A 115,343-nucleotide genomic window follows, 5' to 3' on the forward strand; every position below is an offset into this window, starting at 1 on the left:
CAAAATTACATGATTGCGACGGCGACCCGCTGGCTCCGCTTGTGGCTATCCTTCAGTGCCCTTGTCTTTCCATCCTTATATATTGCCATTACGACGATGCATCAGGAAATGCTGCCGGAAAGCCTTCTGCTCAGTATCGCCGCTTCGAGGGAAGCCGTGCCGTTTCCGGCCATTGTGGAAGCTTTTATTATGGAGCTTGCCTTCGAAGGCTTGAGAGAAGCGGGAATCCGCCTGCCTCGGCCCGTAGGTCAAGCGATAAGTATTGTCGGAGCGCTCGTGATCGGACAAGCCGCCGTGCAAGCGGGACTTGTATCGGCTTCACTCGTTATCGTCGTCTCTTTCACGGGGATCGCTTCGTTTATTTTCCCGTCATACAGCCAAGGCTTGTCCATCCGTTTTCTGCGCTTTCCTTTGATGATCGTCGCTGGCACCTTAGGATTGTATGGTATTTTGATTGCCTTGCTCGGATTACTTGTCCACTTATCGAAATTAAGAACTTTTGGCGAGCCTTATTTCGCTCCGTTCTCTCCTATAGACCTTAAAAGCTTAAGGGATGCCATCCTTCGCATACCTTGGTGGAAGCGAGCCAAATAGCCGCGTCCCCGTCGGAGCAGAAATAGGATGCCGCTCTATACGCCGAAGATCCGGATATTTTTGACGGAAGGAGCCTTTCCGATGCCGTATTTCCTCCTCAAGCGAATACTGCCTTTCGCCATCCTGGTTTGCCTGCTATCAGGCTGCTGGGAAAGAAAAGAAGTAAACGATATTGGCATCGTGACAGCCACAGGCATCGATTTAATGGAAAACGGCAATATCCGCGTCAGCTTGCTTCTGGCGATCCCCAGGCTTGTCGGCACGTCTTCCTCCGCCAGCGGGGGAGGAGAAACCCAATTGGAGACCACCGCCGGCTGGATCGTCTCCGAGGAAGGCGAAACCGTCATGGACGCTTACCGCAACATTCAAGGAAAGCTGCCACGGCAAATCTTTTTCTCCCATAACCGCATTATTATTATCGGAGAGAAGCTTGCGCAAAATGGCGTCATGCCGGCGCTGGATTTCTTCGAACGCGCCCGGCAGTCGCAGCTTAACAGCTTCGTGCTGGTCACGAAGACGGAAGCGGAAGAAATGCTGAAATTCAAGCCGAAATTCGAGAAGCTGGCTTCCGAAGTTATTAAGGAAGAACTCAAAACAGGCATCGGTCCCTCCGTCCGCATCGGGCGTTTCTTAGCTATGGTTATGGATTCGGGAGATGAGCCTTACGCACCGCAGATTGCGATTGTCTCATCGGAGCAAGGGACCTCCCATTCCAAAGACACCAAAAATGTGATGGCTACGCGGGGAACGGCAGCGTTTCGCGGCGACCGGCTGGTTGGCTGGCTGAATGACAGAGAAACCCGTGGGCTGATGTGGATACGCAATGAGATGAAAGAAGGCGTCATTACCGTCAGTATCCCTCCGGATCTTGGGGGCGGCCGTATAAGCGCCGAGTTTGCCGGAGTTCACAGCAAACTTACCCCCGTGGTGAGCAAGGAAAAAATTCAAATGCATATCGACGTTTCAGCTTCTTTAAAGGTATATGAAAACGTGTCGAAGCTGGATCTGAGCGAATCGGCGAATACGTCCCTCCTGCGGACGCTTATTGCCGAAGACATCCGGCGGCGGATTGAATCGGTTTGTCTGAAAGCGCAAAAAACGCTGCGCACGGACATTCTCGGCTTCGGTCAAGCCATTTACCGCCAGCAGCACAAAGCTTGGAACAAGCAATACGCCAAGGAATGGACCCGCTTGTTCCCGGAGGTCCAAGTCGTGATCAAGCCGGTGGTGCAGGTGATTAATACCGGTCTTATCCAAAAAGATACGAAATGGGAGGATATGAAATGATTTCCGTCTCGCCCTATCAACTGTTCTCTCTCATTGTCTTATTTCAGATAGGAACAACGATCATTTTCGGCTTTGCTTCCGATGCCGGACGCGACGCCTGGATCTCGGCGCTCGTTTCTTCTTTGCTTGGCGCAATACTCGTAGCGGGCTACGGCGTCATTACCAGATTAAACGGATACATTTCGTTGGCGGGCTGCCTGCAGAGCCGGTTTGGCAAGTGGCTGGGGACGCCGCTCGCCTGGCTGTACCCCCTTTTGTTCATGTATGAGCTGGGACGGGGCGTTAGCGATTTGAAGTTCCTAGCTCCGCTGACGCTGCTGCCCAAAACGCCCGCATGGTTTTTTACGGCAGCATTTATGGTGCTGGTCATCTACACCGCTTGTGCGGGGTTAGAAGTATTGTGCCGGGTCGCCAGCTTTCTTCTGCCGGTGCTCGTTTTGTTTATTTTGCTTGAAATGTTTCTGCTTACGGTGTCCGGGGGCCTGCGGCTGGACTATTTGACGCCGGTTCTGGGCGAGGGCGTCGGCAGAGTAGCGAAAAACATATGGCCCACCGGCATCATGCAATCGTACGGTGAAAGCATTGAAATGACCGTGCTCTGGTGCTTTATGTCCAGGCGGGAGTATCTTGGCAGAATCAGCGTAGGAGCGAGCTTATTGGCCGGTTTCTTTATCGTTATTTTCGATCTGCTGTCGATCACGGCCTTGGGCGAGCATGTATTCCAAAGAGGGATCATCCCGTCCTTTGTTGTGATGAGAATGCTGAGCATCGCGGATTTTTTGGAGAATCTGGAAGCGGTCGGGGCCCTATATTTTATATGTACCATATTTATCAAAATCACCACCCATACGCTTGCCGCGGCTTTGTGTATTCGCGAGCTGGCGCGTATGTCCAATAATACGGCGCCTGTTTGGATTACGGTTCTTATCGCTTACGTGGTCGGCATGACCATGGCAGGCAATTTCTCCGAGCATCTGCATATCGGGTTTAAAGTCGTCCCCGCGTTCGTATTGGTGCCCCTCTGCTTGATTGTGCCGGGAATCTTGCTTCTGCTCTCAATGTTTGCCAAGCTGCGCGAAAGAAGGGCTGCCTCTTGAGAATTCTGCTGCCTTGGGATTCCACCGTATTGAACCAGTCTCCTTGGTTACTGCTCGCCTCCATGGCCTTCACCGCTTTACTGCTTTCGCTGATTACATGGCTTCGAGCCGAAAAAACAAATGACAAGTAAGGAGATGGCAAAAGGCAAAAAGCCGCCCCGAAGGACGGCCAAGCTATTGATAAACCCGCCTTAAGCGAAAAATGAATACAGACGCAGGGAGGCCACTGAAAAAGCCATCGCTGCAAGTACGGAAATCCATGGACAAAGGCGAATGCTTCGCTTCTACAGAACGATTCCGTACTCTCCGCTAATTTTTCAGCGGCCTCGATGCAGGTGGGGCATCCAAGCTCTGGAGGAGGATACCCCACCGTAGCCCTCCACCATGTGAGGGAGTTCTCAACAAGCTCACCGCCCCGAAGGACGGCTCTTATGCCAAAGTTATTTGACCTCGCAATCGATCATCACATGAATCGTATCGCCCTTATGCTCGTTTCTCAGCTGGAACGCCCGGGAAACCTCAGCAAGCGGCACCACGTGGGTAATCATTTCCTCCGTGTTCACCAAGCCGTCCAATACAAGGCGCAGCCCTTCGTCGAAGAACCGGCGGTTGTCGATATCCCGTTTCGGCTCAGTAGACAGAATGTCGAGCCGCTTCTTGTGAACCTTGAAGAAGTCGACCGGCTTGTGGCAGGTACCGATGCAGCCGTACATCACGATACGGCCATTCTGCGCTGCGGCGTTGATCGCATCGACCATCCCCGCGCCTTCCAGCAAGCAAGGAATGACAACGTCGAACCCGTCCGGGAAATCGGCCCCGACGATATCCATCGTATTGGCGTGCTCGTTCGGCATTTTGTACGTATGCGTAGCACCGTATTTGCGGGCCAGCGCCAATTTCTCATCGAACAAGTCCGTAACGACCAGGTTTCGCGGACTGAACATGTTGACCACCTGAGTCATCACAAGACCGCTGACGCCTTGGCCGGTGATCAGGACATTTTTGTTAGGGGAAATCTCGCCCAGCTCCGCCGCATGGATTATGCCGGGCAGCACTTCGATCAAGGAGCCCTCGATTAGGGGCAGATCCTTCGGCAGCACCTTCAACGAGAACGGCGTGCAGCACACGTATTCGGCAAACGCTCCCCATACGTAGCGCAGAGCGACATGGTCGCCTTCCTTGACGCCGATCACATTCGGGCCGACTTTGTCGATAATCCCGGCCACCTCATGCCCGAGCCGCGTCGGATACGAAATAAATTCCGGCTCGCGGGCACCGCGGAATACTTCCACGTCGCTCCCGCAGATGCCGACCCATTTCACCTTGACCCGGACTTCGCCTTCCTTCGGCTCCGGAATCAGCGCCCGTTTGACGCTAATTTCACCAATCGCATCCATCACCGCGCACATCTGGGTGCCGGGCCCCTCGTAATCTACTAATTCCATCGGAGGTACGGACATTTTTCTAACCATTTCGCAAGTCTCCTTCCAGCTCGTACACTGCGTATAAGTATAAATTTAACGGATTAGGCCATGACTTCCCACATGCGCTCGCTCACTTCGTAGGACGTCTTTTCTTCGCGGAGTCCGCGGATCACATCTTCTGCAACCGCCTCCATCAAGGCAAGATGGCCCTGCACGGATGCTCCGGCGATATGCGGAGTCAGCAGCACGTTAGGCAAGCTGCGCAGCGGGCTGTCCGCCGCCAGCGGCTCCTTCTCGAATACGTCAAGCGCTGCGAAGAAGCGGCCGCTCGCCAGCTCCTCCATAAATGCAGGCCCGTCCACGACGGTAGCGCGGGATGAGTTAATGAAGATCGCGCCGTCGGGAATGCGTGCCAGCAGCTCCCGCGTCAGCATTCTTTCCGTCGCCGGCAGCTTCGGCGCATGTACCGAAATAATCGGGCAGCTCATCACTTCCTCAAGCGATGCCCGTTTCGCATTCAGGCTCGCGGCCGCTTCCTCGGACAAGTACGGATCGTAGATCAGCACATTCACCTGAAACGGGGCCAGCAGCTTAATAAAAGCACGGGCCGTGGAGCTGGCGGAAATAATCCCGATCGTGCTGCCGGTCAGCTCCCGCCCCTTCAGCCCGAGGTCTCTCCATTGACCCTTGCACAGCGAATCGTTCAATGTCGGTAAATACCGCAAGGAAGCGAGCAGCGCGGCAAGGCAGTATTCGCCGACGCTAAGCGCGATGCGCGGAGCGGCGGAGAACACGCGGACGCCGCGGCCGAAAATTTGCTTCGGCACAAGGCTTTTCACCGTACCGGCGGCATGTGCGACAGCGCGCAGCTTGGGCGCTTGGTTCAACGCTTCTTCCGTCAAGCCGGGGGAACCCCAGCTTGTAAAAATAACCTCGGCGTCGCCAACCAGCTCGGCCAGCTCTTCTTGGGTGTAATCTTTGCCGGTCTCATTCCAGCTGACGTCAAAATGCTCGTTTAACAAGACGCGGCACCGCTCGGAGCAAACCTCCTTCAACCGCGACTCCGGAGAAAGTACTAGCGCTTTCATTTTCATAATGAATCGTTCCTTCCGTATTCAGATTAAAGCGGAACTACCTGATGGGTACGCATGGATTCGAAGCATGCATCAATTACCTTCATGACGCGGATGATTTCCCGCCCCGATGCCAACGGTTCCCGCCCTTCCCGGATCGCATCCGCAAATTCTTCCAGCTGCCAGGTGAAATTGGCATTCGTCCGGCCGCATTCAGCCTGCTTCTCGCCGTTTAGCGTCAATTCATATTCGTCGCTCAGATGCATCAGACCGTTCGTGCCGATTAAGTAGCGATCATAAATGCTGTTCTGCGTCGACCAGATCCGTTTGCCGGTCAAGCCTTCCTCGTCGGTCGGACGGGCGCCGGCATTGAACGACATCAGCACATTGGCCATTTGGCCTTCGCCAAAGTTCAGCGAAATCGCCACCTCATCCTCCCCGCTCCAGTTCGGATTGTTGGAATGCCCCTGCGCGTAGACCGAGACCGGCATTTTGTCGTATGCCCATACGATGTAATCCAAAATATGGCTGCCCCACAGCGGGATAATAAATCCGCCGATCTTGGAGTCGTCCTTCCACCAATCCGTCGCAGGCTTGTCCATATGGGCGAGCAGCAGCGCATTAATGTTAATCAAGCCGCCGATTTCATTCGCTCTTACCCGCCGGATCGACTCCATCACCGGTCGGAAGAACCGCCGGCTCTGACCGATCATCAGCGTGTTGCCGCTCGACTCGGCCGCCGCCGCCATCTGCTCCGCTTCGGCAACGTTCATCGCCATCGGCTTCTCGACAAGCACATGCTTGCCCGCCTGCAGCGCCTGAATCGAATACTGTGCGTGAAGATCGTGAGGGAGCAGCAGGAGGACGGCATCGATATCCGGGTCGCGGAGCGCGTCTTCATAGGAGGTATACGTCTTGACTCCCTCCCACTGAGCCGCTTCCAGCTCCAGCTTGCCTGCATCGCGGGACACGAGCGCAGTCAGCTCAATTTTATCGGACAGCTCCCTGACCGCCGGCAGATGGGACTTTGAAACACGCCCCAATCCGACAACGGCCAATTTTAATTTTGCCAGCATGGTAGGCTCCACCCCTCAGTCGATTTATTTCGCGTTCTTTCTATCCTGATACGCTTTGTTGAATTCCTCGCCCATCTTCATGTAGTTCGCATCCGCTTTGAACGATTTTACCAGTGCGTCCCACGACTCGATCGGTTCTTTCCCCATAATCACCTTAATCTTCATATCGTCCATTTTCTTTTTAAAATCGGGGCCCATCTTCAGATCGATATCGGACAGCAGACCGATCGAGACATCGGATACACCGTAATTGGCACGGTCATCCACAATTTTCTTATTGCGCTCGAACATTTCCTTCGGCATGCCTACACGGTAAGCCCACAGATACGGATCGTATCTTTCGAAAATTTTACCGAACGAGCTTTGCGAAACGCTGTCCTTCACCGCCTGCTCGGTAGTCGTTTTAAAGCCGTCTACGACCTTGAAGTGAATATCTTTAAGACCGTAGCAGGCAAGCTCGAAGCCCTCTTCGGATGCGCCGTAATCCATTAAAGCAAGAATCTTCTTCATTTTCGCTTCCGGAACGCTCTTCGGAATGAGATACACGCCGGCGAAGCCGCTCGCCGTATGCACCATTTTGCCGTTCGGGCCTTCAAGATACGTCATGGCGACGAAATCGGCCTTCGGATCGAGCTTTTGCGCGCCTTCTGTTGCACGGAACACCCCTTCCGTCGTATCCGCTTGCACCCCGGCCTTGCCTGCTTTGGCCATATTCTCGTAATCCGTCGTTTTCATAACGGCAAAGTCTTCGGGAATAATTTTCTCCTTGTACAATTTATTCAAATAAATAAGTCCGTCTCTTGTTCCCGGCTCCAGATCGGTATCGACCAGCTTGCCGTTGACTTCCTTCCACTTGCCGTTGCTCTTGTTGAAAATATCGATGATCTTGCCCCAATCCTTCCCGTTGTAGCCATACGTATCTTTTTGGCCGTTTTTATCCGGGTCTTTCTCGACAAACGCTTTCAAAGCGGTATAAAACTCGTCCAGCGTATGCGGCATCGGCAGCCCTACGTTATCCAGCCAGTCCTTACGAATATTCAGGAAGCTGCCGCCCTGCAGCGGACGCACCGAAGGGAGAATATACTGCTTGCCGTTGATTTTGACCAGATCCATAATCTCTTTCGGGTAAGCGGACAAGTTTTTGTAATCCTTCAAGTAAGGACCCAAATCCCAGAAGGCGCCTTGCTTAATCATATTGATCGCCTGCACCTGCTTCATATCTTTAAGCTTCATCAGGTCCGGCATGTCGCCGGAAGCGAGCAGCACGTTCTGCTTCTCTTCCCATGAGTTCGGCGAGGTCCACATAATGTTCAGCTTCGTATTGGTGCGCTTCTCGAATTCCTTCTGCACCGGGTTGTCCGCTCCCGGGGGCTCCGGCGTATTGAACTCGGTGAAAATGCTGATTTCCGTCGGCTTCTCGTCTTTAGCCGCACCGCCCGTGTCAGCTCCCTGCGAGCTGCCGGAGCTGGCGCAAGCGGACAGCATCGAAGCCGCCATCATTATTGCTACAGAAGCGGGCACCACCTTGCGTGTCGATTTTTTTTCTTTGTTTTTCATACAAACCCTCCTCAATGAATGGTAAAAATGATTATCCTTTCACCGAACCGAGCATCACACCTTTGGCAAAATGCTTTTGCAGGAACGGATAAACACACAGGATCGGAACCGTCGCGATGACGACCGCAGCCATTTTTAATGTTTCGGTAGGGATATTCTGTTCGGCCATCATTTCGGCTGCCGCCGATCCGCCCGCCTGCGTAGACGAGTCGATCAGCATGTTGCGGAGCACGAGCTGCAGCGGCCATTTGACATGATCGTTGATGTACAATACCGCACTAAAAAAGGTGTTCCAGTAAGCTACGGCGTAAAACAGGCCGAAGGCGGCCAGCGCGGGAAGCGACAGAGGCAGCACGATCCGGAAAAACACGCCGATATCGGTCGAGCCGTCGATCACCGCGGACTCCTCCAGCTCGACAGGGATGCTGTCGAAGAAGCTTTTCATCAGAAGCACGTACCATCCGCTGGTCAGCACGGGGATAATGAGCGACCAGATGCTGTTAATCAGCCCCAAGTCGCGGACCAGCAAATACGGCGGAATCAGGCCGGGACTGAACAGCAGCGTAATCAGGATCATGAGCATCAGCACTCTGCGGCCCATCAGCCGTTTGCGCGACAGACCATAAGCTAGCGCTGCCGTAATGACCAGACTCAACGCCGTTCCTACGGTAGCCAGAAAGCCGCTGACCAGAGTCGCGTCCTTAAATGCGGAGGTAGACAGCAGGTATTTATAAGAGTCGAACGTCCAGTGCGCCGGGAACAGGATGTAGCCCTGCTTCTGGATATATTCGACAGGATCGGTAAACGATACAACAAATACGTAATACAATGGGAACAGCGTAACGATCCCTATAACAGCCAAGACGATCACGTTCGCCGTATCAAACAGGCGGTCCCCCAGGCTTCGTTTCATCCTTCTCACCCCATTACGGTATTAAGCTTAATAAACCCCTTCTTCGCCGAAGCGCTTGGCCAGCTTGTTGGCCGCAATGACCAGGATCAGACCGACAACCGATTTGAACAAGCCGACGGCGGTGCTGAAGCTGAATTGGCCCTGCTGGATACCGAGCCGGTACACATAGGTTTCAAATACATCGGCCACATTCGAAACGGCGCCGTTCATCATCAGAAACACCTGCTCGAAGCCGACATCCATGATATGGCCGAGCCTCAGGATGAACAAAACGATGATGACACTCCGTATCGCCGGAAGGGTGACGTGCCAAGCCTGGCGAAGGCGGCTCGCTCCATCCATTTTGGCCGCTTCATACAGCTGGGGATCGACGCCGGCAATGGCCGCAAGAAAAATAATCGTCCCCCACCCGGTTTCCTTCCAAATGTTCTGAATCGTCAGCAGCGCCCAGAAATTGTTCTCATTGGTCAGAAAGTCGTACTTGGCAAAGCCCATGCTGACCAGCATTTTGTTGAAAATACCGGATGACTGCGACAGCAGCAGAAACGTAATCCCTGCGATAATAACCCAGGACAGAAAGTGCGGCATGTAGACGACCGATTGCACCCACTTCTTATATGTTTCGTTGCGCAGCTCGTTTAACAGAAGCGACAATACGATCGGCAGCGGGAAAAAGAAGATGAGGTTCAGCACGCTGATCGCCATCGTATTACGGAACAGCAGGTAAAAATCCTGATTGGAGAAAAAACGGATAAAATGCTCGAAGCCGACCCATTCGCTTCCCGACACGCCCATGTAAGGCGAATAATCTTGAAAGGCGATGACGATCCCCCACATCGGGACGTACTTGAAGATCAGAAAGAACAAAACCCCGGGACTGATTAACAGGTAAAGAAATTTATCTCTCCGCAGATTGTGCATCACATGCTTCCATCTGCTTTTCGGTGCCGATTGGGCGAGATTGGCTATAGGAAAATCGCCTTGAACTGCCATTGCCCGCACCTCCTTCTTCAAATCTGTTCAATGGATGGGAAAGGCTGCTCGTTAAAAAGCGACTTGGCGTAAGCAAGATCCTCGGCGATATAGCGGTCCTTGTTGTCCAGATCCGTATATTCCGCCGTTAAGCAGATCACGCCGCCATATTGGCGTTCCTTCACATAGCCCGCGATACGCGGCCAATGCGCCATACCGTGCCTGCCGGTTGTAAAATGGCGCTTCCATTCCGCCGTCGCGGCTTCCGGCCCGTTGCTGCGGACAAAAAATCCGTTCTTCAGATTGACCATGGCGAGATGGGACCAGACGATATCCAGCCCGTATTCCGGCTGCTGTCCGGCAAAGGCATCGTGCGCCGCATCCCATACGACGCCGACATGGTCCGGGCTGATGTCTTCCATCAGCCTCATGATGCCGTTCGAGTCGATGATGTACTTGCCGTAGTGCTGCTGCACGCCCACCTTGACGCGGTACTTCTCGCAAAGCGGCACAAGCTGCTCCAGCATCCGCTTCGCGCGCTCCTCTGTCGCCTTGTAGCCGTCCGGATCGATGCCGATCATAACCCGGATCAGCGGCACTCCGGCTTCGGCGCAGGCGGCAAACACCGATTCCTCGGTGGAAGCCGCCACGCTGAAGATGCGGAGGCCTTGTCCGGCCAGCTCTGAGGCCAAAGCAGGCAGCGTCCGGGCCGCATTGTCCGGCTCGACCTGAAAGCCTGTCCGGATCGGCAGCTCGATGCCGTCAAATCCGACGCCTTTGACAAAGGCGCCCAGCTCGGACGCGGATAAGTCCTTCCAATGCTTCACAAATAGAGAAAATGAAAAAGGATTATTCATATGTTTCATTTCGTTCCGACACTCCTTTATCCAACGGAGGATACGTCCGCTTGGGACCCGTAATTTGAAGCAGATGCTGCAGATCGTTGTAGCATTGCTGTGCCAATGCGGTATGAACAGGCAGATCGGAGCCCGGCTTGCTTACGCTCTCAATGGTGAGATAGCCTTCATAGCCGATCTCCTCCAGCCCTCTGAATACTTCATACCAGTCAATCCCGCCCTGATTGATCAAGCGGTGGCAGTAATAGCGCTCTTCATGCGCCCCTTGCTTAGGCACGACCCGATGATACCTTCCAATGTGCGGCACATAATCGCTGTAGCCGAAGGCCCATGGATATTCGGTGCCTTTAAGCTCGACGATGTCTTTAATATGCACATTGAACAAATAAGGCTTTAATTGTTTGATCGTAGAAATGCCGTATTCCGTCGGTACTTGATACAAGTTGACCGGATCCAGGATCAGGCCTACATTGCTGCGGCCGACGGCTTCTACGAAGGCAGCGGAAGCCTCGGCCGTATCGCATAATGTGCCGTGATGCATCTCAATGACAGCGCGAATATTTCTCTCGCCCGCTAAATCGGCGCATTGCTGAAACCACCTTACCGCTCTCGCGAAATCGTCCTTCGATACATCGGCCGAATGAATAAAACCGGGATTCAACCGCATCATCCCGCAGCCGATAATGGAAGCAAAGTCAAGATAGCGTTTCCATTTCAGCACCTCTTCTTCGTTCTCTTCCTCAGTGTTGCAGGCAAACCCCCCTGCGAACAAAGAGAGATTCGTCGGCGTCAGCTTGTACCTGTCCAGCATGGCCTTAATCTGCTTGGCCCGCTCGACGGGAATATAACCGTCCTTCAGCTCGCCGACCCCGCGGATCTCGACTCCCTCATAACCAATGTGAGCCGCATCCTTCAGTAAGTGCTCGATTGTCGAATCATCATACATATTGCCGCCAAGTACAATTGTTGCTTTCATTGGGTCCCCTCCATAACAGCGCTTTCATTGCATGGGGATATCATACTGGAAAACAAATACTTATGTCAAGATATAAATTAAGTGTCTTAGAAAATATTGATTTACCTGCTGAAGTCGATTGTAATTTGCAGGTTTAACTTGATCTTTGTTTTAATTTTTATTAAATTAGAACTATATCTAACGATTCCTTTGGCTCACAGAATGATATGGAAACGGTGAAACTTATGATAATTTCTAACAAAAGCGATCAGAAGGGCAGCAAGACGAGCATCATTCAAGCGTTGCGCATGCACGGCTCCATGCCCCGCATCCAGTTGACCAAGATTACGGAGCTCAGCCGGGCGACCATCTCCTCTACCATCTCGGAGCTGATTGAGTGCAACCTCGTCCAGGAAACGGAGAAAGCCCCGTCCACAGGCGGTCGTCCGGCCATAGCCCTGGAGCTTGTGCCCGGATCCCACGCCATCATGGGCGCGGATTTGGATAACCAGGTCTGGGCAGCTGGGCGTCTTCGATTTGCTCGGCAACGTGCTGCATATGTCCAAAATTCCGGTCAGCTCGCCCCGGCCCGAAACCGCCGTCCAAGAGCTGATCGGACATATTACCGAATTCGCCCAAGCATCCGACAAGGAGGTTATCCGCATGTTCGGCCTCAGCGTGCCGGGATTGGTCGACACGCGCAAAGGCATTATCAAAAGCGCCGCGGATTTGGGCTGGGTGAATGTCGATATCGAAAATATGGTCGGCAAGGAGCTCGGCTGGCCGGCCGTCGCCATGAACCGCCACCGCGCCCGCGGTCTGGCGGAATGCCGGTTCGGCTCCGGCCGGGATTACGAGCACATCATCTATGTCGGGGTCGGCTCGGGCATCGCCGCCGGTATTTTCAACGACCGCCAGCTCGTGTCCGGTTCGTTCGGCGGAGCCGGCGAGCTCGGCCATATTACCGTGGAGCCGGACGGCCCCGTGTGTCCCTGCGGCAACAACGGCTGTCTGCACTTGTACGCGACGGCTCCCGCCATCGAGCAGGAAGCGCGCAGACTGCTCAGATCCGGCGTAGAGAGCAGCCTGCTGAACCGGGTGCTGCCGGGCAACGATCTGCAGCTGCTTCAAGCCGCCGACGTATGCAGGGCGGCCGACGAAGGCGACGAGCTGGCGGTGCGGATCATCAGCCATGCCGCCTCCTATCTCGGCATCGCTCTGGCCAATCTCGTCAACCTGCTGAATCCGGAAGCGATCATTCTCGGCGGCTCCATTCCAGGCAGCTGCCAAACTTATGTACAAACCGCTACAAAAGTTATGCAGCAGCGCTCCATGATGGCGCTCTCCTCGGGCATCACCGTCCATACGGCGGTGCTGGGCGAAATCGGCGGCGCCCTGGGCGCAATTAACTTTGCGCTCGACAAACATTTCTCGTATACGATGATTCAATAGACCGAATCAGGCCATGTTTCCCCCCTGAGTATTCCGATAAATTCTAAGGGGGGCACTTTTTATGGGGATCAAAAAAGTTCAAAACCTACCGAGAAGAGTTAAAGTCTGAAACCATTCGTCTGCATGCAGCGGAGAAATCGACATACCGGCAGATCAACGAACATTTGGGAATCCATGATTCACAGAGGATGAAGAAATGGATGAGGAAATATCGGGTGAAAGGGAGTTCCGAATTACTGGTCAGAAAAAGGGGGTGTCAGGCCAGCATTTAAGCATTCGGCATGACACCCCATTCTTATTTCACAACATCAATGAATTTAATTAATCAAATTAGCCTGCTGCAGCAATCTTCTCATCATTGCGGCAGTTTGAGCGCGAGTCACGTTGTCATCCGGCAAAATTTGGCCGTTATCGCCTTGAAGAATCTGGTTCTTCACGGCAGCGGCAAGATCATTCTTTGCCCACTCCGGAACGAGGGAACCGTCTTTAAAAAATTCAAGCTGTTTCTTTACCTCGCTATCCGTCATTCCATTGTTCAGCTTGGCAATAGTTAATGCGCGCGCCACGACGGCAGCCGCTTCTTTTCTTGTAATCGTCAGATCAGGACGGAACGATCCATCCTCATAGCCGTTGATCAGCTTGTATGACAAGCCGGTTTGTACGACACCCGCATACCAATCCGATGCTTGAACATCCTTTGGCATATCACCTTCCGCCGTCGGCTTCAGTCCGAGAGCTCTGACCATAATCGCAACGAACTCAGCGCGGGTAATCGATTGATCCGGCTGGAATTCCTTATCGGTTACGCCTTGAACGATTTGTCTGGAAGCCATTTCGTTCACGTCTTGCTTGCTCCAATGATTCTCAACATCAGCGAATGTTTTAGGACTCAGTACAAGCGCATACGTACTGTTCGACAGACTGTTAATGACAGCATAGGTTGTGCCGTCCGCCGTTACAAATCGGGTAGGCACATGCGTCAGAGTTCCGTCTGCATTCAGTACAACCGCAGTCGTGACTTGTGCTGCACCAGTGCCGGCCGGGAGAGCTATACTGCGCTCGACAAAGCTTAAGAATCGGTTCACCGATACCGTCTTACCGTCCAGTGTCGCAGTCACCTCAAAGTCTACAGGCGCACCTACCAGCGAAATATGTTCATCCGCCGCTGTCTGTTGCAAGCTTGTTGCTGTTGCCGGTAAAGACAAGCCGACTTTGACACTGATTTTAATATCCTCCAGCTTGACATCACTGCCAAACTGCGCTGAAATACTGTCGATATTGATTTGTGAAGCCGGAAGCGTATAAGTTGCCCGTTCTGTTTGCAAGGTGATGACACCGTCTTTCGCTTCCATGACTTTCACCAGTTTACCGTTTAATTCGCCAATGACTACATCCGAGGTACCTGAATCAGGAATCGTTAACACCTTATTCCCGTCTTTTTCCAGCTTCGCAATCAACTTATCATTATCAAGGGTAATGATGGTCGCTGTCTGACCGTTGATCGTATCCTGCTTCGATGCAGCTGACAGCTCCTGTTCAACGCCGTCCACCACAACCTGAACACTATTATTGGCCGGTGCTGCTGTACCGCCACCATGGCTGCCGGAGCGATTTCCGGCTTGACGGGTAACAAGAATGGTGTATGTTTTTTGAGTAATGCCATCCTGTGCAGTCACTTCAACCGTAATCGTGTTCGCTCCTACATTCAGTGGGAGCTCTGCTGAAGGAACACCGCTAGACGCAGCAGCGCCATTGATCTTCACAGCGGCTCCCGTATACACCGACGCGGTCACCGTGAGACTGCTCGTGCTGTTGGCTGCGGATGCCGTGTAGGAAGTCTGGGCTCCGTCAAATACAGGGCCCAGCGTACCGCTGGATATGGATAAGCCGCTCAAATCAGCATTGCTGGAAAGCGGTGTGACGCTCGTTTCATTGGAGCTTCCGCTGATCCCCTCTTCGTATCCTGCTTTGACGACGAAATAATAAGTTGTGCCGTTCGTCAATCCTGTAGCAGTATAGCTGTATGTAGAGCCGTTTACCGTCGCATCTGCTGTTGGCTCGTACGCACCGGAATTCGTTGCCCTGTACACGTTATAGCTGACTACTCCTTCGGAAGCTGAAGCCGACCATTGTAAAGTAACCTGTCCGTCACCCGCTGTAGAGGTTAGACCCGTAGGCGCAAGAAGCATCCTGGTCACTGTAACGGAGGCCGAAGCCGAGAATCCCCCATCTGCCGTTGTTGCTGTAATGGTTGCCGTACCTTCAGCTACTGGCGTTACTACGCCATTGCTGTCTACCGACGCTACGCCGGTGTTGCTGCTAGACCATGTCACGTTTTTGTTGGCCGCGTTGCTAGGAGCTACCGTTGCAGTCAGCGTAGACGTATCACCGCCTGCCGGTAAGGAAACCTCCGTTTTGTCCAGTGTCACGCCGGTTACATGGGCTCCGAGCGTAATAATTCCGGCACTATGGCTCATACCTGACATAACGTTTCCTGTCCCTGTACCATCAGCGTAACCCGAAGCTGTTACGGTCAGCTGCTTGGCACCCGGAAAAGCATCGTTAAATATAAAGTCGCCCAAAGCATCCGTTGTGGTTGGAATCGTGGCATAACCGCCCACCATCGTAACGACAGCCCCACTGACGGGATTATTGTCCGTATCCAGGACAGTACCGGTAAGCGTTCCCGGCATATACACGCTTCTCAGACCGTTTGTGGTTGCAATGAATAGATTGCCGGAAGGATCCAGGCTAACCGACCAGACATTTGCGAGCTTGGCTGCAGTCGCCGCCCCGCCGTCCCCCGTACTGCCATTTACGCCTGTACCCGCTACGGTATTGATTATTCCCGTTGCAAGATCGATCTTCCGAACAACGAAATTATCAAATTCAGCGATGTACAGTTGACCGTCGGCAATCGTGAGGTTATGACGAACCTTTCAGCTTGGCATTGACCGCTTGATCGCCATCACCCGAATACCCGGGAGTTCCAGATGTTCCCGCCACAATCGTTACATTTCCGTTCGTGTCGATCTTTTTAAGGACGTGAGCCATATAGTCGGATACATAGATCGTACCATCGGAAGTTACGGCGATCCCCATAATCTGTGTGAAGCCAGTCGCAACCGTCGTCACATTTCCTTGCGGATCCACCTTTAAAAGGCTGGTTAATGTATTGGCGCTATAATACAAATTACCGGCGTTATCAACGGCAAGCGACATGTTTTGACCAAGAGTAAACAGGACCTGCAACCGTCGCGACCGTTCCCGAAGGATCTATTTTTTTCAAACCTACAGCAGTGGCCGCATAAATATTATCGTTGGCATCGATCACCAGCTGATACGTGGTTGAACCCAGCGACGCGTAGACGCTTTCTGTTCCTGCCAGAGTGAGTTTATAAATCTTCGTTACATCTGTTGACTTCACATAATAAAGATTACCTGCGGAGTCCGCCGTAATCCCTTGAAATCCACCCGCCTTAACCGTATTAATGATATGGGCTGGAGCCGCTTGAGATATGGAAGAATTGTTAAAAGCAAAACCGGACATGAAGAGTAGAGCCCCTAAGAAAATGAAAAGTGCTTTCCGGATAACTTGCCGACTCATATGAAATCTCAAAATTTATCATTCCCTTCTTTATTGAATTTGGTAAACAGTGAAACTGGCTTTAACACACGAGGGTACTGATAAAAAGCGCGAATCCCAAATGCATGCTGCGGCACTGCGCAGTAGACGTTCGAACCCCATACAAACCGCACTCTCCTCCCCTGTCGACTGATCAACAACCGTCGAAGGAATAGTATATTCGGTTTCTGTATCTGAATCCCTACGCAAAAATAGGACTTATTTCATACAAATCACTCCTTTTTAACTATATGACATGCACCAATAGTTCGACATGATACGACCAATTCCTTCATTTTCCATTCTTTCCCCCTAATTTTTTTGCAAAAAAATGACTCCGGATGTTGTGCCGGAGGCTGTTATTCTCACTTTCTATTTATCAAAGACGAATGCTTGTTAACTCCCGTCATGTTCCCTCCATACACTGCGGGCTTGCGCTAGACAAACGACAAAAAAGCCGATTCTACAGTAAAATGCCCTCCTCAGAATAGACTTGCAAAAACCCCCCTGTTATTCCGATGAATTCTAAGGGGGCATTTTTATGTGAGCATTGCAAAGTGCTGGGTGTCTCAAGAAGCGGATATAATGCTTACCGCAATGGAAATAAAACAAGCTGACGCGGGTGGCCTACCGACGCCAGCTTGCAGTCTAGGGACTTTATTTCAATGTCTACAAAATGGGGGCTTGACCAGACATGAAAGGTTCTTTTAAGCTTTTCGTTTTAGCATACGTTTTCGTATTCGTTAAATTAACCGGCCAGCTTATATTTCTGCATCATTTCCCCCATCGGCTTAAACAGCTCCAGCATCCATTTATTCGGCCCCGGAAGCTCGGGGTATAATATAACCACAGCAAGCATTCCTCCCGAAATGAGGGAGAAAATGACGAATACCTTTTTTTCTTTTTTCTGGTCGCTTCGATTTTCGGCCATTCAAACCAGGCGGCTGCGGCCAGGATCAAGGCAATGCCTATTATTTTTAACACATCCATCGTTTATCCAGCTCCTCAGTATAAGCAGGCTTACTTTACGGCTTAGTGGGCCGGCTCCTTCTTGGCAAACATCTTTTTACGGACCAACACCGTCAGAAACAGAAGAAAAGGGATCAAAATATGGACGATGAACGAATAAAACGGAGTCGCCCGGCTGATAAAGGCATGCAAATCCTCCATGGACGGCCCGGCCCATAAAGAGAAGGCTAGCAGCAGGACGCCGATAGGAAAAATAAGCGGCCTGTAATTGCTGAGGTTCAGCCACTGCGCCGTTCCCAGTACCAGCACATAATAAAAAATCGCAATCTTCAAGTAAACCCCGGCGATCCAAATGACAACCACAAGCGATTCCATATGCTCCAGGAAATCGGCAATGCTGATAAAACGCGCGGCCTCCATGACGGGATAAGTAAAATTGCCGGTGATATTGCCGAAGAGCAGCAAGGTATAAATGTTGCACAGCGAGAGCGCGGACACGGTGACAATGACGGCAATGTTGCACCACTTTTGCCCTTTTTCCCGATCCCTTACATAAGGCAGCATAAACGAAATCATGATGAAGTGAGACAGCCAGGCAATTGGAACGACCGCCCCCATCAGAGATGGCCTGATTCCGTGGGCAAAGATAGGAAACAGCTTCTTTACCTCCAAATCCGGAGTGAGCAGCACGAAAACAACCAAGGTCAGCAGCAGCACAAACGGCATGAGCACCTGCGCCGTCCGCGCAATCACTTCAAGTCCGCCGCGCACGGCACAGCCGCTGACAAAGATCAGCCCGAAGGTCACGACAAAAATCGGCGTGTAATTCAAAAAGTTGGTTGTCACCAGCTCTTGAGAAAATTTGATGATATTCCCGTTGATGTGCAGGTAATAAAAAAGAAAAATCAAACCGACCGCTTTTCCCAAGCCGGTGCCGAGAATGCGAACGAGGTACTGGATCAAGGTTTCCCCGGGAAAAAAACGCTCCAGACGCACGGCAAGCCACACGGATACCAAGCCTACCAGACTATCCCAGAACGGGGACAGCCACAAATCCTGCTTCGCATACTCATAAGTAATCGTCGGAACCGTCAGATCTGCTGTCGCTACGATTAACGGATACATCAGTAAACCCATCTGAAATGCCGAAATCCGGCCCTTTTCGGGCATAATCTCACTCCCCCTTGCTTTTTTCTCTCTAGGCAGCCGACTTAAGCTGGTATTCGGCATCCGTCCGTTATTTTTCGATTTCCTCTTTCGGCCGCCCCTGCGGACCGCCGGACAATCCAGGTCTCCGCACTTTGGATTTGACATCAATCGTCACTTGAACGCCGGGAAAAATATCATCCCAACGGCCTTTTGACGCTTCCCATAGCTTGGGATATTTACGGTTAAACGCCTCAGCAAATCCGATCACATCCGCATTCGCCTCTTTTTGGAGAACATTAAGCGCTCCTTCCATGCGATGACGAATATCCTGCTCCGCCGCTTCTTCCAGCAGCTTCAAATACTTGGGAGTCCCTAACGACAAGGGAGATGAATTTTCCAGCACGTCGTCTTCCGTCTCGACTTTGACCGTCATGCTCCAGCGGTTATTTTTAATTTCCGGAATCAGTACCGTCCGGGCACTCAGCTGCAGCATCGAAATGTACCCTTTGGTTTCTTTCGGCGATACGGTAATGGTGGGATGCTGAATTTCATCGCGCAGCCAAAGAATGCCCCGAACCAGGCTGTCATCGACATATTTGACCATCCGCCCGTTTTTGATAATCGCCGCCCCCTTCAGCTTGAAGCCGTGCTCCGTCCGGCTGTCGCCCAGCCAGGGAGCATCCTCCACCCACGGAATGGCTGCCGCTCTACTGTCACCGCTGAGGCCCTCCAACACATCCTTGATGTCCATTTTTATGCTTACATGGCTGTTGGCCAGCTCCCTGACCACTTCCGAGCTGTCCTTCTCCCAGGGAGGGATCGTCGCAATCAGATCCGAAGCCTTCCCTTTTTTTATAAAAATATAAGAATTTAGCCGCGTTTTCGGATGGCGCGCCATAAAATCCAGACAATCCTTAAGGTTATCTCCCTTCGCCAGCTCCTCCCCGATAACTAATACTTTGCTGTGCCCCCAAAACAAAACGCGCGGAAGCTTTTCCTGCATCTTGCTTAAGGCGTCAGAGATCGTCACCCCTCTGGCAGAACGGGCCAGTGTCGGCTTCTCGCCGCTTTTTTGCGGCCCTTCCGGTGCCCCTCCCGCATGCTTGGGCGAAACCAGCTGGACGGATACCTCCACCATGTTTTCCTCCACGGTTTTATCCAAGCCTGTTCCTACAATAATGCCCAGATCGTTCAGCTCTTTCCGGTCCCAGCAGCCGGTCAGCAGCAGTAAGACGGGGAGCAAGCCCAGCACGGCAGCATATGATCGTTTACTCCATTTCGGCTGTTTCATAGCAATTCGTTCATTCTCCCCCTTGGGCAGGGCCTGGTCTCGTCCCGGCGGACTGCCTGACCGGGTTATCATCGCTGCTGAATTTAGGTCTTTTCTTCAAAGACCAGATAGGAGCGCGGACAAGCATGTCCTTCCATTCGTTGCGCATCCCCGGCGCCAATCCGCTCAGGTAAGGAACGCCGAAAGAGCGAAGCGTGCATAAATGAATGACGATCAGAATTAATCCCCACATCACCCCTAAGAGCCCCAAGCTTCCAGCCAGAATAATCAACGGAAACCGGAGAATCCGAAAGGCTCCGGCAGCGTTATAGCGTCCGCTCGTAAACGAAGCGATGCCCGTAAAAGCCACCACCATGACCATGGGCGGAGAAACCAGCCCTGCGGACACCGCCGCATCGCCTATAATCAGCGCGCCGACAATGCTGACGGCGGAGCCGATCTGCTTCGGAAGCCGAATTCCCGCTTCCCGCAAAGCTTCGAAAGTAATCTCCATCAGCAGCGCCTCCACGATAGCCGGAAACGGGATTTGTTCCCTTGATGCCGCAATGCTGATAAGCAGGGTTGTCGGAATCATCTCCTGATGAAACGCCAATAAAGCCACATAGATGGAAGGCAGCATCAAGGATACGCCCAGTAAAAGAAAACGCATCCAGCGGATGACGGTCCCTAATAAGAAACGTTCATAGTAATCCTCGGAAGCCTGCATAAGAGAAAATATAGTCACAGGAGCTATTAAAGCGAACGGTGAACCTTCCGTCAGGATCACAACTCTTCCTTCCAGCAATGCGGAAGCGGCTACATCGGGGCGCTCTGTCGAAATGATTTGCGGGAAAGGAGAAAAGGAAGCATCTTCAATAAATTCCTCAATATTTCCGCTGTCCATCACCCCGTCGATATCAATGCGCATCAACCGGTTTCGTACTTCCTCTAGCAATTGTTCTTCAGCCAGCCCCAGGATGTAGGCGATGGAGACATCCGTTTGCGTATAGCGGCCGATTTTCAATGTTTTAAATTTCATAAGTGGCGAACGGATTTTACGCCTTAGAATGGAGGTGTTCACATACAGTGTTTCCGTAAAGCCTTCGCGCGGCCCACGGACGACGGATTCGGCCGTAGGCTCCTCTACGCTGCGCTTTTCGAATTTCATTAATGCTAATAAAATGCCTTGGTCAAACCCGTCAATAAGCAGCAGCGTATATCCTAAAGAAATATGCTTGACGCACTCGTCGACCGCTTGTACGTAATTGACCTTGGCAATCGAGAGCCTTTGCTCCACAATTCCTTTGATTTCCTGAATATCTGCTGAGTTCTCCGACATTAACGGAGCCAACACGTTCTCGTTCATTTCTTCACAATTCGATAAACCTTCAAAATAGATGAGAGCCGCCTGCTTTTTACCGTGGATAACAAAAGGCCGGAAGACGATGTCGGGACATTCCGTATAAATGGACTGCAGAACGTTAAGATTATGCTGCAAATCTCCGCTGAGTCCTTCATCCTGCTCATCATGCAAAGAGAGGGATTGAAGCAGGGCAGACTCCGTCCGCAGCTCTGCATTCTTCTTTTTCTTCGTTTTAAAACGAAGCCACATACCTGCTATCCCCCTCTTGTGCCTTAAAGCGGTTCTCATTTGTTTACTGCTTAGATTGCGGTACGGACGCTTAAATTATTCCTTTTCCTGAAATATTTTCCCATCGAAAATCGCCTCGCGACGTCATGGGCTCCAGCTGCTTCTGAACTTCGTACCATTGACAAAATGAAGAACCGTCCGGATGCGGACGGTTCTTTACAGTGCGTATGTCTCTATTCCCAGCTGGGCATCGGGCCTTTCAAGCCATCCTTAATCCATAGAAACTGGCCGTTGATCGAATCGGCTTCCGCAGGAATCAGATCGAGAATGCGCTCTACCGTTTTCTCGGGAGCGTCTCCCCCGGTCTGTTCTACCCGGTTGACCCATCCGGCCATATCTCCATTGGAACCGGAGGCCTTCCGTATGTGCTCGAACATCTCTGTCATCACTTCGCCCGGATGCAGCACATTGGCTGTCACGCCGGTTCCTTCCACCTCTGCGGCCAGCTGCCGGGTAAAGTGGTTCAGCGCTACCTTGCTAACCGCATAAGCGCTATTTTTCGGATTCGGCTTGGCTAAGGAGGCTGCAGAAGATATATTGACAATTCGTCCCCAGCCCTGCTCGATCATCGCACCGACGAAAGCGCGGCAGATCAGGTAAGGCCCGCCTGCATTCGTCAGCAGCGTTTGAATCCACAGACCGGGATCGCTGTCTGCGATCGAGCTAATTTCTCCATACATCCCTGCCGCATTGACCAGCACCGACGGTGCGCCATGCTGCTTCAAAATCTCCGCTTTCAGCGTCTGCACTTCTTCCTTGCTGCTTACGTCTACGGCGTAATACACCGCTTGTCCTCCAGCTGCATGAATGGACGCCTGCGTCTGGCTAAGCAAATGCTCCCGCCGGCCGACCAGGATGACCTCCGCTCCCTGCGCCGCAAGCCCGATTGAAACCGCTTGGCCGAGACCGCTTCCCGCGCCGGTAACCAGCGCTATTTTTCCTTTTAACATAATAAGCATTTCGCCCTTTCCGGTGTATCGGCAATCTTCTCCCTTCCTATTTCTTTATCGGGAGGGCGATTCCCCTTTTTTTCCTTAGCCGCAGCAAGATCCGTAATTTTTAATTATAAAAAAAATTTCGTTCCTAAAACCAAACCGGCCGCGATATGATGATTCATAGGAACGATAGTTCCAAATTAACTAATGAAACGGGTGTGCGCTATGAAAAAAACAGGACGAATCCAAAGGCTCGAACTATGGAGGGCGACTATACTATAACCCTCCAACTTCATGGAGGCGAATCGTAATTGAATACACGAACCCGAAAATTTTTGTCCTATTACAAGCCGTACCTGGGCTTATTGTTTGCAGACCTGGCCTGCGCATTTGCCGTTTCAGCCATTACCCTGATGCTCCCTTTGTGTGTGAGATACATTACCAATATGTTAGAAGCCAACCGGCCCGATGCGCTGAGTCAAATCTATCTGGTGGGCATTGTGATGATTGCGCTGGTTCATCGTCCATACGGTTTGCAATATGTTTATTTCCTATAAAGGCCACTTGATGGGAGCTAAAATGGAAAGCGATATGCGCAGCGAGCTGTTCGATCACTATCAGAAGCTGTCGTTTCGCTTTTACGATGAACAAAAAACGGGACAGCTCATGACCCGGACCACGAACGATATCCTATCGCTGACCGAGCTCTACCATCATGGCCCTGAGGATCTGCTGATTTCCGTGCTGAAGTTCGCCGGCGCCTTCCTTATCCTGATGAATATTGATGCCAAGCTTACCCTTATCGTGTTTCTCTTTTTACCTGTGATGGCGGTGTATGCGTTTTATTTCAACAGGAAAATGAACACGGCGCTGCGAGTCAGCAAGGACCGGATCGGCGATATTAACGCCCAAATCGAGGATACCCTGTCCGGTATCCGGGTTGTCAAGTCTTTTACGAACGAAGAGGTAGAAAAAAAGAAGTTCGCCTATGAAAACAACCGTTTCGTCCAAAGCCGGGGCGAGGGTTACAAGAGCGAAACCTTGTTTCACGAAGGGCTGATCGCGTTTACCCAGCTCATTACCGTCGCTGTCATTATAGCCGGCGGCGCCGCGATGATCAATTCTTCATTGAAGCTGGCCGATCTGCTCACCTTTTTCCTATGCATCGGCATTCTCATCGAGCCCATTCAGCGGCTGGTCAATTTCGCCAGACTGTATCAGGAAGGGATTACCGGCTTCGACCGGTTTATGGATATGCTGGAAATTCAGCCGGATATCACGGATGCCGAAGATGCGGTCGAGCTTACGCACGTTAAAGGGCACATACAATGCAGGAATGTAAGCTTCAAATATAGAGAAAACAACGACTATGTTCTGAATAATCTATCCCTCGATATCCGCCCCGGAGAATATGTTGCGCTAGTCGGCTCCTCCGGCGTCGGTAAAACGACCCTTTGTTCCTTAATCCCCCGCTTCTACGAAATAAATGAAGGGGAGATCCTTATCGACGGCAAAAGGATTCGGGACGTCAGCTTACGTTCGTTGCGAAGTAACATCGGCATTGTGCAGCAGGACGTCTACTTATTCGCGGGAACCGTATTGGACAATATCCGTTACGGCAAGATGGAGGCTGCGAGGGAGGAAATCATCGAGGCGGCCAAACGCGCGAATGCCCATGAATTTATTATGGGGCTGCCGGACGGGTACGACTCGGATATCGGTCAGCGCGGCGTAAAATTATCCGGCGGGCAAAAGCAAAGGCTAAGTATCGCCCGCGTGTTCTTAAAAAATCCGCCGATCATCATCTTCGATGAAGCGACCAGCGCCCTGGATAACGAGAGCGAAAAGGCGGTTCAGGATTCGTTGGAGAAGTTATCCGAGAACCGGACGACGCTCGTGATCGCCCATCGCCTGTCGACCGTCAGAAATGCGCAAAGGATCGTCGTATTGACGGATCACGGGATTGAAGAACAAGGCACGCATGACGAATTGCTGGCCGTAAACGGCACTTATGCGAAGCTGTACAATATGCAGCTGACTATGAAGGAGGTCTCCCTCCTGTAAGCTTCTGAAATGAAAGCGGCAGCTATGCCGCTTTTATTATTTTTTGGCTGGACACTGAAAAAGTTTTCGCTACGAGTACGGAACATTCTTCCGATCGCTGTTGTCCCTGTATTTCTTTGCTTCTACAGAACGATTCCGTACTCTCCGCTAGTTTTCAGCATCCTCTAAATACCAACGGTGATTTAACCTTTAATAACATCTGATTTGACCAACCCATAATGAACCAAGTCTTCGTAAACGCCCGACTTTAAGACTTGTTTAGAAAAATTGTCTTTTGGTTTCATTCCAATTTTTTGCATTACTTTGTAGGACGCTGGGTTTCTCAACATTGCAGCAGCATTAATACATTTTAAGGCTAATTCTTCAAAACCAAATTTAACTACCCTTTGTGCTGCCTCCGTGGCATACCCTTGCCCCCAAAAATGACGACCAACCCAATAGGCTAGCTCAGCCTGGTTTTCAATTTTGGAAACTCGCAAACTGACACATCCGATCACCATCTTATCTACCTTATTGACAATGGCAAAAGAATAAATGTCTCCTGTTTGAAATGCGTTTCGAATACGTTCAATCCATGCTTCAGCCGCACCATCAGGATATGGATGGGGAATAGAGAGTGTGGTACTTGCAACTTCTTCGTTTCCTGCTAGACTTTGAACCATTTTTGCATCCGAGGGTTCAAATAATCTAAGGATTAAACGAGCTGTTTCAAGGTGAAGTTCCATTATTATACCTCCATATTTGTGAGTGGGTGAACAGGATATAGACAAGAGTTGACCGACATGTTTTTCTTATTCGACATTGTGTTTCCATAGTCCTTGCTGTCGAGGCAATGGTACCATGCCAGGTAATGCTCCAAACAGTTTACGTCCAGTCCTATTTCGCTTGCCCTTTTCCGAGTAAAGGAAATAGGTCTCGTCCATTTCGACTACCCATGGAATGCTTTTATAATACTATTGAATCGGAAATCAAAAGATTGGTTCAGGCTCTCCGCCGCCATTATAGAGTATACTAGCTTTGTAATCTTGGGAAATCATGGAGAGGAGCAATCGCATGCATCCAACACAGGCCAAAGAAGATCCGTACGCACAGGTTTACGAGCAAATTCCTACTCGTCATTATTTGTCCGCCGAACGCCACAACCCTTATTACACAGGAGATTTAAAAATCGGGCTTAACTTTTACAGCTTAAGCCATAATTTAGCCTCGTGGCTGAGCGGCAGCACGGACGGCGCGCCGCCGCTCGATACCCTCAGCGCAATCCGCTTCGCCAAAGAAGCCGGCTTCGACTCGGTGGACGTGACCGCCTACTATATTCCCGGCTACGATAATTTCGCCATGCCGACCAAGTCCGACGAAGAAATTTTTGCTTATGCCCGAAACATCAAGGAGCTTTGCGAGCAATTGGGAATCGCCGTCAGCGGAACGGGCATCAAGAACGATTTTGCCGATCCCAGCGACCAAAGACGCGCACTCGATGTGAAGCGTGCCAAATATTGGATCGATGTCGCGGCAGCGATGGGAGCCCCTGTCATTCGGTTATTTACAGGCGAAATCCCCAAAGATATCGCAAGCACCACCTGGGAAGCGATTGCCCGGGAACGGATCGTGCCGGCACTGCAGGAATGTGCGGAGTATGGCGCGTCCAAGGGCGTCAAAATCGGGATGCAGAATCACGGCGACATGACCTCTACGGCAGATCAAGTCATTCGTATTCTTCAATGGGCGAACCACCCTAATATTGGCGTCGTCAATGATACGGGCTGCTATCGAACCTTCGGCGACCGCACCGGCTTAGGCTATGACTGGTACGACGACATCGAGGCTGTGCTGCCTTATACAGTGAACTTCCAAGTCAAGAAAAAACCGACCTCGCCGGATACCGACGTACCGGTCGATCTCGAAGAGCTGTTTACCCGCATTCGTTACAGCAATTATCGCGGATATATTCCTCTGGAGACGCTCTGGGTGAACAGCGACGCGAATCATCCGAAGCATCTTGCCGAGCCCCCCTTCGCCGAGATCCGCGAGTTCCTCGAACAAATAAGAGCCGCATCGGAAAAAACGAAAACAAAAACAAAATAACGATGTAGAGGTGTAAAAATGACAGCGTTTTCAATTGGTTCGTGGTCGTTCCACGCTCTGTTCAAATCCGGCCGGATCAACTTGTTCGGCTATTTGGAAAGCATCAAGTACCGTTACCGGCTTCAGCATGCGGATATATGGAATGGTATGCTGCTGTCTACGGAGGAAGATTACATTCGTTGCATCCAAGAAACGCTGAAGGAAGAAGAATTAACCGTTGCGTGCCTTGCTGTCGACGGCGGCGACGTGTGGCACGACGATCCCGCTGTTCGCGAACAGCGTCATCAGAAGGCGCTGCTCTACCTTGACATTGCGCGCAGATGGGGCGTTCAGACGCTTCGGATCGATATGGGCGTGAATGCAGCGGAGCTTACAAATGAGCAATGGGAGCATTGTATCGCCCGGTACCGGGAATATGCGCAGTTTGCCCATGACCACGGGTTCCAGGTTGGCCCGCAGACGCATCAGCGGGCTTCCCTGGTCCTTCAGAACCTGAAGCGGCTTCATGAAGAAACGGCTTCTCCCGCTTTCGGTATTGTGCTCAATGTAAGCCGCTGGGCGGATGAGAAGGAAACAGGAGATGCCTTGGTCGCTCCGTTTACCGTTCACGCTCAATTCGACCGGGCCTTCGTGGACTTCGCGGGTCAAGGGCTGCTGCACAAAGTACAGCTGCTGAGCCAAGCCGGATACAACGGCTGCTGGTCACTTGAATTCCGCGGCGGCGCGAATGAATACATCGAAGCGGAGCATGATTTGCTGACGCTGCGGCGTGCCGTAAAGCAGTCGCAGGACGAGGCGTAGCATCGTATGCCGGCAAGGCAGGACTCTCGCAACCCTCTCTAACCAAAATAAAGCCAGCCCCCCGGTCTATGACCGGCAGGCTGGCTTGTTTGTTTGTAACCTGATGCTGCCAGGTTAAAGCTTATGGCAAAATATTGCCTGCAGCACGGTAAATCTCATACCATTCCTGGCGGGTCAAATGCACGTCGCTCGCCTTGCAGCAATCTTTGATCCGCTCGATGCTCATCGTACCGGTTACCGGCTGCATGTTGGCAGGATGACGCAGCAGCCACGCGATAGCGATCGTCGTATTGCTTACTTCATATTTAGCCGCAATCTCATCGATCTTCTGGTTCAGCTCAGGGAACTTGTCGCTGCCGAGGAATACGCCTTCGAAGAAGCCGTATTGGAACGGCGACCAAGGCTGAATCGTAATATCGTTCAGTCTACAGAAGTCAAGGATGCTGCCATCGCGGTTAACCGCGGATTCATTCGCCATATTGACATTGATGCCGTTGGAAATCATCGTGGCATTGGTGATGCTGAGCTGCAGCTGGTTGGCGACAAGCGGCTGCTTGACTGCCTTTTTCAGCAGCTGAATCTGCATCGGATTCTGATTGGAAACGCCAAAGTGCCGTACTTTACCGGAGCTCTCCAGCTGATCGAAGGCTTCGGCCACCTCTTCCGGCTCGACTAGTGTGTCCGGACGGTGCAAAAGCAGAACATCCAAATAATCGGTTCTCAGCCGCTTCAGAATGCCGTCCACCGATTCCAGAATATGTTCTTTGGAGAAGTCGAACATCCCTTTGCGGATGCCGCATTTGGATTGCAGGATGATCTTTTCCCGAATATCATCGTTCATATGTATCGCATCGGCAAAAATTTCTTCGCAGGTACCGCCGCCGTAAATATCCGCATGATCAAAGAAATTGGCGCCCTCTTCCAGTGCCGCCTGGACGAAACGCTCGGCCTCGTTCTTCTCCAGCGACTTAATGCGCATGCAGCCTACCGCAACAACCGGAACTTCCAACGTACTGGTTCCAAGCTTGATCGTTCTCATCGCAGTATTTCATCCTCCCTTAGCTCTATCATTCATTATGATAAAAATGGTAACGCTTATCATTGTCTCATACATGGATAGTAGTTTTCAATATGATAGATTGAATTAAAAAAAGAACTCCGGATGGAGTTCTTCTCAGGCTGCCCCGAAACCCGCCTTAAGTGAAAAAGGAGCACAGACGCAGGGAGGCCACTGAAAAAGTCATTGCTACGAGTACGGAATATTCTTCCGATCGCTGTTGTCCCTGTATTTCTCTGATTATATTCCGCTTGTAGCGGTTGAAATCCAGGGACAAAGGCGAACGCTTTCGCTTCTACAGAACATTTCCGTACCTTCCGTAAGTTTTTCAGTGACCTCGACGCAGGTGGGGTATCTAAACTTTCGAAGCCCGTTTTTCTCCGAAAAACGCTTAGTTTACGTCCGCCTTTGAAATCCGTGAAATTACCTTTAAATTTAATCTAATTCACGGGTTTCAACAGCGGCTGTAGGAGGATATCCCACCGGAGTCCCCCACCATGGGAAAGGATTCTCAACAAGCCTTATTTTAATTGAGCCAGGACCTCTTTCGGTATTTTGCAGACGACACTGTAGGCCGGATTGAATACGTTAGCCACCTCATATTCGACCGCCTGACCCAGCAGCAGACTCGCTTCCGTATCGCTTAGTCCATAATTACCGCGCAACAGCGAAAGCATCTCCGTTGTCGCATGCTGGAGAGCCTGGTTCAGCGGTCTCGCATTCCCGATACAGAACCAGTGCGTGTCAGACTCCCCTCTCGGCCAGCCGATCGTTTCCCCTTTCCGCAACCGTATGGAGAAACGGACATCCAGGGAAATCTCAATGCCGGTGCCCACGATCTCTCCGTCTCCCTGCAGGGCATGGCCATCTCCTAGATGGAACAACGCGCCTTCAGCAAATACCGGAAAATAGACGGAAACGCCGGCGGTCAGCCCCCGGTAATCCATATTGCCTCCGTACTCGCCGCTCGTCGCTGTAGAAATGGACTGTCCTTTCGCTGGCGCCACCCCAAAACAGCCGAGAAAAGGCCGCAAAGGCAGCTTCAAACCCGCCAGCCCGGGAGTAGGCTTCTCCAAAGACGCCACCCCCTGCTCTACATCCACAGACCAGCGCACAATATCCGATGGAGGCAGCGCCGCTGCAGCCCGCGGGCTCACGACATTCGGTGCCAGCACATTGGAGGTCCAGCCCCATTCGCGGTTAGGCGTCATTGATTCCAGACGAATTTCCAGCGTATCCCCCGGCATCGCGCCATCTACATAAAAAGGCCCGGTCATCGGATTGCCCCGATTTGCCGCGCTTTCTCCACGCTGATCCCAGCCTCTCGCATCCACGGTCGTTGTGATTACCGTATCCCCGTCGCATATTTTGAGTGCGGGTTGATGCTGTCCGATCGTGTTGTAGTAATATTCAGGGCGAAAATGATGCACTGCCATGGGCTACCTCCTCAGCATTTCGAATATCCATCCTATTTCCAGTATATAGCTAATAGCGCTTGGTACAGTAATAGAATTCCTCTATACCCTATTTTGACGAATGGGGTGTACAGCGGAATGGAAATCCATCATATTCGGTCATAGCGACCGAACGGTTTTCGTGATCAAATGCTTTAAATCGCTTACCCGGGTCGGGGTATTCACGGTGGAATGGTTCAACATATCGCACAGGGCCGCCATGTCCTCAAGCTTGGAGAGCAGCTTCCAGTTCGGCTCAAGTGCCGTTCCTTCCTCCTGGTAAGCTCGAATAAAATGCTGCTCGATAACCGAGCCATCCTCTTCATACCGCAGCATATTGGCGATATCTGCGTACCGGCTCCAAGCGAAGGCGTCCTCCCAATCGAGTACTGCAGATACGGAATAGCCTGCCGGCCCCGGCTGCATCAGAATGTTCAGTCCGTTATAGTCCGAATGAACAAGGATGGGCGTTTGCTGGCTTTCCGTCAGTAATGGGCTGTATTTCCGGCAGAAGACCCTACCTCATGCGCCATGTCCTTCCCAAGCCACTCGCCGCAGGCGCCGTCAAAGAGACAGGACTCGATAAACGACAGCAGTCGGCTGCCACCCATCCGAAGAGGATCAGCGATCTTCAGATCCTGATCGAAAAAGCCTGATTCGGAAAAGGCGAAGCTGTGTATTTTTGCAAGCGTTCTGCCAGCCGACGCCGCTGCCGAAGCGATACCGCTTCCATTTCCGCTTCTGAAGACGTCGCGTAGGAGGATGCCCTCCTTCCACTCCAGAATGGCCCAGGGCTTGCCGAATGTGCTGCCGCTCCAATCCATATAGAAGAAGTCTGCGACAGGAACGAGGTGCCGAATGCGTTGTACAATGGCCGTCTCTTTACCCGCAATAGCCGCATTCCCCCTGTATAAGCGAAGCACATAAGGAGCAGTGCTTCCGTCCAGAAAGATTTTATAGTTGGCATTGCTCAACCCAACCCCTATTCGCTCGGCAGCGAGAAGCTTTTTACCCGGAAAAGCGGGCTTGATGATTTCAGCAAGCTGCCTGAGGCCCAGAACAGCGGGCGGCTCCATGCGCTCCCAGCCTTCTTTCATGCGAGTCCCTCCTGTCTACATGCAGCCGTTTCAGTCCTCAATCCGTCCAAATTCGCTCTATGCAGGAGCAGCTATCTCCTGTGAAGGAAAGCCGATAAACATCGGGATTGGTCAATTTTTCCCAGTCGTCATACCCGATCCGGTCATCATAATATTTCAGCATCAGCGCCAGCAGGTTACCATGCGTAACGATCACCGCATTCGCATAGCTGCCGCTTAATACTTCTTCCAGCACCGGGATCGCGCGGCTCATTGCCTGATGACTGGACTCACCGCCGTCAAAGCATAGCTGCAAATCATCGAAGGTCACCCGAAGCTTATCCCGCCAATCCGAATGATTTTGTCCGGATAGGACTCTTTCCTTCAAACGTTCATCCACAGCAATGTCTATACCACACTGTTCGGCCAATAGCGATATGGATCTGTAAGCCCTTTCATAAGGACTTGAAACAATATATTCAATGTTTTTCGGCTGAAGAAATGCTGCGAGCCTAAGGGCCTGCCGCTTGCCGGCTTCCGTTAGCTGCGCGTTTGCGGCCTGTCCCTCAGCCTGGCAATGCCTGACGAGATATATATTTTTCATTTACGGAACGAAGCCTCCTCCTATAATCCACGCTTATAATCCGATATTGCTTTTCAGACCCTTATAGCTTCCTGAGTAAGGGAAGTTACTTTGTACAAGCTCCATGAATAAGCGTGAGAACCCATACCGGTCAAGCTCCCCGATGGGAGCCATGAGCACATCATGGATTGGGTTCCGATCAAACTCATTGGACGGAAGCCGCAGCTCCCCGCCCGTTTGTTGAAGCAGGAAGGTAATGTGCAGCAGCGAAGGGGAGGCATCCGGTTTATCGCAAAGGTATAGGAGTTTGATTACTTTTGTGGACAAACCCGTTTCTTCCTCTATTTCCCGGGTAACAGCCTCCTCAAGCGTTTCCCCTTGTTCTACCTTCCCGCCCGGCAAAGACCATTCGCGGTCTGAGGATACTTTTTGTTTCACAAGCAGGAGGCGGCCCTCTTCAATTAAAATTCCGGTAACCCGCACCTGTAAAAGATTGCTCACTTGAGCACCGCCTCTCATGGTTGGTGATGTAAAGAGTGAATATAACCGTTACTTTTCCAGTTGGGCATTAAAAACAGCCAATGAATGAAGCTTGGCATGAACAAGGTTAGCCGCTATCTGGCTCATTAGCTTCGCCTCGCGAAGCTCGAGGAAGCCGGGAACCAGCAAGTCGGACGGCTTTACCCACTTGCTGTCGGTGATCACATGTTCTTCCAGCTGAAGGGTGCCTCCGACAATTTCACCCGTGAAATGAAACAAAATTACTTGATTGCCGGCGCTGCTTATACAATTATAGACACCGGTCGTCCCGGTCAGCCGGGCAGCTCATACCCGGTTTCTTCCTTTACCTCTCTGCGAGCAGCATCCTGAATATCTTCGCCAAGCTCTATTCGGCCGGACGGAAAATTCCATACATTTCTGGCAATCGGCTTGTTTTCCTGTATAAGCAGAACTTGGCCGTCACGAAGGATAGATACGCTGGCAACCAGCACTTTTTCCGAAGAGATCATAGCCATCAGCGTCCCAGCCATCCGCCGTCTACAGCCAGCAAATGACCATTGACATAATTGGAGGCATCCGACGCCAAGTAGACGACCGTGCCCTTAAAATCATCCGGAATCCCCCAGCGGCCGGAAGGAATCCGATCGAGAATCTGCCTGCTGCGTACCGGGTCATTCATCAAAGCGGTGTTCATTTCCGTGGCGATATATCCCGGTACGATCGCATTTACATTCACGTGATGCTTGGCCCATTCGTTGGAGAGCGCTTTCGTCAGCTGGGCGACGCCTCCTTTGGCTGCAGCGTAAGCCGGAACGGTAAAGCCGCCTTGAAAGGATAATAAGGAGGCGACATTAATAATTTTCCCCTTTTGCCGTGGCACCATATATCTGCCGGCTTGCTGGCACAGCAGCCATACCGTTTTCAGATTCACGTTCAGCACGCTGTCCCAGTCCTCCTCAAGAAAATCGACGGATGGTGAACGGCGCTGTATCCCCGCATTGTTGACCAGAATATCCAGGCTGCCGAAGCGCTCCACTACGTCGGGAACTGCCGCTTTCACCTGATCCGCATCTTCCAGATCACAAGGAATAATGTGGCAGGTTCTTCCCAACCGCTCAATTTCCTCTTTGACTTCTACCTGCTGCGCCGAACGCTGCAATAGCGCCACGTCAGCGCCTGCTTCCGCTAGCGCCAATGCCATAGCCCTGCCGATTCCCCGAGTAGCGCCGGAGATGGCGGCTGTTTTGCCGGATAAATCGAACATCGATGTTGTCATCAGGTGTGTCTCCTTTTTAAAGTTTGATTGGACCGCCAATCTACTGCAAAACCTGGATCTCTGCCGGGCCGTTGTATCCTGTTTATGTACGCGAGGTTATCGAGTGTCATCTCTCATAATTTCGATTGGGGACGGCTGATTTCCTTGTTTTTACAGAAGGTTTTTTATACTTAAGACGCTTATCTCGTGTAAATGATATGATATTCGATAGAATTATGTTTGCCGCTGCGGTACGTATGAAGCTGCCGATTATAACGTATCCTGCATCATGGTGCACGAAATGTCGGATGGCGGCATGGCGCTCCTGCTATGCTGTGAATAGGGAGGTTATCACATGGATTTGCTTATACATTGGAACAGCGCGGTCAGCTATATCGAGGAAAATCTGGCGAACGATATCGACTATCAAGAGGCGGCGAAGCGTGCGCTTTGTTCCGAATATCATTTTAAAAGGATGTTCTCCTTCCTCGCGGGGGTTTCGCTCTCGGAATATATCCGCCGCAGGCGTCTCACGCTTGCCGCCTTTGAGCTTGAAGGCAGCGCGGTGAAGGTCATCGATTTAGCGGTCAAATACGGCTACAATTCACCGGATTCGTTTACGCGGGCTTTTCAGGACGTACACGGCATTTCGCCGTCCGAAGCCAGAACGAACGGGCGCTCTCTTAAAGCTTATCCGCGGATAACCTTTCAGCTCACAGTTAAGGGAGGAAACGAAATGAACTACAGAATCGAAGAGAAGGATGCCTTTCGCATTGTCGGACTGAAGAAAAGAGTCCCGATTGTTTTTAACGGAGTCAATCCGGAGATTGCAGCCATGTGGAATTCACTGGATGGTGCGGCGATTCAGGAGCTGAAGCAGCTGTCCAACGTGGAGCCTGCGGGCTTAATCAGCGCATCCGCCAACTTCTCTGAAGGCCGGATGGAGGAACAAGGGGAATTGGATCATTACATCGGCGCGGCCACGACGAAGGCCTGCCCGGAGCATCTGGCTTCGCTGGAGGTGCCCGCCTTAACCTGGGCCGTATTCGAGGCGGCAGGACCGCTTCCCGGATACGCTGCAGAACGTATGGGGACGCATTTATGCCGAATGGTTTCCCACAGCAAGCTATGAACAAGCGGAAGGTCCGGAAATATTGTGGAATGCGGATAAGGATGTCACCTCGCCCGTGTTCAGAAGCGAGATTTGGATTCCGGTGATAAAGAAAAGAACGGCTGGCTCGGCCTTCGGTTCGAATTCGTAAAATTGCAATGAACCAGCGAAGCTGATTCCTGTGGAGAAGAACCTCTAAACAGGAATCAGCTTTTTTATAAATCTATGTTAAATCTCATTGTTGAAATTTGATGACACCGAACATTCATTCTATAATTAGGGTAACAAATGGCTTCGGAGCTGATGACCCTATGGATTTGAAAGAACTGATTAGACTTGCCGAGGACTCGGACAATGAGGATAAGCAACAGCTAATTTTTCTATTTGCACTCGTGGACCGAGGGTACGAACAGAACGATTTACGAACAGCCCTTTCCAACGGACACGGCAACCTCATCTGTGTGTTCAATTTATCGAACTCATGATGGAGGGATTTTCACTGCGCAAATGTGCAGAATTGATGTATGAAAAAGTCTCGTTTGTGACCTTGTTTTACTGACGGCATAAGATTCTCTTGCAACCAAGTATTTGGAGCATTATTTGGCTGGTTCCGTTAACTGGACAGCAAGGAGTATGAGAACACTATGTCGAATAAGAAAAACATGTTAGTGCCCTCATGCCTGTTTTCTGTGAAGGATACGAACAGCAAGCTTCGACGGACGGCTTATTGTTGAACTATCGTGCAGGAGCATACTAACAGAATATTAAATTTAAAGAGACTGTTTGTAGGAAGGGACAATATGGTTATCATTATAATGCTGGCGGTATTGGCATGTGTTTTTTTTGCAATTCAAACATTATGGGTGAAGTGTTCATATTACGAATTTGGCAAAAAGTCCGAGACGAGTCTTACAGTTGTCCAGTTGTCTGACCTCCACGGTCGAATAAGTTTTATCAATGGTTCATTAAGTAATATTGTGAATAGAATAAACCCTGACTGTATGATGATTACAGGGGACCTTGTTTCAAAGAAAAACCAATTAAAAGATGTGTTGAAAGAGATTGGAAAAATAAATTGTCCCAGCATATACTTTGTCCCAGGCAATTATGAGCGCGAAGTATTGGATGGATTCCGTAAAAGAATGTATTCTGATTCAGAATACAATTTCATAATTGATTCACTTCAAGACCTAAATATTTCTGTATTATTAAACAGCGGCTGTAAAATTGAACTGGTTGACAAAAAGTGCCTCGTTTATGGGTTCGATAATTCTGTATACGGGAATGAGCGTCTGACCTTGAGTACGGAAGAAATACAGAGTTATGATTATGTGATCTTGCTGGCACATTCCCCAAATATCGTAAAATTAGTTCAAGATCATCAACTTCCGTTTGATTTGTTATTAGCGGGTCATACTCACGGTGGGCAAATACGGCTACTGAATCACAGCGTCGGAGCTTATAAAAATTACCATGTGGGCTTAAAGAAACTAAGCAAGCGCAGCCATTTTTTTATTAATCGCGGTTTAGGAACAGTGAAGATTCCTATTCGTTTGGCTTGTTTTCCTGAGATTGCTGTTTTCGAAATCGGAGCATGATTAAGTTAACTATCGGAGAACTTATGCTGAATAAACCGCTTTATATGGGCTCAGTCCCGATAAATCTCCATCCAATGCCCGGCGTCAGAAAGCGGAGTGAAGCCGTACCGGGCATATAAACCGCCTGCGTCCTCGGTAACAAGCATGAAGCGGCGCAGCCCCTGCAGCTGAGGATGATCGATAATGAACTGCATCAGCTGCTTGGAAAGCCCTTTACCGCGGCAGGCTTCAACGATAAACACATCCGTTAAATAAGCAAAAGTCGCACAGTCCGAGACCACTCGCGCAAACCCAAGCTGCTCTGCTCCCTTATACACGCCGACCACGACGGCGGAGTTCCGAACCGACCGTTGGAACATTTGGAACGTAAGGCGCTTCGCCCAATACATATGCTCCCCTAAATACTGATACACGAACGTTTCGTTCAATAAATTCGGATCGCTCGACAAGTAGATCCCTTCAGCCGCTTGATCGGAAGTCATAGCTATACACCATCCTCTTTCTACATATGTGAATGGTATCATGATAAAGCATTTCCGCCGCTTGTTACAGCGCTTGATGAAATGAAAAGCTCTCCTTTGGTTTCATCATGAAAACAAAACAGCCTTAATCCGGCATAATGCCGAACTATGGCTGTTGTTAACTTTAGAGCCTTTCAGCCCATTCTTCCTTGTTGCTCCAATCCTTCGCTTTCCAGCGAAGCACATCCGGGTTCACCATATGTATAATCTCTTTAAAAAATTCCAGCTTCTCGAGCTCCGTCATGGGCGTGAAGCTTTTGGCTACCCGAAGGTTGTTCTCCAGCTGTTCCATCGATTCCATCCCGATGATAGCTGTGGAAATAGGCAGCGACCAAGTATATCTAAGCGCTTTCTCATACCACTGCGCCAATCTTCCGAGCCCGATCACCTTCATGCCGATGATTGCCATTCCTTTGTCATTGGCCTTAGGCAGAAACTCATGAGCGAAGCTGTAAATAAAGTGATCCGCCGCAGACAATGCGACCAAAGCGCTGTCAAACGGGAATCGTTCGATCGCTTCGAGCTGCACGCTTGGATTCGTATGGCCGCTCAAGCTGATATGCTTGATAATGCCCTGCTCCTTCGCCTCGATCAACGCTTGAAGCGCTCCATCCTTGGCAAAGCATTGCTCCAGCTGCTCCATGGTTCTGACATCATGAAGTCTCCATTCTTCCACATGGTCGGTCTGCAACCGCTTTAAGCTGGCTTCCAGCGAACGCCAGGATCCGTCTCTGGTTCTGTCGATCGTTTTGGTTACGACCCATACCTTCGATCGGCGGTCCCGAAGGCTTTGCCTAGCCGTTCCTCGGATTGGCCCTTAGAATAGATCGGAGCCGTATCGAAATAAGTGATGCCTTCGTCTATCGCCCGATTCACGATTTGGATGGCCTCATCCTCCGTACAGTTGTGCTCGTCAACAATGCGCTGCGCTCCAAAGCTTAGAATAGGAAACTCCTGGCCTGTACGGCCGAATTTACGTTTTTCCAAAGCGGTCTCCTCCATCATCATGGAATTACTAGATTAAACTGCAGCTTCTAGTATACCCCAAAGTTGACGGAATTGCAGAAATCATTTCCATACCGGATCCCCGTTACATCGAATGCACGACAAGGTACAGCATCGGAGCAACAAGCAGCAGCATCGCCGAATTGAAAAGCCAGCTTGAATTGGCCAAATCGGTATCCAATTGATAGAGCTGCGGCGGAACTAACGAAGTAAAGGCAGGCGGCATCGCCGTTAAGATCAAGATGACTTTGAGCACCATTTGATCTTCCAGCAAGCCGATGCCAAGGGCATATCCCAGCGAAGTAACGGCCAGCGGCGAACCATAAGAAATTTTACAACGGAGATGGAGAAGCATTCCTTCAAATATCCCCGGATGGCTCCCAGCTTCATATTGAAGCCGATGGGAATGACCATCAGCAAAGTCGAGAACGGTACGGCAAAGGAAATGACCGATGCATACATCTGCGGCCTTTCCCAAGGAGAAAGATTGAGCAGGCAGCCTGCGGCTATCGCGGATAAAGAAACGGCTATGAACGGATCGGTTAACAGCTTGAGCAGCTTCTTCTCTGCTTGGCGGCTTTCAGGCTCATTCCTTGCTCCGAACACCTTAGCGATCGGAAAACCGATCGAATAATAAACAAATTCCTCCAGCAGTCGGAACATCGCTATGTAAGGAAGGCTTTCCGGGCCGATAAAAACAAAGCAGAACAAGGTGCCGAAGCTTCCCATATTCGTAAATGAGCCGGATACAAACATGGCTCCCGTCTTCGCCCGGCTCAGCTTCTGAAGCTTGGAGGCGCCAAGCGCCAAGCAGCCGCCCAGTATCAAGGAAAAGATGCCGAGCAAAGGCAGCAGCACCAATTTGACGCTGTCCAGCTTCACAAACCAAAAGGCGCCTAAAATAATAATCGGATTAATCCCTAACAAAACCCACTGAATGATTCTCTTCAGAATGAGATCCAACGGGACCGAACCTGGAAATCAGCCCTCGCTCCCACAGCACCCTCAATCCCTTACCTAAAAGAATGCCTGCAACAATAATACCGATGGGAAGCACAAATTTCTCTATGATACTAACCCCCTTCCGTTGAGCTTCCCTTGCGTAACCCGGGTGTACAAACAAAGAAAGCTCCATGCATCATGGAGGTTTCTTCAGGTCATCTTATTTTTGCTGCAAAGCTTTACGTGACTGCTCCGTCTCTTGCAGAACTTCGATCAGCCGCTTGGTTGCGTCGTCCATATGATACGCCATCGCCTTCACCGCCGCCTCGGCATTGCGTTCGGCAACCGCCTTATAGATGGCATAGTGATCCTCATAGGAGAAAGCCGTCTCCCCTGCTTTTTCAATGACGTATTTGATCCAGGTGCGAAGCAGGGAACGGATGCTGCTCAAAATATCCTTCAGAACCGAGTTTCTCGCCATATCGCTCAGCTTCAAGTGAAACTGAATGTCGTACTCGATGAAATCCGTCAGATTCGCGTCTTTCATCTTCTCGACGATCTGGTGCAGCTCCTCAAGCTCCAGACCCTCCCAGCGCTCGGTAGCCAGCTTGGCAAGAGTCAGCTCGATCTCCTTCCTCGCTTCGATCAAATCCATCGTCTGCCGCTCACCCAGCAGCAAGCTCCATTCGATCGATTGGGTCAGCAGGGTGGAGTCGGCACGCTTCAGATACGTTCCGTAGCCCTGCCTGACTTCAAGAATGCCGAGCACGGTTAAGGACTTGATCGCTTCCCGAATGGCCGACCGGCCGACGCCCAGCGCTTCAGAAAGCTGACGCTCCGCCGGAAGCTTATCTCCCGGCTTGATGCTGCCTGAGAATATGTAATCCAGTATTCGTTTGGTCAGCTCAACGACCAGAGAGTCCTTTTGAATCGGTTCAAACTTATATTCACTTTTGTCCAAATAGATCAATCCTCATTATGCTTATTAAATTGGTCAACCTATTAAAGAGTCGGCCTATTGATCTATATTATTGGCTAAAACTCGTAAAGTGTCAACCGCTTCCTCAGGTTTACTTCAAAGCTTTTTCCACTTCCGTAAAGAAGGTATCTACAGCCTGGTCGAGATTCAGCTTGCCGAACGCGTACTGCTCCAGCTGTTTCTTATAGACCGTGAACACCTTCGGAGCGCCTTCCGGCCGGATCGTTGTGGGCGGAATGTCCGGGCTGATCTCTTCCATATGCTTGACCGCCTTCACATCCATCGGGTCCAGCGCAGCCATGAGTCCGTCACGGATCGTCTTCGATCCAGGGATTCCGTTCTCCAGGTTGTAAATTTTTTGCGGCGCCAGGTCATTGACGAACCAATTGACGAGCTTCGCCGCTTCTTCCTTCTGCTTGGATTTGTTGCTGATTACCCATGCCGGCGCCTGCAAATTTTCCCCGCTCTTAAACTTGGCATTGTTCACGCTCGGGAAACGCACGATGCCAAGATCCTCCTGCGGCAGCGAACGGCTGTAAATTTTGCCGTAATTGCTCGGCTGGAAGTCGATAGCAAGTTTCTTCTTGGCAAACATCGAGTTCTCTGCCGGCTGGCCCGAAGTTTCAGCAGTCACTTGCGGAGACGGGGCTATGCCGGCCTTCCGAAGCTCATCCCAGTAAGCCCAAAACTCTTTCAAATCCTCTTTCGCAAAGCCGAGCTTCTTCCCGTCCTCGGTCATCAGCGATTTGCCTTTGCCGCGCAGGAACGATTCGAAGCCGTGATCGTTATAGGAAACGTCCGTAATAGCGTATTGATCTTTGGCCAATTTGGCCTTAAGCTTCATCAAATAGTCTTTAAACTGATCATAGTTCATAGTGGACGGCGGCAGCTCCGCTCCCGCGCTTTTGATCAACGAATTGTTCACGATGAGCGCGCTTATCGTAATCCCCTTAGGAATGGCATACAATGTGCCGCCTACTTTGCCTGCATCGACGGCCGCTTTGTCCCATCCGTCCAGCTTGATGACACCTTTATCGACAAAAGGCTGAAGCGGCTCCAAAATCTTTTTATTGGAATATTCGCCGCCGTAAAGCAGCATATGTAAGCCGAATACGTCCGGCAAATTGCCGCCCGCCGCCTGTGTCGCGAGCTTCGGCCAGTAGTCGCCGAATCCCGTCCATTCCCGGATAATTTTCACATTCGGGTTTTCTTTCTGGTACAGGTCAAAAATTTGATCGTACAGCTTGGCGCGGTCCGCATTCCCCCACCAGAACACGCGTAGCTCGACCGGCCCCTTAGAGGCCTGGGCTGCAGCAGGAGCTGCGCCCTGCTCGGAAGGTGCCGCTGCTTTATCACCGCCACCGGAAGAGCACGCCGCCAAAAACACCAGTATGGCCGAAGCTGTCATCATACCCATTTTACGAAAATTCACAATATAACCTCCCCTTTGTCTTATAAATCGGAAGCGCTTTCATTTTCGTTGAGCTCGGAAGCGCTAAAGCACCCCATTGTAGGCATTTTCAATAATGGTTCGAATATCCGAAGACCGCGTCAGTCTTGGATTGATCAGAACGTTGCCGCTTCGCATCGAATCCTCCACCAGCTTGGGAAGCACATCCAACGTGACGCCAAGCTCCTTTATATTAGAAGGAATATGCAGCGACGCATTCAATTGAACGACAGCTTCAATGGCTTTCGCTCCCGCTTCCATCGGCGGTAAGCCCTTGACTTCACACCCTAGCGCCTCTGCAATGTCGCTCATCTTGTCGGGGCATGCGGGCAGGTTAAACTTCATCACGAACGGCAGCAAAGCAGCATTTGCGATGCCATGCGGGATGTTAAACACGCCGCCCAGCGTATGCGATATCGCATGCACATTGCCTAAGCGGGATTGGGCGAAGGCGGCGCCGGCCATCATCGAGGCGACCAGCATCGCTTCTCTGCTTGCCAGATCCGTCCCGACGTAATAGGCATTCGCTATATGCTTCCCTATCATCCGGAACTGCTTGAATCGCTAATGCTTGACTGACCGGATTCGCCGTCTTCGACGTATAAGACTCGATGGCATGTGTTAAAGCATCCATGCCTGTTGCAGCAGTAATATCCGGAGGAAGCTTTTCCGTCAGCAGCGGGTCGAGCAGGGCAAGCTTGGGGTAAAGATAAGGACTGATGACCGCCGTCTTGAATTGCGTCTTCGTATTCGTCACGATAGTTGCAGCCGTGACCTCGCTTCCGGTTCCCGCTGTCGTCGGAATGACGACTAAAGGCAGGCCGGGGTTCGGTATGTTGCCTACGCCCTCGTAATCCAGAATATGTCCCGGATTGCAGGCGATGATGCTGATCCCCTTCGCGGTATCGATGCTGCTGCCTCCGCCATAGGCGAGAATGACGTCGCACTGCTGCTGCTTCATCAGCTCGCAGCCTCTCATGATGCTTTCCGCGCTCGGATTCGGCTCGGTCTCATCGAAAATAGCGTAAGCCAGCTCGCTGTCCTCCAGCGATTGCTCAATCGGGCCTAACAACCCTGCTTTTCGGATTCCCGCATCCGTAACTACGAATACTTTGGCTGCCTGCGGCTTGAGAATTTCTCCGATTTTTCGGGAAATCCCTGCGCCGACCTCTACGGTTGTGGGCATATAATAGCGATAATTCATTAGCATGATGCCTCCTCGCTCCTCTGTTGCTTCTCCTAGAAACAGAACGACCGGAAAGTCGTAAAGCCGCATGATTTTCGATGAAAGCCTGCGGCCCCGGGAGCTTTCCGGCCGACTGCGGTTAGTTGCCTCTTCTGTTCAAGGTTTGGTCGGCCTGCATGCCGAGCGCTTCATAGTGCTGGGCACGAATTTTTGGCCTGCTCAAGAATTTCGATGGCGATTTTCAATACTTCTTCCGCACTGGTCCGTGGGATAACCAATACGCCGTCATCGTCCGCGCAAATAATATCGCCCGGATGTACGGTTACGCCCGCACACTCTACGGGAATATTCGTGCCTCCCATGGACACCCGGCCCGTAATGTGATGGAACGTGCGCACAGTGCTGAATACGTTGGCTTCCTGCAGGTTGCATTCGTAGGAATCGCGGCATCCGCCGTCCACAACCGCTCCAGCCATGCCCAGGCGCTTATACAGCATCGTATTTTCCGAGCCCAAGATCCCGCCGGCTACGCCGCCCATATCGATGACCAGTACTTTATCCGTTACATCTTCGCTCTTCAGCAATTTATGATAGGAATACGTGTCGGAGCACCATTTCCCGTTATTTTGCATATACTCCTCGACGCTGCTGCACGCTTGGAAGCTCTTCTGAGCAGGAAGCAATTTTAAGGTCCAAGCGAAGCCTGCAAAAGAAATTCCCGGGCGGAGCGGACGCATATTCGTATTCATGGAACCGACATTTACCAACCCCAAAGCATCCATCCCGTCCGACAAATCGGCAAGTCTTACCTTTCTGATCTCTTGAATCAATTCTTTGTCCGTCATAGTCGCTGTCATTGTTAAACAACCTCCCTGATATGATGAATTTATATAAAAGAGCATGAAACCGTTGGGATAAAAGAATACCCGCTGCCGCTTGCCGAATGCAAAGGGCGAACGCTTAATTTTTCTCGGCTAAATAAACGACGCCGTGTTCATTCTTGACGCGGTGAATGTTCAAGCCTTTGATCTCCGCTAGAATAATTTCCGCCAGGAACAACACCTCGGTGCCTTCCTCCAAATGCCCTATGTAATTGCCGTTTCGATCCTGTGCCACAATATGCAGGTGAGGGTCGCCGTCAATCACATTCCCCGATAAAGAACCGAGCTCGATCGGCCCCGCCCCTTCTACTGTAATAAAGCGGTCATCGGAGGTCGGCCCCATGCTCGTAGGCAGATGATAAACCAATTTCTGCAGTGAACCTACCGCTCCGAACAGCACGGCGTTCCGAATGCCTTCTTCCTTCATCTTGTCCCGGATGCTCTCCAGCAGCAGATCTCCCCGGCTTAAGTTAATAACAATCGCTCTGCCAATCCCTTCTCCAAAAAACAACTGTTTCATGTGATCGGTACCTCCGTCAATTTTTGATTTATAGTATGCCGTTGACCGGCCTATACCCTATACAATGACTTGCGAATGAGGGCTACATACTCCAGCCGCCGTCCACCACAATGGTCTGTCCGGTGACGAAATCGGCGTTTCTCGCCAGAGCCCAAGCCACATCGGCTACATCCTCAGGCAGCGCAGCGCGTCCCAGCGGAGTTTGGCTGCTGTATTTGTCGACATGACCTTCCTTACCGTCTACCCAGCGTGTTATTACGATACCGGGAGCAATCGAATTGACTCTCACACTCGGCGCAAGCACCTTGGCGAACGATTTGGTCAGGCTGATTCCCGCCGCCTTCGAGGCGGCATAAGCGATAGAGCTTCCCATGCCGTTGAAGCCGGCTATCGAAGTAATGTTAATGATACACCCCTTATTGCGCACCAATTCATCGGCACAAGCACGGCTCGTAAAGAACATCCCTTTCACATTGACATTATAGGTCTGGTCCCAATACAGCTCCGTCAAGCCGTTTAAATCCGACAGATCGACGAAATGGGTCGTGCCGGCGTTATTCACAAGGATATCGATGCGGCCAAATTGCTGCTTCACCGCTTCGTACATCCCGATCACTTGATTGTTGTCGGACACGTCCGCTTGGCATACAAAGCCTTGGACGCCATAGGCTTCCACCAGCCTTACGGTTTCTTCCGCTTCCGTTCGCGATTTCGAGTAATTGATTGCGACATGAGCGCCTTCCTGGGCAAATTTCAGCGCGATGGATCTTCCGATCCCTGTTCCGCCCCCGGTGATTAGAACAGCTTTTCCTTTAACCTCCATTGAAAAAGGCTCCCCTCCCCCGCAGTATGTAAATGATGTTATCCTTTAAGTCCAGAAGTGGCGATGCCTTCGATCAACAATTTCTGGAAAGAGACAAAGAAGATGAAGATCGGAATCAGCGACAAGATCGACATGGCGAACAAGGAACCGAAGGACGACTCGCCCGCCGAATCCATAAATGCCCGCAGGGCAAGCGTAACCGTCATGAGCTTAGGATTACTGATATAGATCAGCTGGCTGAGGAAGTCATTCCAGGTCCAGATGAACGTAAAAATCGATGTCGTGACCAGCGCCGGCAGCAGCAGCGGAAAAATCACCTTCATAAAGATGCCTACCGGTCCGCAGCCGTCCACTCTGGCCGCATTATCCAGCTCCAACGGCAGACCGCGGATAAACTGAACCATAAGGAAGATAAAGAAGGCATCGGTCGCCAAAAACTTCGGAACAATCAGCGGTAAATACGTATTGACCCAATCTAACTTATGAAACAGCATGTATTGAGGAATGAGTACGACGTGATGCGGAAGCATGATCGTCCCCATCATGACGGCAAAGCATATTTTTTTCATGGAAAAGTCAATCCGGGCAAAAGCATAGGCGGTCATCGAGCAGGTAATCACATTGCCCAGGATGGCGAAGAAGACGAGCACGAACGAGTTTCTGAAAAACAAACTGAATGTCAATCCCGAAAAGCCCTGCCAGCCCTTCACGTAGTTATCCGCAGTGATTTGGCTCGGCCACAGTCCCAGCTCGGTGAAGATGATCTGGTTCGGTTTGAACGAACTGCTAAGCATCCATAACAATGGATACAGCATGATAACGGCGACACCTAAGAGGAGTATGAATTGGATCGGCTTATTGCGCTGCAAAAGATTGGGCTGCAAGCTTACTCACTCCTAACTTTCATAATGAACCCATTTTTTGGATGAGACAAAGAGCATATAAGTGAAGAACGCGATGATGATGAGCAGCAGCCAAGCCAGGGCTGACGCATACCCCATTTCAAATTGATTAAATGCACGTATGTACAGATACAGCGTATAAAACAGGGTGGAATCCATCGCTCCGCCTTCTCCGCCGCCGACGATAAACGCCGAGGTAAAAGCTTGAAACGCATTGATGACCTGCATAATCAAGTTAAACAGAAGAATCGGGGTCAGCATCGGAAACGTAATATGGAAAAATTTCGATACGGCTCCGGCCCCGTCCATAGAAGCCGACTCGTATAAATCCTGGGGCACCTGCTTAAGGCCGGCCAGGAAAATAATCATCGGCGAACCGAACTGCCAGATCAGCAGCACGATCAGGGTATACAGGGAGGTGGTCGGGTCCGCCACCCAGCTTTTCGGCGCGATGCCGAAGATGCCCGTCACGTGATTAAACAGCCCTTCACTTCCGAAAATTTGCCTCCACAGGATGGCGATAGCCACGCTCGGCCCTAACAGGGACGGTACATAAAACATGGCGCGAAACAGCGACAGTCCCCACAAGCCCCGATTCAAAACGAGTGCGAGCAGGAAAGCCATGGCAAGCTGAAGCGGTACGCCGATGAATACGTAAAGTATCGTGACCTTTAACGATTGCAGAAACCGGGTGTCGTTCGTCAAGATTTCCGCATAGTTATCCAACCCAGTCCACGTAGGGGCCTCGAACATGTTGTAGGTCGTGAAGGACAAATACAAGGAAACCACCATCGGAATCAATCCGAAGATCAGGACCCCGACAAACCAGGGAGACAAGAACAGCAGCGCATATTTGTTTTTAATCCAAAGCTTGTACAGCACAGAGGAGCTCAACTCCTTTTGACGTAAAGTCGATTGTTGTTCAGGGACGACGGCAGTATCAGTAAGCGGTTTCAACATACGCATATTAAAAGGTAGGCCCGATTCGCCAGATGCCAAAATCATGCTGCTTTAAAATTTCGGATTTCGTGAGCTTCCCCGAGCACACCTCTACAATCTCGCGCATCAGCCGGGCCCCAACGGCCTGTATGTCTTCCGTTCCATCTATGATCGTGCCGGCATTAAAATCGATATTGTCGCCCATTTTCCCGTAAATCGCGCTGTTCGTTGCTATCTTGATAACTGGCGCTATAGGAGAGCCTGTCGGCGTGCCGCGACCTGTCGTAAACAGAACCAATTGCGAGCCGCCTGCCACCATCCCCGTCATTTGTTCAATGTCGTGGCCCGGCGTATCCATCCAGACCAGCCCTTTGCGCGAAGGCTGCTCCGCATAGCGGATGACTTCCTGCAGCGCCCTGCTGCCCGATTTGGTAGAGGCGCCCAGTGATTTCTCCTCCAGCGAGCTTAAGCCGCCTTTAATATTCCCGGGGCTGGGGTTACCCGTACGGATATCGATTCCCATCGCAAAGGCGCGATGCTCCATCTCCCCGATCACTTCGTAAACACGCTGGCGTACCTGATCGTTGATGGCACGTCGGCTCAACAAATGCTCGGCGCCGATTAATTCCGTCGTTTCCGCCAAAATGGACGTTCCGCCCAGGTCGACAATGCGGTCGCTCACATTCCCGACAGCCGGATTGGCCGACAAGCCCGAGCAGGCATCCGAGCCGCCGCATTCCGTTCCGACAATCAGCTCGCTGAAGTCGCATTCCACGCGTCTCTCCCTGGACGCTTCCTGCACCATGTTAGCCGCGATTTGAGCGGCATGGGCAATCGTATGCAGCGTGCCGCCGTGCTCTTGAATCGAAACCAGCTCCACAGGCTTGCCGGTCATCTCCTTCAGCTCGGAATATACGCTGCGCGCTTGATGCGTCTCACAGCCAAGGCCCAGTACGACAACGCCGTATACGTTCGGATTCGCACCCAAGCCGGTATAGGTTCTGAACGTCTGCTCGTAATCGGCGCCGACTTGCGCACAGCCGTGCTGATGAATGAACGAAACGGTACCGTGAACCAGTTCGGTCACCCGCTGTGCCGTTTGCGCAGCGCATGTAATCGTGGGCAGGATCAATACGTGATTACGGATACCTACTTTGCCGCCGGTACGGCGATAGCCTTGAAACGTTACCGGCAAATTACTCTGCATGCCGATCTCCCCTCCCTCTTACACCTTCCAAATTATGTATGTGCACATGCCCGCCTTTTTCAATCCTCTGCATCGCTACCCCGATAACTTCTCCGTATTTGCGGATTTGCTCCCCATGCCCAATCGGATGGACGGCGAATTTATGTCCGAACTCGATCGGCTGCAGCAGTTCGACTTCGGCTGCGAACGTTTGACAGCTGACTTTCAGTCGGGTCCCCGGGGAAAGAGGCTCCAGCGCTACAGCTACGTTATCGTCCGGATGCAGCATGACGGATTTATAGGTCAAAATCGTTATTCTCCTTTCTCAATCAGGCTAACCTGACAACTTGTTTATTCATCAAAACATCAACTGGTCGACCACTTGACCTTAGTTTAATTCTGGCAGTAATTCTTGTCAACTGTTTTTTTGTAAGCCTTTTCGGATAAAAAAGTAAGGTGCGGCGGCTTGAGCTATCCTGATGTCCAGCTTGAAGTTTCAGGCGTCCTGCCGATGGGAGGAAGTTATTTCGCAGAGTTTGTTTTATAATGTAAAACAATGTTTTGTATTGTTGTTTTTAATCATATGCAATCCCGCGCTTTTTTTCAATAACTTCTTTTTTGCAAAAGCAATTGACATTTTTGTATAGAATGGGGTTAAATGGGAACCAGATTATGGACATGAAAGGAGCACGTATGAGCTACCCATCTTATATCCATTTGACGGACGAATTTATCGACGGTTTGGGTAATTATGTAAAAAAGAAAGGGATTCCTTTAGATGAGGTTGTGGAGGTTTTTGCCGGTAATGGTCAATTGGGACTGCGGCTCGGCTTGAAAAGCCGCTGCAATATTACCGACTCTCTGCTCTACGCATCCGACGATTATCAGGACGAAGTCAACAAGGATTGGGATAAACAGCCTCAAGGCGTTGCCGTTGAAACGGCCTATGAAACGATTCTCCGCTTTAGCGCTGAGGATGGATTAAACATCCGTTTGTTAATTATGGGAGCTCCCCTGCCGGCACTGTCTTACTATTGTCCGTCCTACGAAGCTGCGAAAGCGCTTTATCACCGGTTTGACGCTCAAATTCTTTACATCGGTGAACTGTCCGATTTCGCGTTTGCTTCCCCTAAATTTTTCGCTCATGTGCAGCAGGTGCAAGACGACGACGAGCAGTCCTTTCAGACTCTGGTGGCTGACCGCTATGACAGCAAGCACGGTTACTTTGCAAGCGAGGCGTTCGAAACGCCTCTTGATATCCGTCCTTTCCTCCTCCGTTTCGCGCCCTGCTCGGACGAACGATGCGACTGCCGGGACGATGCCAAGATCTGCGGCGACGTGCAAGCATACGGCAGGAAGCATAGCTCGGTACGATAAAAAATGGTTCTCAACGCAAAAAGCGCATTCCGATAATGATCGGAACGCGCTGACTGCGCAGCCGTTTCTGCTGACGGGAAAATAGGATACAGCTGTTTCTCTCCGCCGAAAAATGAGGCTTAGGCGGATTTGCCCGTCCCGGAGGTGTCGCTCACAGCCGATGGACACGGCCTGTGCTGCCGCTGATACACTACGCCGAAGGCCAGCAGCAGCACTCCCAGCACGCCAAAGCCGAACCGGAGGCCCAAGAGCGTCGTCAGCGCTCCAAAAATGACCGGATTCGTCAGCTGTACGAAGCGGTTGGACATCGTCCTGAGGCTCATGCCCATCCCACGTTCTCCGGGCTCGACGGTCTGCGAAACCATCATCAGCGCTACCGGCTGATTGACGCTGGTGCTTGCGCCCCAAATAAAAACGATGGCGGCCAGCAGCCAATATTCCGGCTTCACGAGCAGCAGCAGCAGGCAGACCGCCCCGCTGAAAATACTGATCAGCATGATCCGTCGGTGGCCGAGCCGGTTCATCAGGAAGCCGGTCATCGGCCGGACGATCACCGCTGCGAGCGCGGAAACGGACAGCATGCTGCCGATCTCCGTATGCGTCAAGCCCGTGTTGGACATAAACAGCGGGAAAAACGTCGTCCGGACGTCAATCAGCATGAATAATACGCCGTTGAGCAGGATGGCGACGGCAAACGGCTTATTTCTGCGCATCAAGGAATAGCCGTCGATGTAGCTTTTCCAGAACGATTCTTTGCCCGACGGCGAGGGCGATGGCTTTCCTTGAGCCTTTGTAGACGCTTCTCTGCTGCGTTGAACGTTCTCCTGCACTTCCTCCCTGTCCCGGCCTCGCGCGAACGAACCGATCGGCAGGACGCTGGCGAGGAGGATTCCGAGCAAATTCAGCGCAGTAAACACGTAAAAGACGAATACATACCCGCCAAAATCCGACAAAAATCCGCCGACCGAGGGCCCCGCCAATTGTCCCATCGAGTTGACGAAGGAGAAATTGGAGATGATGTGGTTCCCGCGCTTTTCGTCGCTCTGGTTCGCCGCTATCGAGGCGGCTGCCTGCAGCGCTCCCCACGAGAACATGCCCCCGAAGCCGTTAAGAACTTGCCCGAATAAGATCAGGACGATGCTATGCGTCTTCACCCCAAGGATGAAGGAGATGCCGCTGATCAGACATAGTACCGAGCCGGCAATGACGGCACGCCGGGTGCCCATCCGATCGATCCGGCTGCCGATAGGCATGCCGAACAGGATCGGAATAACCGCGTTGAGCGATACGAATATACCGATCACCAGCGCGGTATAACCGACGCTGTCGAAGTAAAGCGCCATGATCGGCCGCACCATCTGGACGGCCAGCATGTAAGTAAGGGACGATGCGATAATCGAGAGCAAGCCGATCCCTACCGAAAACTTGCTCCCTCCGTTTGAAGCCAACAGTCTGCTCATCCTACCAGTCCACCTTGATTATAAAATAACGAGCCTTTCTAAAATATGAATTTACCGTAAATCAAGCGCTTACATTAGCATACCACATTGACGCCGGTTTAGGACCGGCACGTACAGCAAATCATAAAATATTGCTGCCTTGCCTCCGGCGGGCATACCGCCAGAACACAAAAAGGGGCCCTGCCCCCGCCCGTATTTCATGACGTGGAGGCACTCCCCTATGGTTCAATCAGCCGTATTCGCGGCATCGCAAAATTGCTTTAACGCCTGCTCCAGGATGGATCTCGGGCAGGCAAGATTGATTCGCAGCCAGCCCTCGCCCTCCGTGCCGAATACCGAGCCTTCGTTGAAGGCTACTTTGGCACGGAGGTACATCAGGTCTTTTAACCCTTTGCCGTTCAGGCCCAGCCCGCGGCAGTCCACCCATAGCAAATAGGTACCTTCCGGCCGAAGCGGTTTGACCTGTGGTAAATTTTCGGCCAGGAAGCCGATCGCATAATCCAGATTGCTTTTGACATAAGCCATCATGTCATCCAGCCAGGCAGCGCCTTCGCGGTAAGCCGCCTCCACCGCATCCTGGGCAAAATGCTGAGCCATATGCAGGCTTAACGTTTTAAGCCGGTTTTCGATTTTTCTTCTTAACGAAGCGTTGGAAGCCACGATAAAGGAAGTATGCAGCCCCGGCAAATTGAACGTTTTGGTCGCGGCCAGGCAGGTTACCGTCATATCGGCAAGCTCCGCAGACAGTGAGGCGAACGGCGTATGCGTATGTCCCGGAAAGGTCAGATCGCAGTGGATTTCGTCGGAGATGACGGTAACCTGATACTTCAGGCACAGCTCCCCCAGCTTCAGCAGTTCCTCCCGCTCCCATACGCGTCCCCCCGGATTGTGCGGGCTGCACAGCAGCATGAGCCGGGCTCCCTCCTTAAATAGAGCTTCCAGGTTCTCGTAATCCATTTCAAACCGGCCGTTACGCAGCAGCAGCGAATTCTTAGCTACTTTCCGGCCGTTGCTTTCAATGACGTCGTAAAACGGATAATAGACCGGAGTCTGTATGACGACAGCGGCCCCCGGCTCGCTGAATTGCTCTACAGCCAGGCTTAACGAGGTCACGATGCTCGGTGAATCCGCAATCCAGCCCGGCTGCAGCTCCCAGTGATGACGCTCGCGGAACCAGTGAACAATCGCTTCAAAATAACCGTCCGTGCGGATGGCGTAGCCGTACAGCCCCAGCTCAGCCCGCTTGATTAATGCTTCTTTGACGGCAGGCGGGCTTGGAAAATCCATGTCCGCAACCCACAGCGGCAGGACATCCGGCTCTCCGAACAGCTTTTCGCCCTGATCCCATTTGTAGGAGCGCGTGTTGCGCCGGTCTACTAAACGATCGAATGAATGACTCATGCTACCACCTCATGTCTTGATCTTTAACTATGCATGCAGATCGAATTGTACATAATCGTAATCATGTACCTTTATAAGGTATTTGTCAATTCATCGAGCGGGCGGCAAACCCCTGCTTCAGCCTTTGACAGAGCCCAGCATGACTCCTTTGGCAAAATGCTTTTGCAGAAAAGGGTATACCGCCAAGATCGGAACCATCGCCAGCATAATGGATGCCATTCGAATCGTTTCCTGCGGCACGATGCGGTCGTCGCCGCCGGCTCCAGCCTGACCGACCCCAGTGGAGTCCGAATCGATCACCAGCGTTTTTACCAAAACCTGTAAGGTCCATTTCTTCGAATCGGTGATATAGATGAGCGCATTGAAATAAGTGTTCCAATACGAAACCGCGAAAAACAGCGTGAACGCCGCTATCGCCGGCATGGACAAAGGAATAATGATTCTCAGGAAGACGCCAATGTCCGTACAGCCGTCGATCCGTGCGGAGTCCTCCAGCTCCGATGGGAGCGATTCCAGAAAGCTTTTGATAACGATCAAGCTCCAGGCGCTTGTCAAGCTCGGCCAAATCAGCGACCAGTACGAATTCAGCAGTCCGAGCGATTTGACCAAAATATAGGTGGGCAGAATGCCTGCCTGAAACACGAGGGTAAATACGACCGCGCCGATCATTATCGCCCTGCCCGGCATCGTTTTTCTCGTCAGCGCGTAAGCGAACGTGAACGAAGTCACGATACTGAGCACCGTCCCGGTCACCGTAACGAAAATTGTGCTTTTCAAAGCGTTCAGGAAGCTGTTCGTCGACAAAATATATTGATAGGCGGCAAGCGACCACTGCTTCGGGAACAAATAAAATTTGAGCGGAATATATACTTTCGGGTCGGTGAAGGAGACGCTGAACACATAAATGAACGGAAAGACGCAGACGAGCGAGATCAGAATCAGAAGCGAATAATTCACATAATCGAATGCCGTCATTCTTTTAGTGCTGACTAAACTCATGTCCGGCCCCCCTCCCTAATAAATGCCCTCATGGCCCATTTTTTTGACGATGTAATTCGATGCCAGCACCAGCACCAGGCCTACCACGCCCTTGAACATCCCGACGGTCACGCCGACGCTGATCTGGCCCTTCAAGATGCCGATCGTATAGGCGTACGTATCGAATACCTCGGCAACGGAATTGACCAATGGATTGGTCATTAGCAGCACCTGCTCGAAGCCGACATCCGCCATATGCCCGAGTCTCAGTATCAGCAAAATGAGGATCGTCGGCCGGATGGCGGGCAGCGTAATATGCCAGATCTGTCTCCACCGGCTGGCGCCGTCGACAACGGCCGCTTCATAGCGCTGAGGATCTACTCCGGCCATCGCCGCAAGAAAAATAATCGTTCCCCATCCCGCCTCCTTCCACATCGACTGCGCGGTCAAGAGCCCCCAGAAGTAGTTCGGATTCGAAAGGAACGGGATAGTCTCGTGCCCCGCTTCAGAAATAAGCTTATTCACAATACCCACATCGGAGGAGAGAATGAAGAAAGTCATGCTCGCCACCACGACCCAGGACAAGAAATGCGGCAGGTACACGACGGACTGATTGATCCGCTTGAACGCTTCGTGCCGGACTTCATTCAGCATCAAGGCGAGCACAATCGGCAGCAGAAACATAAAGATAAGCCCGAACAGGTTCAGCGCAAACGTATTTCTAAGCATAAGATAAAATTTACTGTCGGCAAACAAGTCGATGAAATTTTCGAAGCCGATCCATTCGCTGCCGGCTATACCGGCGTAAGGATTATATTTCATAAATGCGATCAGCAGCCCCCACATCGGAACGAATTTGAATAAAACAAAATAAACGATGCCGGGCAGGGCAAGTAAATACATATATTTGTGCTGAAGCACACGGATCCACAGCTTGGTCGACGTGTGCGGCTTGCCTGCAGCTTTTTTGGCGAGTACGGAGGATTGCATTGCGAGCTTCACCTGCCTTTACGTTATCGGCTTTTCTTAAGCGGAATGGGGTTAGATTCCTTCTTTCTTCGGCTCCATAAACCGCCTTGGCTGCCGAGCATTCTCGACAGCCAAAGGGTGTGTGTATGATTCGCGTGAACGTTCAGATTAAACGGGCAGCCCCTGCTCTCTCAGCCAGACCCTGAGAGGCACGTCGGCGTCCGTCGGCGTATAGTAGCCGTTGCAGCTCAGCCCGTCCCCCAGCATTTGGCGGCGGATCGGGTCGGATTTCTCCAGCAGGCCGTCCATCGTCATATCGTCTTTCCTGCGAATCCAGCGGTAGCCGTAGCCATAGAACAGCACTTTACGCGTCATGTCCGACCAATTCGTGCTGGCCGCATGCCATAACCGACGGTCGAAGAACACGGCGGTTCCGGGTTTCACGCAGACGGGAATGGCTCCCTCCGGCTGGCCATTACCGCCCTCCGGCAGCTGAATCGTATCCTGCACATGGCTGTTCGGCACGATCCAGAAGTTGCCCCGCCCCGGCTCGGAGAGGTCGGATAAGAAGTAAGCTACCTTCAGCGACAGCCTCGGACGCGGATGGGATTCCATCTCCAGGTTCACCCTGCCGCTGTCCTGATGCCAGCCGAAGGTCTTATCGCTTTGCTCCTGTCCCGAAGGCGGCGTCACAATCATGTGCGTGTGATACATATAAATATTCCAGCCGAGAATGTCCCAAACTTTAGGCAAAATTTTGCCGTAGTCCGTCAGTTCCATAAATAACGGATGATCCTTGACGAAGTCGGTATAAAATAACGCCTTCTTCGGGTCATGGCCTTCTTGAAGCCTGCTCTCGTAAATCCGGTCCACCTCGGCGGTTAAAGCAGCCACATGATCCGGAGACAGCGCGTCCTCCACGATAATGTATCCGGTCTCGTTAAATGCGCGTCTTTCCTCATCAGTCAATCGGTACTGCAGGCAGGATGCTTCCATCGTATAAACCTCCCAAATGATTATTTATAATAGCTGTAAGCTTTGGCGAATTCCTTGTATGCCTGTTTGAATTCCGGCATATTGTTCAGCTTGCTCACATAGGCCTTGTATTCATCCATTGAAATTTGTCCGACAATCGCCTTGGTCTTCATGGACTCCCATTCATTCGAATATTTAGGCCAGATGTCCACCCATTTGTCGGAAATCAGCCACGTGAAAATGTTGTACACGCCAACCTTTTCGTAGTCCGCCACTTCCTTACGCTTCTGCTCGATATATTCCTTAGGAGCGCCCGGATTGTCGACCTTCCCCCACTTCACATAAGCGAAAACGCCCGCGCCAAGGCTCGTCGTATTGACCTCTTTGACCGAAAGGTCTGTCGGCACCTTCTGGCCGTCTACGACCTTATAGTGCACACCCTCGACGCCGCTGTAGCCGAAGTCCGTCATTTCCTGCGAAGCCGTCGCTTCAAAATAGGCCAGCATTTGCTTCACCTTGGCTTCCGGCACCTTCTTCGAGATGAAAATTCCCCCGTTCACGCCAGTAGACAAATCGGCTGCGTAGCCGCCCGGGCCTTTTAATGGAGGAAGCGCCATAATTTTGGCGTCCGGCTGCACCTTCTTCGCCTGCAGCTCAAAATCATACTGATACCGGGTGCTCCGTATGTAGGTCGCCGCTTTCCCCGTCCCGATCGCTTCCTCCATCTGCGTCCGCTTCATAGTCGCATATTCCTTGGGCAGGCTTCCCTCTGCATACATGCCGCGGAAATATTCGACTAAGCTGGTGTACTCATCCGTCAGTTCATGCCAGATGAGACCGCCGTCGCTGTCATAGTGCGGAGCGAATGCGCCGAAGCCGGCTTCAAAGGGGCTGACCCCTTCGTTGATTCCGACGATGCCCATGGTGTCTTTCTTGCCGTTGCCGTCGGGATCACCGTTCGCGATGGCTTTTAACGCGCTCCGGTACTCGTCCAGTGTAGTCGGCACAGGAATATTCAGCTTGTCGAGCCAATCCTTGCGGATATTTACCGTATTGTCAATGAGCGAGCGGGAGCGCGGCAAGGCATAGGTTTTACCGTCTACGGCAAGAAACTTCTGCCAGTTCGGCGGCGTATTGTTCTTCAAATTCGGATACTGGCTCATATCCCCCAGGAAAGGGGTCAAATCCCAGAACGCCCCGTTGCGGACGGCATTGATCATCGAAACGGTCAGCCCCTGGTTCGGATAGGCTATCACCTCGGGAATGTCGCCGGAAGACAGAATCAAATCCAGCTTGGTAATGACATCGCCGGAGGGAACCCAATTCGCATCCAGCTTCACATTTAGCCGCTTCTGCCACTCCGACCAGAATGCGTTATTCATATCCGGCATCTCGTTGTACAATCCGCCGAAAATTTGCATTTGCAGCGGCTTGCCGTTGGCTCCGCCCGAATCCGCCGTACTCTTGCCTCCGGTGCCGCTGTCCGCAGCCGGATTGCCCCCTGAAGAGCAGCCGCTTGCCGCCAAGGCCAGCATGCAGCTTACTGCAAGTGCCCAGCCTGAGCTTTTCCGTCGTTCCCGCATTGAGTTCAAGGACGATTCCTCCTTAAGCATATTAAGTCTTACTAAGCTTCCATGTGCTTCGTCGCAGCAGTTAACCGCACTTCCATCCCGTTACTCCAAAATAATAAATTCATGATCTGTGATCGAATCGATCTCCACTTTAATCCATGACCGCTCGCTGACAGGCGTTACCTCGCGGCCCGCAACGCGGAGCTGCGCGCTTCGCGGCTGCAGATCGTCTGCACGAACCGCTACGGTCACCGGCCTACGGGCAAATATTGCTCCAAATAGCCCGGATTTTGATTCGCTCCGCTCAAATTGACGATATGGATGAGCAGTCTGTCCTCCTGGCGGTACAGCTTGCAGTCCAAATAGCCCGGACCGTCCACTTTCAAGGGGAGCGTGTCCGCCGCAGCCCACCGGACGGCGTTAGCCAGCAGATCTCCCAGGTCCGGCAGGTGAGTGCGGCCATAGCAGCGGTCGACATCCCCGGCGAAGTAAAATACGCGTCCGCCCGCTTCATGCGGACCGGCCAGCATGACGGGGATATCCGTCTGAGGCGTTCTCACCCAGCTGAATTCCGGTGGATAAATCGGATAAGAGGGAATGTAAGTTGCAATCGCTTCCATCCCGCCGTTCAAGGGTTGAACCCGCTGCAGCTGTCCGCCGAACGGCAGTGTATCCGTCTTCTCAAAGCCGGCTAATACCTCATGCCGTTCATCCGGCAGCCGGAAATAATTGTGCGCTTCGAAAAACGCCCAGTCCGCCGACTGCTTTCCAACGGCACCTTCCACTTCAAATAAATGCTGGATCCCGCTAACCGGCTCGAGAGGGAACCGGTCTCTTCGCTCCCCCATTCGTTCAGGGTAGCCGTTCCCCCAGTGAACACAAGGCTGCCCCCCGCCTCGACAAACTTCTGTACGGCTTCGCACTGGGAATCCGTCATCGCAGCCAGATCCGGCAGGATCAGTACGCGGAGGCTTGCCGCATCTCTTGCAATAAGATCCGCATGCACCGGAACGAACGGGATTCTTGCCCGAGTCAGCGCTCTGACGAATCCGTGCCAAGGCAGCTCGACTTTCTCATACGTATCTTCCCGGCCGTAAAATTCGATATTTTCCTGGCTCCACACCAAGCCGACATTGGCAATAGGCCGGCGATCGTATAGATATTTCTCATTGGCTTCATGCCAGCGCATCACCGGCGGTGCGTTATCGAACTGGCGCCGGTCCGGCTGAATCGCCCCAACATGGTGATACCAGGGCGAAATGCCTCCGGCCACGCCCTCGAGCATCCACAGCCTCGTCTCCTGCGGAGGGTTACTGCCTTGACGAAAGCTGCGCTCCCCGCGGATATAATTGGCCATGCTCTCGGGTACGACAATGTCCCATCCGGCGACGCCATGCAGAAGATGGCCGTTCAGGCTGTTCTGCTCGAAACCGTTCAGGCTGTCCCGGGACTGATGATCGCACATCATGATGGCGGATCGTTCCCCTATTTCCTTCAAATCGCAGAAGGAGGCGTGCGACTTGATCGGGTTTGCGTTAACCATGCCTAGCCATAGGCAGTCCGGGCCGCCCTTCGCCTGTGTCACTTGATTGAACAAATCCCAGTTCTCCGTCCGGCAGCTGTAGCTCCATTTGATCCACTTCCGGTAAGCCGGGTCGTCCCAATCCGAAGCCGCAGGAAGCTCGAGCCCCGTATCCGCTTTAAACTTGCTGCGGCAGTGAATACAATGGCAGATGACTTTGCGCGAGACGCCCGTCCAGCTGTTATCCGTGAAGCCGTCCGGACGGTAGCGTTCTATAATTTCGGTTACGGACCTCAGGAATGTACGTTTTGTAATAGCCGCTGTTAATGCATGAGAAATAACGCCCGTTGGAGGTGACTGGCTCTCCCTGCCGGTCTACGACGAACCAATCCGGATGGGCGTCGTAGAAGTCCTGCGTAGCCCGGTTAATATCCATTCTCGCCAGTACAGCCAGTCCTTCCTCCCGGGCCGCATCGTTCCATTCCCCGAACAGATCCCGGTCGCCGAGCCCCTGCGCCCGATACTGCAGCTTCTGAGCGCTCGGATAATAAGCGACAATTCCTCCCGCATTAATGATAATGCCTTGGACTTTCGTTTCGCGCCAATACTCTCTCCACCAAGCCAAGTCGCTGTCAATCGGGTCCATCTCCGTCAAATTCGTTTGGCCCCAGCGGCAGGCTCGCCGATACCACGGCAGGGCTGCATCATTACTCATAAGGGCATATCTCCTTCCTCTACTTCATATACTCGTAAGCTCTGGCCAGCTCTTGATAAGCCTTCTTGAACTCCGGCATACCGTTCAGCCTGCTTACATAGGCTCTGTATTCGTCCATGGAAATGGTGCCGATAATGGCCTTGGTCAGTACGGACTTCCATTCCTCGGCATACTGCGGCCATACCTCCGACCAGGCGTTGGAATACAAGCCGGTGAACGGATTGACCGTACCGAAGCTTTCATAATCCGCCACCTCCCGATGCTTGGCCTCGTTGTATGCTTTGGGTGCGGCCGGATTGTCTACCTTTCCCCAACGGGTGTAGGCCAGGACGGTAACGCCTAAGCTCGTTGTATTGATCTCCTTTCGCGCCAGCTCCGTCGGTATTTTCTGCCCCTGGACGACCTTGTAATGCACATTCTCCACACCGTTGTACGCATACTCCGTAATTTCCTTGGAAGCACTCGCCTCCAAATATTGCAGGATGCTCCTCACCTTCGCCTCCGGCACCTTCTTGGAAATGTAGAAGCCCCCGTTCACTCCGCTCGACAGCTCGACCGCGTAGCCGCGGGGCCCTTTGAGAGGGGGAAGCGCAATAAATTGAGCCGAGGGCTGCACTTTTCTGGCTGCGGTTTCGAAGTCGTACAAATAACGGGTACCACGGACATAGGACGCGGCTCTGCCGGCCGAAACGGCTTCCTGCGCCTGACTGATTTTCATGGTCGGAAAATCTTTGGCTAGAATCCCGTCCTTGTACAATTGACGGAACCAGTCAACCATGTCCGTATAAGCGTCGGTCAATTGATGCCATATCATCCCGCCGTCGCGGTCATAGGCCGGATCGAAAGCGCCGAATGCCGCTTCGAACACGCCGTCTCCGTCGTTAATGATGACGCCATGGCCGATAAGGCCCATCGTCCCTGCTCCGGAGGGATCGGCCTCGACGATTCGCTTAAGCGCCTGGCGGTACTCCTCCAATGTAGCCGGTACCGGAAGGTTGAGCTGATCCAGCCAATCTTTACGAATATTCAGCGACAGATCGATCCTTGATCTGGACCGCGGAAGCGCATAAATTTTCCCTTCCACGGACAGCCCCTTCAACGCATTCGGAGGCGTATTGTTCTTGATGTTGGGAAATTCGCTCAGATCGCCCAGAAACGGCGTCAGGTCCCAGAACATATTGTTGCGTATGGCGCTTTCCATCGAAGGCGACAGCTGTTGGCTTGGGTAGGCTACAATGTCGGGAATATGACCGGAGGCCAGAATCAAGTCCATCTTCGTATTAAAATCTCCCGATGGAATCCATTCCGGGTCCAGCTTAATGTGAAGACGCTTCTGCAGCTCCGTCCAGTAGGCATTATTCATGTCCGGCAGCTCACTGTACAACCCTCCTATAATTCTGATATGCAGGGGTGCACTTTCGCTTCCCCCATTTGCTGCCGGCTTCGGCGGCGGCAGTTCGGGCGAGCATCCGCCAAGCAAAAAAAGCACAGCGGCTGTGATCGCCCAACCTTTTGTCCGATGGAGATTGAACGCCATGTGAACCCTCCGCTCCTAAAGTTGTCGGCGCCTGGTTCTAATCATAAGCCCCGCGCCAATGAAAAAAAGAGACAATCGTTGACTTGGCAAAAACTGTCTCTCTCCCTTGGTTTATAAGGGCTTGCGGCGCCGCTGCGAAAAAAATGTCCGTCATCCGTCAGTCTATCTGGACTTGGCTCTATACTGTCCGGGAGTCATATGAAGGTGCTTTTGGAACATACGGGTGAGGTTTCTCTCCGAATATCCGATCTTGGAAGCGACATCGCTTACGGTCATTCCCGACTCATCCATAAGCCGCGTAGCCTCTTTAATTTTGCATTCCTGCACGTACTCCAGAAACTGAACGCCCAATTCCTTCTTGAACAAGCGGCTTAAATAGGATGGGCTCATACGCACGGTTTCGGCGGCCTGCGCCAGCGAAATATCGTCATAAATATGGTTATGGATATATTGGATAACCTGCTTGACGGCGTCTGCCGCATTCGAAGGGCGGTTCCTGATTTGCTTGAACAACGGAATAAGTTCATATACGTACCAATCGTAGACCTCTCCGGGAGTATGTCTTTCCTTCAACTGCCCGAATAAATCATGCTCGACCAGCTCGGTATAAGCGATCAGATCCTGCTGCTCCAACGATTCCAGCAATGCGTACAATAAGGAAAAATAGCCGTGCGTAATGACGGTAAAAGAAGCGGAAGCGCGCAGGGCCCGCATATATTCCGCCAGATTCGTTTCCGCTGCGCTGTACTCTCCGTTCATCAATGCCGTGACAATCATCTGCTTCAAATGCGACGGATAATAGTAATTCCCCTGTCTCCTTGCACCCGCAGACTCTTCCGCGCTGATGACGGTAACGCTTTCAAGATAAGACCGGTCCTGCAGAGCCAGCAAAGCTTCCCTATAAGATTGAGGAAGATCGGTAAAGCTCGGGTAAACCTTCCCTATGCCAACAAAGGACGACAGCTTTATATAATGCTGAATGGACTCGACTATATTTTGCGCATAGTCCGTTACTTTAGAAAGAAGCGCCGGTGCGCCCGGCTCCTCTTCGGCAAAGACGACAGCCACAGCCCGGTTCCGGCTGTCCTGCAGAATCTCCGCCTGCAGCCCGTCAGTCTCTGCAAGAAGCTCATTCATAACATTCTTCATCATAAAAGCGATGATGGACCGGTCGTTAGAGCTAAATCTTCGGTCTTTATGCAAATCGCCAATCGTCACGACGATCACAACATAGCTTTGATGCGACATCAGTTCATGGATGGAATGATGGGACCGGATTAATTTATCGTTGACATAGTTCTCCTCCATCAGCTGCTGAAAAAACCGTTCCTTCAGAACCGGCTTGAGCTCGGCTGCATGCTGAGTCAATTGGTCGGATTGCTGCTTTAAATGAGACATGCACTGTTCAATAAATGAAATTTCATTACGGTCGTGAACGGATTTCTGATGGGAGGAGTGAAACGACCTGCCTAAAGTGATCAGGCGCCGTATCGGCTTGTACACGTTAAAGGATGTCAACAGAGCAAGCGCTATGCTTAACAGGAAGAAGAAAAAGACGGTCAGAACGATAAACGAGCGGATCCAGCTGATGCTGCTGATAATGCGGCTCTTGGGGATCATTGAAATATAGGTTCGGTCATAGGAGGTTTTCAGGTACGTATATAACACATCCTCCTGGAAAAAAGACCCTGCGCTGTCTTCGGACGCGGCGATCGTCTGTACGAACGGCGCAGCGCTCCTGTTGTCCAAGCTGCCGGGCTGTCCGGTGTTCAGCAGCACCTCCTGCTGCGGCCCTAAGATCAGAACGGACTCATCCGTCGGCCGATCGACATACTTGGCGATTTCGCCCGTATCGGCATGGATCAGCAGCGCTCCCAGGCTTTTGTTTCCTTTCACCACCGGGAGAGGCCTGACATAGGTGAGGTATCCCTGCTTGCCTGCAAAGGGCAAATACCCCCACTTCGCGGAGGGCTCCAATTCATGGCGGTTCTCAAATCTTGATTGTCCTTATAAAACTTTTCGGCAATATATCCGTATTGGTTGGAAATCACGCCCTCTGTGCTCTGGTTGTAATAAACAATATCGACGATAAAATCGTTGGCGTTCTTTTTCTTGTCCAGCATGTCATCAATCTCGCCATGGCCCAGCACATTCTCCCTAAAACCGGAATCGTACATCGAGCCGGTCACAATCGCACTGGAGGCGATAGCATACGAATCAAGCTCGATATTCTGCAAAATGCGCTCCACCCGATCCTTAGAGATCAGCAAGGAAGCCTTGGCATCGTTTACGATATGCTCCATGGCGGATTTCATCGCGAATTGATAGTAAACGCTTCCAATCAAAATTACGGGAATGCATGCCGAGAAGCATCCGAGAAGGATGATCCGGCTTAAAAACTTGTTTTGCTTTAAAGCTTCGAACCGATGCATGCTTGAATCCCTCCATCCGAAAGATCATTCGCCTAATAGTTTCCACATGGAGAAATCGATCCCTTCTTCCATATCACATAAATTATGTTAAATGATTCCATGCAAAAAAACCTAGCCTGAAGCTAGGTCTTCATGGTCATCCTATTTTTGTGCACGGGGAGGGTTATGCTGTCTACTATTTAAAAAGTTAAAGAGGATGCTCCCTCAGCCATTGATGTGGCCATGATATGCTCCCCATACGGTTATAGGTCTTTGTTATTTCGCCTGTCTATCGTATGGAGAGCATATTACCAAGGGATCGTCCCCTTCATCAGCTCAGCGTACCAAGCGCCTCCCGTGTGAACGGCTGCAGCTCATCGGTGCGGTCATCGCGGATCTTGACCGCCCAGGCCGGGTTCGTCAGCAGTGCGCGGCCGACCGCGACAAGGTCGAACTCTCCGCGCTCCAGACGCTCGATCAGGTTATCGATGCCGGCAGCTTCCCCTCCCTTGCCTTCTTCGAAAAGACTCGTGAAGACGGAGTCCAGGCCGACGGAACCGACAGTAATAGCCGGCTTCCCGGTCAGCTTGCGCGTCCAGCCGGCCAGGTTAAGGCTCCGATCCCTCGAACTCAGGCTCCCAGAAGCGGCGCGTGGAGGCATGGAAAATATCGACGCCCGCAGCAGACAGCGGTGCGAGGAAGCGCTCCAGCTCCTCCGGATTCGCTGCGAGCTTCGCGTCGTAACTGACCGCTTTCCATTGGGAGAAGCGGAAAATAATCGGGAAGTCGGGACCGACCGCGGCACGCACCGCCTCGATGACCTCCACCGCGAACCGGGTGCGGCCAACCAGGTCGCCGCCATATTTATCCGTGCGCTTATTGGTCACCTCCCAGAAAAACTGGTCAATGAGGTAGCCATGCGCACCGTGGATTTCCACCGCATCGAATCCGATGCGCTTCGCGTCGGCCGCGGCTTGGGCATAAGCCTGAACGAGACCGCTGATCTCCTCGGCCGTCAACGGCTCGGATACCTTCTCGCCGGTCAGGCTCAAGCCTGACGGTCCGATTGGATCGACATTGGACTCCGGAAATTTGCTCCGGTCGCGGGCTGTGCCGGTATGCCAAATTTGCGGAGCGATTTTGCCTCCGGCTTGATGCACTTCCTGAACGACACGCGCCCAGCCTTCAAGCGCTTCCTCCCCGTAAAAGTGAGGAATGCCGTGGTCAGCAGCCGCAGCCGGATGGTTAATGACCGTTCCTTCCGTGATGATGAGGCCTACGGCATTTTCCGCTCTCCGGCGGTAATATCCGGCTACATCGGGACCAGGTACGCCATTCGGCGAAAAGGCACGGGTCATAGGGGCCATCACAATACGATTTTCCAGCTTCAGCTGGCCTGCCTCAAAGGGCTTAAACAGAGCCGCTGCTGTTTTGGATATAGTCATTGTATTCTCTCCTCCTGTAAAAAAAGTTTATATATCTATATTTATAAATATATAGATCAATAGATGAAAAAGCAAGCGCTTGTGGAAACCCTGGACTATTTCTCCTCAGCACGAAGACGCGCAGCAAGTTCATCCAAAAAGGCAGCAATCGCCTCTTCATTGCGCCTGTAGTAAGTCCATTGGCCATAGCGTCGAGACTCCAACAGCCCGGCTTTCTGCATAGCGGACAAGTACGAGGAGATGACCGACTGCGCCAGACCGGATTTTTCCTGAATGCTCCCCACACATACCCCGCCAGGAAACTCCTCCTTGATCAGGTTCGGCAGGTTCTCGTTCATCTCCTCCGGCTCCCGCAGCCAGCAAAGGATGTTGAGGCGAGTCTCATTCGACAGAACCTTCAATACGGCAAGCATATCTTCGTTTTTCAATACTCGACACCCATTCCTAGTTGGTTTCTTCCCAGTATACCAAAAGTACTCCTCATGAGAAATATAATAACCACATTCGTGTATATTCAGACAATGCAGTTCGCTCTGGAAAGCATAGCAGTATGGATGGCATGGATGGCATGGATGGCATGAGCGTCAAAAGCCTCCGAAAGAGACGGCCCGCCTTTTCAAGGCGATAATTAGAAGCGGTTGGGCAACTGAGGATGTGATCGGGTGATCCCGCTATAAAATAGAGAAAAGGAGCGGCCCTAGTCATCTGCGATGACATGCGGGACAGCCCCTTGGTTGGGTCATAGCTCGGTTGTCAACACTCCGGCCGCGCATGGGGCCTCGGGGTTGCACCGACCGCTGTGCAGCGCCTCAACGCGCGATTGGCATTCGCGTGCGCTCCTTCTCTAGCTTCCAATGGAATCGGACGGTCCGGTTACCGAGTTCAAATGCTGTTCGCGATAAGCACCCGGTGTCATCCCGACCAGCTTACGGAATGAGCGGATAAAGTTCTGTGAGTTGTTATATCGGAGCTTGGCGGCGATTTCGGAAATTTTCATCTCCGTTTCTTCCAGCATCTCCTTCGCGCGGTTTAACCTGTACTGCATCAAGTAGTCGCTGAAGCTGATGCCAAGCTCCTGCCGTAACACTTTACTGATATAGCTGGGATGATAATTCAGCAGATTCGAACATGACTCGAGCGTAATATCGCTGTCATAATTGTTGTGAATTAACTGTACCACTTCCTTGGAAATCGTCCGGTATCTGGACTGGCGCTGTTCTTCATAGACACGAATAACGGAGTCCATAATTCGGAACTTGAACCAGTTTCTCATTTCCTCCACGGATGAAAGCGCTAGCAATTGTTCCAATAAAGGCGGATCGCCTCCAAGCACTTCGAGATGAGGAACACCGCTTTCCTGCAGAAGACGGATCAGGTTGACGAAAAACCGCGTTACGGCAATCTGGTAATCGTTATTGTTCTGGTACTGCCCGGAAATTTCCTCGAAGAACGCATCAAGCAGCAGCTGCACCTTTTCCCGGTCGGTCGTCTTTATCGCATCAAATAACTGGCGCTCCAGCTCTTTGGGGTATTCTGTCGTCACGATCTGTTGCGCCGGCTGGACGTCTTCAATATGAAGAATGGTCTTCTGTCCGTACATTACCCGGTATTTCAACGCGTCCATCGCCTCCTTGCAGGCCCGATGCGCATCCTTAAGCCCGCCATAGGAACGGCTGAGCCCAATACTGATCCGCAGCGACAAATAATGTTCCACCTCGTCCTGAATTTTCTTGGCCAGCATATAGATCGTCGTCCGAAACTCCTCCGTCGACTTCGCCTCGTCGAATATCAGCGTGACCAAAGAGGACTGGACGACAATAGGAACCAGACGCTGATGGGGCGGTATCAAATCCCCGACCATATTATTAATGGCAAAAAGCAGCAGATCGCTGTCTCTGTCGCTGTATCTCGTTCCCTTTAGCGTATCCATTTGGATGGTCATGACCATCATCCGCTTCGATTTCATCATATCCAGATCCAACAGGCCCAGCTTCTCGCTGATTTCGGAAGGCTTGATATCCCCGCGTATCAGCTTGAACACGTAATATTCTTCCAGCTGCCGCTTATGATTCCTGAGCTGATCGGCCATTTGGACCTGATCATTGCGCATTCTCGAAAATCCCTCATGAATCATATGAAACTCATCGATGCGTTCGCGTTCCTTGTCCGGCTGCGCGAATAAGGAGCGGTACAATCTTTGTACAGGGCTATACATACGCTGGGAGCCGGCGAAGGAGATCAATACGGCCAGCAGCAGCATAATGACGCAGGTGGCCAATATGATCCACCCCGTTCTCCGGGACTCGAAACGAATCAAATCGATAGGAATGACGGAAATATACACCCAGCCATTAAACGAGGACCGCTGATAAGCTACCCCTACCTGCTCCTCGCCGAAGCTGGTTTCATAGATGCCGGAAGCATCCTTGGATTCCCGAAGCTTGGAAACAAGCGTATTCATCGTTTGCGGATCTAGCTGCATGTTCTCGTTCTGGGTTGTCAGTACCTTGTAGGAATCGTCAAGAATAATCACTTGGCCTAGCGTATTGTTCTTGGCCAAATAATTGCGCAGCTGCTTGCTCGAAATTTCAATGACCAGCATGCCGCTCGGGCTCTCGGCGAAGTCCGGGATTTTTTTGACCAAATGGATCGCATGGTTATTCTCGTTTCTATACCTGAGCATGTTGTCATTCTCGGCAATCCAGAATTTGTTGCGGTCCGATTCCCAAATACTTGGCAAATAAGGTCGACTCGGTATCTGTCTGCGGATTCAACCCCGAGCTGTTCAACACATATCCCCTGTTTAAATCGATCAAGTGGACGTCCCGGACGCTGATATCGAAGGTCTGTACCTGTGACATCGATTTCAGCAAATTTTCAGACCAGGATGAATTGAGACGGGGTAATACCGGAATTCAGCGCGTCCGTCACGAACGTACTGTCGGACAAGCGTTCAATTTGCAAATCCAGCGCTCCAAGCACCTGCTCTATGCGCAGACGCGTTTGCTCAAGGATCAGAACGTTGCCCTCGTTGACTTTGTTCTGAATGGTACCGGACGTTTTGATATAGAAAAATAGGCAAAGCAAAATGATGGGTAGTGTGCTAACTCCAATAGAAAAAACAATCATTTTTGTCAAGTATTTGTGGAATCTGAACATGAACTACCACCACCTATTTGAACAGCTTTGAGCCTATCTCAAGCAATCATCAAATGGTCTGTCTGCGTTGTCATTTTATTATACTATATATTATACATCCTGGAGAAAAGAATATGGCTCCCCGCTCCATAATTATGAGCGAGGAACCTCGAGCTAATCTTCTCTATTTAGCGGGTTACCTGCAGCAGCTTCTCCATCTTTTCGACGTCGATCTCGATACCGAGTCCTATGCCGTCAGGTACCTGGATATACCCGTCGCTGACCTGAAGCGTATGGTCGATAAACTGCTCCCGCAGATTACTTTTCTCGATGGAATATTCGTAGTAGCCCGAAAACTCCGGCGTGCTCGCCGCCAGGTGCAGCGCAGCCGCAAAGCCGATGCCCCGCGTCGTGTTGTGCGGAATGTATTGAATGCCGAACGCACGGCATAAGGCTGCCGCCCGCTTGGCGTTCGACAAGCCGCCGCACTTGATCGGATCGGCCGCATACATATGGCACGCTCCGCGCGCGATAAAATCCCTGAAGGTAAACAGGTTCCAGTCCTGCTCACCGACATGGATAGGCACAGGCAGCGTAGACGCAAGCTTGACATAAGCTTCAATATCGTAATAAGGGCAGGGCTCCTCATAATGGTAAAGATTGTAGTCTTTGATTTTCTCATACAGCTGGACGGCTTGAATGTAAGTATAGGAGCTGTTCCCGTCGATCATCAGCTGAATGTCCGGTTGCTATCGCTTCCCGGACTGTTCTCACCTTCTCCGCATCGTCAGCCAGATTGACCGGCAGCCCGGTTCCCATGCGCGGACCGACCTTAATTTTGACCGCCTTGAACTGAAACTGGTCGATGCCTTCCCTCAGCTTCTCCGCTTCCTGCTCGTAAGTCAAATCCCGGCTCATGCTGGAGCCGTACAAGGGAACGGACTCACGGTACTTGCCGCCGAGCAGATTATATAACGGCTGCTTGGCCGCTTTCGCGCGAATATCCCAGCAGGCCGTGTCAATTCCGCTGTAAGCCATCGCAAGCAGCTGTCCGGATATTTTATAGTGCTTCGTGAGCACACGCTGCTCCATCAGCTCGCTGTCGTAAGGGCTCATCCCTATCACTTGCGGCTTCACGACCTGCTGAATAATCTGCAAAGTCGTTTCAATCTGCATCGGGCTGCATTCGCCGAAGCCGGAAATTCCCTCGTCCGTATCGAGCTTAATATACAGTAAACCTTTGGCTGAATAGCAAGTGAGCTGTGTGATTTTCATGGTTTCCCCTCCTTGGATACGAATGATCGGACCGGCGCTCTGCACCGGTCCGGATTCGGCTTAGACCGATAAGCCGTCTCTGCCCTTTTTGCCTACATCCAGTTGATCCTTAAGCGTATCCTGATCAATGCTTCCTTCGAAGTATGCGCTTGCGCTCCGAAGGTAACCGAATCCCAGCTTCAATGCATGCGCATATTGGCTTGAAGGCTCGGCGGCAAAAGCCGCTTCGATCTCTTGCTGCGACGCCTGCGCTCCTTGACGAAGCTCTTCACACAAGCGGATCAGCGGATCTTGCTCGTCGTAGAAATGCGTATCCGTTATAAAACGTTGGACTTTCACCGGATCGGGTGTGATGACCGCTTCAGCGTAACGGTCCAGATGAATGACCTGCTCCTGATGCTTCGCATGCAGCTTATCGAGCCATGCATCTGCAGGTTCGGTATTCGAGATGAAGGTCTGCATGCCGAGCAAAAAGCGCTGCCAGCCAAAACGGTAGGTGCGGGCCGCGTCGTCCGCCTTCAGCCCTGCCGCTGCGGCAGGCAAGCTTGCCATATGCTTCTCGAAATGGGCCGTCCGGTAAGGAAACAGCGTCTTCTCCTTATCTTCATACAATCTGTGAAAAATAAACGCGTCATGATAAATACTGCAATCCGTAGGAAATTCCCTGGACTCCGGCTCCGCTTCGCGGAATACGACCTTCATCTGACGGTCGGCCGCCCGGTGGCACAGCCAGCCCAGCACGAATGCCAGCTTGTAGCCGAGCCGGTCCTGCTCCTTGCGCTCATCCCAGATCTGCCGGTATTTGTCCAGCAGCGAAACCGTAAATTTGTCGCCGGAGCGTGTTACGCTTCCGAATTGAAAGAACTGGCTGTGATCGCGCCCCGCTTCCTTGAATGCATCGCAGACATACTCTGAAGCAGACATGAGATGAAAGCAATCCTCAACTACCGCCGTATGGGTTACGTTCTCTGACATTTCTCATCCTCCGTTAACGTTTATTTTCCTTTGTTCGGATCGGCCTCATATTCCTTGGTTAATTCTTCAAGCACCTTATCGCCGCCGGATTTGCGCCAGTTGTCAAGCGCTGCCTTCCAGCCGTTCTCATCCAGCTCGCCCATGATGTATTTTATGCGGGCGTCATTAATGATTTTATCCAGCTGCGTACGTTTTTGGTCGAAGGTTGTGGAGCTGTAAGCAGCAGCCGGGTTGACGACGAAGATATCCGGCACGGCAGCCGCTTCTTTTTTCGCTGCTTTGTATTTCGCCGTATATTTGTCCAGCGTCCCCTCCATCGCGAGGGAACCGTCGGCTACCTGCATCGCCTGCTCCATTTGGATGACTTCGGCCGCATACTTGGTTGCCTGCTCCGGCGTACGGTCCGCCTTTCCGTCCTTGATTGAATAATGAACGCCTTCAATGCCCCATTCGAAAATGTTCTGCCCTTCTGGCGTCGACAGCTTATCGAAGTATTGCAAAATTCTCTTCAAGTCCGCTTCGCTCTTCACCGTCTGCTTCGGAATGACGAAGCTGCCCGACATCCCGGTATCCATCAGAAGCTTCGTGCCATTGACGCCTTTCAGGAGGCTGGAGGTGTCCAGCTCGGCATTCGGATTCAGCTTGAACAGCTCGGAGTGGCGTGTAATAAAGTCATTGTCGCCCATCCGGAAGCCGAACAGCCCTTTGTTTCCGTTATCGATATTTTGCACCCGTTCGGTAATAGCAAAGTCTTGATTGATCAGCTTCTCTTGATACAAGCGTTTGTACCAGTTCATCGCATCGATATAAGCTTTGCTTTCGTGGGCCGGCACCACTTTATTATCCTTGATCTCCCAGACGTTGCCGCCGCCGCTTGCCGCCAGAATAAGCTTGAAGCCGCGAAGCCCTTTTTCCTCCGCCAGACCGATCGTATCGTTCTTTCCGTTGCCGTCCGGATCTTTCGTGGCAAAAGCTTTGATAACCTCGTACATTTCGTCCAGCGTCGTTGGCGGCTTCAATCCGACCTTGTTCAGCCAGTCCGTACGATAGATCATGCCGTCTCCAACCAGGGAACGGGCACGGTTGATCGCATAATATTTGCCGCCGACCGCTGTGCTCTTCAATACCTGCGGATTCAGCGCTTTCTGCAGATTCGGATAATCCTTCAGATACGGGCCGATTTCCCAGAATTGTCCTGCTTTCATCGCATTTTTAATATTGGAAGGGATTGGAGTTCCGACAAGGAGCACCATAGGCAGCTGGCCGGAAGCAATCGTCGCATTGACCTTCTCATCGTAGGTGCCGTTAGGTATCCACTGAATTTGCAGATCGGTGTTGGTCAGCTTTTCAACCGCCGTAATGACCGGATCGTTGTCTTTGGGCGGCTCGGACAGCACGGACAAGTTCATCATCGTAATAACGAACGGCTTGTCGTCTTTAACCGCCGCCGTATTGTCTTGCGGTTTGTTATCCGGCACTGCCGATGGAGTGGAACTGCCGTTGCAGCCGGCTAACGCGGTGGTGATCAGAATGCTTCCTGCCAATCCAAACATGTACTTGGATTTCCAATGTGTGCTCATATCAGAACCCCCTACATTTTATGTGGTTAATAAGTAATGCCATTAATAAAATTCATACCCGCAGTTTTGCCGCTTCTTCCTGCGTTATACTAACCGGCCAAATGCTCCGACAGCTTGCTCTGATCGATGCCGCCGACAAAGAATGCGTTAGCGTTCAGCAGGTTGCCGCAGCCCTGCTTCAATGCTCTGGCGTACCAGCTGCCCGGCTCGGCGGCCAATGCCGCCTCGATCTCCTCCTGCAACGGCCGGCTTCCCCGGCGGATGGCGGCGGCGAGCTGAAGAATCGCGTCTCCATCGTTATAAAAATTGGTATCCGTTACATATTCCCGTACCTTCTCGGGATCAGGATTCGTAACGACTTCCGCAAACCGGTTTCTCTCCGCAGCCAGCGCCTCCATCCGCTCATGCAGTCTGTCGAACCAGCCCTCGATATCCTCCACATCCGGAACAAACGTATGCATCTCGATGAAAAACCGCTGGTGCAGCACCTGGAAAAACTCGGCGACGTCCTGAGCCTCGAAGCTGCCGGCCGCCGGAGCGTTCTCCATCGTCTGTTCATACAGCGCCGTCCGGTAAGGAGCCGGCGTATGGCTGTTATTCACATAGTACCGGTGGAATAGGTACGCATCCTGGTAAAGGGACGCTTCGGCCGATGCCGGCTTGGGCAGCAGGCTGGCCCCCCGATCGCTTAACGAACCGAGGACATAGGCGAGCACCGATTCCGATTCCGTCTTGGGAACCAGGGGAGCGAGACCTGAAACCGACTTCTTCTTTGGCGGTCTTATGGGATTCCCAGTCCGTCCGGAACCGGTCCAGCAGCTGAATCGCGACCGGACTGCCCGGCGGGGTGAAGCTGCCGAACATCGCGAAATGAAAATGTTCCCGGCATACTTCTTTGAACGCTTCGCAAATCGTATCCGAAGCAAGCAGCACATTTAAGCAATCCTCAACAACCGTCATACGAGCTAAATTGTCTGACATTTCTCATCCTCCATCTGATTATTGTTAGGTACTGCAGCTTAACCTTTTACAGAGCCAATCAATGCTCCTTTGGCAAAATGCTTTTGCAGGAAAGGATATACGCAGAGGATCGGCAGTGTAGAGATGACGATGACGGACATTTTCACAATCTGTGCCGGCGGAACGATATAGTTGGCGTCGAAGGTGCCCGAATCGCCCAATCCCCCTAGGACAGAATGACAATCTGTCTCAGCCATACCTGGATTGGCCATTTATAGCTGTCGTTGATGTACAATACGGCGTGGAAAAACGCATTCCAATGGTTGACGGCGTAGAAAAGCGAGAAGGTCGCAATCGCCGGCAGCGACAGCGGAAGGACGATTTGCCATAAGATGCGCAGATCGTTGCAGCCGTCAATTTTGGCCGCTTCCTCCAATCCGTCCGGCAGCTGCTGGAAGAAGTTTTTCAGCACGATCAAATTAAAGGCGCTGATCGCTCCGGGCAGCAGCAAGGACCAGAAGGAATTGATCATTCCCAATGCCTTGACCACCAGAAACGTTGGAATCATGCCCCCGCTGAACAGCATCGAGAACACGACGCCCAGCATAATTATTTTGCGGCCGTCCAGATCCTTGCGGGCCAGCGGATAGGCCATCAGGCAGGTGAACAGCAGGTTGATTGCGGTCCCCGCCACCGTGATGAACACGGACACCCCCAAGCTTGTAAGCAGCACGCTCGTGGAGAAAATATATTTGTATCCCTCCAGCGAAAACTCATGCGGAAACAGAACAATTTTACGGCTGATAAACTCTTGGGGCGATGTGAAGGAACCCGCCACGACATAGATGAACGGCAGCAGCGTGGTCAAGCTGAACAATCCCAAGAATGTGTAGTTGAAAATATCGAACAATTTGCTGCCAAGCGAAGACTTCATAAGTACGCTCCTTCCCGGCCTGCTGCGGCTTTCATGTTAATAGATGCCTTCTTCTCCGACCTTCTTGGCAAAAAAGTTGGCGCTGACAACGAGCGCAATGCCGATGGCCGATTTGAACAAGTTCACGGCAGTAGAATAGCTGAAGTCGCCCTGCTGGATCCCCCGTTCATACACATACGTTTCGAATACTTCCCCCACGTCCCGGTTCATCGGATTGAGCATCAGGAAGATCTGCTCGAAGCCGACATCAAGGAAGGAGCCGAGGCGCAGAATAAGTAGTACGACAATGGTGCTGCGGATCGCAGGCAGGGTGACATGAATCATCTGCTTCCATCTGCCCGCCCCGTCGATACGTGCCGCTTCATAGAGCTGCGTGTCGACGCCGGCCAGTGCAGCCAGGAACAGGATGGTCCCCAGCCGGTTTCCTTCCATATCATCTCTCCGACGATCATGGTCCGAAACCATTCCTGATTGAGCAGGAAGTTCACTTTCTCTCCGCCATAGGCTGCGATCAGCTCGTTAAAAATACCGCCTTCCGTCGTAAATAAGATGTAAGCCAAACCTACGACCACGACCCACGAGATAAAATGCGGAATGTAAATGAAGCTTTGGAGCGTGCGTTTGTACACCTCGACCCGGATTTCGTTCAGCAGCAGCGCTATGACGATGGGCAGCGGAAAGAAAAAGACAATGTTATAAATCGCCAAAATAAAGGTGTTTTTAAAAAGCAGCCAAAACTCCGCCTCGCCGAAAAACGTCCGGAAATGCTCCAGCCCGATCCAGGGGCTGCCCCAGAAGCCGGTAAAGGGCGAATAATCCTGGAACGCGATAAGTACCCCCCACATGGGCAAATACTTAAATAGAATAAAGTACAGAACACCCGGTGCCAGCATGTAGTACATCCAGCGGTTTTTTAACAAGCGTTTCTTCAGTCTGTCTCCGGTAATCGCGACAGCGGGTTTCAAGCTCTTGGCTTCCGCCGATACCTTCATGGACGTTCCCTCCTCTCTTCAATGTCAGTGGGTGTGTTCGATAGCCTGAGCATAGCAGAGGTTTTCGTAACCGGATACAATCAAGATAGAGCCAATTGAATACGCTTACAATTACGAGTGTAAAAATATCCAGCATGCTCCCGCACGCTGTCCGATAATCATGAGAAAGCTTTTGGATAATCATTAGACAGCCACGCCGTCTATTCCCCTGCTGCACGCTGCGGATAATCACATACCGTGCCTGGATTCGCATTATACATCAGGGGCTTATGCAGGTATAATAAGGAAGGATAAAGTTACAGATAGAAAGGAAACGGAGAGCTATCGGATGAGAGAGAAAATCTGGACCTGGCATTTTATCGTGATTTGTTTAAGCAGCTTTTTTATGTTTCTTAATCTGTACGTTACGGCAACTACATTCCCGCTTTATTTGAAAAATATTTTGGGAGGGACCCAGCAGCAGATGGGTCTGGCGATCACCTTCTTCGTTATCGGCGGCGTGGCGATGAGGCCGTTCTCAGGCCAATGGGTGAACCGTTTCGGGAAAAAGAAAATGGCCGTGCTCGGCTCGGTGCTGTTCACGTTGTTTTCCATTTCGTATTATGCCCAGGGCGGCATTGTATTCTTCCTGCTGCTGCGCGTGCTTCAAGGGATGAGCTATTCCATCGCCTCCACGGCGGCCAGCGCGATTGCATCGGAGCTTGTACCTGACAGCCGCAAGGGGGAAGGCATCGGTTACTTCAGCATGTTTATGAGCATCGCTATGGTTATCGGACCCGCGCTCGGGATTGCGCTGTGGGGAGAGGGCAATGCAGGGGCCCTGCTGCTGGTCTGCTGTGTTATCTCGGCTTGCTCTCTTTTGTTCGCAGCAGGCTCGCGCGTTCCAAAGGATGAACCGCAGCCGCGGCGGGAGCCACAGCAGGAGCGCAAGGGCGGGCAGCTGCTGAGCCGCTTCTTTGAAACGAAGGCGCTGCCGATTTCGTTGACAGGCTTTGTGCTAGCGTTCTCCTACAGCTCGATTACCGGGTTTATCGCTTCGTTCACGGCCGAGATTCATCAGTCCGCCGTCACCAGCTATTTCTTTATCGTCTTCGCGCTGATGATTGTCCTCTCCCGGCCGGTCATCGGGCGTATTTTTGACAAATACAACGAGCATATGCTGGCTTATCCGGGTATTCTGCTGTTCATTGGCAGCATGTTTCTGCTCAGCCAGGCGCATTCCGCCGCTATGATTCTGACCGCCGGCGTCATTATGGGCACCGGCTACGGGGCGCTGCTGCCCTGTTTCCAGACGCTGGCGATGAAGCTGTCGCCCGAGCATCGCCGAGGATTGGCTACAGGCACCTTTTTCCTGCTGTTCGATTCCGGCTACGGTGTCGGCTCCTACCTGTTCGGCTGGCTCTCTTCCATCGCGGGGTACCGGCTGATGTATGAGGCCGCGGGCGTGATTGCCCTGCTGTGCTTGGCTGTATATTACGTGCTTCACCATCGTCCCCGCTCCGCCCGTACGGTCGGACTTGTACGTAATGACAGCGTGTCCGGCTAACACGATCCCTCCGGTTATAAAAGCAATCCAAAAAGCCTCTCGCTGGGATCGTTTCATCCGGCCGGAGGCTTTTTCTATTCCAATTCCCGTTCGTCTTCTTGTTCCGTTATATATCATGCGGCCTGTGCTATCTGCGATGCAGCGCCAGTTCGTTCAAAGCCTGGTCCAACTCCTGGCTCACCTTGACTACCTCGGGGTGACTTAATTGGCCGAACATATTATATACCTGCAGCAGCCGATTTTTCAGCAAAGCTACCTTCTCATTAGCGCTCATGACAGGGCCCCCAGCCGTTTCGTTTTTTTTACCTGGTACAGTGCTTCCACCACATTCGGATCGTAATGAATTCCGCTCAGAAGGAACAATTCTTCGAAGGTTTCGGGCAGGTGCCTTGGCCTTGCTGTAGACCCGCGGATAGACCATGGCGTCGTAGCTGTCTGCAACCCGTACGATTCTGACGCCTAAGGATAGTTCGCGTTCCTTGAGACCGTAATACCCGGAGCCGTCCATATTCTCGTGGTGGTAAAGTATAATATCCAAATCGAAGCCCGTCCCCATCATTTCCTTATCCAGAATGCCCGCACCGTTCCTGCAATGATTTTTCAGCAGACGCCATTCTTCGTTAGTTATAGGATTGTGCTTATCCAGCAATGCTTTATCGATTTGAATTTTGCCAATGTCATGAAGCAAAACCGAGCACAGCAGCGTCTCCTGCTCCTCACCCGGAATGCCGAACAGGTTAAACAGCTCCGCACATAAGGAGGTCACGCGAATGGAATGAAGGTAAGTCTCCTGATGGTGAAACCATAGTTTCCTCATTAAGAAAGAGCAGATGTCTTCCTTTTTTAATTCGAGCAAGTTCTCAACCCCCGGATAAGACTTCTTCATGTAGATTAACCCCATAGCAGCAGCCCCCTCGTATTTGTTAGTTTCATTATGGACGAAACGGCAGCTGGAAACTATCAGCAGGTCTTCTCATTTTTAATAGATTCCATAAAATAGGAGACTCTTCCTACATACAAAAAACGTATCTATTCCTGCAGCTAGGAATAAATACGTTTTTTTGTAATGAAGCTTTTATATGACTAGAATAGGAATCTCTTCCTATTGCACAGGCCGGTTAAAAATGCAGCTGTCTGCAAACCGATGTTTTGATGATTGCAAGCGCTGTACTCATCCGCTGCTCCTTGCACATTCAGGCTCTCACGCTTGCCTATTTATTGGGCCTTATTGGTTTGTATACAGCTTTGGTACACTTTCGCCATCGCCTGCAGGCGGTCATTCACATTCAGCTTTTGAAAAATACGAGTGATATGATTCTTAACCGTATGCTCGCTTATAAATAATTGCGTGGAAATCTCCCTGTTATTCAAACCGTCGATAATCAATTTAAACACTTCAAGCTCTCTGGAGGAAATGGAAAAAGCTTCTTTCATCCGGTAAAGCTGAAAATCAAGAATATCATGCTCCTCCGCTTCCTTCTCAGCCCTGTTGTGAAAGGAAAACTGCTCGGACAGACCTTGGCTGAGCAGCGGCTCTAGCTCTGCAGCCGTAACGGGGAGGCTGAACAGTCGGCCTTGTACGCCTTGAATGCTCAAATTCTTTAATAGATTCAGCTGCTCCTCCGATTCGATGCCAACCGCCACCGCCTGCATGTTCAAGCTGCGGGCCAAAGAAACGATAGAAGAGATAAAGGCCGTGCTTTGAGCCGGATTTGCCGCTAAATCATCCATAAACAGCTTATCGATCTTGATCAAATCGGCTGGAATATGTTTAAGCGAGCTTAAGGATGAACCGCCGGAGCCGAATTCTTCGATGCAGATCGTAACGCCGAGCTGCTTAAGCTCGTGCAGCGCTCTTATTATGACGCTTTCATTGCGCATGATGGCCGATTCCGTAATTTCCACTTCCAGCATCGCAGGCTCAAGCCCCGCTTCCTTCAGAATTTGTTCGATGTTACGGACAAATTGCTTTTGCAAAAATTGCAGCGACGAGAATCGTACAGCCATTCGCGGTAAAGGCAGCCCTGACATCCGCCACAATTGAATTTGCTTGCAGGCGGTCCGCAGAACCCATTCGCCGATAGCCGCAATCTGCCCCGTCTCTTCGGCCAGCGGGAGGAACTCGGAGGGCTGCAGCGTTCCCCAGTTAGGATGATTCCAACGAATCACAGCTTCCGTACACGTAATTTCTCCCGAATTCACATCGATTCGAGGCTGGTACAGAAGCGTAAACTCACCGTGTTCCATCGCTTTCCTCAAATCATTTTGCAGCATAAAGGTCCGGTAGGAACGGATATTCATCCCCGAGTGATAAATCTGAAATTTGTTCTTCCCCTGCTCTTTAGCCCGGTAGAGCGCCGCATCCGCGTTTTTCAACAGGGCGGGCGCATCCTTTCCATCGTAAGGATAGACACTGATGCCAATACTGGCTGTCACGTATAATTCGAAATCTTCAATATAAAACGGTTTTTTCAGCTGCTCCAGCACGTCTTCCGCAATATCGAGCGCATCCTCCCGATTCGTATCCTGGAGCACCATATTGAATTCATCCCCGCCGATTCTTGCAACGAAATGGACGTTATCCGTGCAGGAAACCAGCCTTCGCGCCACTTCCTGAAGCAGCTTGTCACCTATCAAGTGACCCAGCGAATCATTGATATATTTAAACCTGTCCAAATCCAGATACATCATGACCAACAGCTGATTCTCCTGCTTGGCCTGGTTTAACATCAAGTTTAAGCGGTCGTTGAACATTCTTCGGTTCGGCAGGTTGGTCAAGCCGTCGTGGTACGCCATGTGCGTGATCAATTGCTGGGACTGTCTTTTCTTCGTCACATCCCTGATCGTACATGCGATAATATTCTTATTCTCCACGAACGTGCTGCCGATCTGGAACTCTACGGGAAACGTACTCCCGTCTTTGCGGACAGCATTCACCTCATGAATCCCTTCTTCCGCACCATACAATGCATCATCCCATTTGCCTGGAAGGAACCGTTGAGCTTGCGGAAAAGGAAACAGGATGTCCATATTTCTGCCCACAATTTCGCTGTTCTCGTATCCGAACATTTTATGTACAGCCGGGTTGACCTTCAATATAAACCCATCCTGGTTAAGAATGAGCATTGAATCAATCGAGGTTTCGCTGATAACGTTCGTCAAAGCCTGCGATTTGCGCAGCTCGGATGTGATCTCGGACAGTTCCTTATTCGCAGCCTCCAGTTCCTTGGTCTTTTGCATAAGCATTTCCGTTTGTTGGAGAAGCTTACGGTTCGTCTTGTAAATATTGACAAACCCTTGAACCTTAGCCTTCAACGTATTCGGGTCGAACGGTTTGAGAATATATTCGATGGCCCCAATAAAATAACCGGTATACACATGATGTTCATCCATGTAGTTCGCCGTAACGAAAATAATCGGTATATTTTTGGATTTTTCCCGCGACTTAATGATTCTGGCCGTTTCAAAGCCATCCAGCCCGGGCATTTGAACATCTAATAAAATCGTTGCGAAATCGTATTTCAGCAAATATTTTAAAGCTTCTTCTCCGGAATGGGCTTTGACCAGGTTGTAATCGTCACGCTCAATGACCGCTTCGAGCGCCAACAAATTTTCAGCCTGATCATCGACCAGCAAGATGTTCACTTTGCCCTCGTTCATCAACTATACTCACTCCCCAATCCTAAAAGAAAACAGCCCTCTGAAAAGGAGACCGCTGAAAAAGTCTCGCTGCAAGTGCGAACCGTTCTTACGATCGCTGTTGTCCTCGAATTTCTTTAATTTCCCCGCTTTTAGCGGTTGAAACCCAGGGACAAAGGCGAACGCTTGCGCTTCTACAGAACGATTCCGCACTCTCCGCTCGTTTTTCAGCGGCCCTCTGAAAAGAACAGGCTGTTTCTCTTTCCTTCGGCAACCTGGCCGTCATAGCTTTTCATGCCTTAGACCCTCGGCTTTGCGTCTCCAGCTTTCGCTGGATTTGCCTTTTTCCATTGCGGTTAAGAATCGAAAGGAGTCCATTCTTATCCTATACAGGCTTGCCTTCATACTGTAGAATGAGAGAAAGCATGCGAAACCTCAAAAAAGTATGCGTTTCGAGTACTTTTTCATTGTAAACGATTTTAAAAATTTCTTCAATTGTCTATTGTTAGGAGTTGGCATCATGCCTGATGGCTTTGGGATTCGCTTAAAACAGCTCCGTATCCTGCGCGGCTTTACGATGGAGGAGCTTGGAAAAGAAATAGGAGTAGCTAAGACGACGATTTCCGGATATGAGCATGGGAACCGGGAACCGCAGCTCAAGATCATTTATAAGCTGGCAACCACTCTGAATACGACAGCGGATTATTTGCTGGGTCTCAGCGCACTGGCAGAGCCTCATCCGCTGCTCGAGAACAAGGAGTTATCAGCTTCCGCCCGAAACTTGCATTGGGATGGCCATATTTTAACGGAGGAGGATTTGCTGCCCATCCATGAGCTTCTGGAGAAGATCGTTAAGGAGCGGTTGCAGCAGCCTCACAAAGCTAAAGAACGATAATGGAAAGGAGTGTCGTGCCAGGTGGAAGAAATCGTCGAGTCCTTCATCAAATTTAAAATGACCAAAGAGATTCGGCAGCTGCTTAATCATATTTCATCAAGCTACAGCAAAGAAATGAATTTGTCTCAAGTCTTTCTTGAACTGCTGCAGGAAGATCTTATCGGAAGCTCCGAGCTCATCGCTATCCGCTCCACCATGATGATGAACCGGTATATGGCACTCGTGAGGCAAGAATTCCCTGCCTTTATGCACTCCATTTATTTATATGAACATGAGCGGCAGCGGCTTTGGAACAGCAGTGTTGCGGATGTGCCGATGGTCTACAATGAATATACCAACGGACTCTGCGTCAAAAATGATGTATTAAACGGTTCCCGTGTTCCGCTCTATGTAGGCGATGTTCTTGTAGTTGATCATGTGGAACGGTCCGAGCATTATATATGCGACAACCACCGGGCCCAGCTGCTGAAAGCGGGGATTCAGGCCTTCTGCAGTATTCCGCTGATGCATAACGGCCATTCATTCGGACATAAAGTGATGTACGCCAGAGACAAGCGGGTTTTCTCTGAACAAGAGGTTACACGTTATCGGGCATGCGCTCACCTGATTGAGAAAGAGCTTGTATCCATGAAACACGCCCTGCTCGAGCAAATCCATCCGGGGAAAATATCTTGACCTCCTAGCCCGCCGTGCTGTGTACGCCTTTCCGTCCCGAGGAGCTCCCCGGGCAAAGGCTGCATTGATCAGGCAGGCGTATTGTTGACGGGTACAAGCTGAGTCCCATCTGTGCGGAACCGTGAGAGCAGCAGCTCCATACAAGGTGTGTGCCGCAGCACAAGGTATCCGCCATCATTTCATCGTGTTCAAAGGAAGCTTGAAATAGAAACAATAAGAAACAATTAAAATTGCGGATAGGCCGAGTGCAAGCAAAGGCTGTTTATAATGGGTGCGGAGCAGGATATACATGATCACGTTGAACACGGCGAACCAGCCGTAATTCCAGCCATGTTCATAAGAAATGCCGGAAAAGAAGTGAGCAATCAGCTCAATCAGCGAATTCATCATCGCCCATACAAGAATATAAAGAATCTGCTTATGCAGCCCTTTTGCCGGAAAATGAGTGAGGTAAAGTAGGACAACCGCTGGAAAGTTAATGAAATCTATCCCCAGCGTTATGAGGGTGTGGCTCGAATAAATCCCCTTATCAAAGGAAGTGGGGTTGAATTTCCACATCGTATAGTTATAGGTTAAGAAATTATACATGAGGTCGCCGACGATCATATACAGCATGGTTGGATAGTATTGACGCCAATTGCGCCAGTCCCCCCACTTCCACGCCGCCGAAAGAAATAAGACATGCAGCAGGATTCGCACGTTAACCGCCTCCCCTTAGGTTCGAACCCTAATCAGGGCTTGCCGCACGCAGACCGGAGGTTCGATTAACGTTATCATTTCCATTTAATGTAATATTTAACCAAAATTAATGTATTCTAGCCTAACCGCCAGGTATCAACCCTCGTCAAATGGACACTCCAGTAGAGTTATTTCTCTCGTAATAGGATTTAATTCAACTTTGCTTCCGATCGGCAGAATCCATTTAGGATCTGTGTGGCCAAAGTCCAGATCGACAACGATAGGCAGATCACCGGCACCAAATTCGTCCTTGATAACCTTCACCGCGATCTCGTTAAGCTTCTTTTTTTCTTCCATTGTATAATCTTTGGCTCTTCCGATTAGGATTCCTTTCACTTTCGAAAAGATACCCTGCATCCCGTAATTCCTCAACATATATCCAACTTGCATAGGAGAAGGCTTATCCTCCGAAGTTTCAAAAAATAAAATTTTATCATTCCAGAAAGCTTCATTTGGCCAATATACAGTTGATTTCATAAATTCTAATACTTCGATACAACCTCCCCACAGATACCCCCGTTCCACAGAGCCTCCCTGTAAAAAAGACCATCCATGTTGATTGTCGTAAAACTCCCGGCATTCGCCCAGATGCTCTATACTTTTCCAATCTTTATATCCATTAGTCCACTTCGGATAGGGGAAGAGCTTGTAAGGAAAGGAGCTTGAGAATAAAAGTGCCTTTAAGTGCTCGGTATATTCCAGAGGAAGGTTCTTCATTTGCGCTATTCCAGCCATAACTGAAGGTCCATAGAAGGTGACCATCCCTAATTGATTGAGGTAAGTCAAGAATGTAGTAGCATCTGAAAAACCCATAATAAATTTAGGATGATTCCTGATCATATCAGTATCTAAAAACGGGAGGATCCGGACTGACTCGTATCCCCCAATAGAAGTAAGAATACCATCTATATGATCATTGCTGAAACATTCATTAATATCCTTTGCACGAAGCTGAGGATTTCGATACAGCTCGTCCGGAGCCATCCTGGCTGTTGGCATTTCAATCACTTCCAAACTCAAAATCTGTTGAAGCTGGTGTAATCCCAGCTCATAAATCTCTGGGAACAAATGAGGCAAGCCGCTAGAAGGAGAAATTATGGCTATTTTTGATCCAGGCTGCAGTCTTTTAGGTTTTATCATGGTATCCCTCCCTTATAGATTCATTAACCTATTTTACCACATTATTCCTTTTCAAAGGCGCTATAAAAGCAAACAATCGCTACCCGTCAAGGAACAACAATCGGTTTAACATAGGGACATGACAAATTAGGAATGAAAAATAACCTTTATCAGAGGAACCCATGTCCAGGCTGTCCATCTGATAAAGGCTGTCTATGGATTGTTAAGACGCTTCACGTATCAGCCTTCCAAGGCATTTCGCAGAGCTTCCGGGATCGGATGGCTTGTGCGCGATGCGATATCAATGGTTACACTCGTTACCTGCGCGTCGGCACACAGCTCTCCGGCTTGATTATAAAGCTCCTGCTGCAGAACAAAGCTGGTTCTTCCCGCTTTCACCGGACGGGAACGAATGGTCAGCCGATCACCCTGCCTGCATTCCTTCCGATAATTAATGTTAATATTGACGGTCACGGTCTGTACGCCTAACGCGCTTAATACATCGTAGCTGAGACCCGACTGATCATACCATTCCTCGCGGCCCCACTCAAAATATTCCAAATATTTGGCATTATTCACATGTCCATTCACGTCAATTTCCGTCGACCGGACCACGATATCCAATGTCACTTCCACAACGCTCTCCCCTTCAATAAACTTAAGCTTGTTTGTTTCCATTGTACCATACACTTCCATACATTTATGGCTCATAATTTTTGTTGAAACAGTTCAATCGAAACATACATAGCGGCATGTTCAATCACTATCCCGCATGCACACAATTCCTTATTTAGTATATATTTACATATAATTGGAACAATATAATGTACTATATTATCAAGCACAAAGGACGTATTATTTTATGGATAATTTCAATAACATAGAAAACAAATTTCGTCGTTACAAAGCCTATGTCAGCACCGCTGGCACAACTCAATTTCACCTGCGCAATCCATATATAATCGCATGGTGGTCAGCAGCTTTCCCAGGTTTCGGCCATCTGTTGTTAAGTAAATATTTACGTGGATTGGTATTGTTCATATGGGAAGTAGTTGTAAATTACCATGCTAAAATCAATTTAGCGATGGTACATTCTTTTTGCGGTAATATTGAACTGGCAAAAGAATCTTTGGACACTAGATGGATGCTGATGTACATACCGGTTTATATTTTTGGCATTTGGGATAGTTACCGTACATGTATCGATATGAATAAAGTTGCTTTATTGGCAGAAAGAGAAGATGCACCTTTTAATTCTTTCAGTATCGGGGCACTTGAAATTAACTATTTGGACAAACGTAAGCCGGAAATGTCCGTGCTTTGGTCTCTGTTTATGCCCGGGCTGGGACAATTGCATATTCATCGCGTCTTAAGCGCATTTTTTTCACTAATCTGGACCATAATTTTCTTATACTTCTCAAAGGCACTCATAGCTGTACAATTACTTTTCCTTGGAAACATACAACAAGCAACATTCGTACTTGATAAACAATGGCTCCTCTATATGCCTTCTATGTGGGGGTTTGCTGTTTACGATTCCTATATGAACACGGTGGAAAACAATAAGTTGTATAATTGGGAACAAAGAGCTTTCCTGATAAAACAATTTCAACATCCTAACTTTAGTATAAAAAAAGGAAAGGTGGTGGATTAGATTACATGGTGCAAGTTTTTTCCACCTTCGAGCATTCAGCAAATTTGGAATTGGCTATTAGCTATTTAGAGAAAAACGGAATACATAAAGAAAATATTTTTGCTATTCCATTAACGAACCGGAAAACGGAGCGAAGGTTATTCGATAGCATACATAATGCAGATGGAATTTCACTTATCAGTACAGGGACGGCTTTAGGAACTGCTTTTTCCGTTGTTGGAGCAAGTATTGGCTTTAGATTAGAATGGGGACCCATTTATTGGGGGCTTATTGGGACCGGAGGAGGCTTTATTTTAGGGTTTATTATAGACTTGTACTATTATAAATTCGTTAAGAAAAATCAACGTCTCCGGCGCGGAAAAAATTCAGAAGTTATTTTAATCGTTGATTGCGAAGAAACACAAAGTGATATGGTGGAAAATATTCTTTGGCATCACTTTGCTCTAGGCACGGCAAAAATTCAATATGCAGTTCAATAAATTTAGGATCTCAGCTTCGCCCGGTTTATCTTTCTTCTAAAATTTCTGAACACCTCAGCTGTACTCCTTGTAATCAAGGATTTCAAGCTGACGCTGAGAAACGTATGATACCAAGTCCAACCATTTTCCATTTGAAGAAACATACTTTATATAAGATAGCTGCTAGTCTGTTTTTGTTTGTCATTTGGTTGTAAATGACGGTCACAGTCGGATAAAGAACAATGTCATATAAAATATGAATATTAAATATTTTCGGCAGCATACGTGTTGGGTAAGTAATAAAGTTCTTCGTTACCAGTTTATCTAGTGCTATATTGGTAATCCCATTAAAGAAATACGCAAACAGCCAATCCTTTTTGGATTCACGCTTCATTATAACGGATAATGTACCAATCGAAAGTACTAATAAAGCATGTAAAAAAGCTATTTCCTTCTTCTTCCTCCCCATCGACACCACTCCTTCTTATAAATATTTTGCTCTGTTTTTCAATATCCATGCGTTTCAAGGCTTCTACTCTACACGCTGGCCGAATAAGATGATCGAATAGGAGGTGTGCTAGATGGTTGTCTACCGATATAACGAAATCCCAAAAGAACTGCTACCGGATCATTCCTATACCTTGCGGGAAATCAGGTTGTTTCTTGCCATTAATAAGGGCTCCATTTTTCTTCACAAGGATATCAATTACCTGGACGGCGAATCCAGACAAAAAGTGACCGTTACTGCAAAAGACGAATATTACATTCACCAGCAAGGGGAACGTTCCTACCTTGTTCCGTTGGAAAAGACTTTCATTTATTCTTTAAGCTCTGAAAGTGCGAAACTTCCGAATTAGATTCATGCAGCCTCTGCCCTGTCTCAACACATGCGGACAGGGCATTTTCTCTTGATGGGCATACCTTCCTTTACGAATTTTTTCGTGTTAAAAAGTCCCAAAGAGTAGAGTCTTCGAGTGTTCTTTAGCATTGGCATATCATCAACTGATTGCCATCAGGGTCTTTAAAATGAAACCATTGGCTATGCTCTATCTGTGAGGTGATGTTTACTTGTTTTGACTTCATAAACTCATAAGCCTTCTCAATATCGTTCGTATTCAGATGAAATGCCGGAACTCTATAAACATGATCCTCTGCATAAATTCTGCTATCCAATACGATCCCGGTTCCATTCATAGGCAGGACATACAAGTGTCCGAATAATATTTCCCCATCAGCGGGAAGACCCAGCAGGTCGCAATACCAATCGCGCGCTTTTTCGATATGGCTTACAGGGATAAATACCGTACCGATTTGATTTAATATCGGGTTCATGGTCACAGCCTCCTGATTTTGTTGGTCTGCTAATTAAGGAATGGCAGCCGAATAGGACTTTATTTGATCTCGGGAGCTGTTGAATATCTGCTTTTAAGCTCAGCTTTAAAAAACTCCAGCGGTCTCGCATAATTGATCGGCTTGTAGATGATAGTATTATTCCATTTATTTAGTTCAAGTAGATTTTCAAACTCGGTCCTTGCTTCCTGCATGATCAAAACCACATCATTCATTGTGCTGATAACGCTTCTATTATTGGTAGTAGTTACTACAACATTTTCACAATTATTTATATATTCATGAATCATAGCCTTATCAGTATCTTCACTAATCAAAAAATCATTTAAATCTTTCAAAAAGAGATCCTTAAGATTTTTATATTGTGTACTTCTTATTCCAGACATGGTTATACTCAATCTTGATAAATCATTCATAAAGATAACATGCTTTCTTCTATTCACCATGACAAGATTTGCATGCCAGCTGAAAAATGAATCAGATATATCTATTTTTCCTACGGCTTTTTCCATCTTCATATCTATTAATAATTTTTTAGTTCCCCGGATTACCAGCATAAACCGCCTCATCTCTTTTCAGGTTAAACCTCCTTTCTATTATAGCAATATATTAAAAAGTGGATATATTATATTTTACCCGCCGCACCCCCATTACTCCACGGGATTTCTTTTAACTGAAATAACAAATAGACCTTCCAACGGAAGGCCTTGTAAAATCAATCGTTCAGTTGTTGAATCGGGTATTTAATATCGATTTTACGGCTACACCGATACCTAACCCAACGAACATCCCCGAGAGTCCCAACCATACGGCTCCCCATAAATTCTGCGAATAAATAACACCGATCGTGCCAAAGTAAGCTCCGCCGACGGCGGGCACGGCCGCATAAGGCTTCGTAATCTCTGCCGCATCTTTATAGGCATCCCAAATGCCGAACATGTAGAGACACGGGTAAAACATCAGCCATTTATACTCCGATTCAGCCACAGCTTGCGTAATATCCCCGCGAAAGCTTGAAATAATCACCTGATTCAGGTTGGACTGCAGGTTAACGATGAATTCCAAGCTAACAAGTATAAAGCCTTTGACCAGCTTCCCATTCAGAATTTGCCCGAAACCCGGAAAGGCAATGCTCCACAATACAACTTCAATCCGCCTGCTTCTTCCCATTTCCTTCCCAACTTTTCTATGAAATTATACGCGTTCTGCCGCTTTTATGTCGGGTGTTTACTGTGGTATCGCAGCTTCGGTCCAAGGTAAATTAAGCTCGCTGCTTATTTATTTGTATTATAGACAGAAGGTGTAAAGCCTACACGGCACAAATTCTTAAATTTTGTTAATCATGTATCGACGGTGAATGAATCCAGGCGTCTCCGGCCCAGGAACGGATGTGATACCAGCCGTTTCCCTTTTCGAAAGCCGATACCTTCTGCGGTGTGATGCTTCCGAGTGTATAAGCATCCTCCCATGGGTATTTTTTCAACTCCGTCACGGTATTGAGTTCTACCGTTTCCTGTATCGGTTTCACATCGGAAGGCAGCGCATAACGTTCATTGATCCATTTGGGTCCTGCTACGGTCTTAATATAATAAAACCACTCGTTCTTCCAATAAGGAAAACCGTGCCAGCGGGCAAGCACCTGTACCGACTGCGGCGACAGAAAGAACCCGGCGTCTTGGCCCGTATTCGCAGTGTAAGGATTATCGAACGCATAAGTGTCCGCCTTCAGCTGCAGCGTTTCTGCGCTCATGCCGGGGACGGTTTCCAAAGCGCCGCCGACCGGGTTGATCCATTTGTCGCCAAGCCATGTTTTGACTTTATAAAATTCGCCTTTTTGTGCGGTGACCTGCAGAGTCTGGGGAGTAATAACGGCGCGGGGTTTGGGGTCGTCCCCTTCTAATCCGCCAGGCATCTCATCATACAGCCGCTCGTCTTTCAGAGTGGTGATCGTCTTGCTCACTTGACGCAGCTGAGTAAAGGATTCCGCCTGAACCTCGCGAGGCTTCGTTTTCCCGGTGATTCGGTCGACAAGGGCATCGGCAATCGCCCGGTATCCGTCATCATTAGGGTGCAGAATATCGTTCATTAACGGATGCTCCGGCATCGATTTTCGCCCGAATACGAGATTCGGGATATCCAGCACATCAACCCGGTCATCATAGCCCTCGAAGCTGTCATACACTTCCCACAGCTGGTCGGAATAAAGCTGGGCATTTTCAATAGGGGTTAAATAAATCGTTTTGGATAAATTCTTGCTTAGAAAAGGATTCGGCGTCCGCAGCAGCACCGCCCCGCGGGTCTCCTTCAGCAGCTTGTCCACCGCAAGCTTAAGATCGCTCTTGATTTGCTCCGGGCTGCTTCCCGCCGTATCCTCCCCTCCCCTGATATCGTTGATTCCGTAGGAGAGGATATAGAGATCGGCGTCTTCTTGAATCGCTTTGCTAAGCGTATTTCCATTGGCCGAGACGTCGTTCACAAAATTATGCAGCGTATTCCCGCTTGTCCCCAGATTATGTACGACCGCACCTTCAAGCGGACCGCCGGAAGCGGCATACTGGCGGGTTATACGTTCATACAGCGCCGGTGCCGCCTCCGTCGTACTGTCTCCTACTAAATCGATGACTTTACCGGCTTTAGAGCCCTCATAAAAAGATTGAATAGAAGGTGCGGCAGCAGCCCCCGCTGCGGCTGGAGTAAACAGAACCGGAACAGAAGCAGCTAGACATAGGCTCGCGATACATGCAAATTTGTTCACCTGTTCTTCCCCTCTTTCCTGCTAATCTAGGTTTGTCGGTATATTATTACCCAAACGAGCGAAGTTGGATAGCGGGCCGCCGCGGCATCTGCACCTGCTGCAGCCTGCTGGTTGATATGCCTCTCAAATGGGTAAATGGTTGGAAACATCAGAGGCAGGTGATAGATATGAATGAATTTGAAAAGGACAGCGACCAGGTTAAGCGTAAAGGCAGCCGCGACCATCCCGAGCAGTATCCTACGGAGAAAGAAAGTCTTTTCGATAAATTCAAAAGCGAGCAAACCGTCGATCCGATCCCTGTTGAAGATTTAAATTTGCAGGTTCGGGAAGAGGCGGACAAAGAAGCTACCAAGCATAAGTCTTCAAGCGAAAACAAGTATAAATAACGAGAACGACTTGATCGATCGGTTTGCGTAGGGGGGGATGTCAAGCCATTCCCCCTCTCCATTCCCGGAAAATTTGAGCGCTGCGATAAGTTCACTCATATCAGGTGGCTTTCATCCCCACACGGCGGATATGTACATCTAACTCAACATCGACATGAAGCTTGCCATACTGTTCAATCCAATGATCCGAGGTCTGAATATGCTCATTCCAATACTCCGGTAACCGCGCCCGAATATACTCGCCGAATCCGAAGATATCGGCTCCGGCCGTCTGCGTCATCGAAATAAGCTCCTTGTACCTCTTAATGTCCTGCTTCTCAATCTGCTTCTCTATGGCATCAATGACTTCCCGGTTAATTGGGATGGCTCTCCTGCTTTTACTGAGCAAATTGCCTTCAATCGTCGTTCTTACGCGGACACGCGGCTCGCCATTGCGTAACGTGACATCAAAACGGGATTTTCTCGTCCGGCTTTGAAACATGAAGTAATTATTTATGCCTTCCGGCTTAACGTATCCCTCTCCTCCCCCTTTTTTCACACCAACTATTCCCATATAATAGATGATTTGTTTGGTCGTTGTAATTGCAACCAGCTTATTTTTTGTAAACAATCCCAGCCCGCTGATTTGGACATTGTCATTCTTCATTAATTCAATGTAAGGCAGGTAGCCGGCTTTCCCTTTAGACGATACGGCGCTCCAGAAGATGCCCAGAGAATCGTTCGGAAGACGTCCCATTTTGACCGACTGCTCCATCGTCGTGACCAAATACAGCGTTGGAAAGCGCTCCAGCTGAGGGGAAGCACGGATGACATCGGAGGCTTTACCCTTGCAAATCACCATCCAATTCGTCCTTCTCACTTCCGGATTGCGGCGGAAATAATCATTCATATCTTCAATTCCTAATCTTGCAACGGTTTCAGAAATAACAATAATGCGGAGATGGCCGAAAAAAAGCGGGCGTGAAATGCGCTGCTGGAGATTGGTGAGCGCATCGGCAATCGAATAACCCTCAGCCTCGACGATCCATACCGTTTTCCCCCTCCTCCGCCGCCTCCACCCTCTCCGGGCCCGAGCGGGATGCGTCCCGGAACGGCAATTTGTACGGAAATTTTAATCAGGCCCACCTTTGTAATATGTAAAACTTTACCGCTGGGGTGATTGATCACATCTTCCGGTTTTGCCAGCGTATGGTCGCTTTTGTCTATGCCGATCCCAAGAACAATTCCTCTCTCATCAATCTCCAATTGATCCCAGCAGCCGGAAAGCAGCGGTGAGACTAACAAAAGCATGAGAACTACAGCCAATGTTTTTTGCCTTATGAGATTCATGCATCTCACCCCTTTTTCCCGCCAAGGTTGCATTGGCAGATTCTGCATTGCGCGAAGCAAGCAGAGCTGGGAGCCGAAAGACGGCGCGGTCAGCCCTGGCTTATTTTTCCGCACTTCTGTATAACGTATTCAACAATTTCCGCACGCCAAACCGCCTTTCGCTCGTTGTGCGAAAAGCTCAGCTAGCATATCCGTACAGGAATAGCCCCTAGACGCTTCTCATACATTGGAGGATATAACCCAAGAAGGAGCTGTTTGCCTTGCCGGACCAGGAAGCGCAATTCGAGCATCAGTTTTGGCTGCAAATTTTGGGAGACCATGCCCGGTTTATCCATAATACGCTGTATCCGTCCGAGAAAAAGGATATTGAACTATCGGAGCAATTCATTCAACAATTCGATACGCTGCTCGAACAATCCCGCGGATCGCTTCATCCCTCCCAGCTGTCGGAGTTAAATCAGGAGGCGTATCAGGCAACCGTCCGTCTTCGCGCCTATAAGCTGAATTTACTGGACCGATCCCTCCTGGGAGCCGTTAAAATCGGCATCACTCCGTCGTTCCTGAACCATATGGTTAATGAACTGGAAGAATATGTCCGCATTCTGGATGCGCTTCTGGCCGGAAGACCCGTGCCGAACTATCCCCCGCTTCACCATGATCTTCTATGGTTATCCGATGCGGCGTTTCATTCTTCAGCTATCTCCACCGAGCTGGATTTCGTCGAAAGAAGGCTGATTGAGAAGAGCAGAGGGTTCGAGCGGCATTTCAGTGATTTCTATTTGAAGGCGATCGAGCTGGCCGGTTATATGCGCACGATGAGACAGCAATACCCGTCGTTTATCCGGTTTCATCGGGATATTCATCTCGAGATGGCGTTGTTTATGGCTTTTCTCAAAGAGGTGGAGCAGCTCGATTTGAGCGAAGAGCTGATCAGCAGCCTGAATCCGCTCATTCCGGATCATATGTACAGAGAGGAATGCTATTATTTGAAAAAACTTGCGCAATCCGAAGAAATTTCCGCACCCGACTGTAATCCAGCCGCGCCCCGGGTGGAAAGCTGAGACACGGCGCGGAATGACGCGGTCCCGGATCCAATTGCTGCCTCTTAACTCACTGTACTTTTAAAAAAGGAGGAACAGGCTAAATCCGCCCTGTTCCTCCTCTTCAGCTTAACCTACTTTACTTTTATGCGGTCGCTGCCGCTCAATTGGTTTCCATCCTCCAAACGGCCGGTAACGGTAACATCGACGTCCCCGGATTGACCCGAGAGAGCATGAATGAGCTCGTCCCGGTCGAATTTGACCGTGTACCCTTTCCTGCTGTCTCCTTTTATTTGTCCGCCTTGTATGGAGGAACCGCCATATACGCTCATGGAAACCGAGGTCAGTCCCACCGCCTTCGTATCCGGATAATTCGGCAGATCCACTTGCACCGTGACGGAACGATCCCCACCGCTGCTTTTCGTATTCAGCGTGCCGGGAGAAACTTTCACCTTGGCTGGATAGGTTACATAAATATCCGGTGCCGGTGGCTGCGTCATCCCTTCGCCCAAATAATAGCTCGTGTGAGGCGGCTGATTATAAGCTACGTTCTGCCATGCTACGTCAAGCCGGTACACCGGATCGTGCATTAATGTCGGCAGCTTGTGCTCCGTGATGGCTGTTGTCGTATAGATACGCAATGCGCTGCTATCCGTCGTTCTCCAGATGGCTTCCTCGCGCCAGTCTCCCAAAATATCGGCCTGCAGGCTCGGATTGCCTTTCGTTGTATTGTTGGACAACGTTCCGTCGGCCGTCAATAAGTTGACTGTGGTCCCATTGACATAATCCCACTTGTCAATCTTGCCTGAACCCGCAGCGATAGCCGCATCGTAGTTATGGTCCAGCAGCTCGCGAAGCAGATCTCCGTCCCACCAGATGCCGAAGTTCGTTGACGATGGCGTAGTGCTGCTGAGCTTTTCACCTTTGACGGTATAAAGTCCTACTCCGCCGGCCGCCCACTGCTCTTCGCCTTTATACCTCGGGTCGATATCGGCGGACATGCCGCGGCCCGTATCTTTGCCTGTGTATACGCCCCAGATCGTCTGGCCTGTAGCGGCATCCCAGACCGCGGCGCCGTAAGGAGCGTCTTTATGCTCCATAACCTTGAACACCTCCAGACCTGGCCGGTTCGGATCGAGATCCCCTACATGCAGCGCATCTCCATGTCCCAGACCGGTGCTGTACAGCACTTGTCCGTTATCGTCGAAGGTCATGGCGCCGTACACGATTTCATCCTTGCCGTCGCCGTCCACATCAATGGCCGTCAAGTTATGGTTCCCTTGAGCTTCATATAACGGGTTGCCGTTACTATCGAAGTCCCACAGCTTGGTCAACTGACCGTCCCGCCAGTTGTAGGCGACCAGCGTGGTTTTGGCGTAATAGCCGCGTGCCATGACCAAACTCGGTCTGTTGCCGTCCAGATAGGCGATAGTAGCCAGAAAGCGGTCAACCCGGTTTCCGTAATTGTCCCCCCAATCCGTTACGGCTCCCCTCGCAGGCTCAAACGGAACCGACAGCAGCTCTTTGCCTGTCGCGCCTTCAAACAGGGACAAATATTCCGGACCGGACAGCACATAACCGGCACTATTCCGGTAGTCGGCGTCCGGGTCCCCGATCACCTTCCCTTTTCCATCGATTGCGCCGTCCGCCGTTCGCATCGCTACTTCGGCCTTTCCGTCGCCGTCCAAATCATAGACCATAAATTGGGTGTAATGCGCCCCCGCGCGAACATTGCGCCCGAGTGAAATTCTCCACAGAAAGGAGCCGTCCAGCTTATACGCATCCACAAACACTTCACCCGTAACACCGCTTAGGGAATTGTCCTTGGAGTTGGAAGGATCCCACTTCAATATAATCTCATATTGGCCATCGCCGTCCACATCCCCGACGCTGGCATCGTTCGCGCTGTAAGTGTAAGTTGAACCGTCGGGATTCACCCCGTCAGCCGGTTTCTGCAGCGGTACATCCAGATAGGAGCCGCCCCAAACCTTCGCCTTTTCCGAGTTCGGCCGCTCCTTGCCTTTGACGATCGCCCGAACGGTATAGGTGCTCCGCTCCTTACCGGCTGGATCCAAATAGTTCGTACTGGTTGTAATAGGGTTTTTATTTACCTTCTTACCGTCCCGGTACAGGTTGAACGAAATATCCGACGGCTCCGTACCAAGCAGCCGCCAGCTGACGAAGACGCCGTCACCGGTTTTGACAGCAACGAGTCCCCGGTCCAAATATTCCATCTGCCGCTTTTCATGCGGCGCTCCGGCCGTGATAGATGCGGGCTCTGCCGCAGCCGCTTGCAAAGGAATACTCAAGGCTGCGATCTGAAGAGAGCCGAGCAGGCATAAGCCCGATTTCTTCATGTACTGCTTCCATTTCCATTCATTCTGCATCAATTGGTGCCTCCTTGGATTAGGAATATGCCGCGATGCCGCTGCGACTCCACCAATGTATTCCATCCAACATTTTCCATCAATAGGAGATTTTTTCGCCGCAAAGGATGGCCAAAGATAAAAAAAGTACTAGTTCGGAAAAAAAATACACAAGCCAGGGATAACCCGAAGGAAATTTGTGCTACGCTCCCCATGCAGATGCGAAGCTTTTGTCCTATTCAAACAAAAAAATCGCCCTCCGGTTGATCCGGAATCAGAGCGATGGTGTGAAAAGTAGGTAAACTTAGAACTCACAAGGGACCCTGCTTCCAGCCTGCCTGCATCTTCGTACAAGCTGGCCGCATCAGCTGCCCGTTTATTTCGCATAATTATTCATTATATCTTGAATCGAAGCAAGCTTAGTATGAATATACCCTTCCGGGTCCACAATGTTGACCTTTCCCTTCAGCTCCTGCGCTTTCACATCCGCAAACATGGCTGCAATCCTGGCAAGATTGTCGATTATAGAGATCAGCTCATGATCTTCCTTATGGAGAATTGCAAACTCGCTTACGTCTTCAAGCTCATGACGAATGGCTTCTATCCCATCTGCTGTGAATCTTTCAAAAGGAGTCATCCTATCCATTCCTTTCCGGATGAAGTAATTATATATATGTAGTTTAGGAGAGAAAAAGAATAGGAACATTCGAATCCTAGGACTGGCCGGCGCGATAGTATAACCGCTCAGGGAAGGGGTGTAAATCAGCCTTAATATGCTTTGCCCAATGGGTTATCCTCACAAAATAGACCTGCGGTCCTGAAACCGCTCCGGCCTGCCGGGTAAATTCGCCAGCTTTCTACATTCTATGGCGGTTTTCTTACAAAAATAATTCTTTTAACCCAATTTTAACATCAATATTCGACAAATACCTAGGTTATATAGTATAATAGACTCATTAAACAAATTATAGGAAGTGATTCTATGGCACTAGGTATTTGGAATGGAATAGGTTTATTTTTTCTTATTGCCGTTATTTACTTGTCCCTGCGAATTCTCTTTGGTAAGGAAAACAGCTATGATTAAAGATGTAGTGAAAGAAGATTTGGAGAACCGTTTGAAGCATGTCATGGAGCAAATCCATAAAATGATGGACGAGAAGAAAAAGCGTTCGTTCCTGATGAAAATAAAGAGAACGAAGCCGAAGACAAAGCCCAAAGGATGGAACTAATCCGTTACTCATACAGCAAGAAAATACAGCATCCTTCCGTCCCTATGATGAACAGGGAAGCTATTCATACAACAACCAAACGGCCATGATCCCTTCTCAGGAGGGGCATGGCCGTTTTGCTGCGGACAGCTGCCGCTTTTATGGAAATCATCAGCGGAATTTACGTCACCTTCGCTTTATATAATTATTCGCGAGGCGGTATGACAGACCGAACCGCCGCTTGAATCTCCGCATAGCTGGTACAGCGGCATATATTGGATTGCAGCCACTCCTGGATCACCTCTTCGTCCGCCTGCGGACTATGATGAGCTAAAGCGTGGCACACCATAATAAATCCCGGTGTACAAAACCCGCATTGAAACGCGAATTTCTCTAAAAACGCCTTCTGTATCGGCGTATCTCCGCCCAAACCTTCGATCGTAGTGATCGTGCTTTCCTGTCCCTCCACCGCGAGCATTAAACAAGATTTAACCGGAGCTCCGTCTACGATGACCGTGCAGGCGCCGCAGTCACCGTTCTCGCAGCCGGCCTTCGCTCCCGTGAGCCCCAGCTGCTCGCGAAGCACACGGAGCAGCGTATCTGCTGAACGGATCGTGACATTGTGCCGCTTCCCGTTAACCCGCAGCTCCGCCTCGCCTCTGACCGTTCCGCTCAAAGCGCATTCCCCCTCCGTTCCAGCATGGTCATCGCATCCGCTAACGTATTGCGCAGCACGAATGTCCTGTAAGCCGATGAACTTAAGGTGTCATTCAGAATGGGGACAGGCCACAGTCGTATGGCCCGCTCGATGCGCTCCTCCAGCGAAAACGAGCCGTCGTTTAGTACCTCCTCCAGCCTTCCCGACCGAAACGGCACGGCACTGACACCGCTGAACGCCATTCGGACGCCTCCCTCGGACCGGAGACCCGCGATCCGGACGATCGGGTAATCGATTTTTTCCAGCTTCGTCTTTTTTATCGTGACGAAAGGCATCTGAAGGTAACGGCTGCCGCACATAACCTGTACCAGCAGCTCGCCTCTCTGCAACCGGGGCTCACCGTTCAATATCTGATGAAGAGGAAGACGCCGCCTTCCGCTCGGACCGGTCAATACGGCCTCGCCGTCGGCCAGCAGGAAGGGAAGCAGCGCCTCGCGGTAAATGAATTTTCCGCACAGGTTGCCTCCCAGCGTAATTTTGTTACGATTCGTATGGCTCGCGAGCCCCCGAACCGTCTCCCCGAGCAAAGGAAACACATTCCTCTCGGAGAGCGCCGTCAGCGTAAGGGCGGAACCCAGCACCAGCTGCTCCTCTCGCAGCTCCATCACATTGCATTCCGGTATGCCCTTGATATCGATGACAGCCCCGGTCCGCAGCTGATTCAACCGAGCCATCGAAATAATTTCCGTACCTCCGGAATAGTACAGGGCACCTTTCCCGTCCGCATCCGCCTGCCGGAAAAGACGAACCGCTTCATCGGCCGTGGACGGCTTGTAATATTCGAAATCGAATGAGATCATCGTCCCCCTCCCGTATACCGCCAGATGAGCTCCGGAGTCAGCGGCAGCCGGTTCAGCTCAACGCCTGCCGCCACAGATAACGCATTAGCCAGCGCCGGCGGCATGCCGATCGTTCCATGCTCTCCAACGCCGCGTGCGCCGTAGGGGCCATCCAGGAAAGGCGTTTCCACAAACTCCGCCAAGTACTCCGGCACTTCCCCGTACCGGGTAATTTTGTAAGAACGCAGCTGGGGATTCAGCACGATGCCTTCATCATTGAACAAAAAGGCCTCCCGGGTAGCGAAGCTGAGTCCCATGTTCATGCCTCCGATGACTTGGCCTCGGGCCGTTCCTTCGTTAATAACTTTCCCCGCGTCAAATACGGACGCCACTTTAAGCACGCGGTATGTGCATTCCCGGGTATCGAATTCGACTTCCACCGCCTGCGCGCCGACCGTCCACTGCTGGCCGGGAATCCCCTTGCCCGTCTCGGGGTCCAGCGAGGTGACTTGATGAACCCGGTAGCGCCCGCGACCTATAACCGGCTCGCCTGTCGCGCTGCCGTCCGGGTTCGTATAACCGGCCGCGACCTCGCGAATCTCCAGGCTTCGACCCGGATCAGCCTTCATATAAACTTTCCCGTGCGCGACTTCAAGCTGTTCCGGAGAGCAGCTGAACACAAGGGCCGCGTTCCGCTTAAGCTGCAGGATGGCATCATCCGCCGCATCCAGTACGGCCCGGCCGACCATCATCGTGCTGCTGCTCGCTACCGTTCTCCAATGCTCCGGAGTAATCTGCGTATCGACATCCATTTTGATATGGATCTGCGCGACGGGCAGCTTCATCCGTTCGGCAAGAAGCTGCGTCATGACGGTGCGGTTGCCCTGACCGATCTCCACCGATCCTACGCTGAGATTCAGGGTACCGTTGTCATTAAACGTAATTGTTGCGCCGGAGCCGGTATCTATCGCAGAGCCGGCGGTTTTCCAGACACAGGCTATGCCTTTGGCCCTCACCTTATGCCGGTTAGTCCTCAATCCTCCTCCCCTCGTCCCAACGGATGAGCCGCTTTAATTTAACGATGCATTGCTCCAAATCGCCTATATTGCTGCTGTTCAGCGGAGCTTGTGTCGGCGTCGTGTCACCGGGCTTGATCGCGTTGCGAAGCCGGAAGTCCAACGGGTCCATCGCAAGCTTCTTGGCCAGCAGATCCATCGCGCGTTCCATACAATGCAACGCTTCCGTATGTCCGAATCCGCGGAAAGCCGTAGCATAAGGATGGTTCGTATAGACGCACAGAGCGTCGCACCAAACATGGTCAATCCGGTAGGGTCCCGTACAATCCACAGCCGCCGCTTGGGTAACGGTGGCTCCCTCGTCCGTATAACCGCCCGTGTCGAACAGGTACGTGATCTGCGCTGCAGTCAGCTTCCCGTCCCGGGTAGCCCCCAGCTTGACCTTGGCTTCGAGCCCGATGTGGCAGGGCGAACCGATCATATCCGATTCACGGGTGTTATTAATCTTGACCGGCCGGCCGCCGCACGCCTTGGAGGCGAGATAAGCTATGTACTCCAGCTGTACCGAGCCCTTCCCGCCGAAGCCTCCTCCTACGAAAGGCACGTGAACAAGCACATGAGAAGAGTCGACCTGAAAAAAACGCTGAAACAGCCGTTTAATGACATACGGGCTTTGCGTGGAGGTTTGTATATTTACCATTCCGCTTGGCATGGCCTCGGCAATGGAGCAACGCGGTTCCATCGCGCAGTGATCGGATGAATGAAAAGCGTAGGTGTCTTCCACGACCACCTCGCTTGCGGCCCAGCCAGCCGCCATATCGCCCTTTCGAATTTTGACATGGCTGCCGATATTCGTGCCCGCAACGGGAAAGACATCGCCATACTTTTTGTAGTCCGCCAGCTCCTCGTGGATCAGAGGCGCTCCCGGGCGCAGAGCGCTGCTCGGCGAATTCACGACAGGCAGCTGCACGAATTCGGCGCGGATCAGCTCGGCCGCCCGCTTGGCTATCTGCTCCGTCTCCGCCACCACCACGGCGAACGGTTCGCCGAAATAGCGCACCTTCTTGACGGCAATGGGCGGCCGGTCGGCAAGAACGGTGCCGGTAAGCACCGGAAAATCCTCTCCGGTGAGCACCGTCTGCACGCCGGTGACTTCCAGTGCTTTGGAGGTATCGATTGATACAATCCGGGCATGCGCATAAGGGCTGGTCACCAGCCAGCCGTGCAAATGACGCGGGGATTGGGTATCGTTCGTGTACTTGGCGAATCCGGACACTTTATCTCTCGACTCAACTCTCGGAATGGCCTTTCCGACTGTCTCCAATCTTCATACGCCTCCCCTGCCGTTTCAACGAAGCTTTCCTGGTTTAAACCTTCCCTTACACGAGGCTGCTGATAAAAGTCATCGCTGCGAGTGCGGAACCTTGTTCCAATCGCTGTTGTCCCTTTTATTTCTTTGATTATATTCCGCTTTTAGCGGTTGAAATCCAGGGACAAACGCAAACACTTTGGTTTCTGCAGAACAATTCCGTACTCTCCGCTAGTTTTTCGGCGGCCCGCTTTAAACCAGGCTTCTTTCTACATCATATAGCTAATCTTGTTGTCCTATACCCGCCGATTATGGACCCGGCCGTGATGCCTATATATAAGGCGGTGTTGTTCCATGCCATTATCATACCTCTGGTCTTCGGAAATGCCTCCGCCAACCGGGCTTGATAGGATGTAAAACCGGCATAGCCGACCAATGCCCATAAAAAAAGAAATATATAAACCCAGCCGCCCGCAGAGAAAAAGCTCCCTAAGCCTATAAGAATAATCGTTAAACCGAGCAGTGCGGTATTCGACAAGCTTCGCGCGCCAAGCTTGTCGGTCAGCTGACCGCTTAGAAGGCTGCCCATAACGGCGCCAATGCCGTAAAAAGCAATGGCTAACGCAATGTCCGATGCCGTGAACCGATTGGCGTAATAGAGCGCTGCACCCAAATAAACGTAAAGAGCATACATAGCAATTGCCCACAGGGCTGTGACGCATACGCTGCCCAGCATTGCCGGTACATTGCCCTGCAGCGGGCTCTGCGGCAAGCTCCGCGTCTTCACTTGGTCCATGCCCGGCTGTTCCATAACATCAAGACGGCCCCGGTCATAGCCATAACCAGGAATACCGAACGCCACCCGAAAAAATGTTCCAGCCAGGTTCCGAGAGGCGCGCCCGCGCATAAGGCTGTCAGATGGCCCGAAACGGCAACGGAGAGCCATGCTCCTCTGCGGTCCGGAGGCGCCGTGTCTCCGATGCTTGTATAAATCAATGGAGTTATTGAAGCAACGGCCAGCCCCGCCAGCATGCGGCTTGCAATTAACCATGAGAATGCAGGCGCATAAGCCGTAGCGATGTTCGAGATGGCGAACAGCAGTAACCCGACCGTAATGAGCAATCGCCGTCCGCTCCGGTCCGACAGCCAGCCGAATACAGGAGCCGCCGCAGCATAGGTCACCGAGAATACCGTTACCATCCATCCGGCAGCCGCGGAGCTGACCTCGTACTCCTGCGAGAGGACAGGGAGCAATGGGGAAACAACGAATAAATCGGTTCCTATGAGAAATAAGGTGATCCAGCCGACGATCAAGCGTAGTCTTCCTTGTCCTGTCATAGCCCCTCCCGGCATCCCGTGGTACATTTCCGCAGCGCAATTCCGTGACGTGTTTCCATGCTGTATTTCAATATATTCCGAAAAACGGCGAATGGGCCTGACCCACAGCACAAAGGTTCGTTTCCGGCTATACAACGGTATCGATCCTCACGAAAATAACCGGCTGCTCTAGGCCGAGCAGCCGGTTACTTGGATGTCATAGCTTTCTAAATTATCGGTTCAAATCTTTCAGCGCACGGCCGACCGCTTGAATGTTCGCCATCCGCATCTCGGAATAATCGCGGGACAGCACGATGCCCCCCGCTCCCGCTTCGAACGCTTTGTGAACAGCTTTGTATACGGCGTCCGGTTTTGCCGGGAAGTTATCCGAATTCCATAAAATATCGAATCCGATGCCGGGATAGATCGGAACCTTGCCGCCAACGTCCGTGACCAGCCGCTTGGTCAGCCTGTACACATAGTCCTCGGTGAAGCCCGTCGTATCCATCTCATCCAGCTTAGGCTCCTTGTTCTTGTCCAGTCCCATTATATCGTAGAAGCCGGACAACAGGTTTTCCAGCGGAAGCTCCTGCAGGAACGATGAATGAACACTGTCCAGCAGCCATCTGCGCACCCGAGGGGCAGCGATATCGTGATAAGCGATCGGTTTGATAAAATCGCAGTAATTCGCCATTTCCGCATACTCGATCTCAGCCAGCTGGAACAAGTCGTACGTGCTCTGCTGATGATCGACGTGAATGCCGAACTGCGCGTCGGGCTTGATCGCCTTCACCGTGCCATAGAGCCGCTTGGTCTGCTCCTCCCTGGAAACGTAAGTATCGTATTCCCAAGCGAGAATTTCCGGATATTTCAGCAGAAGCCGCATCAGCGTGACGAACACGCCGTCGGTCGGGTTGACCGTTTTATTCTTCAATCCGGTGATGTACTCGTACAGCTTCCGGTAGCCCTCAATCGCCTTCTCCGGGTTGATTCCCTTGGTCCGGGCACGGGCGCAGCAGTGCTCGCAGAAGCAGCTCGGCACTTCGCCGTGCAGCAGGACACGCGAAAGCGGACCCGAGCGCTCAGAGCCGTATTGCAGGCCGTCCAGCAGCGGGTAGCTTTTGAACATATCCTCTACGGTAGAAAGCCAGAAATTGTTGTAATCCGGGTTATTGAAGCATGTATTCGGGTAAATGCGGCCGTACACGTCGATGGACATAATTTTCGGCCAATTATCGATGAAATCGACCGGCCGGCGCTGATGCGGCTCAAGAATACGGGCGTAGAGCTTCATCCCCCGCTCGCGAACCGGACCGGTCAAGTCCTCAAGCACATCGCGGTCCGCGTATAATTCCGTGGCCGGGTCCCTCTTATGCCTGAGAAACGTGCCGCCGAAATATTCCTCATGGTGGTTAATCCATACCTTGGTCGTGTTCCGGGTGCGCTCATCCGGCAATGGAACTCCATGATCCTGCGCCAAAGCCTTGAAGGAGCGGCCGTGCGCCCCATAGTAGGAATGGGTGGAGACGATGATCGTATTGACGCCCCCCTGCTCCTGAATAATATCCAGGCAGTGATCGACGCCTTCGTCATAAATGCTTTGCGGGCCTAGCTGAATGCCTACAAACCGGTCTGTCATAGTTGTTCCCCCTTGCTTTCAGAATATGAATCGTAAATCATGCGAACATAAAGCTCGCTCGCACTCTACTCCAAGTCCAGCAGCCGGGCCGGACTCGTTTTGGACATCCAGTCGATCGCCTCTGAGCTGATACCGTGATCGTATAAATATTGAACGTATTCGGCCAGCATCTCGCTCCAGGATGGCAGCTCAGGCTGTCCTCCATCCGTTGCCATAATCGTGGACTCATGCCCTAACTCCCGTATAGCGTGCAGATTGACGGCCAAATTCGTCTTAAACGTTCCCTTGCCCGCCGGCTGCGCATAGACGCGTTCAAACAAGACGCCGTACTGCTCTAGCAGCGAATGCTGCTGCTCCAGCGTCATGCCGACCGCATACGATTCGGGATGTGTGACGACGATTTTGCGGACCCCTGCTTCCGTGCTTCATCCACTACGACAACAATATCCTCAGGCGAAATATGGCCGGTGCCGAGGATCGCCTTGTGCTCCGCAACAAGCTTCAGCACATCCTTCAGCAGCGGAACCGGGCGGCCGTTCTCGACCGCTTCCACGCCTCCGCTCTTCCCCTCCAGCTGCCGGTGCCTGGTTGAATAAATCGTAGGCAGCCACACCGTCTTGGCCCCCAGCTGCAATGCCGCTTCCACCGCATGGGGATTAATGCCCCCGACCGAAGGGTTCAAGGTAACGCTGCCGAACAGCCGCACCTCGGGGTGCTTCTGTCCGACCAGCTTCGCCCTGTCCATGGTAGGCACCAAATGGGATTTAATGACAATGGCCCGCGCCCCCAGCTTGACCGCCTGCTCGGCTAGCTGAAAGTCGTCATGGGAACGCGGCTTGACATCCGGCGCCGAATGGACATGCATATCAATGATTCCATGCAGATCTACTTTATTCATCTCAGCGTCCGTCCTTTATTCCGCCCTATAGACGAATGATTAGGCAGGCTGCCCGTCGCGTCCCAGCTTCCCGATATCGAATCGGTCCTTCAGCTCTTCAACGCTCATATCTCCCTTGAAGAACTCGCTGGCGGCGAGCAGGTAACGGAAGCCTGTATGCAAAATGTGCGCATAGCTGCTGTGCGGCTCCGCCTCAAACGCCGAACGTACGGCATCTCCCTGCACGCCGGAGCCTTGGGTACGAAGATTCACGGCCAGCTGCAGCACCGGCTCTTCCTTGTCATAAAACTCCGCGTCTGTAATATAGCGGGCTACCTTGTCGGGAACCGGATTCAGAATCGCATCTCGGTACCGCTCAACCTCCAGGGTGAAGCGTTGTCTTTTCCGTTCAATGAAATCGAACCAGGCATCGATATCTCCGTTCACCGCTCCAGGGTGATGCATCGGCAGCAGAGAATTCTGAATCATCGTCCGGTTCAGTTCTCTTGTTGCCAGCACATCAAAACGTTCATGCTCGGGACCGCTGTCCATCAAATCTTCGAATACCGTTTTAGGATACAAGCCGTCTTCTTCCCGTGCATAATACAAATGATAGATGAAAGCGTCGTTATACACGCTGCATTCGGACGGCGAGTAGTCAATGTTCTCGGCATGCCGAAGCGTCGAGGCGTCAAAGGAGCTGAATACCGGCTTCATGCAGCGGTCGGCGGCACGGTGGCATAACCAGCCAAGCACGTAAGTCAGCTTGCGTTCCTGCGCTTCGTCGAATTTTCCCGCCCGGTACGCTTCTCTCAGCTCGCCCATCAGGGGAGCGGTAAATTTGTCCCCATAGCGGGTAACGCTGGCAAGCCGTGCCAAATTATAGTTGATTCGACCCGCTTTCTTGAATTCCGGACATATATCCGGCGAGACCTCCATGAAATTAAAGCAATCTTCCATTGAGGAAAAATGCGTAATATTCTCTGACATCGTTTCGAGCTCCTCTCCATTGATTAAACCGATTTAATTGCCGTTAGGCCACTGAAAAAGGCATCGCTCCGCGTACGGAACATTCTTCCGATCGCTGTTGTCCCTGGATTTCTTTGATTATATACCGCTTGCAGCGGTTGAAATCCAAGGACAAAGGCGAACGCATTCGCTTCTACAGAACGATTCCGCACGCTCCGCTAGTTTTTCAGTGGCCTCCCTGCGTCTGTGCTCCTTTTCACTGTAAGGCGGGTTTCTCGACAGCCTGACATACCTTGGTTACGTTGTAATCCGGAGACAAAACGAACGCTTACGCCTTTCAGAACGATTTCACCTGTTCCGTTATTATTTATTTACCGGGCTTTTAAAACTTGAACTGATTTCCAGTAATTGGTTGTATCCGTTTCGTACGATTTGACCGTACAGGTTCGCAGACGGCTCGTTCAAAGCCGAGCGAAGAGCCTGCTCCTCGACGGATCCGCCTTTTCTTAATTCAACCAGCAGTTGAAGCAGTCGTTCTTCATTGGAATAAAATGAAGCATCTTCGCTGCCGCCATCTACCAGCTCCGCCAAATCGGGACGTGCCGCCGCTTCCGCGAATGCTTCGACAGCCGGTCCGAAATCCCGGTCCCATTGACTGATCAACTCGATCCATTCATCGACAGAAGACGTATTGGCTACGAACGTATGCAGCTCAATCGTATTTCTTTGCCGCATTGCAGTAAACAAGGCGCGGATCGAGCCGGCTTTCGGAGGCGTTTCCCCCTTCGTCACATAATACAAGCGGTACAAGAAAGCATCCGCATACAGCGCTCTTTCCCCCAATGCGCTTAACGGCTTCAGCTCATCGATCCCCCGCCATGCAGCCAGACCGAGTCCGAGCGCCAGCTTGGCGGCAAGACGCTCATCCTCCGCTCCGTTCGTAAGAGCCGTACGGCTGTAGTCCAGCAAAGCCTGCTCGTTGTGCGATCCGGCTTCTGTCGCATCCCCCATGAGGAAAAAATGCGGCTCCTGGTCGATCGCGTCCTTAAGTACCTCACCGATTTCACCTGAAGCTTCCACAAGCTTCCGGATGTCGTTCAATGCTTCGATTTTGACAATAGATAGATTAAACAAGTCGCACTCCTCCTGATCTGCTCGGTTTATTTCGGCATTTTGGCATAAAGCTCGTTCATTTCTTGAATGACCTTATCTCCACCTGCCGATCTCCATTTTTTCATCTCATTGTCCCAGCCGGCTTCGTCAATTTCACCAATAATAAATTTAACGCGCGCATCCTCCAGAATCTGTTTCAGCTCCGTGCCGCGTTCCGTGAACGTTTTCGAAATCAGGTTAATCGCCGGATTGGTGATAACCTTGGAATTCATCTCCTGCTTCGCCGAGATCCAAGCCTGGTCGACAGGGTTGCGCTGGCCTTGGATCGCCGCCTGCAGGCTGTCCACGATTTGAAGCTCGTTGCGGCGGTTGTTCACGACCGCATTGTTGGCCGCTTGCTCCGGACTGACGACAGCTTTGCCATCTTTCAGCGTATAGTGCTTGCCTTCAATCCCCCATGTAAACATGGTCTGCATCTCAGGCGCCGACAATTTATCGAAAAATCCGAGAACCTTTTTCAGCTCCGCTTCATCCTTGATCGAGGATTTCGGGAAGAAGAAGTTGCCCGTGTAGCCGTTGGACATAAATACGCGCTCCGAGCCGTCCGAGCTCTGCATCTTCACGAACGTATCCCACTTCGCCTTCGGATCCGTCGTTCCGGCGGAGATGCCGATAATCATATCGGGATCGCCGATCCGTACGCCGGCCTGCCCTTTTTGCAGCAGCTCATGCGCCTGCGTCCGGCTCTGCAGCGTGAACTCTTTATTCATCAGCCCTTCTTTATACAGCTTTCTGAAGAACTTCAAAGCCTCCAGATATCCCGGATGGAACTGGGCCGGTGACAGCTTGCCGTCCTTCACTTCCCACTCGTTCGGGGCGCCGTATTGGGCGGCCACATAGCCGAATCCGCGCAGGGCGCTCTCATCGACGAGCCCGATCGTATCATTCTTACCGTTCTTGTCCGGATCGTTTAACGTAAACGCTTTAATTACGTTGTACAGCTCATCCATCGTCTTCGGCTGGCTCAGCCCCAGATTGTCCAGCCAATCCTTGCGGATGACGACACCGTCGCCGATCAGCGGACGCGAGCGGTACAGGCTGTACAATTTGCCGTCGATTTTCACGCCGTCAAGCACTTCAGGGTACAAATATTTTTTCAAGTTCGGGAATTGATCGATATACGGGCCGATTTCCCAGAATACGCCCGATCTTACCGCATTGATCAGTGTCGTGGACTTGTTCTCGAACACCAGCATCGCTTTCGGCATGTCACCTGAGGCGATAATCGCGTTGATCTTCTCATGGACATTCCCGCCGGGAATCCAGGTAATCTGCAGCTTCGTGTTGGTGAAATCTTCAATTTTCTTAACGAATTCATCATCATCGCCGGGCGGCTGGTTCTGGGTGAACTGATTGACCATCGTCATTGTAAATTTCTCCTGCGATGCTGCACTGCCGCTGCCGTTCGCTGCGCCACCTGTAGATGAAGCACTGTTGTCGCTCGAGCATGCGGCCAATACCGTGGAAAAAAATACAACGGCTGCCGTTGCTGCGACACCTTTCCTTACTGCCGTACGTTTTAATTTGTTTGCTGTCAAAGCTGAACCCCCCTGTCATCAATTTAGGTATGCGATTTTCGTACCGGGCGTTCAGCAGCATTCGTTATCGCCTCAGCCCGCTTTCCCGTCCGGCAACCCCTATTCTAGAGAGGGAGCGCTGAAACCGTCTATAATCACTTCAGCCCAACCATGCGGCTTTGCAGCGGATAATCATTACAGACCGCACAGTGATCTTCTCAGCCGCCCGCCGCTGCAGCAGCCTTATCCGGTGTAGCCTTTCATCACGGACTGGCTTCTCTGCTTCCTGTATTCGCCGGGCGTCATGCCTTCCATCTTGCGGAAGTAGCGAATAAAATTTTGCGAATTGTTGTAACGCAGCCGGTCGGCAATATCGGAAATTTTCATATCGGTCTCGAGCAAATATTCGCGCGCTTTCTGCAAACGGTATCGGGACAAGTAATCGCTGAAGTTCGTATCCAGCTCTTTGCGGAGTACCCGCTTCAAGTAACTCGGATGGACATCGAGCCGGTCTGCGCACAGCTCCAGGCTCAAATCGGTATCGTACTCCTCGCTGACGATCGTCGCGAGCTCTTCAGCTATTTTCACATACTTGATTTCCCTGCGGTTTCTCAGCAGCTCCAGAATCTGATTGATCACATCGTCAAGGAACCACTGCTTCAGTTCTTCGGACGTTCGGAAATTAAACAGCTGGGTAAAGATCGAGCTTTCATTTTCCAGCAAATACTTCGCATTAATCCGCATATCCTGCACAACCTTCAGCACATCGATCAGTACCCTGGCCAAATACACCTGCTGCTCCCGGTAGCTCACCTGCTGGGACAGCAGCCATTCCAGAAATTGCGTAAACTTCAATTCGACCGTCTCTTTGTCCCCTGCATTCAGCGCATTGATCAGTTCCATTTCAATATGCTTGGGAAAAGCGGGCAGCGTATAATCCTCCTCATCCGGCTGTACATCCATCAAGTAAAGAATCGATTCATCGCCGTATTTAATCCGGTAGCGCAAAGCCTCAAGCGCTTCCTCATAGGCTCTGGATGTATGTACGAGCTGATGGTACGGCTTGCTGATGCCGATGCTCACATGCACATTCAAATAGGCTTTCACGGTTTTCTGCACATGCTCGCATAACTGGTACATGTCCCGCTTGATCTGATCCTCGTCCGTATGGTCATGCTCAATGATGGCTGCCTGAAATTTATCGATCAGCACTGGTTGAAAGCGTTTTCCGGAAGAAATCAGCTCTTTCACAATATTGTTAATCGCGAACATTAACAAATCCCTATCTTTTTCTTGAAACCTGGTTTCATTCAGTGAATCAATTTGCGTAGTGAAGACGCTCAGCATCCGCCAATCCTCGGAAATATGGAACGTTTTGCATTTTTCGTGCGCCTCTTCCTGGCCCAGCTCTCCCCTGAACAGCTTCTGCAGGAAAAAGTCCTTTAATTGCACCAGCTGGACATTCAGCTGATCCTTCATAGAAAATTGGGAGGAGCGCATGCTCAGGAATTGATTGCGGATCTGCTCCAGCTCATCCCCGGCTTCATTCGGTACGGACTCCGCCGCATACTCGTAGATTTGGGCGATTGGCCGGTACATTTTTCGCGAACCGAGCAGCGCCAGCACAATAATCAACAGCAGCATGACCGTCCCGATCACCAGAGCTATCGTGCCGATATCCCGCGAGTCTTTCGTAATTTGCGTAAACGGAGCAACGGAGACGTAGGTCCAATTATTGTAGGAAGACCGGATATAAGTAAAGCCAACCTCTTGCCCGTCCACATTCAATGTGTTGAAGCCGTTATTGCTCGTTTGCTGCTTCAGATTATTAATCACCGCATCGCCGGACAAGGACTGTCCGATCATTTCGGCATTCGAATGGGCGATCACGCGGTCCTGATTGTCGGTAATCATGAAGTTGCCCAGCTTGTCGCTGTTCACAATCATCGTATTGAGCGCCTTGGTAGGAAATACAACAACAGCCAAGCCGGTTGGCTGCGAGGAATATTGAGGAATTTTTTGGACCAGAAGCAGGCTGTCGCCGTCCTTTTGATTCCGGTTGAAGCCTGTGCTCGGCAGCATGCCTTGATTCAGTATCCATGCCGAAGGAGTATGGAGGGATTGAAGAAGCTTGTTATATTTGAACTCGTCGTCCAGCTGGTCCAAATGACAGGTCCCCTCGCCGTCAATCACCCAATCCTTCTCCAAATTGATCAGGTACACCCGTTTAATGCCATACTCGTAAAAGCTCATCGAGGAGATAGTCCGGTTCATCTTCGTAAACAAGGGAAACAGGCTCGGCTCCACAGACGAATTCATCGCATTCAGCAGCTCCGTGGAATTCACGTAATTTAGCATGGTGGATTCGACCGATTTCAGAATCTGCTCCGTGTGGCTTTGCGACTGCGAAAGCAGCAGCCTGTTGCTCTCCAGCACTTTATCCTGAATCATAGACGAAGCCTTCTGATATGAAAAAAATCCTTGAATGATAAGCGGTATCATCGCAAGGAGTAAGCTGAACGCAAGCAGCTTAAAAAAATACGTTTTTCTCTTTTTCACTCTAATTCCTCCGTCCTCAAGTATTACCCCTTAACGGAACCAAGCAGCGCGCCTTTGGCGAAGTGCTTCTGCAAAAACGGATAGACGAACAGGATCGGAAGCGTACTGACGACGATAACGGCCATTTTTACAATTTGAGCCGGAGGCGCCGTATTCGTGTCGTTGTACTGAGCATCCCCGAATCCGCCTTCGGAAACGATTACAATTTGTCTTAACCATACCTGCACCGGCCACAGCTTCGAATCATTGATATAAAGCACCGCCTGGATGTAGGTGTTCCAATGGGTAACGGAATAGAATAGAGCGAAAGTCGCCATTGCCGGTAACGAAAGAGGTAATACGATTTTAAATAAAATACCGAGGTCATTGCAACCGTCAATTTTTGCAGCTTCCTCTAATTCACCGGGCAAATTCTGAAAAAAGTTTTTAAGAATGATCAAATTGAACGGGCTGATCAGGGCAGGAATCATGAGCGACCACAGCGAATTCAGCATCCCCATCTCTTTGACGACCAGATAGGTCGGGATCATGCCGCCGTTGAACAGCATCGTGAACAGAACGACCAGCATCAAAAATTGTCTGCCGTCCAAATCACGTCTCGCCAGCGAGAACGCCATGAACGAAGTGAATACGAGATTGAGAATCGTTCCGACGACGGTAACATAGATCGATACGCCGATACTGCGGATGATCAGATTGTTGCTGAATATATATTTGTAGCCTTCCAGCGAAAATTTGGTCGGGAACAGCACGAACGCCTTGTTCAGCAGCTCCTCCTTGGCCGTAAACGATGCCGCGATAATATAAATGAAAGGAATGATGGCGACAACCGCAATCAACAATAAGATGAAAATGTTCGCCGCGTTGAAAATACGGTTTCCCCAGCTTTTATCCTCCAGCATAATTAATAAACCCCTTCCTCACCGAATTTTTTAGCCAGCGTGTTCGCCAGGAGGACAAGCACCAAACCGACGACAGACTTGAACAAGCCTACCGCTGCGCTGTAACTGAACTGCCCCTGCCGGATCCCTGTCATGTACACGTAGGTATCATAAACCTCGCCGACCTCGCGGTTCGCCGCGTTCACCATCAGGAAGATTTGCTCGAAGCTGGTGTCGAGGAACTGCCCCAGACGCAGGATGAACAATATAATAATCGTGCTTCGGATGCCTGGCAGCGTAATATGCCACATTTGCTTCCAGCGGCCCGCTCCGTCCAGCTTCGCGGATTCATACAAGCTGACGTCCACACTGGCCAGCGCCGCCAAAAAGATAATCGTCCCCCATCCGGTTTCCTTCCAGATGACTTCGGCGGTAACCATGACCGGAAACCACGATTTGCTCAGTAAAAAGTTGATTTTCTCGAAGCCGAGCTGTGCGGCTATTTGATTGACCACACCTTCCTCGGTGCTGAAGAAAATGTACACGACACCGACGACAACCACCCACGATACAAAGTGGGGCACATAAATCAGCGTCTGCAAAAACCGCTTGTACACCTCGTTGCGCAGCTCGTTGAGCATCAAGGCGATGACGATCGGCAGCGGGAAAAAGAATACGATATTCAGCACCGCCAGGAATGAAGTGTTTCTCAGCAGAAGCCAAAACTTCTCATCGGTAAAAAATCGTTCGAAATGCTCAAAGCCTACCCAATCGCTTCCGCTGATTCCGAGAAAGGGCTGGTAGTTCTGAAACGCGATCACGATCCCCCACATCGGCAAATATTTGAACAATAAGAAATAAATCAGTCCGGGCAGCAGCAGAATGTACAGCCACCTGTTCTTTAATATCCTGCTTAATCGCTCGGATTTGACCTTGCTGCGTGAACTGCCTGAAGTGATGGTCTGATTCGTATTGCCCGATACTAGTGTCTTTCTCAACCTGCACGCCTCCCCAATTTCTCTTAGTGACTTGCCTCCAGCATAGGCTCCGCTGAAGGGTTCAGTCTATAATCAATTCGGCCCCGGCGCCTTATCCGCCCATAATCCGCGCGGCTGATTTATAATCATTAGGGATCATCGGCTTAAAACCCTTGATATAGCACGATTTTGCAGCAGCGGAAGCAATAAAATAACCCCACAAAGTGGGGCTTATGCTTCGAACCGGACTCAGGTACTTTGCGGGGGCCCCGAAAACATATAAATTCATGTTAAAAAAGACAGCCTAAGTCAGTTTAGGCTGTCTTCATCACGGTATCATCGCCGTCTCGTCACGGTACTCTGCGGCCTGTTGGTGCAGTCGGCGCTTCTGTGTTTCTCGGCTACATGTTATTTATGACGGGGTGAATCGTCGCTTTCGCGAGGACTGTTCTGTGCAGGCTGAACCTCATGGTTCTTCAATACTTGATCCGCATAATTCGGATTGGTATTATATTTGTTTCCTTCATTCTTCTTCATTCCTTTAGGCATCCTCTTCACCTCCATCCCTCAAGATAGACTGCAAAGCCTATGCTCTGCAGGAAAAAGACTTCCCGTCCTTTCCCCACATTAGGATGGTACATGTCACCAGGAATCATACATATCCGGTAGAGGCGAAGCTGCCTGCAGCGAGGGACGCTGAAAAAGTCATCGCTGCGAGCGAGGCCACTGAAAAAGGCATCGCTCCGAGTAAGAAACATTCTTCCGATCGCTGTTGTCCCTGGATTTCTTGGATTATATCCCGCTTGTAGCGGTTGAAATCCAAGGACAAAGGCGAACGCTTGCGCTTCTGCAAAACGATTCCGTACTCTCCGCTCGTTTTTCAGCGGCCTTTTGCGAGTACGGATCGTTCTTTTTCCAGGCCTAGGCTTCGGAAGTCCGTTTGCCTTGCTCCGCACCGCTTACCGTGCCGTTCGCGAGTGCCCGGTGCTGTCTGCGTATCAAGAAAATATAGCACAGCACGGAGCTGACAGAGGTTACCGCGATGAGTATCCCCAGCGGGATCGCCGTACCGCCTCCCCCGATTCCGGCCAATGGCGACGTAACGGCCCCGAACAGCAGCGACAATACGCCGAGCAGCGCCGCTGCGCTCCCCGCCGTCTTCGCCTGGTTCTGCAGAGCGAGCGAAGAACTGGTCGGGCCTACGACCCCTACGCTTGCGACGATGAGAAAGAATGCCGGCCATACGCCCGCCATGCCAACGCCCGCCAGCAGCATAACGAGCAGAAGGATGCCGCCGGAGGCTGCAATGATATAGCCGCTCACCAGCAGCTTGATCTCGGGCACTCTGCCGACCAGCCGCCCGACAACCTGCGAAGCGATAACGAACCCAAGGCCGTTCACCGCAAAAACAAAGCTGTACATCTGCGGCGAGACGCCGAATACATTTTGCAGTACAAACGACGAACCTGATAAATATGCGAAGAGCGCCGCGGTAACAAACCCGGACGAGAGCGCGTAGCCCATAAATACCCGGTCCCGGAAAAGCGTTCCGAACGTAGACAACGTCGCACCCATGCCGGCCTTCGACCGGCGGTCGCACAGGCAGCGTCTCGCGCAGTCCGAGCAGAACTGCAAAGAACATCACGATGCCGACCAGACACAGGACGACAAACACGCCGCGCCAGGAAGTAAAGCGGAGCAGCTGGCCGCCAACGATAGGAGCGATAATCGGGCCGGCCCCGTTAACAATCATTAGCAGCGTAAGGAATTTGGTCAAAGCCGTGCCTGAGAATAAATCCCGCACCACGGCTCTGGAAACGACCATGCCGGCCGCGCCGGAAAAGCCTTGAAGCGCGCGGAGCCCGATGAGCCACCAAATATTCGGGCTGAATGCGCATAGCAGCGAGCACAGCGCATACACGGCCAAGCCGAGCAGCATCGGAAGCCTTCTTCCCCGAACGTCGCTGATCGGAACTGGCCAATAATTGCCCTAAGATAAGACCGAGTAAATACAAGGTTAAGCTCAGCTGGACATTGGACTCCGTTGTGTGAAACTCGGCGACCACGGCGGGAAGCGCCGGTAAGTACATATCGATGGTCAGCGGTCCCATCATGGCGAGTGAGCCCAGTATAGCTACTAATACAGCTTTGGATGGTGCAGGTTTCGATGCGCCCAGCTGCCGGGCTTCTTCATTGCTCATTATGATATTTTCTCCTTTTCTGGCTGTGAACTTTATAGAAAGCTCCTGTTTATTTCAATGTCTCAACAGTACCATAGATTGCGGCATCGAAGAAGACCTGTATGCAATTTTCTATCGCATCCCGGTAGGTGAACATGCCAACAAGAGCTGCGGAAGCAGCTCCTTATCCGTTATCAGGACATGTTTATAGAGCGATCAGCTTAAGGGATTCGAAGGCCCATGCGGTCGGCGCACGCGCACCTATGAAGTCATAGAATGACTCCGTCTTGCCTGCCCGCATCGAGTCTTCCCCAATTGTTACCATTGATGGGCTTATACGTCGTGGCCAAAGCCTTTTCAATTCCATCCTTTAGCCGTAACCGATTTCTTCGCGCTTGTGAAAAACCTGCCGAGCACACCCAATTCTTTTTTTTGCTTAAGCGTATGCTTGACCCCTTCCATCAACAGCTTGGACCTCAATTCGTCTCTCCGGTTCAATGTGTGCAGCCTCTCGATAAAATGCTTGTCCATCTGAATTCCCTCCCAATGGGTTAGTAAATAGAGAAGCAAAACCTCGGACTCCGACCTGTTTTTATTATAATCCCGCGCAGATTAAATGTTTGTCACATTGTAGATAAGAATTACACTTGTTTTGTCGACAATTCGGACGATAAGCAGAAAGCGGATACGGCCGTTTTATTTACTTGACCATCATGACGATTTGTATTATTATAAAAGAAATTGTGAACAGGGCGATGGAGTTCGCCATAACCGCCTTAGGGCTAATGACTCCTACCAGTGCAGCTTTGCTGTATACACTGGTAGGAGTCTATTTTTTTGCCCGCATCACATGAAAAAACCAGACGACAGGAGAGAATGTCAACGATGCTTCAATGGAAAAGAGCCGCTTTATGGGGCGAGAAAGTGCTTCACATGGCTTTGCTGGGCTTTTTGCTCAAGTGGATTATTTACGGGGGGCTTGTCGGGATCTTGTCGGGATCGGCTTCCGCGTTATTTTTGACGGGGCTCGATTTTGCAGGCGAACAACGGATGGACTCCCCCTGGCTGCTTTATTTATTGCCTTTGGGCGGAGCGTTGGTCAGCTTCTTGTATTTGAAGTACGGCAAAAATGCGGGCAAGGGAAACAATCTGATTATCGAGCAGATTCAACAGGGGCAGGAAACGGCCCCTCTGCGCATGGCGCCGCTCGTCTTGTTCGGCACCTTCATAACCCACTTGTTCGGCGGGTCGGCTGGCCGGGAAGGCACTGCAGTCCAGATGGGCGGCAGCTTTGCCGAAGGCATCGGGCGGCTGCTCAAGGTCGATGAAGTCGACCGCAAGATACTGCTCATGTGCGGAATCAGCAGCGGCTTCGGATCGGTCTTCGGTACGCCGCTGGCCGGAACTATTTTCGGAATGGAAGTCATCGCCTTGGGGATGATGCGTTATCAAGCCCTGATTCCCTGCTTTATAGCTAGTTTAATAGGCAACGTAGTCACAACAGCTTGGGGCATCCATCATATCCATTACTCGATCGGCACGGTGCCTGCTCTCTCCGCCTCCGTCGTAGGAAAAGTCGTCCTCGCCTCCGTCGTATTCGGACTCGCCAGCATTTTATTTAGCGAGCTGACCCATTGGCTAAAAAAAATGTATACGAGATTGTTCAGCAATCCCATGCTGAAAAGCTTTATCGGCGGCTTGGTTATTATTGCGCTTGTCTTTATCTTCGGTACGAGAGATTACTTGGGATTGAGTATCCCTCTGCTGCAAGAGGCATTCGAGCATCCTGTCGATCCGCTCGCTTTTCTATGGAAAACGCTCTTTACCGCGCTTACTCTCGGGGCCGGGTATCAGGGCGGTGAAGTGACCCCGCTCTTCGTTATCGGAGGCACGCTCGGCAACTCGCTCGCAGGACTGCTTCACCTGTCGGCCCCTTTTCTTGCCGCTTTGGGCTTAATCGGCGTATTCAGCGGAGCGACGAATACCCCTATCGCTTGCTTCGTAATGGGGATTGAATTGTTCGGCTCCGAAGGCATGATCTATTTCTTTATAGCCTGCGCAATCAGTTATTTGTTCTCGGGTCATACGGGGATCTATACTTCGCAGCAAATCGGGGTATCGAAGTCCAAGCTGCATCCGGTTCCCGAACAGTCGACCTTGGCCTCCATCAGGCTGTTGCCTAAGACGAAGCCGGCCAAAAGCAAGGAGCTGCAGCAGCAGTAAGAGTAACGGCAGAGTCTCGCTCATCGAAAGAACATGTACAAGCTGCAGCAGTAATGATCGT

General features: G+C 51.0%; 108 protein-coding genes, 9 pseudogenes and 2 riboswitches (1 of these 119 cut by a window edge). Of the genes and pseudogenes, 22 read left to right on the forward strand and 95 right to left on the reverse strand.

The window, feature by feature from the left end; genetic code table 11:
• The 4 genes from ACHHV8_RS15950 to ACHHV8_RS15965 form a co-directional block, all read left to right on the forward strand.
• Positions 1 to 594, forward strand: partial view of a spore germination protein gene (locus ACHHV8_RS15950; protein WP_395159532.1) — the end only. 852 nt of this gene lie to the left of the window's left edge; 594 of the gene's 1,446 nt are visible here — the last part of the coding sequence; its start codon lies beyond the left edge, outside the window; the stop codon is at positions 592 to 594.
• Between the two features lie 81 nt (positions 595 to 675).
• A complete protein-coding gene (locus tag ACHHV8_RS15955; RefSeq protein ID WP_395159534.1) occupies positions 676 to 1,881 on the forward strand; it encodes a Ger(x)C family spore germination protein in 1,206 nt (401 codons plus the stop codon).
• Positions 1,878 to 2,978 (forward strand): GerAB/ArcD/ProY family transporter, encoded by a 1,101-nt coding sequence (locus ACHHV8_RS15960; RefSeq protein WP_395159536.1) that lies wholly within the window; start codon positions 1,878 to 1,880, stop codon positions 2,976 to 2,978. The genes ACHHV8_RS15955 and ACHHV8_RS15960 overlap by 4 nt, the downstream gene beginning before the upstream one ends.
• Positions 2,975 to 3,109 (forward strand): hypothetical protein, encoded by a 135-nt coding sequence (locus ACHHV8_RS15965; RefSeq protein WP_395159538.1) that lies wholly within the window; start codon positions 2,975 to 2,977, stop codon positions 3,107 to 3,109. Before ACHHV8_RS15960 ends, ACHHV8_RS15965 begins: the two co-directional genes overlap by 4 nt.
• Before the next feature lie 309 nt (positions 3,110 to 3,418).
• Here ACHHV8_RS15965 and ACHHV8_RS15970 read toward each other — a convergent pair whose 3' ends face one another.
• The 8 genes from ACHHV8_RS15970 to ACHHV8_RS16005 all read right to left on the reverse strand — a co-directional run bounded on the left by ACHHV8_RS15970 (position 3,419) and on the right by ACHHV8_RS16005 (position 11,826).
• Complete coding sequence (locus ACHHV8_RS15970; RefSeq protein ID WP_395159540.1) at positions 3,419 to 4,450, reverse strand: zinc-dependent alcohol dehydrogenase; 1,032 nt, start codon at positions 4,448 to 4,450, stop codon at positions 3,419 to 3,421.
• Positions 4,451 to 4,503: 53 nt separating this feature from the next.
• Positions 4,504 to 5,496: a hydroxyacid dehydrogenase gene (locus tag ACHHV8_RS15975; protein ID WP_395159542.1), complete on the reverse strand. Its 993-nt coding sequence runs from the start codon at positions 5,494 to 5,496 to the stop codon at positions 4,504 to 4,506.
• 26 nt (positions 5,497 to 5,522) lie between these two features.
• Complete coding sequence (locus ACHHV8_RS15980) at positions 5,523 to 6,551, reverse strand: Gfo/Idh/MocA family protein (RefSeq protein WP_395159544.1); 1,029 nt, start codon at positions 6,549 to 6,551, stop codon at positions 5,523 to 5,525.
• A 24-nt stretch (positions 6,552 to 6,575) separates the two neighbouring features.
• Positions 6,576 to 8,108 (reverse strand): type 2 periplasmic-binding domain-containing protein, encoded by a 1,533-nt coding sequence (locus ACHHV8_RS15985; RefSeq protein WP_395159546.1) that lies wholly within the window; start codon positions 8,106 to 8,108, stop codon positions 6,576 to 6,578.
• A gap of 31 nt (positions 8,109 to 8,139) precedes the next feature.
• Positions 8,140 to 9,021: a carbohydrate ABC transporter permease gene (locus tag ACHHV8_RS15990; RefSeq protein ID WP_395159548.1), complete on the reverse strand. Its 882-nt coding sequence runs from the start codon at positions 9,019 to 9,021 to the stop codon at positions 8,140 to 8,142.
• A 27-nt stretch (positions 9,022 to 9,048) separates the two neighbouring features.
• Positions 9,049 to 9,942: an ABC transporter permease gene (locus tag ACHHV8_RS15995; RefSeq protein ID WP_395163530.1), complete on the reverse strand. Its 894-nt coding sequence runs from the start codon at positions 9,940 to 9,942 to the stop codon at positions 9,049 to 9,051.
• Between the two features lie 89 nt (positions 9,943 to 10,031).
• Positions 10,032 to 10,859: a sugar phosphate isomerase/epimerase family protein gene (locus ACHHV8_RS16000; protein ID WP_395159550.1), complete on the reverse strand. Its 828-nt coding sequence runs from the start codon at positions 10,857 to 10,859 to the stop codon at positions 10,032 to 10,034.
• Entirely contained in the window at positions 10,843 to 11,826 is a 984-nt protein-coding gene (locus ACHHV8_RS16005) for a sugar phosphate isomerase/epimerase family protein (RefSeq protein WP_395159552.1), read from the reverse strand. The genes ACHHV8_RS16000 and ACHHV8_RS16005 overlap by 17 nt, the downstream gene beginning before the upstream one ends.
• A 516-nt stretch (positions 11,827 to 12,342) precedes the next feature.
• Between ACHHV8_RS16005 and ACHHV8_RS16010 the strand changes: the two genes are divergently transcribed.
• A complete protein-coding gene (locus ACHHV8_RS16010) occupies positions 12,343 to 13,257 on the forward strand; it encodes an ROK family protein (protein WP_395159554.1) in 915 nt (304 codons plus the stop codon).
• A gap of 317 nt (positions 13,258 to 13,574) precedes the next feature.
• Here the strand turns inward: ACHHV8_RS16010 and ACHHV8_RS16015 are convergent, their stop codons facing one another.
• The 7 genes from ACHHV8_RS16015 to ACHHV8_RS16045 all read right to left on the reverse strand — a co-directional run bounded on the left by ACHHV8_RS16015 (position 13,575) and on the right by ACHHV8_RS16045 (position 22,871).
• Positions 13,575 to 15,950, reverse strand: a complete 2,376-nt coding sequence (locus ACHHV8_RS16015; protein ID WP_395159556.1) for an S-layer homology domain-containing protein — start codon at positions 15,948 to 15,950, stop codon at positions 13,575 to 13,577.
• A gap of 232 nt (positions 15,951 to 16,182) precedes the next feature.
• On the reverse strand, positions 16,183 to 16,392 hold the full coding sequence (locus ACHHV8_RS16020) for a hypothetical protein (protein WP_395159558.1): 210 nt from the start codon (positions 16,390 to 16,392) through the stop codon (positions 16,183 to 16,185).
• Between the two features lie 70 nt (positions 16,393 to 16,462).
• On the reverse strand, positions 16,463 to 16,807 hold the full coding sequence (locus ACHHV8_RS16025; RefSeq protein WP_395159560.1) for an NHL repeat-containing protein: 345 nt from the start codon (positions 16,805 to 16,807) through the stop codon (positions 16,463 to 16,465).
• Between the two features lie 1,107 nt (positions 16,808 to 17,914).
• Entirely contained in the window at positions 17,915 to 19,021 is a 1,107-nt protein-coding gene (locus tag ACHHV8_RS16030) for a GerAB/ArcD/ProY family transporter (protein WP_395159562.1), read from the reverse strand.
• Between the two features lie 67 nt (positions 19,022 to 19,088).
• Complete coding sequence (locus tag ACHHV8_RS16035) at positions 19,089 to 20,291, reverse strand: Ger(x)C family spore germination protein (protein WP_395159564.1); 1,203 nt, start codon at positions 20,289 to 20,291, stop codon at positions 19,089 to 19,091.
• A 10-nt stretch (positions 20,292 to 20,301) separates the two neighbouring features.
• Positions 20,302 to 21,882, reverse strand: a complete 1,581-nt coding sequence (locus ACHHV8_RS16040) for a spore germination protein (protein WP_395159566.1) — start codon at positions 21,880 to 21,882, stop codon at positions 20,302 to 20,304.
• A gap of 212 nt (positions 21,883 to 22,094) precedes the next feature.
• Entirely contained in the window at positions 22,095 to 22,871 is a 777-nt protein-coding gene (locus ACHHV8_RS16045; RefSeq protein WP_395159568.1) for an SDR family NAD(P)-dependent oxidoreductase, read from the reverse strand.
• Between the two features lie 296 nt (positions 22,872 to 23,167).
• Here ACHHV8_RS16045 and ACHHV8_RS16050 point away from each other — a divergent pair.
• Positions 23,168 to 24,920 (forward strand): annotated as a pseudogene (locus ACHHV8_RS16050) (ABC transporter ATP-binding protein).
• Positions 24,921 to 25,102: 182 nt separating this feature from the next.
• Here the strand turns inward: ACHHV8_RS16050 and ACHHV8_RS16055 are convergent.
• Positions 25,103 to 25,645: a GNAT family N-acetyltransferase gene (locus ACHHV8_RS16055; RefSeq protein ID WP_395159570.1), complete on the reverse strand. Its 543-nt coding sequence runs from the start codon at positions 25,643 to 25,645 to the stop codon at positions 25,103 to 25,105.
• Positions 25,646 to 25,973: 328 nt separating this feature from the next.
• On the opposite strand from ACHHV8_RS16055, the gene ACHHV8_RS16060 reads away from it, so the two are divergent.
• Positions 25,974 to 27,005 (forward strand): sugar phosphate isomerase/epimerase family protein, encoded by a 1,032-nt coding sequence (locus tag ACHHV8_RS16060; protein ID WP_395159572.1) that lies wholly within the window; start codon positions 25,974 to 25,976, stop codon positions 27,003 to 27,005.
• An 18-nt stretch (positions 27,006 to 27,023) separates the two neighbouring features.
• On the forward strand, positions 27,024 to 27,806 hold the full coding sequence (locus tag ACHHV8_RS16065) for a sugar phosphate isomerase/epimerase family protein (RefSeq protein WP_395159574.1): 783 nt from the start codon (positions 27,024 to 27,026) through the stop codon (positions 27,804 to 27,806).
• 121 nt (positions 27,807 to 27,927) lie between these two features.
• Here ACHHV8_RS16065 and ACHHV8_RS16070 read toward each other — a convergent pair whose 3' ends face one another.
• The 9 genes from ACHHV8_RS16070 to ACHHV8_RS16110 all read right to left on the reverse strand — a co-directional run bounded on the left by ACHHV8_RS16070 (position 27,928) and on the right by ACHHV8_RS16110 (position 33,753).
• Entirely contained in the window at positions 27,928 to 28,845 is a 918-nt protein-coding gene (locus ACHHV8_RS16070) for an aldo/keto reductase (RefSeq protein WP_395159576.1), read from the reverse strand.
• A gap of 539 nt (positions 28,846 to 29,384) precedes the next feature.
• Complete coding sequence (locus tag ACHHV8_RS16075; RefSeq protein ID WP_395159578.1) at positions 29,385 to 30,299, reverse strand: acetamidase/formamidase family protein; 915 nt, start codon at positions 30,297 to 30,299, stop codon at positions 29,385 to 29,387.
• Between the two features lie 138 nt (positions 30,300 to 30,437).
• The gene (locus tag ACHHV8_RS16080; protein WP_395159580.1) at positions 30,438 to 30,743 is read right to left on the reverse strand and encodes a hypothetical protein; all 306 of its coding nucleotides are present in this window, start codon (positions 30,741 to 30,743) and stop codon (positions 30,438 to 30,440) included.
• 59 nt (positions 30,744 to 30,802) lie between these two features.
• The gene (locus ACHHV8_RS16085; RefSeq protein WP_395159582.1) at positions 30,803 to 31,414 is read right to left on the reverse strand and encodes a phosphotransferase family protein; all 612 of its coding nucleotides are present in this window, start codon (positions 31,412 to 31,414) and stop codon (positions 30,803 to 30,805) included.
• A 37-nt stretch (positions 31,415 to 31,451) separates the two neighbouring features.
• Positions 31,452 to 31,997, reverse strand: coding sequence for a histidine phosphatase family protein (locus ACHHV8_RS16090; protein ID WP_395159584.1), 546 nt, complete (start codon positions 31,995 to 31,997; stop codon positions 31,452 to 31,454).
• A gap of 33 nt (positions 31,998 to 32,030) precedes the next feature.
• On the reverse strand, positions 32,031 to 32,495 hold the full coding sequence (locus ACHHV8_RS16095) for an NUDIX hydrolase (RefSeq protein WP_395159586.1): 465 nt from the start codon (positions 32,493 to 32,495) through the stop codon (positions 32,031 to 32,033).
• A gap of 30 nt (positions 32,496 to 32,525) precedes the next feature.
• Entirely contained in the window at positions 32,526 to 32,735 is a 210-nt protein-coding gene (locus ACHHV8_RS16100; protein ID WP_395159588.1) for a hypothetical protein, read from the reverse strand.
• Positions 32,736 to 32,788: 53 nt separating this feature from the next.
• Positions 32,789 to 32,986, reverse strand: a complete 198-nt coding sequence (locus ACHHV8_RS16105) for an NUDIX hydrolase (protein WP_395159590.1) — start codon at positions 32,984 to 32,986, stop codon at positions 32,789 to 32,791.
• 5 nt (positions 32,987 to 32,991) lie between these two features.
• Positions 32,992 to 33,753, reverse strand: coding sequence for an SDR family oxidoreductase (locus tag ACHHV8_RS16110; RefSeq protein ID WP_395159592.1), 762 nt, complete (start codon positions 33,751 to 33,753; stop codon positions 32,992 to 32,994).
• Between the two features lie 334 nt (positions 33,754 to 34,087).
• Between ACHHV8_RS16110 and ACHHV8_RS16115 the strand changes: the two are divergent.
• The 3 genes and pseudogenes from ACHHV8_RS16115 to ACHHV8_RS16125 all read left to right on the forward strand — a co-directional run bounded on the left by ACHHV8_RS16115 (position 34,088) and on the right by ACHHV8_RS16125 (position 36,441).
• Positions 34,088 to 34,994, forward strand: a pseudogene (locus tag ACHHV8_RS16115) (AraC family transcriptional regulator).
• 270 nt (positions 34,995 to 35,264) lie between these two features.
• Positions 35,265 to 35,399 (forward strand): annotated as a pseudogene (locus ACHHV8_RS16120) (IS1595 family transposase); the annotation flags it as partial.
• Positions 35,400 to 35,643: 244 nt separating this feature from the next.
• The gene (locus tag ACHHV8_RS16125) at positions 35,644 to 36,441 is read left to right on the forward strand and encodes a metallophosphoesterase (protein ID WP_395159594.1); all 798 of its coding nucleotides are present in this window, start codon (positions 35,644 to 35,646) and stop codon (positions 36,439 to 36,441) included.
• A 50-nt stretch (positions 36,442 to 36,491) separates the two neighbouring features.
• Here the strand turns inward: ACHHV8_RS16125 and ACHHV8_RS16130 are convergent, their stop codons facing one another.
• From ACHHV8_RS16130 to ACHHV8_RS16200, 15 genes and pseudogenes are all read right to left on the reverse strand, one after another.
• Positions 36,492 to 36,923 carry a GNAT family N-acetyltransferase gene (locus tag ACHHV8_RS16130; protein WP_395159596.1) on the reverse strand — a complete coding sequence of 144 codons (432 nt, stop codon included), beginning with the start codon at positions 36,921 to 36,923 and terminating at the stop codon, positions 36,492 to 36,494.
• Positions 36,924 to 37,086: 163 nt separating this feature from the next.
• A pseudogene (locus tag ACHHV8_RS16135) lies at positions 37,087 to 37,970 on the reverse strand (aldo/keto reductase).
• An 82-nt stretch (positions 37,971 to 38,052) separates the two neighbouring features.
• Positions 38,053 to 38,226, reverse strand: a complete 174-nt coding sequence (locus ACHHV8_RS16140; protein ID WP_395159598.1) for a hypothetical protein — start codon at positions 38,224 to 38,226, stop codon at positions 38,053 to 38,055.
• The gene (locus tag ACHHV8_RS16145) at positions 38,205 to 38,930 is read right to left on the reverse strand and encodes an AEC family transporter (protein WP_395159600.1); all 726 of its coding nucleotides are present in this window, start codon (positions 38,928 to 38,930) and stop codon (positions 38,205 to 38,207) included. The genes ACHHV8_RS16140 and ACHHV8_RS16145 overlap by 22 nt, the downstream gene beginning before the upstream one ends.
• A 199-nt stretch (positions 38,931 to 39,129) precedes the next feature.
• Positions 39,130 to 39,870 carry a FadR/GntR family transcriptional regulator gene (locus tag ACHHV8_RS16150; protein ID WP_395159602.1) on the reverse strand — a complete coding sequence of 247 codons (741 nt, stop codon included), beginning with the start codon at positions 39,868 to 39,870 and terminating at the stop codon, positions 39,130 to 39,132.
• Between the two features lie 109 nt (positions 39,871 to 39,979).
• A complete protein-coding gene (locus ACHHV8_RS16155; RefSeq protein ID WP_395159604.1) occupies positions 39,980 to 41,320 on the reverse strand; it encodes an ABC transporter substrate-binding protein in 1,341 nt (446 codons plus the stop codon).
• 63 nt (positions 41,321 to 41,383) lie between these two features.
• Positions 41,384 to 41,839, reverse strand: a complete 456-nt coding sequence (locus tag ACHHV8_RS16160) for a dehydroquinate synthase/iron-containing alcohol dehydrogenase family protein (RefSeq protein WP_395163531.1) — start codon at positions 41,837 to 41,839, stop codon at positions 41,384 to 41,386.
• Positions 41,727 to 42,542 (reverse strand): iron-containing alcohol dehydrogenase, encoded by an 816-nt coding sequence (locus tag ACHHV8_RS16165; protein WP_395159606.1) that lies wholly within the window; start codon positions 42,540 to 42,542, stop codon positions 41,727 to 41,729. Before ACHHV8_RS16165 ends, ACHHV8_RS16160 begins: the two co-directional genes overlap by 113 nt.
• A gap of 170 nt (positions 42,543 to 42,712) precedes the next feature.
• Positions 42,713 to 43,381, reverse strand: coding sequence for an RraA family protein (locus tag ACHHV8_RS16170; protein ID WP_395159608.1), 669 nt, complete (start codon positions 43,379 to 43,381; stop codon positions 42,713 to 42,715).
• Positions 43,382 to 43,484: 103 nt separating this feature from the next.
• Positions 43,485 to 43,925: a PPC domain-containing DNA-binding protein gene (locus ACHHV8_RS16175; protein WP_395159610.1), complete on the reverse strand. Its 441-nt coding sequence runs from the start codon at positions 43,923 to 43,925 to the stop codon at positions 43,485 to 43,487.
• A gap of 82 nt (positions 43,926 to 44,007) precedes the next feature.
• Entirely contained in the window at positions 44,008 to 44,748 is a 741-nt protein-coding gene (locus ACHHV8_RS16180) for an SDR family NAD(P)-dependent oxidoreductase (RefSeq protein ID WP_395159612.1), read from the reverse strand.
• A gap of 38 nt (positions 44,749 to 44,786) precedes the next feature.
• Positions 44,787 to 45,632: a carbohydrate ABC transporter permease gene (locus ACHHV8_RS16185; protein ID WP_395159614.1), complete on the reverse strand. Its 846-nt coding sequence runs from the start codon at positions 45,630 to 45,632 to the stop codon at positions 44,787 to 44,789.
• A gap of 12 nt (positions 45,633 to 45,644) precedes the next feature.
• Positions 45,645 to 46,544, reverse strand: coding sequence for a carbohydrate ABC transporter permease (locus tag ACHHV8_RS16190; protein ID WP_395163532.1), 900 nt, complete (start codon positions 46,542 to 46,544; stop codon positions 45,645 to 45,647).
• 73 nt (positions 46,545 to 46,617) lie between these two features.
• On the reverse strand, positions 46,618 to 47,796 hold the full coding sequence (locus tag ACHHV8_RS16195; protein WP_395159616.1) for a UxaA family hydrolase: 1,179 nt from the start codon (positions 47,794 to 47,796) through the stop codon (positions 46,618 to 46,620).
• Positions 47,786 to 48,082: a UxaA family hydrolase gene (locus ACHHV8_RS16200; RefSeq protein WP_395159618.1), complete on the reverse strand. Its 297-nt coding sequence runs from the start codon at positions 48,080 to 48,082 to the stop codon at positions 47,786 to 47,788. Before ACHHV8_RS16200 ends, ACHHV8_RS16195 begins: the two co-directional genes overlap by 11 nt.
• Positions 48,083 to 48,468: 386 nt before the next feature.
• Between ACHHV8_RS16200 and ACHHV8_RS16205 the strand changes: the two genes are divergently transcribed.
• Entirely contained in the window at positions 48,469 to 49,152 is a 684-nt protein-coding gene (locus tag ACHHV8_RS16205) for a hypothetical protein (RefSeq protein WP_395159620.1), read from the forward strand.
• A gap of 119 nt (positions 49,153 to 49,271) precedes the next feature.
• On the opposite strand, the gene ACHHV8_RS16210 is transcribed toward ACHHV8_RS16205, so the two are convergent.
• From ACHHV8_RS16210 to ACHHV8_RS16325, 24 genes and pseudogenes are all read right to left on the reverse strand, one after another.
• A complete protein-coding gene (locus ACHHV8_RS16210) occupies positions 49,272 to 50,612 on the reverse strand; it encodes an MFS transporter (RefSeq protein ID WP_395159622.1) in 1,341 nt (446 codons plus the stop codon).
• A gap of 225 nt (positions 50,613 to 50,837) precedes the next feature.
• The gene (locus ACHHV8_RS16215) at positions 50,838 to 52,013 is read right to left on the reverse strand and encodes a MalY/PatB family protein (protein WP_395159624.1); all 1,176 of its coding nucleotides are present in this window, start codon (positions 52,011 to 52,013) and stop codon (positions 50,838 to 50,840) included.
• Between the two features lie 117 nt (positions 52,014 to 52,130).
• Positions 52,131 to 53,012 carry a carbohydrate ABC transporter permease gene (locus ACHHV8_RS16220; protein ID WP_395159626.1) on the reverse strand — a complete coding sequence of 294 codons (882 nt, stop codon included), beginning with the start codon at positions 53,010 to 53,012 and terminating at the stop codon, positions 52,131 to 52,133.
• 15 nt (positions 53,013 to 53,027) lie between these two features.
• Complete coding sequence (locus ACHHV8_RS16225) at positions 53,028 to 53,981, reverse strand: ABC transporter permease (RefSeq protein ID WP_395159628.1); 954 nt, start codon at positions 53,979 to 53,981, stop codon at positions 53,028 to 53,030.
• A gap of 147 nt (positions 53,982 to 54,128) precedes the next feature.
• Positions 54,129 to 54,956: a phytanoyl-CoA dioxygenase family protein gene (locus ACHHV8_RS16230; RefSeq protein WP_395159630.1), complete on the reverse strand. Its 828-nt coding sequence runs from the start codon at positions 54,954 to 54,956 to the stop codon at positions 54,129 to 54,131.
• A 20-nt stretch (positions 54,957 to 54,976) separates the two neighbouring features.
• The gene (locus ACHHV8_RS16235) at positions 54,977 to 56,518 is read right to left on the reverse strand and encodes a type 2 periplasmic-binding domain-containing protein (RefSeq protein WP_395163533.1); all 1,542 of its coding nucleotides are present in this window, start codon (positions 56,516 to 56,518) and stop codon (positions 54,977 to 54,979) included.
• Positions 56,519 to 56,608: 90 nt separating this feature from the next.
• Positions 56,609 to 56,758 (reverse strand): hypothetical protein, encoded by a 150-nt coding sequence (locus ACHHV8_RS16240; RefSeq protein WP_395159632.1) that lies wholly within the window; start codon positions 56,756 to 56,758, stop codon positions 56,609 to 56,611.
• Positions 56,755 to 57,291: a hypothetical protein gene (locus ACHHV8_RS16245; protein ID WP_395159634.1), complete on the reverse strand. Its 537-nt coding sequence runs from the start codon at positions 57,289 to 57,291 to the stop codon at positions 56,755 to 56,757. Before ACHHV8_RS16245 ends, ACHHV8_RS16240 begins: the two co-directional genes overlap by 4 nt.
• Positions 57,198 to 58,103, reverse strand: coding sequence for a type 1 glutamine amidotransferase family protein (locus tag ACHHV8_RS16250; protein ID WP_395159636.1), 906 nt, complete (start codon positions 58,101 to 58,103; stop codon positions 57,198 to 57,200). The genes ACHHV8_RS16245 and ACHHV8_RS16250 overlap by 94 nt, the downstream gene beginning before the upstream one ends.
• 166 nt (positions 58,104 to 58,269) lie before the next feature.
• The gene (locus ACHHV8_RS16255; RefSeq protein ID WP_395159638.1) at positions 58,270 to 58,743 is read right to left on the reverse strand and encodes an alpha-amylase family protein; all 474 of its coding nucleotides are present in this window, start codon (positions 58,741 to 58,743) and stop codon (positions 58,270 to 58,272) included.
• Positions 58,744 to 58,762: 19 nt separating this feature from the next.
• A complete protein-coding gene (locus ACHHV8_RS16260; RefSeq protein WP_395159640.1) occupies positions 58,763 to 60,127 on the reverse strand; it encodes an extracellular solute-binding protein in 1,365 nt (454 codons plus the stop codon).
• A 315-nt stretch (positions 60,128 to 60,442) separates the two neighbouring features.
• Positions 60,443 to 62,176, reverse strand: coding sequence for a helix-turn-helix domain-containing protein (locus ACHHV8_RS16265; RefSeq protein ID WP_395159642.1), 1,734 nt, complete (start codon positions 62,174 to 62,176; stop codon positions 60,443 to 60,445).
• Positions 62,173 to 62,712, reverse strand: coding sequence for a hypothetical protein (locus tag ACHHV8_RS16270; protein WP_395159644.1), 540 nt, complete (start codon positions 62,710 to 62,712; stop codon positions 62,173 to 62,175). Before ACHHV8_RS16270 ends, ACHHV8_RS16265 begins: the two co-directional genes overlap by 4 nt.
• A gap of 310 nt (positions 62,713 to 63,022) precedes the next feature.
• Positions 63,023 to 64,136 (reverse strand): annotated as a pseudogene (locus ACHHV8_RS16275) (NADH:flavin oxidoreductase).
• A 95-nt stretch (positions 64,137 to 64,231) separates the two neighbouring features.
• On the reverse strand, positions 64,232 to 64,549 hold the full coding sequence (locus ACHHV8_RS16280) for an ArsR/SmtB family transcription factor (RefSeq protein WP_395163534.1): 318 nt from the start codon (positions 64,547 to 64,549) through the stop codon (positions 64,232 to 64,234).
• 431 nt (positions 64,550 to 64,980) lie between these two features.
• Positions 64,981 to 66,876 (reverse strand): helix-turn-helix domain-containing protein, encoded by a 1,896-nt coding sequence (locus tag ACHHV8_RS16285; protein ID WP_395159646.1) that lies wholly within the window; start codon positions 66,874 to 66,876, stop codon positions 64,981 to 64,983.
• Positions 66,877 to 67,013: 137 nt separating this feature from the next.
• Positions 67,014 to 67,295, reverse strand: a complete 282-nt coding sequence (locus ACHHV8_RS16290; RefSeq protein WP_395159648.1) for a hypothetical protein — start codon at positions 67,293 to 67,295, stop codon at positions 67,014 to 67,016.
• Between the two features lie 167 nt (positions 67,296 to 67,462).
• On the reverse strand, positions 67,463 to 68,005 hold the full coding sequence (locus tag ACHHV8_RS16295; protein WP_395159650.1) for an enolase C-terminal domain-like protein: 543 nt from the start codon (positions 68,003 to 68,005) through the stop codon (positions 67,463 to 67,465).
• Positions 67,953 to 68,549: an enolase-like domain-containing protein gene (locus tag ACHHV8_RS16300; RefSeq protein WP_395159652.1), complete on the reverse strand. Its 597-nt coding sequence runs from the start codon at positions 68,547 to 68,549 to the stop codon at positions 67,953 to 67,955. The genes ACHHV8_RS16295 and ACHHV8_RS16300 overlap by 53 nt, the downstream gene beginning before the upstream one ends.
• A 60-nt stretch (positions 68,550 to 68,609) precedes the next feature.
• Positions 68,610 to 69,524, reverse strand: a complete 915-nt coding sequence (locus ACHHV8_RS16305; protein ID WP_395159654.1) for a hypothetical protein — start codon at positions 69,522 to 69,524, stop codon at positions 68,610 to 68,612.
• Between the two features lie 20 nt (positions 69,525 to 69,544).
• Complete coding sequence (locus ACHHV8_RS16310; RefSeq protein ID WP_395159656.1) at positions 69,545 to 71,104, reverse strand: extracellular solute-binding protein; 1,560 nt, start codon at positions 71,102 to 71,104, stop codon at positions 69,545 to 69,547.
• Between the two features lie 89 nt (positions 71,105 to 71,193).
• Positions 71,194 to 71,820 (reverse strand): hypothetical protein, encoded by a 627-nt coding sequence (locus ACHHV8_RS16315; protein ID WP_395159658.1) that lies wholly within the window; start codon positions 71,818 to 71,820, stop codon positions 71,194 to 71,196.
• A gap of 303 nt (positions 71,821 to 72,123) precedes the next feature.
• Positions 72,124 to 72,998 (reverse strand): annotated as a pseudogene (locus ACHHV8_RS16320) (carbohydrate ABC transporter permease).
• Between the two features lie 36 nt (positions 72,999 to 73,034).
• A pseudogene (locus tag ACHHV8_RS16325) lies at positions 73,035 to 73,990 on the reverse strand (ABC transporter permease).
• A gap of 328 nt (positions 73,991 to 74,318) precedes the next feature.
• Between ACHHV8_RS16325 and ACHHV8_RS16330 the strand changes: the two are divergent.
• A complete protein-coding gene (locus tag ACHHV8_RS16330) occupies positions 74,319 to 75,536 on the forward strand; it encodes an MFS transporter (RefSeq protein ID WP_395159660.1) in 1,218 nt (405 codons plus the stop codon).
• A gap of 127 nt (positions 75,537 to 75,663) precedes the next feature.
• On the opposite strand, the gene ACHHV8_RS16335 is transcribed toward ACHHV8_RS16330, so the two are convergent.
• Together ACHHV8_RS16335 and ACHHV8_RS16340 are read right to left on the reverse strand one after the other, a co-directional pair.
• Positions 75,664 to 76,437 (reverse strand): HD domain-containing phosphohydrolase, encoded by a 774-nt coding sequence (locus tag ACHHV8_RS16335; protein ID WP_395159662.1) that lies wholly within the window; start codon positions 76,435 to 76,437, stop codon positions 75,664 to 75,666.
• A 314-nt stretch (positions 76,438 to 76,751) separates the two neighbouring features.
• Positions 76,752 to 79,196, reverse strand: coding sequence for an EAL domain-containing protein (locus ACHHV8_RS16340; protein ID WP_395159664.1), 2,445 nt, complete (start codon positions 79,194 to 79,196; stop codon positions 76,752 to 76,754).
• Positions 79,197 to 79,441: 245 nt separating this feature from the next.
• Positions 79,442 to 79,527: riboswitch (cyclic di-GMP riboswitch) on the reverse strand.
• A 168-nt stretch (positions 79,528 to 79,695) separates the two neighbouring features.
• On the opposite strand from ACHHV8_RS16340, the gene ACHHV8_RS16345 reads away from it, so the two are divergent.
• Both ACHHV8_RS16345 and ACHHV8_RS16350 read left to right on the forward strand, forming a co-directional pair.
• Positions 79,696 to 80,070 carry a helix-turn-helix domain-containing protein gene (locus ACHHV8_RS16345; RefSeq protein ID WP_395159666.1) on the forward strand — a complete coding sequence of 125 codons (375 nt, stop codon included), beginning with the start codon at positions 79,696 to 79,698 and terminating at the stop codon, positions 80,068 to 80,070.
• 21 nt (positions 80,071 to 80,091) lie between these two features.
• Entirely contained in the window at positions 80,092 to 80,745 is a 654-nt protein-coding gene (locus ACHHV8_RS16350) for a GAF domain-containing protein (protein ID WP_395159668.1), read from the forward strand.
• Between the two features lie 174 nt (positions 80,746 to 80,919).
• Here ACHHV8_RS16350 and ACHHV8_RS16355 read toward each other — a convergent pair whose 3' ends face one another.
• The 3 genes from ACHHV8_RS16355 to ACHHV8_RS16365 form a co-directional block, all read right to left on the reverse strand.
• Positions 80,920 to 81,444: a CBO0543 family protein gene (locus tag ACHHV8_RS16355; RefSeq protein ID WP_395159670.1), complete on the reverse strand. Its 525-nt coding sequence runs from the start codon at positions 81,442 to 81,444 to the stop codon at positions 80,920 to 80,922.
• A gap of 135 nt (positions 81,445 to 81,579) precedes the next feature.
• Positions 81,580 to 82,623, reverse strand: coding sequence for a S66 family peptidase (locus tag ACHHV8_RS16360; RefSeq protein WP_395159672.1), 1,044 nt, complete (start codon positions 82,621 to 82,623; stop codon positions 81,580 to 81,582).
• Between the two features lie 219 nt (positions 82,624 to 82,842).
• Positions 82,843 to 83,238: an acyl-CoA thioesterase gene (locus ACHHV8_RS16365; RefSeq protein ID WP_395163535.1), complete on the reverse strand. Its 396-nt coding sequence runs from the start codon at positions 83,236 to 83,238 to the stop codon at positions 82,843 to 82,845.
• 226 nt (positions 83,239 to 83,464) lie between these two features.
• Between ACHHV8_RS16365 and ACHHV8_RS16370 the strand changes: the two genes are divergently transcribed.
• Complete coding sequence (locus ACHHV8_RS16370) at positions 83,465 to 84,256, forward strand: hypothetical protein (protein WP_395159674.1); 792 nt, start codon at positions 83,465 to 83,467, stop codon at positions 84,254 to 84,256.
• 8 nt (positions 84,257 to 84,264) lie between these two features.
• Positions 84,265 to 84,735: a hypothetical protein gene (locus ACHHV8_RS16375; RefSeq protein WP_395163536.1), complete on the forward strand. Its 471-nt coding sequence runs from the start codon at positions 84,265 to 84,267 to the stop codon at positions 84,733 to 84,735.
• 82 nt (positions 84,736 to 84,817) lie between these two features.
• Here the strand turns inward: ACHHV8_RS16375 and ACHHV8_RS16380 are convergent, their stop codons facing one another.
• Complete coding sequence (locus tag ACHHV8_RS16380) at positions 84,818 to 85,183, reverse strand: CBO0543 family protein (RefSeq protein ID WP_395159676.1); 366 nt, start codon at positions 85,181 to 85,183, stop codon at positions 84,818 to 84,820.
• Between the two features lie 112 nt (positions 85,184 to 85,295).
• On the opposite strand from ACHHV8_RS16380, the gene ACHHV8_RS16385 reads away from it, so the two are divergent.
• Complete coding sequence (locus ACHHV8_RS16385) at positions 85,296 to 85,571, forward strand: hypothetical protein (RefSeq protein WP_395159678.1); 276 nt, start codon at positions 85,296 to 85,298, stop codon at positions 85,569 to 85,571.
• Between the two features lie 124 nt (positions 85,572 to 85,695).
• Here ACHHV8_RS16385 and ACHHV8_RS16390 read toward each other — a convergent pair whose 3' ends face one another.
• The 4 genes from ACHHV8_RS16390 to ACHHV8_RS16405 all read right to left on the reverse strand — a co-directional run bounded on the left by ACHHV8_RS16390 (position 85,696) and on the right by ACHHV8_RS16405 (position 88,819).
• Positions 85,696 to 86,046 carry a VOC family protein gene (locus tag ACHHV8_RS16390; protein ID WP_395159680.1) on the reverse strand — a complete coding sequence of 117 codons (351 nt, stop codon included), beginning with the start codon at positions 86,044 to 86,046 and terminating at the stop codon, positions 85,696 to 85,698.
• Positions 86,047 to 86,105: 59 nt separating this feature from the next.
• Positions 86,106 to 86,621, reverse strand: a complete 516-nt coding sequence (locus ACHHV8_RS16395) for a DUF6933 domain-containing protein (protein ID WP_395159682.1) — start codon at positions 86,619 to 86,621, stop codon at positions 86,106 to 86,108.
• A gap of 166 nt (positions 86,622 to 86,787) precedes the next feature.
• On the reverse strand, positions 86,788 to 87,204 hold the full coding sequence (locus ACHHV8_RS16400) for a hypothetical protein (RefSeq protein ID WP_395159684.1): 417 nt from the start codon (positions 87,202 to 87,204) through the stop codon (positions 86,788 to 86,790).
• Between the two features lie 196 nt (positions 87,205 to 87,400).
• Positions 87,401 to 88,819 carry an SGNH/GDSL hydrolase family protein gene (locus ACHHV8_RS16405; RefSeq protein WP_395159686.1) on the reverse strand — a complete coding sequence of 473 codons (1,419 nt, stop codon included), beginning with the start codon at positions 88,817 to 88,819 and terminating at the stop codon, positions 87,401 to 87,403.
• 167 nt (positions 88,820 to 88,986) lie between these two features.
• Here ACHHV8_RS16405 and ACHHV8_RS16410 point away from each other — a divergent pair, with 167 nt between their 5' ends.
• Positions 88,987 to 89,205, forward strand: a complete 219-nt coding sequence (locus tag ACHHV8_RS16410) for a hypothetical protein (RefSeq protein WP_395159688.1) — start codon at positions 88,987 to 88,989, stop codon at positions 89,203 to 89,205.
• Between the two features lie 100 nt (positions 89,206 to 89,305).
• Here ACHHV8_RS16410 and ACHHV8_RS16415 read toward each other — a convergent pair whose 3' ends face one another.
• On the reverse strand, positions 89,306 to 90,205 hold the full coding sequence (locus ACHHV8_RS16415) for a Ger(x)C family spore germination protein (protein ID WP_395163537.1): 900 nt from the start codon (positions 90,203 to 90,205) through the stop codon (positions 89,306 to 89,308).
• A complete protein-coding gene (locus tag ACHHV8_RS16420) occupies positions 90,106 to 90,534 on the reverse strand; it encodes a hypothetical protein (RefSeq protein WP_395159690.1) in 429 nt (142 codons plus the stop codon). The genes ACHHV8_RS16415 and ACHHV8_RS16420 overlap by 100 nt, the downstream gene beginning before the upstream one ends.
• A gap of 260 nt (positions 90,535 to 90,794) precedes the next feature.
• Between ACHHV8_RS16420 and ACHHV8_RS16425 the strand changes: the two genes are divergently transcribed.
• Positions 90,795 to 91,595 (forward strand): DUF2935 domain-containing protein, encoded by an 801-nt coding sequence (locus ACHHV8_RS16425; RefSeq protein WP_395159692.1) that lies wholly within the window; start codon positions 90,795 to 90,797, stop codon positions 91,593 to 91,595.
• 113 nt (positions 91,596 to 91,708) lie between these two features.
• Here the strand turns inward: ACHHV8_RS16425 and ACHHV8_RS16430 are convergent, their stop codons facing one another.
• Complete coding sequence (locus ACHHV8_RS16430; RefSeq protein ID WP_483874881.1) at positions 91,709 to 93,961, reverse strand: rhamnogalacturonan lyase; 2,253 nt, start codon at positions 93,959 to 93,961, stop codon at positions 91,709 to 91,711.
• Positions 93,962 to 94,316: 355 nt separating this feature from the next.
• Positions 94,317 to 94,577, reverse strand: coding sequence for a hypothetical protein (locus ACHHV8_RS16435; protein WP_395159694.1), 261 nt, complete (start codon positions 94,575 to 94,577; stop codon positions 94,317 to 94,319).
• A gap of 439 nt (positions 94,578 to 95,016) precedes the next feature.
• Here ACHHV8_RS16435 and ACHHV8_RS16440 point away from each other — a divergent pair, with 439 nt between their 5' ends.
• Positions 95,017 to 95,169: a hypothetical protein gene (locus ACHHV8_RS16440; RefSeq protein ID WP_395159696.1), complete on the forward strand. Its 153-nt coding sequence runs from the start codon at positions 95,017 to 95,019 to the stop codon at positions 95,167 to 95,169.
• A gap of 184 nt (positions 95,170 to 95,353) precedes the next feature.
• Here the strand turns inward: ACHHV8_RS16440 and ACHHV8_RS16445 are convergent, their stop codons facing one another.
• The 17 genes and pseudogenes from ACHHV8_RS16445 to ACHHV8_RS16525 form a co-directional block, all read right to left on the reverse strand.
• Positions 95,354 to 95,824, reverse strand: a complete 471-nt coding sequence (locus ACHHV8_RS16445; protein ID WP_395159698.1) for a (2Fe-2S)-binding protein — start codon at positions 95,822 to 95,824, stop codon at positions 95,354 to 95,356.
• Positions 95,821 to 96,666 carry an FAD binding domain-containing protein gene (locus ACHHV8_RS16450; RefSeq protein WP_395159700.1) on the reverse strand — a complete coding sequence of 282 codons (846 nt, stop codon included), beginning with the start codon at positions 96,664 to 96,666 and terminating at the stop codon, positions 95,821 to 95,823. The genes ACHHV8_RS16445 and ACHHV8_RS16450 overlap by 4 nt, the downstream gene beginning before the upstream one ends.
• Positions 96,663 to 98,985 (reverse strand): annotated as a pseudogene (locus ACHHV8_RS16455) (xanthine dehydrogenase family protein molybdopterin-binding subunit). The gene ACHHV8_RS16450 and the pseudogene ACHHV8_RS16455 overlap by 4 nt, the downstream one beginning before the upstream one ends.
• 259 nt (positions 98,986 to 99,244) lie before the next feature.
• Positions 99,245 to 99,766 (reverse strand): MFS transporter, encoded by a 522-nt coding sequence (locus ACHHV8_RS16460; protein ID WP_395159702.1) that lies wholly within the window; start codon positions 99,764 to 99,766, stop codon positions 99,245 to 99,247.
• Positions 99,754 to 100,308: an MFS transporter gene (locus tag ACHHV8_RS16465; RefSeq protein ID WP_395159704.1), complete on the reverse strand. Its 555-nt coding sequence runs from the start codon at positions 100,306 to 100,308 to the stop codon at positions 99,754 to 99,756. Before ACHHV8_RS16465 ends, ACHHV8_RS16460 begins: the two co-directional genes overlap by 13 nt.
• Before the next feature lie 211 nt (positions 100,309 to 100,519).
• A complete protein-coding gene (locus ACHHV8_RS16470; protein ID WP_395159706.1) occupies positions 100,520 to 101,926 on the reverse strand; it encodes a hypothetical protein in 1,407 nt (468 codons plus the stop codon).
• A 65-nt stretch (positions 101,927 to 101,991) separates the two neighbouring features.
• Positions 101,992 to 102,291 carry a hypothetical protein gene (locus ACHHV8_RS16475; protein ID WP_395159708.1) on the reverse strand — a complete coding sequence of 100 codons (300 nt, stop codon included), beginning with the start codon at positions 102,289 to 102,291 and terminating at the stop codon, positions 101,992 to 101,994.
• Positions 102,288 to 102,824, reverse strand: a complete 537-nt coding sequence (locus ACHHV8_RS16480) for a DUF6282 family protein (RefSeq protein WP_395159710.1) — start codon at positions 102,822 to 102,824, stop codon at positions 102,288 to 102,290. Before ACHHV8_RS16480 ends, ACHHV8_RS16475 begins: the two co-directional genes overlap by 4 nt.
• A gap of 39 nt (positions 102,825 to 102,863) precedes the next feature.
• Complete coding sequence (locus ACHHV8_RS16485) at positions 102,864 to 103,793, reverse strand: hypothetical protein (RefSeq protein WP_395159712.1); 930 nt, start codon at positions 103,791 to 103,793, stop codon at positions 102,864 to 102,866.
• Between the two features lie 342 nt (positions 103,794 to 104,135).
• Positions 104,136 to 104,906, reverse strand: a complete 771-nt coding sequence (locus ACHHV8_RS16490; RefSeq protein WP_395159714.1) for a hypothetical protein — start codon at positions 104,904 to 104,906, stop codon at positions 104,136 to 104,138.
• Between the two features lie 26 nt (positions 104,907 to 104,932).
• The gene (locus ACHHV8_RS16495) at positions 104,933 to 106,483 is read right to left on the reverse strand and encodes an extracellular solute-binding protein (RefSeq protein WP_395159716.1); all 1,551 of its coding nucleotides are present in this window, start codon (positions 106,481 to 106,483) and stop codon (positions 104,933 to 104,935) included.
• 222 nt (positions 106,484 to 106,705) lie between these two features.
• Entirely contained in the window at positions 106,706 to 108,913 is a 2,208-nt protein-coding gene (locus ACHHV8_RS16500; protein WP_395159718.1) for a helix-turn-helix domain-containing protein, read from the reverse strand.
• A gap of 131 nt (positions 108,914 to 109,044) precedes the next feature.
• Entirely contained in the window at positions 109,045 to 109,923 is an 879-nt protein-coding gene (locus ACHHV8_RS16505) for a carbohydrate ABC transporter permease (protein WP_395159720.1), read from the reverse strand.
• Positions 109,924 to 109,925: 2 nt separating this feature from the next.
• Positions 109,926 to 110,861, reverse strand: a complete 936-nt coding sequence (locus ACHHV8_RS16510; protein WP_395163538.1) for an ABC transporter permease — start codon at positions 110,859 to 110,861, stop codon at positions 109,926 to 109,928.
• A gap of 426 nt (positions 110,862 to 111,287) precedes the next feature.
• Positions 111,288 to 111,428, reverse strand: coding sequence for a hypothetical protein (locus tag ACHHV8_RS16515; RefSeq protein ID WP_395159722.1), 141 nt, complete (start codon positions 111,426 to 111,428; stop codon positions 111,288 to 111,290).
• Positions 111,429 to 111,800: 372 nt separating this feature from the next.
• A pseudogene (locus ACHHV8_RS16520) lies at positions 111,801 to 113,080 on the reverse strand (multidrug effflux MFS transporter).
• A gap of 336 nt (positions 113,081 to 113,416) precedes the next feature.
• Positions 113,417 to 113,590, reverse strand: a complete 174-nt coding sequence (locus tag ACHHV8_RS16525) for a hypothetical protein (RefSeq protein WP_395159724.1) — start codon at positions 113,588 to 113,590, stop codon at positions 113,417 to 113,419.
• A 211-nt stretch (positions 113,591 to 113,801) separates the two neighbouring features.
• A riboswitch (Fluoride riboswitch) is annotated at positions 113,802 to 113,861 on the forward strand.
• Between the two features lie 83 nt (positions 113,862 to 113,944).
• Here ACHHV8_RS16525 and ACHHV8_RS16530 point away from each other — a divergent pair.
• On the forward strand, positions 113,945 to 115,282 hold the full coding sequence (locus ACHHV8_RS16530; protein ID WP_395159726.1) for a voltage-gated chloride channel family protein: 1,338 nt from the start codon (positions 113,945 to 113,947) through the stop codon (positions 115,280 to 115,282).
• Positions 115,283 to 115,343: the final 61 nt, after the last annotated feature.

This window comes from Paenibacillus sp. TAB_01, from assembly GCF_043945595.1.
Lineage (GTDB): Bacteria > Bacillota > Bacilli > Paenibacillales > NBRC-103111 > Paenibacillus_S.

Bases quoted from the DNA above. Each gene is read 5' to 3' on its own strand.
- ACHHV8_RS16030 (WP_395159562.1), bottom strand. From the start codon at position 19,021: ATGCCCGAAAAGGGCCGGATTTCGGCATTTCAGATGGGTTTACTGATG.
- ACHHV8_RS16395 (WP_395159682.1), bottom strand. From the start codon at position 86,621: ATGCTGGTAATCCGGGGAACTAAAAAATTATTAATAGATATGAAGATG.
- ACHHV8_RS16420 (WP_395159690.1), bottom strand. From the start codon at position 90,534: ATGAATCTCATAAGGCAAAAAACATTGGCTGTAGTTCTCATGCTTTTG.
- ACHHV8_RS16505 (WP_395159720.1), bottom strand. From the start codon at position 109,923: ATGCTGGAGGATAAAAGCTGGGGAAACCGTATTTTCAACGCGGCGAAC.
- ACHHV8_RS16170 (WP_395159608.1), bottom strand. From the start codon at position 43,381: ATGACAGCGACTATGACGGACAAAGAATTGATTCAAGAGATCAGAAAG.
- ACHHV8_RS15970 (WP_395159540.1), bottom strand. From the start codon at position 4,450: ATGGTTAGAAAAATGTCCGTACCTCCGATGGAATTAGTAGATTACGAG.
- ACHHV8_RS16215 (WP_395159624.1), bottom strand. From the start codon at position 52,013: ATGAGTCATTCATTCGATCGTTTAGTAGACCGGCGCAACACGCGCTCC.
- ACHHV8_RS15985 (WP_395159546.1), bottom strand. From the start codon at position 8,108: ATGAAAAACAAAGAAAAAAAATCGACACGCAAGGTGGTGCCCGCTTCT.
- ACHHV8_RS16500 (WP_395159718.1), bottom strand. From the start codon at position 108,913: ATGATTCAGGATAAAGTGCTGGAGAGCAACAGGCTGCTGCTTTCGCAG.
- ACHHV8_RS16305 (WP_395159654.1), bottom strand. From the start codon at position 69,524: ATGTCAGAGAACGTAACCCATACGGCGGTAGTTGAGGATTGCTTTCAT.
- ACHHV8_RS16065 (WP_395159574.1), top strand. From the start codon at position 27,024: ATGACAGCGTTTTCAATTGGTTCGTGGTCGTTCCACGCTCTGTTCAAA.
- ACHHV8_RS16460 (WP_395159702.1), bottom strand. From the start codon at position 99,766: ATGGACCAAGTGAAGACGCGGAGCTTGCCGCAGAGCCCGCTGCAGGGC.
- ACHHV8_RS16255 (WP_395159638.1), bottom strand. From the start codon at position 58,743: ATGAGTAATGATGCAGCCCTGCCGTGGTATCGGCGAGCCTGCCGCTGG.
- ACHHV8_RS16180 (WP_395159612.1), bottom strand. From the start codon at position 44,748: ATGGAGGTTAAAGGAAAAGCTGTTCTAATCACCGGGGGCGGAACAGGG.
- ACHHV8_RS16005 (WP_395159552.1), bottom strand. From the start codon at position 11,826: ATGAAAGCAACAATTGTACTTGGCGGCAATATGTATGATGATTCGACA.
- ACHHV8_RS16095 (WP_395159586.1), bottom strand. From the start codon at position 32,495: ATGAGAGGCGGTGCTCAAGTGAGCAATCTTTTACAGGTGCGGGTTACC.
- ACHHV8_RS16110 (WP_395159592.1), bottom strand. From the start codon at position 33,753: ATGACAACATCGATGTTCGATTTATCCGGCAAAACAGCCGCCATCTCC.
- ACHHV8_RS16060 (WP_395159572.1), top strand. From the start codon at position 25,974: ATGCATCCAACACAGGCCAAAGAAGATCCGTACGCACAGGTTTACGAG.
- ACHHV8_RS16450 (WP_395159700.1), bottom strand. From the start codon at position 96,666: ATGATCTCATTCGATTTCGAATATTACAAGCCGTCCACGGCCGATGAA.
- ACHHV8_RS16090 (WP_395159584.1), bottom strand. From the start codon at position 31,997: ATGAAAAATATATATCTCGTCAGGCATTGCCAGGCTGAGGGACAGGCC.
- ACHHV8_RS16530 (WP_395159726.1), top strand. From the start codon at position 113,945: ATGCTTCAATGGAAAAGAGCCGCTTTATGGGGCGAGAAAGTGCTTCAC.
- ACHHV8_RS16340 (WP_395159664.1), bottom strand. From the start codon at position 79,196: ATGAACGAGGGCAAAGTGAACATCTTGCTGGTCGATGATCAGGCTGAA.
- ACHHV8_RS16465 (WP_395159704.1), bottom strand. From the start codon at position 100,308: ATGACAGGACAAGGAAGACTACGCTTGATCGTCGGCTGGATCACCTTA.
- ACHHV8_RS16075 (WP_395159578.1), bottom strand. From the start codon at position 30,299: ATGGCAGTGCATCATTTTCGCCCTGAATATTACTACAACACGATCGGA.
- ACHHV8_RS16390 (WP_395159680.1), bottom strand. From the start codon at position 86,046: ATGAACCCGATATTAAATCAAATCGGTACGGTATTTATCCCTGTAAGC.
- ACHHV8_RS15960 (WP_395159536.1), top strand. From the start codon at position 1,878: ATGATTTCCGTCTCGCCCTATCAACTGTTCTCTCTCATTGTCTTATTT.
- ACHHV8_RS15980 (WP_395159544.1), bottom strand. From the start codon at position 6,551: ATGCTGGCAAAATTAAAATTGGCCGTTGTCGGATTGGGGCGTGTTTCA.
- ACHHV8_RS16370 (WP_395159674.1), top strand. From the start codon at position 83,465: ATGGATAATTTCAATAACATAGAAAACAAATTTCGTCGTTACAAAGCC.
- ACHHV8_RS16165 (WP_395159606.1), bottom strand. From the start codon at position 42,542: ATGAATTATCGCTATTATATGCCCACAACCGTAGAGGTCGGCGCAGGG.
- ACHHV8_RS16205 (WP_395159620.1), top strand. From the start codon at position 48,469: ATGAGCTACCCATCTTATATCCATTTGACGGACGAATTTATCGACGGT.
- ACHHV8_RS16195 (WP_395159616.1), bottom strand. From the start codon at position 47,796: ATGCAGAGTAATTTGCCGGTAACGTTTCAAGGCTATCGCCGTACCGGC.
- ACHHV8_RS16440 (WP_395159696.1), top strand. From the start codon at position 95,017: ATGATTAAAGATGTAGTGAAAGAAGATTTGGAGAACCGTTTGAAGCAT.
- ACHHV8_RS16380 (WP_395159676.1), bottom strand. From the start codon at position 85,183: ATGGGGAGGAAGAAGAAGGAAATAGCTTTTTTACATGCTTTATTAGTA.
- ACHHV8_RS16025 (WP_395159560.1), bottom strand. From the start codon at position 16,807: ATGTCCGGTTTTGCTTTTAACAATTCTTCCATATCTCAAGCGGCTCCA.
- ACHHV8_RS16220 (WP_395159626.1), bottom strand. From the start codon at position 53,012: ATGAGTTTAGTCAGCACTAAAAGAATGACGGCATTCGATTATGTGAAT.
- ACHHV8_RS16080 (WP_395159580.1), bottom strand. From the start codon at position 30,743: ATGCAGCCGGGGCCGGCAGGCTATTCCGTATCTGCAGTACTCGATTGG.
- ACHHV8_RS16130 (WP_395159596.1), bottom strand. From the start codon at position 36,923: ATGACTTCCGATCAAGCGGCTGAAGGGATCTACTTGTCGAGCGATCCG.
- ACHHV8_RS16270 (WP_395159644.1), bottom strand. From the start codon at position 62,712: ATGCATCGGTTCGAAGCTTTAAAGCAAAACAAGTTTTTAAGCCGGATC.
- ACHHV8_RS16475 (WP_395159708.1), bottom strand. From the start codon at position 102,291: ATGACGCTGGAGCAGCAGCATTCGCTGCTAGAGCAGTACGGCGTCTTG.
- ACHHV8_RS15975 (WP_395159542.1), bottom strand. From the start codon at position 5,496: ATGAAAATGAAAGCGCTAGTACTTTCTCCGGAGTCGCGGTTGAAGGAG.
- ACHHV8_RS16470 (WP_395159706.1), bottom strand. From the start codon at position 101,926: ATGACAGACCGGTTTGTAGGCATTCAGCTAGGCCCGCAAAGCATTTAT.
- ACHHV8_RS16345 (WP_395159666.1), top strand. From the start codon at position 79,696: ATGCCTGATGGCTTTGGGATTCGCTTAAAACAGCTCCGTATCCTGCGC.
- ACHHV8_RS16210 (WP_395159622.1), bottom strand. From the start codon at position 50,612: ATGAGCAGACTGTTGGCTTCAAACGGAGGGAGCAAGTTTTCGGTAGGG.
- ACHHV8_RS16045 (WP_395159568.1), bottom strand. From the start codon at position 22,871: ATGTTAAAAGGAAAAATAGCGCTGGTTACCGGCGCGGGAAGCGGTCTC.
- ACHHV8_RS16105 (WP_395159590.1), bottom strand. From the start codon at position 32,986: ATGATCTCTTCGGAAAAAGTGCTGGTTGCCAGCGTATCTATCCTTCGT.
- ACHHV8_RS16040 (WP_395159566.1), bottom strand. From the start codon at position 21,882: ATGTGGCTTCGTTTTAAAACGAAGAAAAAGAAGAATGCAGAGCTGCGG.
- ACHHV8_RS16235 (WP_395163533.1), bottom strand. From the start codon at position 56,518: ATGCGGGAACGACGGAAAAGCTCAGGCTGGGCACTTGCAGTAAGCTGC.
- ACHHV8_RS16070 (WP_395159576.1), bottom strand. From the start codon at position 28,845: ATGAGAACGATCAAGCTTGGAACCAGTACGTTGGAAGTTCCGGTTGTT.
- ACHHV8_RS16175 (WP_395159610.1), bottom strand. From the start codon at position 43,925: ATGAAACAGTTGTTTTTTGGAGAAGGGATTGGCAGAGCGATTGTTATT.
- ACHHV8_RS16480 (WP_395159710.1), bottom strand. From the start codon at position 102,824: ATGAATAAAGTAGATCTGCATGGAATCATTGATATGCATGTCCATTCG.
- ACHHV8_RS16000 (WP_395159550.1), bottom strand. From the start codon at position 10,859: ATGAAACATATGAATAATCCTTTTTCATTTTCTCTATTTGTGAAGCAT.
- ACHHV8_RS15990 (WP_395159548.1), bottom strand. From the start codon at position 9,021: ATGAAACGAAGCCTGGGGGACCGCCTGTTTGATACGGCGAACGTGATC.
- ACHHV8_RS16525 (WP_395159724.1), bottom strand. From the start codon at position 113,590: ATGGACAAGCATTTTATCGAGAGGCTGCACACATTGAACCGGAGAGAC.
- ACHHV8_RS16290 (WP_395159648.1), bottom strand. From the start codon at position 67,295: ATGTTCAGATTCCACAAATACTTGACAAAAATGATTGTTTTTTCTATT.
- ACHHV8_RS16085 (WP_395159582.1), bottom strand. From the start codon at position 31,414: ATGAAAGAAGGCTGGGAGCGCATGGAGCCGCCCGCTGTTCTGGGCCTC.
- ACHHV8_RS16035 (WP_395159564.1), bottom strand. From the start codon at position 20,291: ATGAAACAGCCGAAATGGAGTAAACGATCATATGCTGCCGTGCTGGGC.
- ACHHV8_RS16055 (WP_395159570.1), bottom strand. From the start codon at position 25,645: ATGGAACTTCACCTTGAAACAGCTCGTTTAATCCTTAGATTATTTGAA.
- ACHHV8_RS16225 (WP_395159628.1), bottom strand. From the start codon at position 53,981: ATGCAATCCTCCGTACTCGCCAAAAAAGCTGCAGGCAAGCCGCACACG.
- ACHHV8_RS16310 (WP_395159656.1), bottom strand. From the start codon at position 71,104: ATGAGCACACATTGGAAATCCAAGTACATGTTTGGATTGGCAGGAAGC.
- ACHHV8_RS16410 (WP_395159688.1), top strand. From the start codon at position 88,987: ATGAATGAATTTGAAAAGGACAGCGACCAGGTTAAGCGTAAAGGCAGC.
- ACHHV8_RS16140 (WP_395159598.1), bottom strand. From the start codon at position 38,226: ATGGTGCTCAAAGTCATCTTGATCTTAACGGCGATGCCGCCTGCCTTT.
- ACHHV8_RS16295 (WP_395159650.1), bottom strand. From the start codon at position 68,005: ATGATCGACGGGAACAGCTCCTATACTTACATTCAAGCCGTCCAGCTG.
- ACHHV8_RS16360 (WP_395159672.1), bottom strand. From the start codon at position 82,623: ATGATAAAACCTAAAAGACTGCAGCCTGGATCAAAAATAGCCATAATT.
- ACHHV8_RS16125 (WP_395159594.1), top strand. From the start codon at position 35,644: ATGGTTATCATTATAATGCTGGCGGTATTGGCATGTGTTTTTTTTGCA.
- ACHHV8_RS16330 (WP_395159660.1), top strand. From the start codon at position 74,319: ATGAGAGAGAAAATCTGGACCTGGCATTTTATCGTGATTTGTTTAAGC.
- ACHHV8_RS16015 (WP_395159556.1), bottom strand. From the start codon at position 15,950: ATGCCGGGAACGCTTACCGGTACTGTCCTGGATACGGACAATAATCCC.
- ACHHV8_RS16230 (WP_395159630.1), bottom strand. From the start codon at position 54,956: ATGGAAGCATCCTGCCTGCAGTACCGATTGACTGATGAGGAAAGACGC.
- ACHHV8_RS15955 (WP_395159534.1), top strand. From the start codon at position 676: ATGCCGTATTTCCTCCTCAAGCGAATACTGCCTTTCGCCATCCTGGTT.
- ACHHV8_RS16385 (WP_395159678.1), top strand. From the start codon at position 85,296: ATGGTTGTCTACCGATATAACGAAATCCCAAAAGAACTGCTACCGGAT.
- ACHHV8_RS16515 (WP_395159722.1), bottom strand. From the start codon at position 111,428: ATGCCTAAAGGAATGAAGAAGAATGAAGGAAACAAATATAATACCAAT.
- ACHHV8_RS16335 (WP_395159662.1), bottom strand. From the start codon at position 76,437: ATGGGGTTAATCTACATGAAGAAGTCTTATCCGGGGGTTGAGAACTTG.
- ACHHV8_RS15995 (WP_395163530.1), bottom strand. From the start codon at position 9,942: ATGCACAATCTGCGGAGAGATAAATTTCTTTACCTGTTAATCAGTCCC.
- ACHHV8_RS16430 (WP_483874881.1), bottom strand. From the start codon at position 93,961: ATGCAGAATGAATGGAAATGGAAGCAGTACATGAAGAAATCGGGCTTA.
- ACHHV8_RS16300 (WP_395159652.1), bottom strand. From the start codon at position 68,549: ATGAAAATCACACAGCTCACTTGCTATTCAGCCAAAGGTTTACTGTAT.
- ACHHV8_RS16435 (WP_395159694.1), bottom strand. From the start codon at position 94,577: ATGACTCCTTTTGAAAGATTCACAGCAGATGGGATAGAAGCCATTCGT.
- ACHHV8_RS16485 (WP_395159712.1), bottom strand. From the start codon at position 103,793: ATGTCAGAGAATATTACGCATTTTTCCTCAATGGAAGATTGCTTTAAT.
- ACHHV8_RS16280 (WP_395163534.1), bottom strand. From the start codon at position 64,549: ATGCTTGCCGTATTGAAGGTTCTGTCGAATGAGACTCGCCTCAACATC.